This is a genomic window from Pseudomonas sp. HAR-UPW-AIA-41 (assembly GCF_002304225.1).
GTDB lineage: Bacteria > Pseudomonadota > Gammaproteobacteria > Pseudomonadales > Pseudomonadaceae > Aquipseudomonas.
On record NZ_NSLB01000001.1, the window covers coordinates 682,509 to 794,453 of the forward strand.

Below are 111,945 nucleotides of genomic sequence, written 5' to 3' on the forward strand. Positions count from 1 at the left end.
CTACCGCGTGCACCAGGGCTTCGACCACAAACTGGTCGCCCTGTCCGCTGGTGTGCAGCGCATGGTTCGCTCGGAAACCGGCACCGCCGGCGTGATGTTCACTCTCGACACCGAGTCGGGTTTCCGTGACGTGGTGTTTATCACCGGCGCCTATGGTCTCGGTGAAACCGTGGTGCAGGGCGCGGTCAACCCCGATGAGTTCTATGTGCACAAGCCCACGCTGGAGGCCGGTCGCCCGGCGATCCTGCGCCGCAACCTGGGCAGCAAGGCGATCAAGATGGTCTACGGCGATGAAGCCAAGGCCGGCAAGTCGGTGAAAACCGTCGAGGTCGATCGTGCCGATCGCGCCCGCTTTGCCCTGAGCGATGCCGAGGTCAACGAGCTGGCCAAGCAGGCGCTGATCATCGAGAAGCACTACCAGCGCCCGATGGATATCGAGTGGGCAAAAGACGGTGACGACGGCAAGCTGTACATCGTTCAGGCCCGTCCGGAAACTGTGAAGAGTCGCAGCAGCGGCAATGTCATGGAGCGTTACCTGCTCAAGGAAAAGGGCAAGGTACTGGTGGAGGGCCGTGCCATCGGTCAGCGCATCGGCGCCGGTCCGGTCAAGGTCATCCACGATGTCTCCGAGATGGACAAGGTGCAACCCGGCGACGTGCTGGTTTCCGACATGACCGATCCGGACTGGGAACCGGTGATGAAGCGTGCCAGTGCCATCGTCACCAACCGCGGTGGGCGTACCTGTCACGCCGCGATCATCGCCCGTGAGCTGGGCATTCCGGCGGTGGTCGGCTGCGGAAATGCCACTCAGGTGCTGGAAGACGGTATGGGCGTTACCGTGTCCTGCGCCGAAGGCGATACCGGTTTCATCTTCGAGGGTGAGCTGGGCTTCGATATCCGCAAGAACTCGGTCGATGCCATGCCCGAGCTGCCGTTCAAGATCATGATGAACGTCGGCAATCCGGACCGCGCCTTCGACTTTGCCCAGCTGCCCAACGAGGGCGTGGGCCTCGCGCGTCTGGAATTCATCATCAACCGCATGATCGGGGTGCACCCCAAGGCGCTGCTGAACTTTGCCAACCTGCCGGCTGAGATCAAGGACAGCGTCGAGAAACGCATCGCCGGTTACGACGATCCGGTCGGTTTCTACGTTGAGAAACTGGTCGAGGGCATCAGCACTCTGGCTGCGGCGTTCTGGCCGAAGAAGGTCATCGTGCGCCTGTCGGACTTCAAGTCCAACGAGTACGCCAACCTCATCGGCGGCAAGCTCTACGAACCGGAAGAAGAGAACCCGATGCTCGGCTTCCGTGGCGCTTCGCGCTACATCAGCGAGAGCTTCCGCGACTGCTTCGAGCTGGAATGCCGCGCGATGAAGAAAGTCCGCAACGAAATGGGCCTGACCAACGTCGAGATCATGGTGCCTTTCGTCCGTACGCTCGGCGAAGCCAGTCAGGTGGTCGATCTGCTGGCCAGCAATGGCCTCAAACGCGGCGAAAATGGCCTGCGCGTGATCATGATGTGCGAACTGCCATCCAATGCCCTGATGGCGGACGAGTTCCTGGAGTTCTTCGACGGTTTCTCCATCGGTTCCAACGACCTGACTCAGCTGACGCTGGGCCTGGACCGCGATTCCGGTATCGTCGCTCACCTGTTTGATGAGCGTAATCCGGCGGTCAAGAAGCTGCTGTCCAATGCCATTCAGGCTTGCCGCAAGGCTGGCAAGTACATCGGCATCTGCGGTCAGGGCCCTTCGGACCATCCGGATCTGGCCAAGTGGCTGATGGAGGAGGGGATCGAGAGCGTCTCGCTGAACCCGGACTCCGTTCTGGATACCTGGTTCTTCCTGGCCGAGAACCACGCCTGATAACTGTTTTCTGGCAGTCAGAAGGGCGGGTCACTCACCCGCCCTTTTTTGTGCAATAGAGTCATGCAGTAGAACCATGCAAAGTAGCAGTGAGCTTTTTCCCGTCGCCCTGATCAGCGCCGAAATTCGCGGCGAACTGACCGAGGACGTCTACCTTCTCAAGCCCAATAACAGCCCGGACAACACCGTGGAGCTGGCTTTGACGCGGATTGGTATGCGTGAGCGCAGTGGCGATCTCGGTGAGCCGGTGGTGTTGCTGCATGGCAGTTTTTCCAATCGGCGCTTCTGGTGTTCGCCGTTGGGGATCGGTGCCGGTGCCCATCTGGCACGCCAGGGCTTCGATGTGTGGATTCTGGAGCTGCGCGGTCACGGCCTGTCGCCGCGCAACCGTGATTACACGAAGAATCGCGTCAGCCAGTATGTGCGCTATGACCTGCCAGCGGTGGCGGCCTTCGTTCAGGAGCAGAACGGTCTGGTGCCGCACTGGGTCGGCCATTCGCTGGGCGGCATCGTTCTGGCGGCGGCGCTGGGCGGCGGTTATCTGGACGAGGCCAGTGCCGCCTCTGCGGCCCTGTTCGGAAGTCAGATCAGTCGCATCTACTGGCCGCTCAAGGTGCCGCCGGTAGAGTGGGCAGGGCGCCTGCTGCTCAAGGGGTTTGATCAGGTTTCCGGCAGTCGTCTCAAGCGCGGGCCGGAAGACGAGCCGATCGGTCTGGTCAAGGAAAGCCTGCGTTGGCATGGCCTGTTCGGGCGCTTTGGCGACAGCGAACGGGACTGGTGGGCCGGTTTGGCCGATGTGCGGGTGCCGCTGCTGGCGGCCGCGGGCGCAGGCGATACGCAGGACCCGGCCTGGGCCTGTCGCAAGCTGTTCGAGCAGTTCGGCTCCGCCCAGAAGGAGTATCACTGCCTGGGCAAGGCCGATGGCTTCAGTCAGGACTACGGGCATGTCGACATGCTGGTGAGCAAGGGCGCGCAGAAGGAGGTCTGGCCTTTGTTGGCAGCCTGGTTGCTGCGTGCCGGCAAGGCCTGACAGTGCATTCCAGAGCCTGGCTACAGGAGTTAAACTGCGCGCAGTCCGCTCTGCCATGGGCTTTGCCATGGCCCAGAAATGTTCAATGCCGCGCGGTTGCTGCCTTTGACCGCCGAATCATCTCTCTACAACGAGGAGCTTGCCATGCATTACGTTACCCCTGACCTGTGCGATGCCTACCCGGAGCTGGTACAGGTCGTTGAGCCGATGTTCGCCAACTTCGGTGGGCGCGACTCCTTCGGCGGCCAGATCGTCACCGTCAAGTGCCACGAAGACAACTCGCTGGTCAAATCCCAGGCTGACGAGCCGGGGCAGGGCAAGGTGCTGGTGGTCGACGGCGGCGGCTCGCTGCGTCGTGCCCTGCTGGGCGACATGATTGCTGAGAAAGCGGCCAAGAATGGCTGGGAAGGCATGGTGATCTACGGCTGCGTGCGTGATGTCGATGTGCTGGCGCAAACCAATCTGGGTGTGCAGGCGCTGGCCAGCCATCCGATGAAGACCGACAAACGCAACATCGGCGACCTCAACGTGCCGGTGACCTTTGGTGGCGTGACTTTCAAGCCGGGTGAGTACGTGTATGCCGATAACAACGGCATCATCGTTTCCCCGCAGCCACTGCAAATGCCCGAGTAAGCTGTTGACGCAGTCAGGCCCGCGCGTTACCGGGCTTGGCTGATGGAGCACGCATGTACGACGAGCCCAATCCAGCGGCCGGCCTGATTCACGCACAACTGCTTGATGGGCGTGGTGGCGCTCGCCAGGTGGACTCTGCCGAGCTGGCGACACTGCAAGCCGGGGCCGGTGAGTGTCTGTGGCTGCACTGGGATCGCAGTCATCCGCAGGCGCAGGCCTGGTTGCGTGAGCAGAGCCTGTTGAGTGGCTTTACCTGTGATCTGTTGCTGGAAGAGAACACCCGGCCACGTTTACTGACCTTGCCGGATGAGCAATTGCTGCTGTTCCTGCGGGGCGTCAACCTCAACCCCGGGGCTGAGCCCGAGGACATGGTCGCGGTGCGTATTTTTGCCAGCGCCAGTCAGGTCATTTCCCTGCGCCTGCGCCCGCTGCGGGCTACCGATGAAGTACTGGCCGAGCTGGCCCAGGGGATTGGCCCGCGCACCAGTGGCGAGTTGCTACTGCGCCTTACTCAGGCGATGACCGACAAGAGCGATCAGTTGATGATTGAGCTGTCGGAGCAGCTGGATACGCAGGAAGAGTTGATGGAAGAGGATGAACGCCATCATCCGGAACATCAGCAACTGCTTCAGGTTCGCCGTCGTGCTGCTGGCTTGCGCCGCTTCCTGGCGCCCCAGCGTGACCTTTATGCGCAACTGTCGCGCACCGGATTTGGCTGGCTGAGTGGTTTGGCCGAGCAATGGAATGAATTGCATAACCGCCTGACGCGGCAGCTGGAAGAGCTGGAAATGCTGCGCGAGCGGGTCAGTCTGGTGCTGGAGTCGGAACACCGGCGCATGAGCGAGGGCATGAATCGCACCATGTACCTGCTCAGCATCGTTACCTGTTTCTTTCTGCCGCTGAGTTTCATTACTGGTTTGCTGGGCATCAATCTGGGCGGTATGCCGGGCGCGGAACACCCCTATGGCTTTTTCATGGCCTGCGCTCTGATTGCTGTTCTGGCCATTTCTCAATGGTGGTTGTTTCGCCGGCTGCGCTGGCTGTAATCGCTGTGACTTCGCCGAAGATGGCGACGTCTAGCCGACATAGCGCCTGTGGAGGTGAGTATGCAAGATCCCTTTGAAGAGTCGCTGCGCGACTTGCTGAAAGCCTCGCCAGGTAGCCATGACGACGATGCCTGCCTGGGGCGGGTATTGAAGACGGCCAACCGTCAGGTTGGCGTCGGTGATCTGTTTTCCATGATGGGGCGCTGGGTGCCTGCGCTGATGATGGCGCTGAACAATGGTTCAGCGCACTGGGCACCGGTATCGCGTCTCGACCGTTCTCATCGTTCTGCTGACAAGGCTGAGTGACTATGCAATTCGATCCCTGGACTCAAGGTCTGGTGAGTGCCATGACCGCCATCTGGACCAAGGCGGCGGGCTTCATTCCCAATCTGTTTGCGGCGCTGGTGCTGGTGCTGGTGGGCTTTGTGGCCGCCAAGCTGCTCGACACCCTGCTGTCCAAACTGCTGGCCAAGCTCGGGCTCGACCGCCTGATGGGCGGCACCGGCCTGACCAAGCTGCTGGTGCGTGCCGGCATCCATGCGCCGGTCTCCAGTCTGGTCGGTAAGGTGGTGTATTGGTTCGTCGTGCTGATCTTTGTGGTCACCGCCGTAGACTCGCTGGGTCTGGAGCGTCTGTCGGCCACCCTGGATCTGTTTGCCCAGTATCTGCCGAAGATGTTTGGTGCAGCGCTGGTGCTGCTCGGCGGTCTGTTGCTGGCGCAGCTGGCCAATGGTCTGGTGCGTGGTGCGGCCGAAGGTGTGGGGCTGGAGTACGCCAGCGGCCTGGGGCGGATTGCTCAGGGCCTGGTGATCATCATCAGCATCTCGGTGGCCATCGGCCAGCTGGAGATCAAGACCGATCTGCTCAATCTGGTGATCGGCATCGTACTGATCAGCGTTGGTCTGGCTGCCGCCCTGGCGCTGGGTCTGGGCAGTCGCGAGGTGGCCGGGCAGATCATCGCCGGGATCTATGTGCGTGAACTCTATCAGGTTGGCGATGTCCTCAAGGTCGGCGACGTTGAGGGTCAGATCGAGGAAATCGGCACGGTCAAGACTGTGCTGCTGACCGACAGCGGAGAGTTGATTTCGCTGGCTAATCGCGCTTTGCTTGAGCAGCGCGTCAGCAGCCGCTGATTCGCGCGTTCGCCAGCGTCCCGCGCGGCGCCGGACTGGGCTTGTCCGGCGTCCTCGATCAGGCTATCGGCTGACTCCCTTGAACGATCTGCATTTGTCTAAAACGGCTTACGACCCGCGCCAGCTCACGGATGAGGAACTGGTGCAGCGGGCGCATGTCGAGCTGTTTCATATCACCCGTGCCTACGAAGAACTGATGCGCCGCTATCAGCGCACCCTGTTCAACGTCTGCGCCCGCTACCTGGGTAATGAGCGTGACGCCGATGACGTCTGTCAGGAGGTCATGCTCAAGGTGCTCTACGGTCTGAAGAACTTCGAAGGCAAATCCAAGTTCAAAACCTGGCTGTACAGCATTACCTACAACGAGTGCATCACCCAGTACCGCAAGGAAAAGCGCAAGCGTCGTCTTCTTGATGCGCTCAGTTTGGATCCGCTGGAGGAAGCTTCCGAGGAGGAAGCGCCGAAGCCTGAAGAGAAGGGCGGGCTGGACCGCTGGCTGGTGCATGTCAATCCGATCGATCGGGAGATCCTTGTGTTGCGGTTTGTTGCAGAACTGGAGTTTCAGGAGATCGCCGACATTATGCACATGGGCCTGAGCGCCACGAAAATGCGCTACAAGCGGGCTCTCGATCGTCTGCGGGAAAAGTTTGCCGCGCCGGTCAGCGACGAATAGTTGACGCTATTCTTCAAAATTTCGTGAAAAGACTGGTACAATCGCGGCACTGAGTCGTGTGGGTGTTTTTTTGACGGCTCGCGGACCACTAAATTAGATGGGGATTTAACGGATGAAACTGAAGAACACTCTGGGCCTGGTTATCGGCTCTCTGCTGGCTGCCGCTGCTGCAAACGCTGTGGCTCAAGGTCAAGGTGCTGTTGAACTGGAAGCGTTCGGCAAGCGTTACTTTACCGACAGCAGCAGCAACATGGATGAAGGCAATCTGTTCGGTGGCTCCATCGGTTACTACCTGACCGAAGACGTATCTCTGGGCCTGTCGTACGGCGAGTACCACGACATCCGTTCCGAGAATGGCACTGGCAACAAGGACATCAAGGGCAACCTGGCTTCCCTGGACGCCTTCTACCACTTCGGTACTTCCGGCGACGCTCTGCGTCCTTACGTTTCCGCCGGCTTTGCCCACCAGAACATCAGTAACGTTCCGGATCGCACTGGCCGTGACCACAGCACCTTCGCCAACCTCGGCGCTGGCGTTAAGTACTTCCTGACCGAAAACTTCTTCGCCAAGGCTGGCGTTGACGCTGCCTACAACATCGACGCCAACGAAACCGAGTGGCTGGCCGGTGTGGGTGTTGGTCTGAACTTCGGCGGTGCCACCGCTCCGGCTCCGGTAGCCGAGCCGGTAGTTGCCGAGCCGACTCCTGAGCCGACTCCTGAGCCGACCGAGCCGGTTCGTGTTGAGCTGGACGTGAAGTTCGACTTCGACAAAGCTGTTGTTAAAGAAGAAAGCTACAGCGACATCAAGAGCCTGGCTGACTTCATGGGTCAGTACCCGCAGACCACCACCACCGTTGAAGGTCACACCGACTCCGTTGGTACCGACGCTTACAACCAGAAGCTATCCGAGCGCCGTGCCGGTGCTGTGCGTGACGTGCTGGTCAACCAGTACGGTGTAGGTGCTGAGCGCGTCAGCTCCGTAGGTTACGGCGAGTCCCGCCCGGTTGCCGACAACGCCACCGAAGCTGGTCGCGCTGTTAACCGTCGCGTAGAAGCTGAAGTAGAAGCCCAGGTTAAGTAATCCACCTGACGCGTCATGAAAAACCCGGCTTCGGCCGGGTTTTTCTTTGCCTGTAGAAAAGTGATCGCTCGGCTGCTTGTTGATGGTGGGTTGTCATGCATCCACTTGGTGCGTGTCTGAGGCTGCGCGGCGTGCTTGCCGGTTGCGAAGCCCCGGTTATTGCGATGCATAGAGTGCAGAGTGCTGCGCAACGTCGTGTAGTCATCATTCACTGGCCCTGTCGACGTGATCTTCCGGGTGATTCCCAGGCGGTTGAAGGGTCAACAATGAGCGCCGCGCCCCTGAACCAATGAAGGTCTTTTCGCCGCGTGCCTGGTCAGCTATTGACCGGCAGCTGGGGCTGGCCTTCGTCGTTACAGGACAGACAAGACATGATCTTCGGTCGCAGAAAGCGCAAGCCCATCAGCATTCCGGCCAAACCGGTCAAGGAATGGAAGTACACCACCTGCAACTACTGCTCGACCGGCTGCGCCATCGAGCTGGGCCTCGGCGAGGATGGTCGCATCGTTACCAGCCGCGGCCATGCGGGTGCCGACGTAAATCGCGGCAAACTGTGCATCAAGGGGCTGCTGGAGCACGAACTGTTCGAGTCTTCCGGACGCGGTACGGTACCGCTGGCCCGCGACAAGGCCCATCTGCCATTCCAGCCGACCAGTTGGGATGCCGCGCTTGACGCCACCGCGGCGAAGATCAAGGACATCCAGGCCAAATACGGCCGTGACGCCTTCGCTGTGGTCTCCACTGGCCAACTGCTCACCGAGTAGTTCTACACCCTCGGCAAGCTGGTGCGCGGGCAGATCGGCACCAACAACTACGACGGCAATACCACCCTGTGCATGGCCTCGACGGTGTCCGGCTACAAACGCAGCTTCGGCAGCGACGGCCCGCCCGGCTGCTACGACGATTTCGAGCACGCCCACTGCCTGATGGCCTTCGGCTCCAACCTGCCGTAGCCGCATCCGATCATCTACTGGCGCCTGAAGGAGGCGATGGAGAAGCGCAAGTTCCCGCTGATCGTCATCGACCCACGCGTGACCATGCTGGCGCAGTTCGCCGACATCCACCTACCGATTACCCCGGGAACCGACTGCGTGCTGATCAACGCCATGCTTCACGTGATTTTCAAGGAAGGCCTGGAGGACAAGGACTACATCACCGCGCACACCAACGGCATCGACGAGTTGCGCGCGCTGGTGGCCGACTATGACCCCAAGACCGCCCAGCACATCTGCGGTATAGACGAAGGCCGCATCCGAACCGTGGCGCGCCTGTACGCCAAGGCCCCGGCGGCCATGAGCATCTGGACCATGGGCATCAACCAGTCCACCCATGGCTCGGACGGCGTGGTCAACATCAACAACCTCAATCTGGTCACAGGCAATATCGGCAGGCCCGGCGGCACCAGTCTGTCGATCACCGGCCAGTGCAACGCCATGGGCACCCGCGAGTGGTCGTCCTGCTCAGGCCTGCCGGGTTACCGGGCGCTGGATAAGGACAAGGACCACAGGAATGTTGCCGACTTCTGGGGCATAGCCCCGGATTTTTCCCACCGGCCCGGGGCCTGTCGCAGACCGATATTTCCCCGGCCATTGAGACGGGCGAGATCAAGGGCCTGTGGCTCGTGGCGACCAATCCCATGACCGCTATGCCCAACCATTCGCGCATCCGCAAGGCGATGGAAAGCTCGAGTTCCTGGTGGTGCAGGACGTCTACCAGGACGTCGAAACCACCCCGTACACCCATGTGTATTTCCCCGCCGCCGTGTGGGCCGAGAAGCAGGGCTGCCACACCAACACCGAGCGGCGGGTGAACCTGACGCGCAACGTACTGCCGCCATATGCCGACTCCAAGCCGGACCTCTGGATCTTCAACCAAATGGCCAAGCGCTTCATGGACCGCAATGTCATCCACTTCCCGGACGACGCCAAGGCGGCCTTCAACGAGATGCGCGAGCTGTCCAAGGGAGAAGGGCGAACGCTGGACATTTCCGGCATGAGCTACGACCGCATCGAGGCGGCGCGCGGTATCCACTGGCCCTACAGCGAGGCCCAGGCCGCCGCCGACGAGGCCGAGCACGGCGCGCTGGGTGCTTTCGACATGCTTCGCCGCTAGGATTATCCGGGCGAGCGCCGGCTCTATGCCGACGGCCATTTCCAGACCGACGACGGCCGCGCCAAGCTGATTCCGGTCAGCTTCGTCAACAACAACGAATGCCCGGACGCCGAATACCCCTTCTGGCTCAACTCCTGGCGGGTGGTCGAGCATTTTCACACCCGCACCCGCACCCGTACCGGCAAGATCGGCAACTGCAACAAGTTCAGCCCCACCCCCTATATGGAGATGAACCCCGACGCCGCCCGCGAGCTGGGCATCCAGCACTCCAGCTATGTGCGCCTGGTCAGTCGGCGCGGCGACGCGGTGGTGATGGTGCAGCTGACCCACCGGGTCGGCCGCAACATGCTGTTCATCCCGTTCCACTTCCACGACTGCGTCAACCGCCTGACCCTCGGGCTGCTCGATCCCTACTCGCGTTAGCCGGCCTTCAAACAGAATGCCGTGCGCGTGGAGCTGATCGATCAGCAGGAAGCCGCACGCCTGAACCTTGAATAGTGCAACATGTGCGTCGACCGTCTGGAAGTGGGGTTGAAACCCGCCTGCGTCTCGGCCTGCGTGGGCAATGCGCTGGATTTTGGCGTGATCGAGAGCGTGCCGGCCAACCGCGAGCAGGCGAGGGCGGAGATCCCTGGATTCCCGGATCCGGCCATCACCCATCCGAACATCCGCTTTCAGCCGATCAAACAGCTGCCGGATGAACTGACCCGCACCGACTCGATGCCGCTCAAATACCATAAGGACGAGCAGGGCCGTTACCGCCCGGCCATCGACCAGAAGCAGGGCAAGACCTGGCACTGGAACCTGGCGCGCCTGAGTTCTCGGGAAAACCCGCTGGTGCTCTTCACCCTGGCCACCTAGGCGGCGATCGGCGCCTTTGGCCTGGCCTTCGTCGGCGCCCAGGTGGACCTGGCCGGCTTAGTCCAGTTCGCCCAGTCGATTTTCTACCTGCCGCTGATGATGCTGGCCTTCGGCCTGTTCATGTCGACCATGCACCTGGGCAAGCCCAAGCGCTTCTACCGGGGCTTCAACAACCTGCGGCATTCGCCGGTGTCGCGCGAGGGCTTGGGCATCGCCCTGTTCATGGCTTTCCTGGGCCTGCACATCGCCTGCAGCCTGCCGGCCAATGCGCTGGTAGCGCAGCTGGCCAGCGCGGTTGGGCTGGAGCTTGCGCCCTGGCAGGGGCTGGCGGCTAAGGGCGCGACCATGTTTGGCGCTCTGGCGCTGCCGTCAGGCCTGACCGGTCTGTACTACATGAACCGTTGCTATCGCATCAAGGCGCGGCCGTTCTGGAACCACTGGCAGGTGGGTACGGCCTTCTTTGGCAACATGTTCTCGTTGGACGCGCTGGTCTGCGCCCTGCTGCTGACCGGTGCCGACTGGAACGGCGCGCTGCTGGCTGCTGGCAGGGCCCTGGCCGGCCTGGTGCTGCTGGCCTGCTGTCTGATCAGCCGGGCGCTGTTCTACGTGCTAGTGATCCCCACCACCATGCCCGGCGCTTTCTTCTGGAAGAACAAGGGCTTCGAGCAGCACGCCCGCGACATCGGCCTGGCGCACATGCCGCAGGTCGGCGTCGTGCCGCTGTCGCACTGGGACCAGCTGTTATCTCAGGGCCTTGTATGCAACTGGAAGATCTGCCGGGCACGCGCTGCGTGATCGGCCTGCGCTACTTCGCCGAGGACAGACAACTGCTGCATCAGAGCCAGCTGTGCGGCACGGTGGTGTCAGCCGATGCCGAGCAGGGCATCCGCGTTCTGCTGCAGGGTGCGGCCGATGGCGAGGCGGTGCACTTCAGCCTGCCGCCCGCGCTGCAGGCCCGGTTCCGCGTCCCGCCCGGACACTACCGGGGTCAGGACGGGCGGGTGGATATGCGCGATCCGGATTATCTGGTCAGCTGGGACATCGAGCGCGCCTGCGGCAAAGTCGGGGAAGATCAGCACCAGTGGTGGCGGTGGAAGGCTGGTGAGCGTCGCACCGACGTTGCATCTACTCATTAACGGCACTCGCTGCCTAGACTAACCAAGCGGCCAGGTTGGTCTAGTGCATAACCGCTTTCCGGATGTTCTGATACTTCCGGTTTCGCCCTTTCTGGGCGTGTCACGTTCTTGTTGTTTGTCCAGCAAAAAGTAAACAACAAGCAAAAAGGGCTCTCGACATCGGAGTCTGCCCTTCGGTCAGGTATTTTTCTTGCTGCGATGCTGCTGCTTAACGTCTCCCACTTTTGAGTAGAACTCAGCTCTAGAATGCAATCCCGGCAACTAGGCTATTGGATATGAAAAAGCGTTTCACAGATGAGCGCATTATGGGCTACCCGCACGGAGCGAACGCTGTTGTACCGATCAAGAAACTTTGCTGCAGATACAGTTTTTGCGGCCATTTGCTAGTTCTGGTGCCGCCAGTTTGGGGTGTATCGGAACACTTCAGCGATAGTGCTGCAGCAAACTCTCGAATTCACCGCGCTGCTGTAATCGAACCATAGCTCTGAGGACTTTTTGCGCGGGTACTTGTGGGTCGTCTCGTATCAGGCAGGCAACAGGTTCTTCTTGAATGCCCTCCAGAGCGATCAGCGCGGGTTTCGTCGGAGACTGCCGATTGAACCAGTGCAGCGATAGCTCGTTGCTAATGCCATAGTCGAGTCGCTGTGCGCGCAGCATTTCAAGCACCTGATGCTGGCTGCGGCTATCCACCCGTTGCAGCTTTGCGGAGCTTAATTGCTCTTGCAGAGACGGGTAGTGATAGCCCAGCACCGTGCCCAGTTTTGCTCCATCCAGATGCTCAAGACCATTGAAGCCCGCATAGCGCTCGCGACCGATGAGTTGATCTCGTTGGGTCATGAACGGCAGGCTCCATATGAAGTGATGGGGCGCATTCAACCAATTGGGTGATGAGTAGCAAAGTAAGTCGACTTGAGCCTTGTCCAGCGCAATTTCGACACGGGCTCTAGGTAAGGTCACCAGCTTAATGGGGGTTTGGCTTTCGGCTGCGATCAGACGGTAGAGATCAGGGATCAGTCCGCGCTCTGGTGCCCCGTGAGACACATCGGTGAGCGGCATGGTCCAGCTTTCCAGGACTGCGCTTCGCAGCGGCTCGGCACTGGCTGGGCTGGGCTGCAGCAGGCATCCAGCTAGTAAGCCCAGGCAGGCGATTCGGGGGCCGCTGTGAAGTGGCATCAACAAGTGTTCCTGAGTGGCGGGTTTGGGTGCAATTTACAGGCTGCTCCGCTAGGATTAGCCCACCTTGCCACCGGCTGCGATGAAATTTAATGAGTTATCAGGTTCTTGCACGTAAATGGCGTCCGCGCTCGTTCCGCGAAATGGTCGGCCAGACCCATGTGCTCAAGGCCCTGATCAACGCGCTGGACAGCCAGCGCCTGCATCATGCCTACCTGTTTACCGGTACCCGGGGCGTGGGCAAGACCACCATCGCGCGCATTCTGGCCAAGTGCCTGAACTGCGAAACCGGCATCAGTTCCACGCCCTGTGGCACCTGTTCGGTATGCCGGGAAATCGATGAGGGGCGTTTCGTTGACCTGATTGAAGTCGACGCCGCCAGTCGCACCAAGGTCGAGGATACCCGCGAGCTGCTCGATAACGTGCAGTACTCGCCGAGCCGCGGGCGCTTCAAGGTCTATCTGATCGACGAAGTGCACATGCTCTCCACCAGCTCGTTCAACGCTCTGCTCAAAACTCTGGAAGAGCCGCCGCCTCACGTCAAATTTCTGCTCGCGACCACCGACCCGCAGAAGCTGCCGGTCACCGTGCTCTCGCGCTGCCTGCAGTTCTCGCTGAAGAACATGCCGCCGGAGCGGGTGGTCGAGCACCTCAATCACGTGCTGACTGCCGAGAATGTGCCGTTCGAGGAAGATGCTCTCTGGCTGCTCGGCCGTGCAGCCGACGGCTCCATGCGCGACGCAATGAGCCTGACCGACCAGGCCATCGCCTTTGGCGAAGGTAAGGTCATGGCCGCCGATGTGCGTGCCATGCTCGGTACTCTCGACCATGGTCAGGTCTACGGTGTGCTGCAGGCGCTGCTCGAAGGCGATGCCCGGGCCTTGCTCGAAGGTGTTCGTCATCTGGCCGAGCAGGGGCCGGACTGGGCTGGCGTGCTGGCCGAGATGCTCAATGTGCTGCACCGCGTGGCCATTGCCCAGGCACTGCCCGAGGCGGTGGATAACGGCCAGGGTGACCGCGACAAGGTACTGGCACTGGCTCAGGCCCTTCCCGGCGAGGATGTGCAGTTCTACTACCAGATGGGGTTGATCGGCCGGCGTGACCTGCCGCTGGCGCCCGATCCGCGCAGCGGCTTCGAGATGGTGTTGCTGCGCATGCTGGCGTTCCGTCCGGCGGATGCCGATGGTGCGCCCAGCTCGCCGCTCAAGGGACAGCCACTAAAGAACTTGGGAATCAGCCCGGCCACAGCTGATTCCAGACCCAACCCGGTGGCCGGCGTCAGCCTGACTGCGCCGGTTGTTGCGGCAGCCCCGAGCACGCCCACACTGAATCCTGCACCTGCACCTGCACCTGCACCTGCACCTGCACCTGCACCTGCACCTGCACCTGAGTCTGTCGTGGCGCCTGCTCCTGTGGCGCCGGTGGCAAGCGAAGCTGCCGTCAGTACGCCAGCTACTGCCGTCGATCTGCCGTGGGAAGAAGCGCCTGTTGCTGCGGCCGAATCTTCGCCGTCCATTCCGGTTATGCCGGTGGCTGTTCCGGCCGAAGTGCCCCCTGTGCCTGCCGAGGCTACTGTAGCCACCGCTGCTGACGATGACGACGAGCCGCCGGTGGGTGAATACGACTATTACGAAACCGACGCTGAAGCCTATGACTACAGCTTCGCCGACGAGCAGGAGCAGGCCCCGGCCGAACCCGAGCCGCTGCCAGCCGCGCAGCCGGCCAGTGGTCTGGCGGCTGAGTGGCTGGAACTGTTCCCGCGTCTGGGGCTGTCCGGCATGACCGGCAGCATCGGCGCCAACTGTTCGCTGATCGAAGCCGAGGGCGATAACTGGCTGCTGCACCTGGACCCGGGCCAGAGCGCACTGTTCAACGCGACGCAGCAGCGGCGTTTGAACGATGCACTGAACCAGGCCCTCGGGCGCACCCTCAACCTGCGTATCGAGGTGATCAAGCCCGCACAGGAAACCCCGGCCCAGGCGGCCGCGCGCAAACGCGCCGAGCGCCAGCGCCTGGCAGAGGAGTCGATCGCCAACGACCCGGTGGTGCGCCATCTGATTGAACACTTCGGCGCCAGCGTGCGCGCCGACTCCATTGAACCGCTGGAGCGCGTCTGAGCGCCCATTTCGAGAGGAACGCACACATGATGAAAGGTGGCATGGCCGGCCTGATGAAGCAGGCCCAGCAGATGCAGGAACGCATGCAGAAGATGCAGGAGGAGCTCGCCAACGCCGAGACCACTGGCGAGTCCGGTGCCGGCCTGGTCAAGGTGGTTATGACCGGTCGTCACGACGTCAAGCGCGTGAGCCTGGACGACAGCCTGCTGCAGGAAGACAAGGACATCCTTGAAGACCTGATCGCAGCAGCGGTGAACGATGCCGTGCGCAAGATCGAGCAGGCCAGTCAGGAAAAAATGGCCGGTTTCAGCGCGGGGATGCAGTTGCCGCCCGGTTTCAAAATGCCTTTCTGATGCGTGCTGCCCAGCTGCTGCAAATAGCTGTGTTGCAAGCCGGCCCGGGCATCCTCATTTACGGGCAGTAAACTCCGGTGCCCGTGCCGTCTTGCGCCTTGCTCTGCACCGCGTCTGAACAGCACTGGCACCGTGGGCCCTCAGAAAAAGTGGCCTCATTTCCCGGATAGCTTCTGCTTCAACCTTGCCGAGTGGTTTTCCATGAGCTTCAGCCCGCTGATTCGCCAACTGATCGATTCGCTGCGCATCCTTCCCGGTGTCGGGCAGAAGACGGCGCAGCGCATGGCCTTGCAGATGCTGGAACGCGACCGCAGTGGTGGGTTGCGTCTGGCTCAGGCGCTGACGGCGGCGATGGAAGGGGTGGGGCACTGTTCCCAGTGCCGCACTCTCAGCGAGGATCATCTCTGCCCGCAGTGTGCCGATCCACGCCGTGATGATTCGCTGTTGTGTGTGGTCGAGGGGCCGCTGGATGTGTTTGCCGTCGAGCAGACCGGCTACCGCGGGCGCTATTTCGTGCTAAAGGGGCACCTGTCGCCGCTCGATGGTCTCGGCCCGGAAGCCATCGGTATTCCGGAGCTGCTCGCGCGCATTGGGGCAGGCAGCTTCAGCGAGATCATCCTGGCCACCAACCCGACCGTGGAAGGCGAGGCAACTGCCCATTACATCGCGCAGATGCTGGTCGGTAAGGGCCTCAGCCTGACCCGTATCGCCCATGGCGTACCGCTGGGTGGCGAGCTGGAGCTGGTTGACGGCGGTACCCTGGCCCATGCTCTGGCCGGCCGCCGGCCGATGATCGACTAGCCGCCAGATTTCCCAGATCTGTTTACTGAGCGCGCGTAGTGCCGCGTCGCTGGCGCGTGGGCGGCTTTTACGCGGCATGACAGAAGTGCCGTGAGCGATGGCCGGAGTGTCGCCTTGCAAACCAAGCAAGCGCTAGGTATGGTCGCCTAAACCCTTGCCGGAGCCGCCCATGTCTGCCTTTCAGGAATACTTCAATCAGGATCACCAGATGGTGCGCGACTCCGTGCGTCGTTTTGTCGAGCGCGAGATCCTGCCGCACGTTGCCGACTGGGAAGAGGCCGAGGAGTTTCCCCGCGAGCTGTACCGCACGGCAGGGGCCGCCGGCATCCTCGGTATCGGCTACCCGGAGCAGTTTGGTGGCAGCCACGAGGGCGATATCTTTGCCAAGGTGGCGGCCAGTGAAGAGCTGATGCGCTGTGGCTCGGGTGGTCTGGTGGCGGGGCTGGGTTCTCTGGACATCGGTCTGCCGCCGATCCTGAAGTGGGCCAAGCCGGCCGTGCGCGACCGGGTGGTGCCCGAGGTACTGGCCGGCGAGAAGATCATGGCCCTGGCCGTGACTGAACCCAGCGGCGGCTCGGATGTGGCCAACCTCAAGACCCGCGCTGTGAAGGAGGGAGATTTCTACCGCGTCAGCGGCAGCAAGACCTTCATCACCAGCGGTGTGCGCGCCGATTACTACACCGTGGCGGTACGTACCGGTGGCGACGGGTTTGGCGGCGTCAGCCTGCTGCTAATCGAGAAGGGCACACCGGGCTTCACCGTGGGCCGCTCGTTGAAGAAGATGGGCTGGTGGGCGTCGGATACCGCCGAGTTGTTCTTCGACAACTGCCTGGTGCCGGTAGAGAACCTCATCGGCGTGGAGAACATGGGCTTTGCCTGCATCATGGCCAACTTCCAGAGCGAGCGCCTGTCGCTGGCGATCATGGCCAACATGACCTCACAGATGGCGCTGGAGGAGGCGACCCGCTGGGCCAAGGAGCGCGATGCCTTCGGCAAGCCGATCGGCAAGTTTCAGGTGCTCAAGCATCGCCTGGCCGAGATGGCCACCCAACTGGAAGTCTCCCGCGAATTCACCTACCGCCAGGCCGCGAAGATGGCCGCCGGCAAGAGCGTGATCAAGGAAATCTCCATGGCCAAGAACTTCGCCACCGATGTTTCCGACCGAATTACCTACGACGCCACGCAGATCCTCGGCGGCATGGGCTTCATGCGCGAGTCGCTGGTCGAACGCCTGTACCGCGATAACCGCATCCTCTCCATCGGCGGCGGCACCCGCGAAGTGATGAACGAGATCATCAGCAAACAGCTGGGGTTGTAGGCTGGCTGGCCTGCTCTCATAGAAACTGACTGCATAAAAAAAGCCCCCGTCTGGGGGCTTTGAGCCAGTGGAGCAGAGGACTTCGGCTCTCAAGAGTGGTTGCTGTCAGTGACGCGAGTCGAGCTGTGCAACCTGAGCGCGCAGTTGGGTAGGCAGGCGGTTGCGGCGCACTTCGCGGATCTGACCCTGGTCGTCCTGGACCAGATAGGCCGTGCCGGTCTGACCGATGCCCTGTTGAGTCTTCTGGCCGCCGAAGTAGCCGATACCGGCACCCACCAGCGCGCCGATCGGGCCGCCCGCGGCGCCGCCGAGCAGGACGCCCACGCCACTGCCGAATACTTCTCCGGTACGGTTGTCTTCTGTGGTGCCGACGATCTCGGCGGCATTGGCCAGGGGGGCGATCAGGGCCAGGGCAAGCAGGAATTTGTTCATTGTGCAGTTCTCCGTAAGGCGATGTGAGGGGCTGTTCAGCCGACGGAGATAGGTTCTCAAAATGCTGGTTCAGCAAGAATCACCATGATCTGTACTGCTTAATTTCATAAATAGAAATAGATCAGGCATGAAAAAGCCCTCCGAAGAGGGCTCTCACAGGTGCAGCTTGTGCGCTGAGGCATTCAGAGACCGAGCTGGGTCAGCCCCGGATGCTCGTCGGGGCGGCGCCCTTGGGGCCAGTGGAACAGCCTCTCGTCCTCACGGATCGGCAGATCATTGATGCTGGCATGGCGCACCTGCATCAGGCCCTGCTCGTCGAACTCCCAGTTCTCGTTGCCGTAGGAGCGGTACCACTGACCGTTCTCGTCATGCCACTCGTAGGCAAAGCGCACGGCGATGCGGTTGCCCTCATGGGCCCAGAGCTCCTTGATCAGGCGGTACTGCTGTTCACGCTGCCATTTGCGGGTGAGGAAGTCGCGGATCTGCTCGCGGCCGCGCGGGAACTTGCTGCGGTTGCGCCACTGGCTGTCGGCGGTATAGGCCAGCACCACCCGCTCGGGGTCGCGGCTGTTCCAGCCATCCTCGGCCATGCGCACTTTCTGCGCGGCGGTCTCACGGGTAAAGGGCGGGAAGGGCGGACGGGCTTCGGGGTTCATGGGCGGTTCCTTGTGGAGTTGAGGTTAAACGCTGCCGGCGGTTTCGATAACCAGCACCCGCGCCACCCCGATCGGGTGGGCGACATGCTCGGTGCCGCGACTGGCATAGAAGATGTCGCCACAGTCGAGCAGGCACTCACGTTCCTGCCCATCCTGGCGGTAGTGCATGCGCACCTGGCCATCGAGCACGACAAAGACTTCCTCTCCGTCGTTGATATGCCAGCGGTAGGGCTGGTCGGTCCAGTGCAGGCGGGTGGTGATGCCGTTCATGCTGGCGATGTCGAGCGCGCCCCAGGCACGCTCGGCGGTGAAGTCCTTGCTGCGGATAATCTTCATGGACGACATTCCTAGAGGTCGAGGACCAATGGTTGCGTCCCGTCCTTGCCGGCGGCCGGCACGGCGCAGCAGATCAGCGCCTCACCCTCGGCCGGCAGGTTGGCCGGTGGCTGCGGGTAGGTCACCTGACCGCTAACGATGCGTGTGCAGCAGGTGCCGCAGGTGCCGCCCCGGCAGCTGAACTCCGGGGTCAGGCCGCGGCTCTCGGCCAGCTCCAGCAGGCTACCGCTGCCGGGCGTCCAGCGCGCTTCCTTGCCCGAGTGCTCGAACAACACGGGCACAGGGATGCTGGCCGCCGGTGGCCAGTCCTGTGTCGGGCCGGCCTGATCAGGACGCCGCTTGAGGCTGGAGGGACCGAAGGTTTCGGCATGCAGGCGGTTGTCGCTGATGTTCAGCTCGCGCAGACCGTCATACAGGTCCTGGGTAAAAGCGGACGGCCCGCACAGCACGAAGTCATAGTCATCGAAGGGCAGCACGGCCTTGAGCAGTTCGACATCGATGCGCCCGTGCAGGTCGAAGTCCACGCCTTCGCGCGCGTCGGCCTCGGGCTGGCTGATCACCCGCAGCCAGTGCAATGTCTCGCCGTTCTCCTGCTCAAGCTCCTGCAACTCGCGGCTGAAGGCCAACTCCGCCTGCTGGCGGGCACTCTGGATCAGCCAGACTGTGCGGCGCCGGCGCAGCCGGCGATTCTGGTAAGCCACTTCACGCAGCATGCTCAGCAGCGGGGTGATCCCAACCCCGGCCGCCAGCAGCACCAGCGGCCGGCGCTGCTCGGGGTCGAGCACGAACTGGCCCTGTGGCGCCTTGGCCTCCAGCAGGCTGCCGCCCCCGATCTGCTCATGCAGATAGCCGGACGCCAGTCCGTCGCGCTTCACGCTGATGCGCAGGAAGTCATCGGATGGCGCGCTGGACAGGCTGTAGGTGCGGATGAGCGGGTGTGCCTGCCCGGGAATCGTCAGGCGCAGGGGCAGATGCTGACCCGCCGAGAACGTCGGCCAGCCTCCGGCGTCGGCCGGCTGCAGATAGAACGAGCGGATGCTGGCGCTTTCGTCGACCACCCGGGCCACCCGCAGGGGCCGCCACTGATCGCGCAGCGCCTGCGCCTGCAGTCGTGCCTCGGCCTGCTCCCAGCTGCCGGTCATCAGGCTATTCGGTGAGTAGCTCTGGAAATCCCAGCGCAGCGCCAGCGCGCCGCGCCGGCGGACCACCTGCTCGACCTCCACGTGCCAAAGCCGCTCGGCGCCCTGGAAGGCGCGGATTTCCTCACCCTCCAGGGTCAGCTCGGTGCGCCCGCTGAGCTGCAGCAGATCACCCGTGGCGAAGTCGATGAACAGCAGACCGGCCTGTGGGTTGAGCAGCAGGTTGCCGAGGGTGTTGAAGTGCAGGTTGCCGGCAAAGTCCGGGATGCTCAGGCGGTTGCCCTGCACCCGCACGAAGCCGGCCTGGCCGCCGCGGTGGGAAACGTCCACCGCCAGCCGGCCATCCTCCAGGGTGACGTAGCTGGCGACGAAGAAAGTGTCGGCGCCGGCAATCATCTGCTGCGCCGGCTCATCCAGATGATCCAGCCGCTCGGCCACTACAGTCGGTAGCGGCTGGCTGGCGGGCAGCAGGTGCTGACGCAGCTGGATGTACTGCGGGCAATTGCCGAATGCCTGATCCACGGCGATGCCAAGACCCTGGGCGTCACGTCCGACCACCTGGCCGTTCAGGCGATTGCGCCGGCGGGTATGCAGCTCGATGCCGAGCAGGCCGACGGCCGCGCCGTCTTGCAGCGTCTGCGCCGCCGGATCGCCCGCGCCGGGCGTGCTATCCAGCCGCAACAGACGCGGCTCAGGCGAATGGGCAAATCCGGGCGGGCCCTCGAGGATGCTGGCCCAAGGGCGCCCCTGGGCATCGACCGAGCCCAGCAGCACAAACGGCAGCTGCCGGTAGAAATCGCGGTGCTGGTCGGGCATGTGGTCGCGGATCACCCGGCGGCCGAATACTTCCATGCGCTCGGCCACGCCTGCACGTTCCTGCAGCTGCTTTTCCCCGGGGTGCCAGGGCGATGAATCGGGCGGCAGTGGGCTGGTCATGGCGGGGCTCCGCTGAATGAAAAGGCCGGCACGGCTGGTGACCGCGCCGGGGTGACTCAGGCGCTTTGCAGGCCGACGGCGCTGCGCTGCATCGGCACGAAGCCCGGCAGTGTTTCGATGCGGGCCAGCCAGGCACGCACCTGCGGGTAGTCGGCCAGCGACACATTGCCCTCCGGCGCGTGGGCGATATAGGTATAGCTGGCGACATCGGCCAGAGTCGGCAGGTTGCCGGCGAGGAAGGGACGGCCGGTCAGCTCCTGTTCGATCACCTTGAGCAGGGCATGGGAGCGGGCGATGGTCGATTCGGCGTCATAAGGCGCACCGAACACGGTGATCAGGCGAGCGGTAGCCGGGCCCGAGGCGATCTGTCCGGCGGCGACGGACAGCCAGCGCTGTACCTGGGCCGCCATCAGGGCGTCCTTGGGCAGCCACTGGCCGCTGGCGTCGTACTGCTTGGCCAGATAGACCAGGATGGCGTTGGAGTCGCTCAGCACCACGCCGTTGTCATCGATCACCGGCACCTGGCCGAAGGGATTCATGGCCAGGAATTCGGCCGATTTGTGCGCGCCCTTGGCCAGATCGACGAACACCAGTTCGGTCGGCACATTCAGCAGCGAGAGGAACAGCTCGACGCGGTGTGCGTGGCCGGAGAGGGGATGACGGAAGAGTTTGATCGGCTTGGACATGGTGGACTCCGCAGTTAGCAAGGTGAAACAGCGGCACCGGGTGTGCCGTGCTGTGGGAGCCATACTGAGTCACAGAGCCGAATCGCAGAATCGCCAGAACTGGCAATCCATTGTTGCGCGAAATGAAATGAACGCCTGACTCAGGCCAGCGCCGGGTGCTCGCGCAGACGACTCACCGCAAAGTCGACAAAGCTGCGCACCCGCGCGGCGGCGCGCCGGCCTTCACGGTAGACCACGTGTACGGGCAGCTCAGGCAAACCGAACCCCTGCAGCACCTCGACCAGCTCGCCGCGTTGCAGGCGTTCATGCACCTGATAGCTCATGCAGCGGGTCAGCCCGCCATCGGCGCAGGCCGCACGAATCGCCGCCTGATTGGTGGTGCAGCTCAAACGGGGGCGCAGCGGGTAATGCCGCAGCGCGCCGTCTACCTGAAAGCGCCACTCGGTCAGCCGTGCATCGGCGCTGGAATGGATAATCTGATGATCCCCCAGCTCATTGGGGTGTTGCGGGGTGCCATGCCGGCTGAGGTAGGCCGGGCTGGCGCAGACCACGCGACGGATCTGCCCGGCCTTGAGGGCGAACAGCGAGGAGTCGGGCAGGGCGCCGGCGAGGATCGCCACATCCACACCTTCTTCGTGAAGGTTCGGCTGACGGTCCAGATAGCGCACATACAGCTGCACCTCGGGATACTGCTGCAGGTAATCGAGGAGGATGGCCGGCATCAGCTCCTGACCGAACAGCAGGGGCACGCTGACCGTCAGATGCCCGCGCGGCTGGCTGTGCAGGCCGCTGGCCGAGGCTTCGGCCTCTTGGACCTCGGCGAGAATGCGCTGGCAGTCGGTGGCAAAGCGCTCGCCGGCCTCGGTGAGCAGCACGCCGCGGGTGCTGCGTTGCAGCAGCGCCAGATTCAGCCGCGCTTCCAGCGCGTCGATGGCGCGGGTGACGGTAGGCGCGGAAAGCTCCAGCTGGCGTGCGGCGGCGGCCAGGCTCAGGGTCTGGCTGACCGCGAGGAACACCTGCATCTGTTGCTGGCGGTCCATGGCTCAGTGCTGCCTGGGTGGATTGAGCGCCGGGTCCTGGCTCAGGCGCTGCTCGCAGAAGTCGACGAAGGCGCGCACCTTGGCCGCCACCTTGCGCCCGCCCTGATAAACCACATGCACGGGCAGCGGCGGCTGCTCGAAGTCCTGCAGAACGATTTCCAGCTCGCCACTGGCGACCTTGGACGCCACCTGATAACTCAGCACCCGGGTCAGCCCCCAGCCCAGCGCGGCGGCATTGATGGCCGCCTGGTTGGCGGTGACCACCAGCCGAGGTTGCAGGCGCACGCTGAGCGGGCTGCCGTTGTCCTCGAACTGCCAGTCGCTGAGTAGCGGGCTGCTGGCTGAGGCCACCACCTGCAGTTGCTGTAGTTGTTCAGGATGAGTCGGTCGTCCGTGGGCATCGAGAAACGCCGGAGAAGCGCAGATCACCCGGCGCACTTCACCGACGCGCACGGCATTCAGGCCGCTGTCCGGCAGGTTGCCGATGCGCACGGCCACATCGATGCCTTCATCGACCATGCTCACCACCCGGTCTACCAGCAGCGCGCGGATCTGCACGGCCGGATGCTGCTCCAGGAAGTCGACCAGCAACGGGGTGACAAAGAGTTCGCCAAACAACACGGGCGCCGTAAGCGTCAGTTGGCCCCGGGGCATGGCATGGCTGCCGGCGGCGGACTCTTCGGCCTCTTCCAGTTCGGCGAGGATGCGCCGGCAGTCCTCGGCATAGCGCTGGCCAGCCTCGGTGATATACACGCTGCGGGTGGTGCGGTTCAGCAGCAGGGTGCCGATGCGTTCTTCCAGTGCGGCGACGGCGCGGGTGACGCTGGGCGGCGACATGTTCAGGCGGCGGGCCGCCGCAGCAAACCCCTGTTCCTCGGCAACCGCCAGAAACACCTGCATTTCCTGAAAGCGATCCATGTCGGCCTCCTGATGTGAGAGGACAGTCTGCGTGGTTAATTACAGATTCTGCAATAGAGCTTTGTCAACTTGGGCTGTTCTTGTTCTTTCTGTGGGTTTTTACAGTGCGCTCACGTCGGACTCAACGGGTTCGGACGTTAACCCACTGCTCAACTGATCCAGCAAGGAAAACCATGATGAACCTGAAGAACTCCTTTATCGCTAGCTCCCTCGCCATTGCACTGGCCACCGGCGGCGCAGCGCTGCTGACCGCCACCAGCAGCTTCGCCTACGACGAAGCCTCCACCGCCTCGATCAACGTCGATGCCGGTCAGGTGATCCTCAAGGGTTACGACACCGTGTCCTATTTCCAGGGCAAACCGGCCATGGGCGACAAGCGTTTTGCCGTGAAGCATGAAGGTGCCACCTACTACTTCGCCTCGGCCGAGAACATGAAGACCTTCCAGGGCGATGCCGCGCACTACGTGCCGCAGTTCGGCGGTTTCTGTGCCATGGGCGCGGCGCTGGGCAAGAAGCTCGACGTCGACCCGAGCCAGTACAAAGTGGTCGACGGCAAGCTGTACCTGAACGTCAACGCGGACGTGTTCAAGAAGTGGTCCGAGGACGTGCCGGGCAACATTGCCAAGGCCAACGCCAACTGGCCGTCCATCAAGGACAAGGCCCCGAGCAGCCTGTAACCCGCCTGCCCCTGTTGGCGATTCAAGCCGACAGGGGCTTTCCGGAGAGATGACATGACTGTCCAAACCCTATCCGCTCGCTGGCAGGCATTGGGCCGTGATGCCCTGTTGCTGCAGGCCCGTATTACCCCAGGGGCGGTGTTCTGGCAATCCGGCCGGACCAAGGTCGATGGCTGGCAGCTCAAGGAGTCGGCGCTCTACCTGTTTCAGGAGGAGTACCGCCTGCCGCTGATCGATCCGGCGCTGGCCGCCGGGCTTGCCGCCTTTGCCGAGCATCTGTTGCCGATCCTGTTGCTGCTCGGACTGGGCACGCGCCTGGCTGCCGCCGGCCTGCTGGGCATGACGCTGGTGATTCAGCTCTTGGTCTACCCAGATGCCTGGGCGACCCACGGTACCTGGGCGGTGGCCTTGCTGCTGCTGATCGGACAGGGCGGCGGACGTCTGTCGCTTGATCACGGACTGCAACGCCTGCGGCAACGCCACCACGGCGTCAGTCAGAACCCCTGTGCCGGTCATGCCGATCCGGAACAATGCCTGAGGGCACCGCAATGATTGAACTCTACAGTGCCAACACCCCCAACGGTCTGAAAGTACCGATCGCCCTGGAAGAGCTGGGTGTCGAGTACCGCCTGATCAAGGTCAATCTGAGTAAGGGTGAGCAGAAGCGTCCGGCGTTTCTGGCGCTCAATCCCAACGGGCGGATTCCCGTGCTGGTCGACCTCGACGGTCCCGGCGCTCAGCCGCTAAACCTTGCCGAATCCGGCGCCATCCTGCTGTACCTGGCGCAGAAGCACGGTGACTTGCTGCCGGTTGATCCGCGTGAGTACCAGCGCGCCATGGAGTACCTGTTCCTGCAGGTGGCCAGCGTCGGGCCGATGTTCGGTCAGGCCGGCTGGTTCCTGCGCTCGGCACCCGAGCCTGTGCCGCTGGCCATCGAGCGTTACCGCAACGAGTCGCTGCGCCTGACTGCGCTGCTGGATGAGCGTCTGGCCGAGGTGCCCTGCCTCGCCGGCAGCAGCTACTCGATCGCCGACATCATGCACTTCAGCTGGCTGCGCATTGCCGACTATGCCGGCGTCGATCTGGACAAATTTCCCCATGTCCGCGCCTGGGTTGAGCGCATCAGTGCCCGGCCCGCCGTGCAGCGGGCACTGGCCCGGCTGCAGAACTGACCTTCTCTGAGGAGTACCTTATGCAAACGCTCAACACCTGCCTGGCCCTGTCATTGGCCAGTGCCTTGCTTGCGGCCACCCAGTCGGCCAGCGCCGCCGATGCCCCGGTCAATGCCGGCAAGGAAAAATGCTACGGGGTTTCGCTGGCCGGGCAGAACGACTGCGCCGCCGGCCCCGGCACCTCCTGCGCGGGCACCTCGAAGGTCGACTATCAAGGCAATGCCTGGAAGCTGGTCCCGGCCGGCACCTGTGTAGAGATCGAAACCCCGTTCGGCAAAGGTTCGCTCGAGCCCGTGCAGAGGCCCTGAACCATGAGCAGTCTCGCGCTCCGTGGCGGTGCCGGTGTGGCGTTCAAGCCGGTGCATTTCGATGCCCTGCTGGCCAATCCGGGGCGCGTCGACTTTATCGAGGTACATGCGGAGAACTATTTCGGCGACGGCGGCCTGCTGCATGCGCAACTCGCCGAGCTGCGCCGACATCTGCCACTGTCGGTGCATGGCGTGGGGCTTTCGCTGGGCGGCGTTGATCCGCTGGACGCTGAGCATCTGCAACGCCTGCGCCGGCTGTGCGAACGCTACGAACCGCAGCTGGTTTCCGAGCACCTGGCCTGGTCCGGGCATGCCGGTCAGTACCTGGGCGATCTGCTGCCGCTGGCTTACAACGCCGCCACGTTGCAGCGGGTAAGCGCACGGATACAGCAGGTGCAGGAGGCGCTGGGGCGCACGATCCTGATCGAGAATCCGGCCGTCTACCTGCGTCTGGACGAGTCCGACATGAGCGAGGTTGAGTTTCTCCGTCAGCTCTGCCGCGATACCGACTGCGGCCTGCTGCTGGATCTGAATAACCTGCTGGTCAGCTGCCACAACTGCGGTGGCAGCGCGGACGCTTACCTCAAAGCCTTGCCGGCTGAACGGGTAGGGGAGCTGCACCTGGCCGGCCACACCCGCATGCCGATTGGCGACGGCACGCTGCTGATCGACGATCACGCCAGTGCGGTGGCCGACGACACCTGGGCTTTGTATGTGCAGTGGCTGCTGCTGGCCGGCGCGCGCCCCAGCCTGATCGAATGGGACCGCGAGTTGCCCGCCTGGAGCACCCTGGCGGCCGAAGTCGATTGCGCCAGGGCGCTGCAACAAAGCCCCTATATGCCGCCTTGCGCTGATCGGGAGAAACTCGCATGACGCCCTTCGCACTGGAGGAATTCTCCCAGGCCCTGCACAGCCTGGATGCCATTCCGCTGCACCTGGGCGAGTCCGGTGAAGGTGCCTTTGCCCAGCGCTTTGCCGTATACCGCAACAACGTCCGGGCCTCGCGCACGGAAGCCCTGCGGCAGGGTTTTCCGGTGCTGGCGCAGTTGCTCGGAGCGGACTATTTCACCGCGCTGGCCGCAGTGTTCATCCTGCAGCATCCACCGCGCTCGGCCGCCCTGCAGGAGTACGGCGCCGAGCTGGCCGACTATATCGTCCGTTTCCAGCCACTGAGTGCGCTGGGGTATCTAGCGGATATCGCCCGGCTGGAATGGGCTCGCCTGTGTGCCTTCCATGCTGCTGATGCACCCGTACTGAACCTTGCAGACATGGACTTGGGGACCCTCAGCGAGCGCCTGACACAGCCACTGCGCTGGCATCCCTCGGTAACCCTGCTGTGCTCGGAGAGTCCGCTGTACCGCCTGTGGGCCAGTCAGCAGGGGATGGGCATAGCTCCCACAGCCCAGGACTGGCCGGCAGAAAACGTGCTGGTCTGGCGCCAGGGTCTGCAGCTGCGCACCGAGCCGCTGGATGCGGTAAGCGTTCAGCTGCTGCAACTGGCTACGCAGCCCAATCGCCTGCCGGCGGTATTGGCCGAACATCCGGAGTGGATCGGCCATCTACTCAAGTTGCTTCAGTGGCAAGTGTTCGCCGGGGAGTAAAAAGATCTCACGCTTGGCTATGAGGTGATCATTTCATAGGGGGCATCTGCTCTCTGGAGTTCTTTCGGAGAGCGGCCCTGGTGTGAATGCGCACTGCGCTTGACCACCGATTGCGTTCAACTTGACCAGTGCGTGTCACTGTCATGATCGGTAGGTAACGGCCTAAAACGGTCTCTGAATATCTACAAAAACTGTGGCGATTCAGATTGCCGTCCATCTAGCCACGTCTATAAGCCATCAAAAAAATGCGGTGGCACTCACAAAGCTATTCCCTGCGAGCAGTCAGTGAGGGCTGCTCAAGTGAGTTGGATATGTACATACAGCTCCTCATCTCGCGAAGGGCTGTCAGGTGGTCGACCTGGCCGAGATTGGAGGAAACACTGGTGATCAGTGCAACATTCCCGAATCCAGGCGACATCAGCATTCCTCCGCCCAGTTTCAGAAAATAAGTCTGTCCATTTTTCACATCCATGCTGCCTTCGACGTTCAGCGGATACAGATCAAGCGCCCAGCGTGTGGCGATCGTGTGCTTGCCTTCTGAGAGGTAGAAGTAGGTGAAGGAGGTGTTTTTCACCTCGCTGATCTCTTTGCCGTCGATGACTAGTGTTGGACTGCGCCAGAAGGGCATAACCCCGGAACGGTAGAGATAAACCAGAGCTGCGTCTTTTCTCGTAGTTGCCAGCTCTGAGAACTCATCGCCTTTGTGCAGGGTGGTACATGCGCTCAGCAATAGTGAGACGATGGTGAGCATTGCGGCTAGCAAGCGCGGCATGAGTTGTCCTTAACATGTAGTGATGTTGCATCCGGTCATAAATCTACCACCTTGCTCCAGATACACCAAAATCCGCGCAGATACAGGTAATTTGACTGGATCTTGACGCAGGACGGCGGATTTATGGCCGCTGCTGGCCCTATCTTGTGAATCCAAAAAGGGGGGAGATTAATTTTCTATACCCTCAACGGCCGCCTCGGGTTGAAAGGTGCCTCTTTGGGCTAGCGGGCCCGACTGCTTTTGGGCGATTCCTGTCCGTCGCCTATTAGTCAAATCGGCTGCGCACGGAGGTTTGCACCAGGGCAATTGACTGGTCAAATGGGGGCGTTGTGGATCTGGCTCTGCGCCGTAGTTCTCTCGTTGTGACGTGCTGCCTGCTGCGGGACCGCTGGGATAGAACGCTACCTTGCTGGATCGGATCATGGCCGCTTCCCTGTGCAGCACCGTCATCAGTCCACCTTGATTGCACAGGCAGGCGCATTGCGACAACTCGGCTGCTGTTCCTGCCACAGTGTTGTCCTGGCCAATAAGAAGCCCCTGAGCGGACTTTCGCTCAGGGGCTTTGCAGGGGTCGCATGGATCATGCTTTGCGTGACGCCAGCACCCGATCGGCACCGCCCTCAGCCACATCAAGCTGACGCTTGTGCCAGTAGAGGCGTGTGCGTTCGCTGCCGTCCTCAGCTAGTCGCACATCTTCATGGCTCTGGCTGTCGCTGCGTTGCTGGCGTTGACGCAAGCGGTCACTGCCATCTTCGGCCAGACGCTGCAGCTTGCTGACCACCGGGGCTGCTTTGAGTTTCAGGCGGTCACTGCCGTCGGCGGCGAAGGACGAAGTGCTGCCAAGGGTGATGAGGCTGCCGAGCAACAGGGCAGTGGTAATAAAGCGGTTTTGGCGGGTGGTGTTTTGCATGATGAGATCCTCAGGTTGGGTGCCGTTTCCGGCGTTGAGGAAAGTCTCTCAATACAAGTTCATTGCAAGAATAACCTTGATTGTGATTTTACTATTTCACTGGATGAAATTTAAGGCTGTGCACAGTGATCCGGCGGCACAGCACATGAGGTGGCCCAGACTCAGAGAGTCTGGGCCGCTCGCCGTTACTGGTAGGCTCCGGCCGAATAAATCAGCTCGTAGCTGTGGCTGTAGATTTCCAGAATGTTTCCGAAGGGGTCTTCCATGTAGACCATGCGGTAGGGCTTCTCGCCCGGGAAGTATTCGCGCACCGGCATGCGCTGCTTGCCGCCTGCCGCCACCACCTTGGCGGCCAGACCTTCAACATCAGGGTCCTGGACGCAGAAGTGGAAGATGCCGCTCTTCCAGTACTCGAAGTTGTTCTGTGGCCTCTCGGCATTTTTGAATTCGAAGATCTCAACGCCGATGCGATCTCCGGTCGAGAGGTGCGCAATACGGAACGAGCCCCAACCGGCGCCGAAGACGTCGGTGCACATGATGCCGATGGCCGAGTCGTCCTCGGTAATCGTGGTCGGCGGCATGATCAGATACCAGCCCATGACCTCTGTGTAGAACTTCACGGCGGCGTCGAGATCGGTGACCGACAGGCCGAGATGAGAAAAGCTGCGCGGATAGATGAGTGACATAGCCTTTACCTCTCAATCGTTGGTGATGTGGCCAGTCTAGGAAGGCATGTTCATAATGAAAATAGTCATCAGATTATTATATTGATAAGAGATCGTTATGATGAATCCGCAATGGCTGCGCACCTTCGTGGCCCTGATCGAGCAGGGCAGTTTCACACGCTGCGCCGAGCATCTGGATCTGACCCAGGCCGCTGTCAGTCAGCACGTACAGAAGCTCGAGGAGCGACTGGGCCCCTTGCTGATACGCCGACCCCGCCAGCTTGAACTGACCCCCGCCGGGCGCGCGCTGTTGAGTTATTGCGAGGAGGTCAGTGCCGCTGATCAGAGGCTGCACAAGCGCTTGTCCGAGCATGATGAGGAGCACGGCGAGATTGCGTTGATCTGTCCCGGCAGCATCGGACTGGTTCTCTATCCCATGCTCCTGGAGGTGCAGCGGGCAACTCCGGGGCTGAGCATCCGTCAGCGCTTTGCTCCGGATCGCGAGGTGCTCGAAGCGGTGCTGGAAAATCGTTTCGAGCTGGGCCTGACCACACTGAAGCCCGATGATCCGCGCCTGTGCGTAAGCCGCTTCACCGAGGAGCCGCTGGAGTTGATTGCTCCTGCTTCAGAACGGGTCGAGGGCTGGGATGATCTCAAACGCATTGGCTTCATCGATCATCCGGACGGCCGTGCCATGGGGAGTCGTCTGCTCAGTCGTTATTACCCTGAGGCACCTGGTATCGGCAGCCTTCCCTGTCGCGGTTTCACCAACCAGATCGGGTTGATTCTTGAACCTGTGGCGCGAGGGCTGGGTTTTACGGTGCTGCCGCGTTATGCACGCCTTGCGTTTCAACGCCCAGCCAGTATTCAGGTCATTCAGGGGCCGCGATTGGTTGAGGACACGCTATGGCTGATACATCGCGCCGAATGGCCTCTGTCTGCTCGGGCGCAGCTGGTCGCCCAGAAACTGAAAACACAGATTGAAGGTCTGGGCGAATAGATCGTGCTGTTCCGCCGGTGTGTGGCAACTGCGCTCAAAACACGGAAAATCTGTTTCTCTGACCATCGCCCCGGGTCAGGACTGCATACAATTTGTGCCCGACTCTTTCTGCCATGCACATGGCGGCCGAACACAAGGAACCTTTTCATGGCTTCACCGGGTAAACCGCGCAGAAACGCCAGACGGGCTACAGCTCAGGCCAGACCGGGCCGTCCAGGCCCCGCCAGGGCCAATGTCATTCATCCGCTCCTGGCCAACCCGCTGGTCAACGAGCCGTTCGATGATGTTGAAATCGACCTCAGTACCTTCGATTTTCAGGACATCGAAGAAAACGGATTCGATCCGGCGCACTTCGATGACTTGTTTCAGGCAATGAAGGTCGGTGAAGGCATCAGCCTGCTGGCGATGTGCCTGATCTTTCTGCAGTACCCCGTGCTGGAGCTGGTGGTTGCCGAGGAAGCCGAGGAGGCTGCCCTCGACTTCATGATGGGCCTGCTGATCGTCTACCGCGGTATCTTCCACGGCGAGGACGAAGACGCCGCCGTACGCTGGGTCAGCAGCGAGGCGTTTCAGTCCGCGTACAACGAAGCGTCGGCCATCCTGCAGCAGAAGTATGCCGGCGGTGCTGCAAACAGTCGGGGCCACTGACGGCGGCGCAGCCTCCGCTGGGGCTTAGCCCTTGAAGCCCTTGGCCACCAGATACACCTCGCGGGAGCGGGGGCGGGAGGCTTCCGGTTTGCGGATCATGACCTTCTCGAATGAGCTGCGCACATCCCTGAGGAACTCGTCCGAACCCTCGCCCTGGAACACCTTGACCGCATAGTTGCCGCCGGGCTTGAGCACCTGGCGCACCATGTCGAGGGTCAGCTCGACCAGGTACATCGAGGCGGCCTGATCGGCGGCGGCCACGCCACTGATGTTGGGGGCGATGTCAGAGATGATCAGGTCGGGCTGCCTGCCGTCGAGCTTGTCGAGCAGTTGCTGAAACACGGCGTCGCTGGTGAAGTCGCCCTGAATGAAGTCGACGTTATCCAGACCATCCATCGGCAGAATGTCGGTGGCCAGCACGCGGCCCTTTTCACCCACCAGCTTGCCGGCCACCTGCGACCAGCCGCCGGGCGCCGAGCCGAGATCCATGACCAGCATGCCGGGGCGGATCAGCTTGTCCTTCTCGTTCAGCTCCATCAGCTTGTAGCTGGCCCTGGAGCGCAAACCATCCTTCTGCGCCCGTTTGACGTAGGGATCGTTAACGTGTTCGTTCAGCCAGCGGCTGCTGCTTTTGGAGCGTTTCATGAGCGGGGCGACCAGGGTCAATCAAAGTGAGAAGCGGCCAGTGAGAGGGCTGTTGACCGCAAAGTGGCGCCGATTATAGGCCGATAAAGCGGCGCAGGTTAAATCCGGCGGGCCGGCGGGCATGCTGCCGGCCCCCGCAGCGCCTTGCGCAGAGCGCGCCGGACGGGCCTGACAGGGTGCGGCGCTGGCGGGTACAATTGCGCCTTACTCCCTCCTTTTGTTGCTTCCTTTGCCGGAGTCACCGGCCAGGATTACCGCCATGATTCGCATCAACGAACTGTCTCTGCCGCTCGATCACTCCGCCGATGAGTTGCGCCAGGCCATCATCAAGCGCCTGGGTATTGCCGATGCAGACCTGCTGAACTTCACCGTCTTCAAGCGCAGCTACGATGCGCGCAAGAAGAACAGCGTGATCCTGTTCATCTACATCATCGATCTGGAAGTACGCGATGAGGCGTCGATTCTGGCGCGCCTTGCCGATGACCAGCACATTCGCCCGGCACCGGACACCCACTACTACCCGGTGGCTCAGGCGCCGGCCGGCCTGACCGAGCGGCCGCTGGTAGTCGGCTTCGGCCCGTGCGGTCTGTTCGCCGCGCTGCTGCTGGCGCAGATGGGCTTCAAGCCGATTGTGCTGGAGCGTGGCAAGGATGTGCGCCGGCGCACCAAGGACACCTGGGCGCTGTGGCGCAAGAAGACCCTGACGCCCGAATCCAACGTGCAGTTCGGCGAGGGCGGGGCGGGGCTGTTCTCCGACGGCAAGCTCTACAGCCAGATCAAGGACCCGAAGTTCTACGGCCGCAAGGTGATGCACGAGTTCGTCCGCGCCGGTGCGCCGGAAGAAATCATGTACGTGAGCAAACCGCACATCGGCACCTTCCGCCTGACCGGTGTGGTCGCCGCCATGCGAGAGGAGATCATCGCCCTGGGTGGCGAGGTACGCTTCGAGAGCAAGGTGACCGATCTGGTCATCAATGATGGGCAGCTGGAGGGCGTGGTACTGGCCAGTGGCGAGACCATTGCCAGCCGCCATGTGGTGCTGGCGCTGGGTCACAGCTCGCGCGATACCTTCCGCATGCTGCACCGTCAGGGCGTGTTCATCGAGGCCAAGCCCTTTGCCATCGGTTTCCGCGTCGAGCACCCGCAATCGCTGATCGATCAGGCCCGCCTGGGCAAATACGCCGGTCACCCGGAGCTGGGCGCCGCCGACTACAAGCTGGTGCACCACGCCAAAAACGGTCGTGCCGTGTACAGCTTCTGCATGTGCCCGGGCGGTACCGTGGTGGCGGCTACCTCCGAGCCGGAGCGCGTGGTCACCAACGGCATGAGTCAGTACTCGCGCAACGAGCGCAATGCCAACTCCGGCATTGTTGTGGGTATTCATCCCGAGCAGGACTTCCCCGGCGGCCCGCTGGCCGGCGTGGAGTTCCAGGAGCGTCTGGAGTCGCGAGCCTATGAACTGGGCGGCCGCGACTACTGCGCGCCGGCGCAGCTGGTTGGCGACTTCATCCGCGGCGTACCGTCGAGTGAGCTGGGAGAGGTTGAGCCTTCCTACAAGCCGGGCATCCGTCTGGGCGATCTGGCCCTGTCGCTGCCGGATTATGCGATCGAGGCCATCCGCGAGGCGCTGCCGGTGTTCGGCAAGCAGATTCGCGGGTTCGACCGGGATGACGCGGTGCTTACCGGCATCGAGACCCGTACCAGCTCCCCGGTACGCATCACCCGTGACAATGAAACGCTGCAGAGCCTGAACCTCAAGGGCCTGTACCCGGCCGGCGAGGGTGCCGGTTATGCCGGTGGCATCCTCTCGGCGGGCGTGGACGGCATCAAGGTGGCCGAGGCGGTAGCCAGGTCGATGCTGGCCGAGCAGGACAACTGATGAAACTCGACGACATCAAGAAACTGCAGCAGAAGAAGTACCGCGCCGAGTTTGGTCATTTTCTGGTGGAGGGCGAGCACCTGCTGCTGGAGCTGCAGAAGGCGGCCGTGCACAACCCGGCGCTGCTCGCCAGCCAGCTGTATGTCACGGCCGCCTACGAGCACTGGCAGAGCCCGTTCAAGACCCTGGTGATCAGCGACCGGCAGATGGCGCAGATCGCCGACACCCAGACCCCGCAGGGCATCCTCGCGGTGGTGCCCATGGCGGCGCTGACGCCGGCAACGACGGCAGCGGGCGAGCGCGCCATCTACCTGCACGAGATTCAGGATCCGGGCAATCTCGGCACCATCCTGCGCACCCTGGCCTGGTTCGGTGGCTTGCGTTGCCTGCTCAGCCCCGGCAGCGTCGACCCGTACAACCCCAAGGTGGTGCGCTCCAGCATGGGCGCCATTTTCCATGCGCCGCTGGAGCTGGATGTTGAGCTGGACAGCCTCGGCAAACGCTTCCCGCGCATTGCCTGCCTGGACATGCAGGGCGAGCCGGTGCAGTCGGCGGCCTTCAAGGCCTTCGATTGCTACCTGTTTGGCAATGAGGCGCGCGGCGTACCGCGCGAGCAACTCAACGCGCTGGGTGCCCAGCCGTTCACTATTGCCGGCTGCGGCGCCATCGAGTCGCTGAACCTGGCCACCACGGTCAACATGTGTGCCTACGAGTTGAACCGCTAACAGGCTGTTGAAAAACTACCTGCGTTGCCAGCACGGTGTTAAAAACAGGCTCAAAATGCTCATTTACCACTCGTAAACTGCGCTTCTTCGCCTGTTTTTGCCTTGCGCTGGCTGCCTCACCAACGTTTTTCAACGGCCTGCTAAGGGTTCAGTTTGACCCTCTGCCAGGCGCAAGGCCTGGCACGTTTCATTTCTGCGCGTTCAAACCGCTTGGTCGTAAACAGTGCCTTCAGCCCTGAGTCTGTCGGTTGCGGCTGGCCGTGACGATGCGGCCGGCAGGCACATGCAACTGAGTCAGCAGGTATTCGGCGAAATCCGCCTTGAATGGCTGGCGGGCAATGGCGCCGGCCATGCAGTCCAGCCAGGCCTGGCTGTGACCCTCATCAATCGGCCACTGGGCGTGGAAGGCGGGGATGGCGATGGGGCCGTAGCGCTCGCTGAACAGGCGCGGGCCGCCCAGCCAACCGCTGAGGAAGCAGGCCAGCTTGTCGCGCGAGGTGGCCAGGTCCTCGGGATGCATGGCGCGAATGGCCGCAGCTTCGGGGCGCTGCTCCATCAGGTCGTAGAAGTCGTCGACCAGGCGACGCAGGCCGTCGATGCCGCCGGCGGCCTGGTAGGAGGCGTCGCCAACGCCGTAGGTCGGGGTGTCGGTCATGGGATTGGGCTCCTTAAGAAAAGCGCAGTTTAACTCTCGTCGTTCTGGCTACGGACTGGGGCAGGGCGCCGCACCGACCCGGTATGAACGTCCGGCTATTAAAGGGGCGGGGGTGTTGCCGCCTGATCTGCGCCGGTAACTGATCGAGCCAGGCACTCGCTCATAGATCGAGGTTTGCAACAGCGTCGGCCAACAGCCGCTGGTGGCTGCCAGCTAGGGGCGTCGCTTGCCTGGGATGGACATGGAGCGTCCATGCTTGGAAATTGATAAAAATATTTTGGTTATAAAAAAATAATTAATAATTCTTTTGAGGAATTTAAGCTTTCCCCTAGAGTCAGCTCCAAGCCGACAGCGGACCACCGCACCGAGCCCATAGAACGGGGCTCATCCTACCTTCAGCCGCGCACAGACGCCGGCGCGATCGAGCCCCACTGCAGTGCCAACACGCACACCGACTGCATCTGGAGCTTGACGCATGAACTACCAATCCCTGCCGCTGGCCATCGCCCTCGGCCTTATCGCCCAACAGGCTGGCGCTGCCGGCTTTGTCGAAGACAGCAAGGCCACTCTTGGTCTGCGCAACTTCTACATCAATCAGGACACCCGCAACCAGGACGCCAACACCCAGGAAGAATGGGGGCAGGGCTTTCAGTTCAATTACGCTTCCGGCTATACCGAAGGCACCGTCGGCGTCGGTGTGGATGCGCTGGGCCTGCTGGGCGTGAAGCTCGACTCCGGCAAGGGCCGCCACTACAACCCGGATTCGAAAAAATACTCCGGCACCGTATTTCCAACCGACAGCGACGGCCGTGCCGAAGATCAGTTCAGCAGCCTGGGTCTGACCGGCAAGCTGCGCTTCTCCAAGACCGAAGCCCGCCTCGGCACCCTGCAGCCGAAGCTGCCGGTGGTGACTTTCAACGACGGTCGCCTGTTGCCGCAGACCTTCGAGGGCGGCCAGATCACCTCCAGCGAAATCGACAACCTGACCCTGATCGGCGGCCAGCTGGAACACGCCAAGGGCCGCAGCTCCAGCAGCAACGAAGGCCTGTCGATTGCCGGCGCCAACAATGCCAAGACCGGCCAGTTCAGCAACCAGTTCCGCTTTGCCGGTGGTGACTACAAGATCGGCAAGGACCTGCTGGCGCAGTACTACTACGGCAATCTGGAAGACTTCTACCAGCAGCACTTCCTCGGCCTGACCCACAACTGGGCGATTGGACCGGGCGCCTTGAAGTCCGACCTGCGCTATTTCCACAGCAGCTCCGACGGCAAGAACGGCAGCGCCGCCGGCCGTGCCGAAGGCTACAAGAGCAGCGGCTACTGGGAAGCCGGCGATGCCAGCCGTGGCGAGGTTGATAACGACACCTGGAGCGCCCTGTTCACCTACACCCTGGGCAGCCACGCGCTGAGCGCCGGCTATCAGCAGGTCGAGGGTGACAGCGCCTTCCCGTTCCTCAACCAGGGGGATGGCGCCACCGCCTACCTGATCACCGACCGCCAGATCGGCAAGTTCCTGTCCTCCGGTGAGCGCACCTGGCTGGCCGAGTATGCCTACGACTTCAGCAAGGTCGGCGTGCCGGGGCTGAAGGCCGTGGCCACCTACCTGTCGGGCGACAACATCCAGGCGGCCGGTGGCGAGCAGAAGGAGTGGGAACGCGACTTCCGCCTCGACTACGTCCTGCAGGATAGTCCGCTCAAGGGCCTGGCCTTCTCCTGGCGTAACGCCAGCCTGCGTGGCAATGCCGCCGCCGACCAGGATGAGAACCGCCTGATCGTCAGCTACAGCCTGCCGCTGCTCTGAACCTTTCGCGGAGCGCCCGAGCGCTCCGCACCACCAGCCCGAGGAGGCACCACATGAGCATTCGACTGGGCGACATCGCCCCCGACTTCGAACAGGACTCCAGCGAGGGTCGTATCCGTTTCCACGAGTGGCTGGGCGACAGCTGGGGGATTCTGTTCTCCCACCCGGCCGACTTCACCCCGGTGTGCACCACCGAGCTGGGCCTGACCGCCAAGCTGCACGACGAGTTCGTCCAACGTGGCGTCAAGGCCATCGCCCTGTCGGTGGACCCGGTGGATTCGCACCTGCGCTGGATCGACGACATCAACGAAACGCAGAACACCCGGGTCAACTTCCCGATCCTGGCCGATGCCGACCGCAAGGTTTCCGATCTGTACGACCTGATCCACCCGAACGCCAACGACACCCTCACGGTGCGCTCGCTGTTCATCATCGATCCGAACAAGAAGGTACGGTTGATCATCACCTACCCGGCCAGCACCGGGCGCAATTTCCACGAGATCCTGCGGGTGATCGATTCGCTGCAACTGACTGACAGCCACAAGGTCGCCACGCCGGCCAACTGGCAGGACGGTGATGAGGTGGTGATCGTGCCGTCGCTCAAGGATGAAGACGAGATCAGACAGCGCTTCCCCAAAGGCTATCGCGCCGTCAAACCCTACCTGCGCCTGACCCCGCAGCCGAACCGCTGAGGAGCCGATCATGCGGGTGGTTTCTATCGGCGGCAGCCCCAGTCTCACCTCACGTTCGGCCGCGCTGCTGGCCTATGCCCAGCGCTGGCTGGAGGAGCGCGGGGTTGAGGTGAACGGGTTCCAGATCCGCGATTTTCCGGCTGAGGACCTGCTTCACGCGCGTTTTGACAGTCCGGCCGTGCGCGCCTTCAGCGAGCAGGTGGAACAGGCCGATGGTCTGCTGGTGGCGACACCGGTGTACAAGGCCTCGTTCTCCGGAGCGCTGAAGACTCTGCTCGATCTGCTGCCCGAGCGTGCCTTGCAGCACAAGGTGGTGCTGCCGATTGCCACCGGCGGCAGCAACGCTCACATGCTGGCGGTGGACTATGCGCTCAAGCCGGTACTGGCGTCGCTCAAGGCCCAGGAAATGCTCCAGGGGGTGTTCGCCGAAGACCGGCAGATCGCCTACCGCGCCGATGGCGTGGACCTGGACCCGGCGCTGGAAGAACGCCTGGACAGCAGTCTGGATCACTTTTTCACGGCCCTGGCCCGGCGCCCGAAACCACTGGCGCCCCATGAACTCAACGACCGGCTGGTCAACGCCCGCTGGAGTATCTGACACACGCTTTACCCTCCCTCACTGGTCCGACAACGGGCGAGCAGGTAGCCAACCCCTCATAGCAATCGCAAAGGAGAGCGCCATGCGCACCATTACCTTGCGTCGGAGTCTGGTCGCCCTGTTTGCCGCGGCCATTTCCTTCGGCGCCATTACCCAAGCTCAGGCCGAAGAACTGCGTATCGGTTATCAAAAATACGGCACCCTGGTTCTGCTCAAGGCCAAGGGCACCCTGGAAAAACGCCTGGCCGAGCAGGGCGTCAAGGTCACCTGGACCGAATTCCCCGGCGGCCCGCAGTTGCTCGAAGGGCTCAACGTCGGCTCGGTGGACTTCGGTGTCACCGGCGAGACGCCGCCGGTGTTCGCCCAGGCGGCCGGGGCCGATCTGCTCTATGTGGCCTACGAACCACCTGCACCGACCAGCGAGGCGATTCTGGTGCCTAAGGGGTCGTCGCTGACCTCGGTGGCCGACCTCAAGGGCAAGAAGGTCGCCCTGAACAAGGGCTCCAACGTCCACTACCTGCTGGTGCGGGCGCTGGAAGATGCCGGGCTGTCGATCAACGACGTCACCCCGGTCTACCTGCCGCCGGCTGATGCTCGCGCGGCTTTCGAGCGCGGCAGCGTGGATGCCTGGGTGATCTGGGACCCGTTCCTGGCCGCCGCGGAGAAGCAACTGCAGGCCCGCAGCCTGCGCAATGGCGAAGGGCTGGTCGACAACCACCAGTTCTACCTGGCCACCCGTCCCTATGCACAGAAGCACCCGCAGGTGATCAACACCCTGATCGAGGAAGTGCGTGGCGTGGGTGAGGACTCCAAGGCCGACCCGGATGCGGTAACGGCTCAGGTGGCGCCGCTGCTCGGCCTGTCTCCGGAAATCACCAGGGTGGCCGTCAAGCGCCAGGGCTATGGTGCCCAGCCGCTGACCCCGGCCGTGGTGCAGGCGCAGCAGAAGATCGCCGACACCTTCACCGAGCTCAAGCTGATCCCGAAAAAGCTGAGCATCAAGGACGTGATCTGGACCCCGCCGGCCAAGGTCGCGCAGCAGTAAGCCTCAGCCCCTCTCCCGTCGGGGGAGGGGCATCCTTTAAGGAGACCACTCCATGAGCCTGAATATTTTCTGGTTCCTGCCCACCCATGGCGATGGCAAGTACCTGGGCACCGCCGAAGGGGCCCGCGCCGTCGATCACGGCTACCTCACCCAGATCGCCCAGGCCGCCGACCGGCTGGGATTTGGCGGTGTACTGATTCCCACCGGCCGTTCCTGCGAGGACTCCTGGCTGGTAGCGGCTTCGCTGATTCCGGTGACGCAGCATCTCAAGTTCCTCGTGGCCCTGCGCCCCGGGATCATTTCGCCCACTGTGGCGGCGCGTCAGGCGGCGACACTGGACCGGCTGTCCAGCGGTCGCGCGCTGTTCAATCTGGTCACCGGTGGCGATCCGGACGAACTGGCCGGTGACGGCCTGAACCTGTCCCACGAAGAGCGCTACGAAGCTTCGGTGGAGTTCACCCGCATCTGGCGTCGCGTACTGGAAGGCGAAACGGTGGACTACGCCGGCAAGCACATTCAGGTCAAGGGCGCCAAGTTGCTATACCCGCCGCTGCAGCAGCCGCGTCCGCCGCTGTATTTCGGTGGTTCCTCGGCCGCCGCCCATGACCTGGCCGCCGAGCAGGTGGAGATGTACCTGACCTGGGGCGAGCCGCCGGCGGCGGTCGCCGAGAAGATTGCCGAAGTCCGCGAGAAGGCCGCGAAACTCGGCCGCACGGTGCGCTTCGGCATCCGCCTGCACGTGATCGTGCGCGAGACCACGGAAGAGGCCTGGGCTGCCGCCGAGCGCCTGATCAGTCATCTGGATGACGACACCATCGCCCGTGCCCAGGCCTCGCTGGCGCGTTTCGATTCGGTGGGTCAGCAACGCATGGCGGCGCTGCATGGCGGGCGCAAGGACAAGCTGGAAGTCAGCCCCAACCTCTGGGCCGGCGTCGGCCTGGTGCGTGGCGGTGCCGGCACAGCACTGGTTGGCGACGGCCCGACCGTGGCCGCGCGGGTGAAGGAGTACGCCGAGCTGGGTATCGATACCTTCATCTTCTCCGGCTATCCGCATCTGGAAGAGTCGTACCGGGTCGCCGAACTGCTGTTCCCGCACCTGGATATCGCCCAGCCGGAGCGACCCGTGTCGCGCGGCTATGTCAGCCCCTTCGGCGAGATGATCTCCAGCGACATCCTGCCCAAGGCCGCGGCCCAGAGTTGAGGACAGCACAATGACCAAGCTCTGGTTGTCCCGTCTCGCGCCCTGGGCACTGCCGCTGGCACTGCTGGCGATCTGGCAGGGCGCGGTGGTCGCCGGTTGGCTGTCCACGCGCATCCTGCCGGCGCCCAGCGCGGTGCTGGAGGCGGGCTGGGCGCTGTTGGCCAGCGGTGAAATCTGGACCCACTTGGCCATCAGTGGTCAGCGTGCAGCCATCGGCTTTGCCATTGGCGGCGGACTGGGTCTGCTGCTGGGCTTTATCACCGGTTTGTCGACCTGGGGCGAACGCCTGCTCGACAGTTCGGTGCAGATGATCCGCAACGTGCCGCACCTGGCGCTGATCCCGCTGGTGATCCTGTGGTTCGGCATCGACGAGAGCGCGAAGATCTTTCTGGTCGCCCTCGGCACGCTGTTCCCCATCTACCTCAACACCTATCACGGCATCCGCAACGTCGACCCGGCGCTGGTGGAAATGGCGCGCAGCTATGGCCTGTCGGGCTTTGGTCTGTTCCGTCAGGTGATCCTGCCCGGCGCGCTGCCATCGATTCTGGTCGGCGTGCGCTTCGCCCTCGGTTTCATGTGGCTGACCCTGATCGTCGCGGAAACCATTTCCGCCAGCGCCGGTATCGGCTACCTGGCGATGAATGCCCGCGAGTTCCTGCAGACCGATGTGGTGGTGCTGGCTATCCTGCTCTACGCACTGCTCGGCAAGCTGGCCGATCTGGCCGCCCGGCTGCTGGAGCGTGTGTGGCTGCGCTGGCATCCGGCCTATCAGGCCAAGGCAGGTGTGCAATGACCGCTCGGCAGAGTATTCATCAGGGGATTCCGTTGGCCATCGAAGGTATCCGCAAGGCCTTCGGTTCACGTGAGGTGCTCAAGGGTATCGACCTGCACATCCCGGCTGGCCAGTTCGTCGCCGTGGTGGGCCGCAGCGGCTGCGGCAAGAGCACGCTGCTGCGTCTGCTGGCCGGGCTGGATCAGCCAACCGACGGGCAACTGCTGGCCGGAAAAGGCCCGCTCAGTGCGGCGCGGGAAAACACCCGGCTGATGTTTCAGGACGCGCGCCTGCTGCCGTGGAAACGGGTGATCGACAACGTCGGCCTGGGCCTGACGGGCAACTGGCGTGAGCAGGCGCGGGAGGCGCTGGCGGCCGTGGGCCTGGCCGAGCGCGCCAACGACTGGCCTGCAGCTTTGTCTGGCGGGCAGAAGCAGCGCGTGGCCCTGGCCCGTGCGCTGATCCACCGGCCGCGCCTGTTGCTGCTCGATGAGCCGCTGGGCGCGCTGGATGCCCTGACCCGCATCGAGATGCAGCAACTGATCGAGCGCCTGTGGAAACAGCATGGTTTCACCGTGCTGCTGGTGACCCACGACGTGGCCGAGGCCGTGGCGGTGGCTGACCGGGTCATTCTGATCGAGGAGGGCCGCATCGGCCTGGACCTGGCAGTCGATCTGTCACGTCCGCGTCCGCGTGGCTCGGCGCAGCTGGCGGCGCTGGAGGCGGAGGTGCTTAACCGCGTGCTGGCGCTGCCGGAGCTGCCACCGCAGCCGGAACCTGTTTCACCCTTGCCCACGCAGCTGCGCTGGGCGCTTTAAGCAAGACCCCATCCCGACCCATGATCCAAGGAGCAAGACCATGACCATCAAAGCCATCAACGTCCGCAACCAGTTCAAAGGCACCATCAAGGAAATCGTCACCGGCGACGTGCTGTCGGAAATCGACGTGCAGACCGCCGCCGGCATCGTCACCTCGGTGATCACCACCCGTTCCGTGCGCGAGCTGGAGCTGGGCGTGGGCAGTGAGGTGATCGCCTTCGTCAAATCCACCGAGGTGTCGATCGCCAAGCTGTAAGTACTGCTGCTGGACACCACAGCCCGGCTTTTGCCGGGCTTTTTTTCGGGCCTCTGCATGTCGCTGCATCAGCCCGCCAGCCTGGATGTTGTCAGATCCATACAGGAGAGCCTGGTCAGGCCAGGAATGCAGTGGCGTGGCGGTTGCGCTGTCAGCAAAAAGCCCGGCAAGTGCCGGGCTTTTGCGTGTTGCGCCGTGCTCAGCGCTGGCCGCTGATCACGCTGGGGCGCGGCTTGAAGAACAGGCTTTCGCCTCGCACCAGACCGGCCAGGCTGTCATGGTCCTTGACCACTTCGGCCTCGATCAGCTCGTCCTGATCCTTGATCTTCAGGGTGATGCGGGTGATGGCCCCCAGCGGGCGGATGTCGCGGACTTCGGCCAGGCGGTGATCGCCCAGTTCACTGCGCGACAGCGAGACCTCGTGCGGACGGAACAGGATGTGCTGGTCGTCGCCCAGGTGCAGGCGGTTGGAGTCGCCGAGGAAGTGGTAGACGAACTCGCTGGCCGGTTGCTCGTAAACCTCGCCCGGCGCGCCGATCTGCTCGATCACGCCCTTGTTCATCACCACGATACGGTCGGCCACTTCCATGGCTTCTTCCTGGTCGTGGGTGACGAATACGCTGGTCAGGTGGATCTCCTCATGCAGGCGCGCCAGCCAGCGGCGCAGCTCCTTGCGCACCTTGGCATCCAGTGCGCCGAAGGGTTCGTCGAGCAGGAGGATCTTCGGCTGCACGGCCAGGGCACGGGCCAGGGCGATGCGCTGGCGCTGGCCGCCGGAGAGTTGCTCCGGGTAGCGGTCGGCCAGCCAGTCGAGCTGGACCATGTTGAGCAGCTCATGGACCTTCTCGGCGATGACCTTCTCGCTGGGGCGCTCCTTCTTGGGCTTCATGCGCAGGCCGAAGGCGACGTTGTCGAACACCGTCATGTGGCGGAACAGCGCGTAGTGCTGGAACACGAAACCGACGTTGCGGTCGCGCACATCGTGGCCGGAGACGTCTTCGCCGTGGAACACGATGTTGCCGGCATCCGGGGTTTCCAGACCGGCGATGATGCGCAGCAGGGTGGTCTTGCCGCAGCCGGAGGGGCCGAGCAGGGCGACCAGCTCGCCGCTGTTGATATCCAGATTGATGTTGTTCAGTGCGCGGAAGGCATTGAAGTTCTTGCTGACGTTACGGACTTCGATGGACATGCTTATTCCTCGTCGGCATTCGACTTGAGACGGGACAGACGCGCTTCGCTCCACTGCTTGAGCAGCAGGATGATCAGGGCCAGGGCCAGCAGCAGGCTGGCCACGCTGAAGGCGGCGACGTGGTTGTATTCGTTGTAGAGAATCTCGACATGCAGTGGCAGGGTGTTGGTCAGGCCGCGGATATGCCCGGAGACCACCGACACCGCGCCGAACTCACCCATGGCCCGGGCGGTACAGAGCACCACGCCGTAGATCAGGCCCCATTTGATGTTGGGCAGGGTGACGTGCCAGAACATCTGCCAGCCGTTGGCGCCGAGCAGGCGCGCGGCTTCTTCTTCCTGGGTGCCCTGTTCCTGCATCAGCGGGATCAGCTCGCGGGCAACGAAGGGCACGGTGACGAAGAGGGTGGCCAGGACGATGCCGGGGATGGCGAAGATGATCTGGATGTCGTGCTCCTGCAGCCAGCTGCCGAAGTAGCCCTGGGCGCCGAACAGCAGCACGTAGATCAGACCGGCGATCACCGGCGACACCGAGAACGGCAGGTCGATCAGGGTCACCAGCAGGCTCTTGCCCGTGAACTCGTACTTGCTCACGCACCAGGCGGCCGAGACGCCGAACACCAGGTTGAGCGGGACTGCGATGGCCACGGCCGTCAGTGTCAGCTTCAGCGCAGAGATCGCATCCGGTTCGAGGATGGCGGTGAAGAAGGTGCCCACACCTTGCTTGAAGGCTTCGCTCAGCACCACCAGCAGGGGCAGCAGCAGGAACAGGGCGAACACCAGCCAGGCGCCGGCGATCAGCAGGCGGCGGGCCAGCGGGTTGCCACGCCGGGCGGCATTGGCAGTCAGGGTTGCGGATGTCATGCCGGCCTCCTTATGGCGTTTGAATGCGGCGCTGCAGCAGGTTGATGGCCAGCAGCAGGATGAAGGAGACCACCAGCATCAGGACGCCGATGGCCGTGGCGCCGGTGTAGTCGTACTGGTCGAGCTTGACCATGATCAGCAGCGGCAGGATCTCGGTCTTCATCGGCATATTGCCGGCGATGAAGATCACCGAGCCGTATTCGCCCACGCCGCGGGCAAAGGCCAGGGCGAAACCGGTCAGCCAGGCCGGCAGCAGAACCGGCAACAGCACATGGCGGGCCACCTGCAGCGGCTTGGCGCCCAGGCAGGCGGCGGCCTCTTCGACCTCGCGGGGGATGTCCGCGAGCACCGGCTGCACCGTGCGCACCACGAAGGGCAGGGTGACGAAGGTCAGCGCCAGGGTGATGCCCAGCGGGGTGTAGGCGATCTTCAGACCGATGTCGGCGGCCAGGCTGCCGATCAGGCCCTTGGGCGCATAGAGCGCGGTGAGGGCGATGCCGGCCACGGCGGTGGGCAGGGCGAACGGCAGGTCGATCATGGCGTCGATGATCTTGCGGCCGGGGAAGGTGTAGCGCACCAGAACCCAGGCCAGCAGGGTGCCGATTACGCCATTGAGCAGCGCCGCAAAGAAGGCCGTGCTGAAGGAAAGTTTGAGCGCGGCGAGTACGCGCGGGGCACTGATCACCTGAATGAACTGCGCCCAGGTCAGGTCAGTGGTCTTGAGGAAAAGTGCACCCAGGGGAATCAGCACCAACAGGCTGAGGTACACCAAGGTGTAGCCCAGCGTCAGCCCGAAGCCGGGTATGACGGGGGAGATACGTCGCGACATCATCTGTCCTTACGTGGTGAAAACGGGGTGTCGTGGTCGAACCCGGATGCGCAGAAGGGAGGCTTGCGCCTCCCTTGCACGTCGCGCTCGAAACGAGCGCTAACCGTTCAGGCTTACTGGGCCTGGTAGATCTGGTCGAAGATGCCGCCATCGTTGAAGAACTTCGGCTGAGCGGTTTTCCAGCCGCCGAAATCCTTGTCGATGGTGACCAGCTTCAGATTGGGGAACTGCTGGGCGAACTCGGCAGCCACCTTCTCGTTACGCGGGCGGTAGAAGTTCTTCGCCGCAATGCGCTGACCTTCCTCGCTGTACAGGTACTGCAGGTAGGCTTCGGCGACCTTGCGGGTACCGTGCTTGTCGACGTTCTTGTCGACCACCGATACCGGCGGCTCGGCGAGGATCGACAGGCTCGGCGCGACGATCTCGAACTGATCACCACCCTGTTCCTTGAGGGCCAGGAAGGCTTCGTTTTCCCAGGCCAGCAGCACGTCGCCGATCTGGTTGTTGACGAAGGTGATGGTCGAGGCGCGGGCGCCGGTATCCAGTACCGGGACGTGCTGGTACAGCGCCTTGACGTATTCCTGAGCCTTGGCTTCGCTGCCGTAGTGCTGCTGAGCCCAGGCCCAGGCAGCGAGGAAGTTCCAGCGTGCACCGCCGGAGGTTTTCGGGTTCGGGGTGATGACTTCAACGCCTTCTTTGGTCAGGTCGCCCCAGTCCTTGATGTTCTTCGGGTTGCCCTTGCGGACCAGGAACACGATGGTCGAGGTGTAAGGCGTGCTGGCCTGCGGCAGGCGCTCCTGCCAGTTTTCCGGGATCAGTTTGCCCAGCTTGTGCAGTTCATCGATGTCACCGGCCAGGGCCAGGGTGACCACGTCGGCCTTGAGACCATCGATCACGGCGCGGGCCTGCTTGCCGGAGCCACCGTGGGACTGCTGAACGGTCACGGCTTCATTGCCCTGGGCGGTCCAGTGCTTGTTGAAAGCCTTGTTGTATTCGACATACAGCTCACGGGTCGGGTCGTAGGACACGTTGAGCAGAGTGGTTTGTGCCAGTGCCGGGGCGGCAAACAGGGCGGAAGCGATCAGGCTGAGGCTGAGGGTGCGAATGGACATGGCTATCTCCTGCGTGCGGCTCTTGGCGGCACGACTCATCTGTAATTGGGGTGTTGCGGTGATGCGTTGGCGAGGGCGTCTAGCGACACATTCGCTGGCAACAGCGACACAGATGCGGAGCGGTCTTGAGGTGCGTGTGCATGGTCGTGCTCTTCTTGTCAGTGGCTCGGTTCATGTCACGCCCTCTGGTGGTCCAGTCGGGCGGGAGGGATCGGTGATCCCGGGTCAGGCCTGGCGGCTGCTGGCCGCTTGCAGGCGGATTTTCTCTTTACGTTCGATCTGAACGATCTGGCTGTTGTGCACGGTGATCTCCACCGCGCCGAAGCGCAGGCCGTCCAGGGCGCGGACTATTTCGCGCAGCGGCTCCGGGGTTTCCGCTTCTTCGTTGGGCTGGACGCTCATGATGTTCTCCAGGGTATTCGCCAGTCATCGCTGGCTTGGAGCGCATACTAGGGGTTGGTTTGTAATACTTAAAAATACTTTTTTCTGCTTTTTATAGAATCTAAAGGAATATGAGGGTGTGATGTGTCTGCCATGCAGGAATGTAAATATGGTTATAAACAAATAGATATTTATTCTTTTTAGGTTATTAAGGTCGCCGCCTAGACTGCGCAGCATCACGTCGCAGCGGAGAGTCGCGATGACCACGCCCCCCCTTCATTACCTGATTGTTCCCGGCTGGCAGGGCTCGCCAGAGGAACATTGGCAATCGCACTGGCAGCGCGTGCTGCCCTCAGCATCGCGCGTCGAACAGGCCGACTGGCTGATGCCGGAGCGCGAAGCCTGGGTTGCCGAACTCGACAGAGCTATCGCGGCCGCGCCGGCCGACGTGGTGCTGATTGCCCATAGCCTGGGCTGCATCACGGTTGCGCACTGGGCGGCCGAGGCCGATGCCCTCGCTCTGGCCAGGGTACGCGGTGCGCTGCTGGTCGCGCCGGCGGATGTCGAACGGCCCAACTGCCCGCAGGCGCTGCAGGGCTTTGCGCCGATCAGCCGACAGCCGCTGCCCTTTCCCAGTCTGTTGATTGGCTCCAGCAACGACGCGGCGGCCAGCGCCGAGCGCGCCGGCGAATTGGCGGAGCAGTGGGGCAGCGGCTGGGCGATTCTGCCGCAGGCCGGGCACATCAACGTGAAGTCTGGCCACCGCACCTGGGAACAGGGTTTTGCCTGGCTCTACCGTCTGCAGGCGCGCATCGAGCGTGCCGCCAGGCGCCAGGCCTGAGGAGCAGCGCATGAGTATTCCACCCACGGCAGGCCTGCTCAGTTTTGCCGAAAACGACCGCAGCCCGCTGAGCATTCGCGCCCGCGCGCTGGTGTTCATCGATCCGCGCTCGCGCCGCCTGCGCGATGAAGTCGAGGTGCTGGCCGAGGGCGAGCAGCCGCTGCTGATCCGTGGCGAAACCGGTACCGGCAAGGAGCTGCTGGCCCGGCATATCCATCGGCAAAGCCAGCGCTCGGGATTGTTTGTGGCGGTCAACTGCGGCGCCCTGAGCAAGAACCATGGCGCTGCCGAGCTGTTCGGCCATGCCGGTGGCCGGCTGGTCGGGCCGAGCAGTCGTGCCGGTTGGCTGGGCTCGGCTCAGGGCGGCACGCTGTATCTGGATGAGATCGCCGATCTGTCACTGGCGCTGCAGTGGCGGCTGCTCAAAGTGCTGCAACTGAGGGAGGTGCAGCGTGAAGGCAGTCATCACAGTCTGCCGGTTGATGTGCGCCTGCTCGCGGCCAGTAGTCTGGACCTGTCGCTCGCGGTGCGTGCGGGCACTTTCGATGCCGAGTTGTTTGCCCTCTTGCAGCAGGGCGAGCTGCTGCTGCCGGCGCTGCGTGAGCGACCGGGCGACATTTTGCCGTTGGCCGAGTACTTCCTCGGCGTGTATGCCGACCGGCTCGATCTGCCGCTGCCCGAGTTGAGCGAGGTGGCTCAGGATGCGCTCCTGGCTCACCGCTGGCCGGGCAATACCCGAGAGCTGGAGAACGTGCTGCATTTTGCCTTGCTGGTCGGGCAGGGCGGGGTCATCGAGGTCAATGATCTGCAGTTGCCCGTTTGACGGGCTCAATGAAAAAGCCCCGCACTGCGGGGCTTTTTATGCGCGGTGAGTCTTACTCGGCCGTCTGCCCGACCCGTGCTTTGGGCTTGGGCGCGAAGCGCGCGGCCAGGCGCATGGTGCTCACTACCAGACGCTGATACAGCGCCGGCATCGAGCGCTGCATCAGGTCGGTGGCCACGGCATCGCCGCCGATCAGGATGCGCCGCTGGTTGCGCCGCACGCCGTTGAGGATGACCTCGGCGGCCTTCTCCGGCGTGGTGCGCAGCAACTGGTCGTGGAACTGGCTGCGGGCGGTGTCGGCGTCCTGACCGGTGACCTTGCTCAGGCTGTCGTTCATCCGCGCGGTCTTGGCAATGTTGGTCTTGATTCCACCCGGGTGTACGCAGCTGGCCGATACGCCACAGGCGTCCATGTCCAGTTCCTGGCGCAGGGCTTCGGTGAAGCCGCGCACGGCGAACTTGGTGGCGTTGTAGGCGCTCATACCCGGTTGGGCGAACAGGCCGAAGATGCTGGAGATGTTGACGATGTGGCCGTCGCCGGTGGCTTTCAGGTACGGCAGGAAAGCCTTGGTGCCGTGCATCACGCCCCAGAAGTTGATGTTCATGATCCACTCGTACTCGGCATAGTCGCTGCCTTCGACGGTGCCGGCGTGGGCGACACCGGCGTTGTTGAAGATCAGGTTGACCTTGCCGAACTCGCGCACCACTTCATCGGCCCAGGCATGTACGGCGGCACGATCGGCGACGTTGACCACGGTTTCCAGCACCTTCACACCCTGTTGGCGGGCCGCCTCGGCGGTTTCCTTGAGGCCGGCGGCATTCACGTCGGAGATCGCCAGATTGCAGCCCTGACCCGCGAGGTTCAGCGCCAGGGCGCGGCCGATGCCGGAGCCGGCACCGGTAATGGCTGCCACTTTGTTGATAAAGGAATTCATGCCAGAGCCTCCTCGGCCTTTTCGACTGGTTGGGTTTGCGCGGCCTGCACAGGTGCCAGCAAGGGATTGTCAACGCGACTGAAATGATAGGCTGCCGGATCGAAATGCCTGGTCAGCATGCGGAAGCGCCAGGTGAAGCTTGGCCACAGGCTGGTGTTGCGCCCACTGACCGGGTGCAGGTACCAGCTGTTGCAGCCACCGGCATTCCACACGCTGTGGCCCAGGCTGCTGTGTAGTTTGCCGTTGAAGGCGTCCTGCGCTTCGCGCTTGGGCTCCAGCGAGTCGAGGTTGCGTTCATTGAGCAGGTCGAGGGCGCCGAGGATGTACTGGATCTGCGATTCGATCATGTACACCATCGAGTTGTGGCCGAGGCCGGTATTCGGGCCCATCAGGAAGAACAGGTTGGGGAAGCCGGCGGTCATGGTGCCTTTGTAGGCTTCCGGGCCGTGCGGCCAGCTGTCGACCAGGTCGATGCCGTTGCGGCCGTGGATGGCTCCGCGTGGGATCGGGTCGGTCGGTGTGAAACCGGTGCCGAAGATGATGGCGTCGACCTCACGCTCGCTGCCGTCACTGGCCAGGATGCTGCCGGCGCGGATCTCGCTGATACCGTCGGTGATCACGTCGACGTTGGCCTGGGCCAGTGCCGGGTAGTAGTTGTTGGAGATCAGCACGCGCTTGCAGCCCATGATGTAGTCCGGGGTGACCTTGGCGCGCAGGACCGGGTCCTTGATCGAGCGGCCGATATGCCACTTGGCCACCAGCGAGGCCAGCTTCATCACCTTGGGTGCCCAGGCAAAGCCCAGCACGCGGCTTTCCAGCAGGGTGTAGATGCCGCCGCGCCAGAGTTTTTGCAGCAGCGGGAAACGCTTGAAGCGCTCGCGCTCGGACTCTTTGATCAGGCGGTCCGGCTTGGGCATGATCCAGGGCGCGGTGCGCTGGTACAGGTCGAGACGGGCTACTTCTTTCTGCAGCTCGGGGACGAACTGGATGGCCGAGGCGCCGGTGCCGATCACCGCCACGCGCTTGCCCTTGAGGTCGTAGTCGTGGTCCCACTGCTGGGAGTGGAAGACCATGCCCTTGAACTTCTCCAGACCCTTGAGCTTGGGAATCGACGGGATGGACAGGGCACCCATGCCGGAGACGACGAACTGTGCGCTGTAGTGATTACCGGCTTCGTCCTGGATACGCCACAGCTCGGCACGTTCATCCCACTGCAGCTGGGTGACGGTGGTATTGAGCAGGGTCTTGTCCTGCAGGTGGAAGTTTTCCCAGCAGCCTTCCAGGTAGCGCTTGATTTCCGGCTGTGGCGCGAACATGCGCGTCCAGTTCGGGTTGGGCGCGAAGGAGAAGGAGTACAGGTGCGATTGCACATCGCAGGCGCAACCTGGGTAGTGGTTGACGCGCCAGGTACCGCCAACACCGGCTTCCTTTTCAAAGATCAGGAAGTCCTGCTCGCCTTTCTGTTTCAGGCGAATGGCCATGCCGAGTCCGGAAAAGCCACTGCCGAGGATGGCAATCTTGCAATGGCGGGCAGCAAGCTCAGGTGAAGCGGGCGCGTTCATAACCAGTCTCCTGTTATCGTTATGGCTGGTGTATACAAGTGTCTACACGGTAGACGTGTGTATACTTCCCAGCAAGCCCCAATGCCACAAGCCAACCTAAGGTAGGGATATGGATGCAGAGGTCACCGCACAGCCACAGGCTGTGGAAAAAAACAGCGAGGCGCCCGGCAAGCGCCTGCTGATGGAGGCAGCGCTGCGCCTGACCTCAACCAGTCGCAGCCTCAGCAGCCTGGGGCTGCGTGAACTGGCGCGGGAGGCGGGGCTCAACCCCAATACCTTCTACCGGCACTTTCGTGACGTCGATGATCTGGGCCTGGCCGTCATTCGTGACATTTCCACCCAACTGCGCCAGCCGCTGCGGGCCCTGCGCCGTGAGGCGGCGGCGCGGGCCGATCAGCGGCAGAAACTGCGTCTGCCGAAACTGTTCGGCATCGACCTGGGCCGTGGCCGGCGGGTGACCCACGAGACGGTGCAGCTCTTCTTCGACTTCGTTGATCAGCACCCGGCAGCGTTTCTGATCGGGGTGCGCGAACTGCACGGGGCGTCGCCTGTGATGCGCGAAGCACTGTCGGCGGTGATGGCCGAGTTTGCCGAAGACATGGTCGAGGACATTCAGGACTTCAAGCTGCTGCCCAGCATCCTGGCCGAATATGAAGTGCGGCAGGTTACCCAACTGGTCAGTCAGACCCTGTTCCAGCAGTCGCTCGACTATCTCGGTCAGCCCGAGCGGCGCGAAGCCATCAGGCTCCTGGCCGAGGAGCAGATCATGCTGCTGTTCGCCGGCGCTGCCGTGTTGAAAAGCCTGGGGCAGCTCAATCTGCCGGCGTAGTGAAGCTGGCGGCTTAGGCCGCCAGCGAGCGGCTGGTTATTGCTGGTGAGGCTTGTCGAGGGCCTTGCACTGCATCTGTGGTGCTTCATAGCCCCAGACTACGGTGGTGATGTCCTTGCCTGCAGTCAGTGTTTCGTTGCGGCCGACGTAGTGCTGGCCACTGTCTGAGTCCTGCAGGAACATCAGCGAGCTGCTGTCGCCGAACTCGGCCACAACACTCTTGGGCTCGGTGGGGTAGAAGGTGGCGACCACTTCTTTGGCCGGGTTGCCGTCACAGGCGTAGTGAACCGGGCCCTTGCCGGCAATCAACTGATAGCGAGCCTGCAGCTCGGCGGTGCGCTGGCGATAGCTGTCAGCCACACAGGCATTCTTATCATCACTTTTCCAGCAGTCATTGCGACCTTTGATCCAACCACGCTGCTCGGCTTTTAGCAGGTTCGGGTGCTGGTTGGCGGCCTTCTGGCTGGCCGCTTTGTAAGCGTTGGCCAGTTTGACATCGAGATCGGTCAGTTCTGCGCTTTGGCAGACCAGTTCCTCGATGCTGCCTTTTTCGACCTTGCCGCAGTCGAAAGAGGGCGAAGTAGCATGCGCTTGCGGGTTGATAGATAGGCATGTGCATAGCAGGAACGCAGGCAAAAGTGGTTTGATCATCATCAATCTCCTTGCTGGTGGAAGACGGCGGCTTGGGCTCAGTTACCACTGGCCCCTGAGCACTTTGCGAGTCGCACTGCGAACCGCTTCAGGGTAGTCGGGCTGCATAAACCAGATCGCCGGGTGGTCACCCATCGTCAGTGCGCGTTGCGCGGGGGCAAGGTTGGTACGCATCAGTAGGATCACATCACTGCTGACCCAGGGGTGCCGATACCAGTAATGGTGGCCGGCAATCGTGACACCGCTTACCTGATGTCGGCTGGAGACATCCAGAAACATGATGTTCTCCAGGCTTTGCTGCTGGGCGAACTGGCGCAATTTGCCCTCTGCCTGAGTCGTGCCGATGCGAGGTCCTCCAGGCATGAGATGGCGGGCGTAGTTCAGTGCATCGTCCTGATCCGAGACAGTAATCATGACCTGTTCGGTCAACTGGCTGATGGCTGGTAGGCGTTCCTCGAAGAGTTCCTCAGGAACATCGGCGGCAGCGAATATCATCGCTCCGAGGCGGTAGCGTGCCTGCAGTTGTTCGCGGCTGAGACCTGGATGGCGTTCGGCGATGCGCTGCAGCGCCAGAGAGGCTACTCGCCCGCCGGCACTGTAGGCCACCAGATTGATCCGCTCTGCAGCCGTATGGCGGGCCAGCAGTTCGATCAACTGGCAGAGTGCCTGGCTGGACTGGCGGGCACGTTGTACATCGATACCCAGTAGATAGCTGAAGATGTTCTGGTGCGAGGGCCACGAGAATGCCAGCCCCACGAAGTCGCGACCGGCGAAGTGCACCAGTTCTCCGGTTAGTTCGTTGGCATTGGCGAAATCCACTTTCGCGCCATGCACGTAGATGATGATTTCCTTGTCTCGGGCCTTTTCCAACTCCAGGTTGATCGCGTCAACATAGGCCTGTGTGGTCTTGCTGAGGGGAGACTGGACCACTGGCGCCAGCGCTACGCTACTGGCCTCTTTGGTCTGCACGAGGTTGAGGGGGAGCTCATGGGAGCGTGTAGCGCTCAGAGAGGCGCTTCGCAGTTGAGGCCACTGACTTTGAGGGTCGCCCAAGCGCACCACGGATTGCCCGAGGTGCAGCTGGTTGCTGACGCCATTGCCATAGTGGCCTGCTTCAGGCTGACGGTTGGTGGCGTAAAACAGTGCCACATCGGGAATGCGTTCGTCGTCCGTGAGGTGCGCAAAGGGATCAATCGCCGCGCCTTGGTAAATGACGGGCGTCGACATCAGCGTCAGTGACGGCGGAGTAGCACACGCACTCAGTAAAAGCCCCAGCAGGGCGGTAATCAGTCGTAGTGAAGATAACCGAGGCATGGACGTTCCTGTCGGTGAGCCTGGCCATTCAATGTCCAGTGGCGAGTAGCCTGAGCCTGCCTGAAAAATACCTATACGTCAGCTAGCAGGCAGGGTCGGCTCAGACTGAACTTGCAGGTTTCTTCTTGATGGTTTTAACCAGATCTTCCGGGGTGATGAAGCCGACCATGCTGGCGTTGCTGCCCGGCTGTGGCTGGTTGAGGATGTGGCCCTTCATCTTGCCGATGATGTGCATCTCGCAGGGCTTGCAGTCGAACTTCAGGGTCAGCACTTCGTCCTGATGTATCAGCTGCATGTCCGCCACCTTGGTGCGCACGCCGGTAACGCCCTTGGCCTGCTTGGGGCACAGGTTGAAGGAGAAACGCAGGCAGTGCTTGGTGATCATCACCGGTACTTCGCCGGCTTCCTCGTGGGCCTCGTAAGCGGCGTCGATCAGCTGTACGCCAAAGCGCTGGTAGAAGGCGCGGGCTTTCTCGTTGTAGACGTTGGCGAGGAAGGTCAGGTGCGACTCGGGGTAGACCGGCGGCGGTACGCTGACCGCTTTGCGGCTGCCGCGCGGGTGAGCGGCTACGCGGGCTGCGGTCAGCGCTTCGATGGCCTCGCGGCGCAGGGCCTTGAGCTGCGAGTTGGGCACAAACAGGGCCTGCGGTGCGTCGATCTGCACATCGCTGGCGTAATAGAAGGTGGTGCCCAGCTTGCTCAGGGTGTCGGCCAGCTGCGCGCGGGCCTGTTCGGCATCCTTGGCCGGGCCGAAGGGGCCGGGCAGGCTGACCGTGGCAGTGCTGCCGTCTTCGCTGGTGACGGTCAGGCGCAGCTCGGCTTCGCGCAGTTCAGCCTGCCAACTGACGGCCACACGGCGCTCGGCGGAAGTCTTGAGCAGCGCCTGCTGCCAGTTGTGGTCGAGGTTGCGGTTGAGCACCTGATGCGGGCGCAGTTGCTTGAGTTCGGCCGGCATCTCGTTGGGCACCACGCGGTACTGCCACTGCGTGCTGCCTTCTTCCTCGACCTGCGCCAGTTGCTCCACGGTGTTGGCGCGGAAACCCACTACCTCACGCTTGATCAGTACATTGAGGCCGTCGCCGTTGTTGAGCTTTTCGGAGGTCTGCACGGTCAGGTCGTGCTTGCCCACCTTGAGCACTTCGCCCACCGGCAGGCCGACGAACTTGGGCGACTCGAAGGCGCCGATGTCGATCTTGCGGTCGGTGACGAAGTAGTCGGTGCTGCCGCGGTGGAAGGTCTTTTCCGTGTTCGGGGTGAAGAAGTGCTCGGTGCGGCCGCTGGAGCTGCGCGCCAGCTCGGGGCGCTGGGTGAGGATGGCATCCAGCTCCTGGCGGTAGTGAGCGGTGATGTTCTTCACGTAGCTCATATCCTTGTAGCGGCCCTCGATCTTGAACGAGCGCACGCCGGCATCGACCAGATGGATCAGGTTGGCGGTCTGGTTGTTGTCCTTCATCGACAGCAAGTGTTTCTCAAAGGCCACCACGCGCCCCTGATCATCTTTCAGGGTGTAGGGCAGGCGGCAGGCCTGCGAGCAGTCACCGCGGTTAGCGCTGCGGCCGGTCTGTGCATGGGAGATGTTGCACTGGCCGGAGAAGGCCACGCACAGGGCACCGTGGATGAAGAACTCGACAGCAGCATCGACGCTTTCACTGATGGCGCGGATCTGCTGCAGGTTCAGCTCGCGTGCCAGGACGATCTGCGAAAAGCCGGCCTGGGAAAGAAACCTGGCCTTGTCCAGAGTGCGGATATCGCACTGGGTGCTGGCATGCAGCTCGATCGGCGGGATGTCCATTTCCATCACGCCCATGTCCTGTACGATCAGCGCATCCACGCCGGCGTCGTAGAGCTGGTGGATCAGCTGGCGAGCCGGCTCGACTTCGTCGTCGTGCAGGATGGTGTTGATGGTGACGAAGACCTTGGCGTGGAACAGGTGGGCAAACTCCACCAGACCGGCAATGTCCGCCACGCTGTTGCTGGCGTTGTGCCGCGCGCCGAAGCTCGGCCCGCCGATGTACACGGCGTCGGCGCCATGCAGAATGGCTTCCCTGGCGATGGCGGCATCGCGTGCGGGGCTGAGCAGTTCGAGGTGGTGCTTGGGCAGGGACATGGTTTCGGGCTTCGGCTGGGGATCGGTGAACAGCCGGGCATTTTAGCGTGAAAGCTGGTGATGTCGTTGCTTAAAGCGGCAGGTGGTCTGGCATCCGTCGTATACCCTCACAGATTCGCCTGCGCCAGAAGGGCGTAGCCCAGCACAGTCAGTGACCATGCACTGCCAGGGCCAAAACACAGGCGCCAGATGCGAGTGTGCGGGTCAAAGCCTACTCCGTGCACAAAACCGGCGGACACGCCCCACATCACCAACATCAGTAGGCTGTGGCTGTAGCGGCCTTGCTCATCGAGCATGGCCGCCGGGTGGATCAACAGCAGCAACGCCAGTGGTGTGGCCAGTAGCAGCGACAGGCCGCGACTGGCCGGATGTTGCCACCAGGCGCGCGGGTCAGTCGTCACCCGCTGGTTCCTCATCGAGGTTTTGCGTGGTTTCGAGCCAAAGGGCATTGATGATGCCGAAGCTGCAGGCCAACAGAACGCCCAGAATCCAGGTGAAATACCACATGGTGAATCTCCTCAATACAGCCCGTGGCTGTTCTGTTCGATATGCGCGGTAGTGACCTTGCCCCACATCTTGGCGTAGCTCCACAGGGTGTAAGCCAGGATCAGCGGTACGAAGATGCAGGCAGCGACAAACATGATGCCCAGAGTCTTATGGCTGGAGACCGCGTCCCATACGGTCAGGCTGGAATTGAGGTCCAGGCTTGACGGCATCACAAAGGGGAACAGGGCAAAACCGGCGGTGCACAGCACGCCAGTAATGGCCAGGCTCGAACCCAGAAAGGCTAAGGCGCCACGTTGGCTGCGTGCTGCCAGCAAGGCCAGAAGGCCACCGATAATGCCGCAGAGCGGAGCCAGTTGGGTCAGCGGATAGGCTGTGTAATTGGCCAGCCAACCCGAATTGCCCTGAGCAACGCTTTTGCTCAGGGGGTTGATAGCCGCGTTGATGTCGAGACCTGCTGCCAGAACATAGCCGTTGATGTTTCCCAGCCAGAGCCAGGCTCCTGCACCGATGAAACTCGCCAGGAATACCAGGGCAGTCACCAGGGCTGCCTGCTGACTGCGCCGGGCAATATCGCCCTCACTGCGCATCATCAGCCAGGTGGCACCATGTAGCAGCAGCATGCTCAGGCTGACCACGCCGGCCAGCAGACCGAAGGGGTTCAGCAGTTGCCAGAAACTACCGTGATAGCTGACACGCAGAGTGTCATCAAACTGGAATGGCACGCCTAGCAGGAGGTTGCCAAAGGCTACGCCGAAGACCAGAGAAGGCACGATGCCTCCGATGCACAATCCCCAGTCCCAGCTTTGCCGCCAGCGAGTGTTCTCCAGCTTACTGCGGTAGTCGAAGCCGACCGGCCTGACGAACAGTGCGAACAACACCAGCAACATGGCCCAGTAGAAACCAGAGAATGAGGCGGCATAAACCAATGGCCATGCTGCGAACAAGGCGCCCCCTGCTGTGATCAGCCAGACCTGGTTGCCGTCCCAGTGCGGGGCAATGGTGTTGATGATCACTCGTCGTTCACTGTCGTTGCGGCCGACGAAAGTCAGCAAGGCGGCTGCGCCCAGATCAAAACCGTCAGTCAGGGCAAAACCAATCAGCAGTACGCCGACCAATACCCACCAGATCAGCTTGAGGCTTTCATAGTCGAACATAGTGCTCTCCTCAGGCGTGAGCCGGCTGTTGCTGTTCGAAGTGGTAGCGACCCGTGTGCAGGCTGGATGGCCCAAGGCGCGCAAACTTGATCATCAGGTACATCTCGATCACCAGCAGAACGCTGTAGAAGGCGACCAGTGCAATCAGAGAACCCCAGACATCGGCACTCGACACGCTGGAAGCCGATAGATGCGTGGGCAGTACTTCACCAATGGACCAGGGTTGACGGCCATGCTCGGCTACGTACCAGCCAGTCTGTGCAGCAATCCAAGGCAGGGGAAGGCTCCACAGCGCCCATTTCAGTAGCCAGGGTTTGCGCTCTTCGTTTTTCTTCGCAGAGGCCCAGAAGGCACACACGAACAAGGCCAGCATGAGGAAACCCGAGGCGACCATGATGCGGAAGCTCCAGAACAGGCTGAACACATTGGGAATGGTGTCCAAGGCTGCCTGCTTGATCTGCTGTTCTGTCGCATCGACCACGGCTGGGGTGTATTTCTTCAGCAAAAGCCCGTAGCCCAGATCCTGCTTGACCTTGTTGAAGGCTTCGAGGGTGGCGTCGGACTTGTCACCTACCCGCAGTTTTTCCAGCAGCGCATAGGCCTCCATGCCCGTGCGGATGCGTAGCTCATGCTCGGCCACCAGTTGCTTGATGCCCTTGACTTCGGTGTCCAGCGAGCGCGTGGCAATCAGGCCCAGAGCGTAGGGAATCTTGATGGCGTAGTCAGTGCGCATCTCTTCCTGATTGGGAATGCCGAAGAGGGTGAAGCCGGCTGGGGCAGGGTGGGTTTCCCACTCTGCTTCGATGGCGGCCAGTTTTGTTTTCTGCACGTCGCCGATTTCGTAGCCGGACTCGTCGCCCAGTACGATCACAGAGAGGATCGATGCCAGGCCAAAGGCCGAGGCAATGGCAAAGGAGCGGCGGGCAAAACCCTGATCGCGCTTTTTCAGCAGGTAGTAGCTGGAGATTGCCAGGACAAAAATAGCCCCGGTGACATAGCCGGCGGCAACGGTGTGGACGAACTTGACCTGAGCGACCGGGTTGAACAGCAGGGCGCCGAAGTCGGTCAGCTCCATACGCATGGTTTCAAAGTTGAATTCAGCACCTACCGGGTTCTGCATCCAGCCATTGGCAATCAGGATCCACAGTGCCGACATGTTCGAGCCGATGGCTACCAGCCAGGTGACTGCCAGGTGCTGAACCTTGGACAAACGATCCCAGCCGAAGAAGAATAGGCCGATGAAAGTCGATTCGAGGAAAAACGCCATCAGGCCTTCAATGGCCAGTGGGGCGCCGAAGATGTCTCCGACATAGTGGCTGTAGTAAGCCCAGTTTGTGCCGAACTGAAACTCCATGGTCAGTCCGGTGGTGACGCCGAGGGCGAAGTTGATACCAAACAGCTTGCCCCAGAACTTGACCATGTCGCGGTAGACCTGTTTGCCGGTCATCACATAGACCGACTCCATGATTGCAAGCAGAAAGGACAACCCCAAGGTCAGGGGTACAAAAAGGAAGTGGTACATCGCGGTCATGGCAAATTGCAGACGCGATAAGTCGACGACGGTTTCCGAGATCATCTCGGTTTCTCCTCGGCAAGGGCTGAAGACGGGGCGGTATTGAAGAGGTGCTGGCTGGTGCGCTGGATACCGTCATGCGGGACGGTAGGGGCATCAAACCAGATGGATTTGATGACCAGTAGTACTGCGACTTTGAGCACCACAATGGCTGCGATCTCGCGGGCCAGAGGCAAGCGCCAGAATGAGCGGCGTTCGTCGGGCATTGGTGACTTGGCTCGTGTCTGGAATTCGGATTGCACTATAGGACAGGAAATTCTTTCACCCGGGCAGATGACCCGGCGCCGCGTGACCGAATGCCACAGGTGGACTCTGGCTTGACTCTGTGGCATGGGTACGCAAAGGCGGCGTAGTAGTTCGTTCGGCAGCTGCCTGTTCACTCGAAAACGGGTAGGGAGGGCGTCATTATCGGCTTGTTGGCCGCTTGCCAGGCGTCGAAACCGCCTTGAATCGAATGAACCTTCAGATATCCCATGTCTGCCAGTGAACAGGCCGCCAGTGCTGCACGCCCGCTGGTTTTGCAATACAGCACCAACGCGAGATCGCGTGGACACAGCTCCGGGCTGTTGCTGAGCTTGAACTCAAGTAGGCCGCGCGGAATATTGATCGCTCCCGGAATATGCCCAGCCTGGTATTCGTCCGGTTCGCGCACATCAATCACTGCATCGGCTTCACGGATTAGCAGTTGCGCCTCCTCCAGATTGATCTCGTCTATACGGCTGCGGGCCTCTTCTACCAGGTCGTGAGCGGTTTTCATGATGTTTTCCTGTCGCTAGGGGCATGTTCGAGTGTGCAGCGCGTCAGCTCCGGAGCCAGGGTTTTAAGGGCGTGGAACTGGCTGATGAACACCTGGCCGCCGAAACGATCGAGGAAGTCCGAACGACGTAGCTGATCCATTACCGGTCCCTTGACTTCGGAAAGGTGCAATTGAACTCCTGCCGTGTGCAGGCGCTCGACGATAGCCTCCAGAGAGTCCAGCGCGCTCGCATCGATGAGGTTGACACCGGGGCACATCAGCACAAGATGACGTACCTGCGGACGTGTGGCGATCAGCTCGCTTATGCGTTCTTCCAGATAGCGTGCGTTGGGGAAATAGAGGCTCTCATCGACCCTGAGCGAAAGTACGCTGGGTGATTCGATGACGTCGAAACGCTGCACATTACGGAAGTGTTCAGTTCCCGGAACCTGGCCGACCACGGCCATGTGTGGCTTGCTGGTGCGATACAGAAACAGCAGCAGAGAAAGGCCGACGCCAATCAGGATGCCGGCTTCAACACCGATAAAGAGTACGCCCAGCAAGGTGGCGAGTTGGGCCAGTCCATCCTGCTTTGAGTACTGCCAGGTTCGTTTCAATGAGCCTAGATCGACCAGGCTGAGCACGGCGACAATGATGGTTGCGGCCAGCACTGCTTGAGGCAGGTTATGCAGCAGCGGCGTCAGCAGGAGCGCGCTGAGGGCAATCCCGGCTGCAGTGAAAACACCTGCCATGGGTGTTTGCGCACCGGCGTCATAGTTGACCACCGAGCGGGCGAAGCCTCCCGTCACGGGGAAACCGCCGCTGAAGGCCGCACTCAGATTGGCTGCGCCTAGACCCAGCAGTTCACTGTCCGGCTCAATGCGCTGGCGGCGTTTTGCCGCTAGGGTCTGACCGACCGAGACTGACTCGACAAAGCCGACCAGACTAATCAGCAAGGCTGCAGGCAATAGCTGTAATGCCAGCTGCCAATCCAATGCCGGCAGGCTGAAGGCCGGTAACCCTTGGGGAATAGTGCCTACGACTTTAACGCCACTCTGCTCGAGATGCAGAGCACTGACGGCAAGAATGGTAATCACGATGGCCAGTACGGGGCCTGCTTTGGCCACATTGCCAGCTACCTTGGCGTTCAGGCCTAGCTTCTGAAGCAGTGGTTTCAGCTGGCTGCGCGCCCACCAGAGCCAGCCAATGCTGAGCAGGCCAATCAATAAGGTTGGTCCATGCGTTTCAGGCAGCGCGCTGACGAGGCCGGGTATCAGTTGTACAAGACTTTCCCCCGAGACAGAAATTCCCAGCACATGCTTCAGCTGACCGATGGCGATCAGTAGGCCAGAAGCGCTGATAAAACCTGAAATCACGGGGTGACTGAGGAAGTTGGCTATGAAGCCCAAACGCAAAACCGCCATCAAGGTCAGGATCAGGCCAGACATCAGGGCTAGCAGCATGGCTGCCGCAAGGTAACTGGGACCTCCTTGTGGAAACAGCGGCTGTAGCGTGGCGGCAGTCATCAGTGACACAACGGCCACCGGGCCAACCGCGAGGGTACGGCTTGAGCCAAAAATGGCGTAGAGCACCAAGGGTAGTAGGCTGGCGTACAGTCCATGCACAGGTGGTAAGCCGGCGAGCATTGCATATGCCAGGCTTTGAGGTATGAGCATCAGTGTGACGATCAGAGCGGCCATTCCGTCCTGCGCAGCATGGCCTCGATCGTAGTGACGCCCCCACTCCAGGCAGGGCAGCCAGCGGTTGATGCTCATTTCCGTTGTTCCTGTTCAAAGTTGCAGGCGGCGGGAGCATCAACTGGCAGGGGCTCGTGGGGGAGACGCTTTGGTTCCGCCAGCCACTCACGTCCACGCAGCATCATGTCGAAGTAGATGCTGGGCATCATCTTCACTTTAAGGTCCCAGGCCAGGCGACGTGGTACGGCCGGGTCGAGTGGGAATGTAGGCAGTAGCTTGCCGCCATAGCCGAACTCGGCAAGTACCACCTTGCCTCGCTCGACCGTTAGCGGGCAGGAACCGTAGCCGTCGTAGAGCGCACGCGGCCCTTTGCCTGCGAGCACGGCAAGGACGTTCTCGGCAACGACCGGTGCCTGCTTGCGAACTGCTGCAGCCGTCTTGGCATTGGGCGCAGCACAAACATCGCCGAGGCTGAATATGTTGCCAAAGCGCGGGTGGCGGAGAGTCTCATGATCCGCCTCGACCCAGCCGTCGGTATTGGCCAGCGGGCTCTGACGGATAAATTCGGGAGCCCGTTGTGGCGGTACGGCGTGCAGAAAATCGAAGGTCTTCTCGATCTCCCGGCTATTGCCTTGCGCATCGACCTGCTTGAACCAGGCCTTGTGGCCCGGACCGTCAACGGCAAGGAGGGTGGTGTTGAAGTTAAGGTGAGCGCCGTATCGCTCGATATACTGCATCAGCGGTGGCACGAAGGTCGGTACCCCGAACAACACGGCACCGGCTGAACAGAAGTCGACTTCGATATTCGGCAGAACGCCTTCCTTCAACCACCAGTCGCAGGAAAGATACATGGCCTTCTGCGGCGCGCCTGCACATTTGATCGGCATCGGCGGTTGGGTGAACAGGGCACGACCCTGCCGCAGGTTCTGCACCAGTTGCCAAGTATAGGGTGCCAGCTCGAACTGGTAGTTGGACGTTACGCCGTGTTTGCCCAGTGTGGATTTGAGCCCTTCAATCGCGTCCCAATTCAGCGTCAGGCCTGGGCAGACGATAAGTACGCGATAGCCGATACGGTTGCCATCTTCCAGTACTACTCTTTGCTGGTCTGGTTCGAACCCGGCCACCGCTGCGCGAATCCATTGAGCGCCTTGAGGAATGCATCGACCCATGGCGCGTTCCGTGCGCGCGCGGTCGAAAATTCCGCCACCTACCAGTGTCCAACCAGGTTGATAGTAGTGCTGGTCGCGTGGCTCAACGATGGCGATGCGCAGATCCGGATCGCGTCTCAGCAGGCTGGCGCTGACGGCACAGCCAGCAGCACCGCCACCGACGACCAGCACGTCATAGCGCTGTGTGGGTGTCATGCTGGCCTGCGGAGTTCTGATGGGTGCTTTGTGCCAGCGCTCTTCCAGACGTTGTGTCAGGCCGGTCAGGTCGAAGCCTGCCTCGTGTGCCGTGGCGAGGATGGTCTGAGGGTCCAGGTGATGGGCCTCGCTCAGGGCCCACAGGCTAGTCGAACGGGTACCTGTTCGGCAGAAGGCCAGTACAGGGCCGCGGAGGCGGTTAAGTAAGTCGCCGAAGGCATTGACGTCACCATCACCGATTTGTCCAGAGAGTACCGGCAGGTAGTGATAGTCGAGGCCATTGCTTTGCGCGGCTGCTTGCATTTCTGCGGAGGTTGGCTGGCCTTCGCCCTCTCCATCCGGACGGTTGTTGATCACACTGCGGTAACCGGCAGCGGCCAGAGTGCCCATGTCGGCAGCTTGCAGTTGAGCCGAAACGGCGATGAAGGGCGTAAGGCGCTTGAGAGAGTCCATGATGTCACCTCAGAGCACGTCGAGGGGGATCTTCAGGTAGCGAGTGCCATTAGCCTCGGCCGGCGGCAGCTGGCCAGCACGCATGTTGACCTGTACCGATGGCAGGATCAGGGTAGGCATGCCCAGAGTGGCGTCGCGTTTGCTGCGCATGGCAACGAAGTCTGCTTCGCTGATCCCTTCATGCACATGAACGTTATGCGCGCGCTCCTCGGCAACAGTGGTCTCAAAGCGGTAGTCGTCTCGTCCCGGTGCCTTGTAGTCATGGCACATGAACAGGCGTGTTTGGTCTGGCAGGCTGAAGAGCTTGCGAATCGACTGGTACAGGGTGTGTGCGCTACCGCCTGGGAAGTCGCAGCGGGCGGTACCGTAGTCGGGCATGAACAGGGTATCGCCGACAAATCCGGCATCACCGATGAGGTAGGTCATGCAGGCAGGAGTATGTCCGGGAGTGTGCAGGGCATGGGCTTCGATGCTGCCGATGGTGAAGGTGTCGCCGTCCGCGAACAGATGATCGAACTGGCTGCCATCGGTGGCGAACTCACAACCAGCATTGAACAGCTTGCCGAAAGTGTTCTGTACCACGGTGATGTTGGCGCCGATACCCAGTTTTCCGCCCAGCTCACGCTTCAGGTAAGGCGCAGCTGACAGGTGATCGGCGTGCACATGGGTTTCCAGCAGCCAGTCAACGGTCAGTTTATGTTCATGGACATGGGCGATCAGTCGGTCTGCACTGGCGAAGGAGGTGCGTCCGGATGCCGGGTCGTAGTCCAGTACCGAATCGATGATGGCGCAGTGTCTGGTGTTGGGGTCGCTGACCACGTAGCTATAGGTGAACGTGGCAGGGTCAAAGAATGCATCGACTTTGGGTTGCATGGCTGTGCTCCTCTTGCATACCCCGAGGGGTATCTTTGAGGAAAGCCTAGCTGCTTTTTGGTTCTATGCTTAGATTAAAAAGTAATATGGGCGGATTGGCTAGTCGTGCGCTGCAATAAATCGCGCATAACGTATTAAAAAATATAGATTTTTAGTCGCCTAATACGAATGTCTAGTTTGCTCTGGCCCGGTTCGGGAGGAACGAGAGTGCGGTGCCGCCATAAAAAACGGCGGCCCCAAAAGGGCCGCCGGCAGAGTTCGCTCCGAGGAGCGCGTCGGGAACACATGGGGAGGCTGGCCGCAGAAGCGACCAGCCGAAGCGCTTAGTTGGTGAAACCGAGTTTGGCGCGCCAGGTTCTTTCCAGAGCGCGGGTATCCTGCTGGGCCGGGTGAAAGCCTGGCTTGTAGTACTGCAGATAAGGCTTGATCAGGCCGGTGATGTAGCCGTTGCGCGGGCCGAACAGGGTTTTCAGGCCGTATTTCCAGCTTTTCCAGTTGAACAGTTGGCCGTCTTTGCGCAGGAGGTCAACCTGGAACCAGGCGATCACACCCAGGAACAGGATGGTGGTCAGCAGCATGGTGCTGGTGCGCAGCCAGTATCCACCACCAATGGCCTGGTAGGCGTCGTAGGCGACCGACTTGTGTTCGTTCTCTTCGATGGCATGCCACATCCACAGCTTGTACATGCGCGGATCGGTCATCTGCATGTTGATGTCCTCGCGGATCAGCAGCTGCTCGGCCATGGTCGCGGTGAAGTGCTCAAGGGCGCAGGTGGCGGCCACGCGCATCTTCTTGGTAGTGATCTTGGTCACCCACTCCATCAGCACCTTGATGCGCAGCTCAAGGGTATGCAGGTCGATGTTGTAGGCTTCGGCATATTCGTTGTAGGTCGCGTGCTCCTTGGAGTGCATCGCTTCCTGACCGATGAAGGCGCTGATGTCCTTCTGCAATTGCGGGTCCTTGATCTGATCTCTGACGCCGCGAACGCTGTCGACGAAGAACTTTTCGCCGTAGGGGAACAGGGAAGACAGGTTGTTCATGAACTGGGTCATGAACGGGTTGCCGCTCCACCAGTACTTGCCGGTGTCGGCGAAACTGAAGTCCATGCGGCGCACCGGGAAGTTGGCGCGGATCTGTACGCTCGGGGTAGCGGTTTCGGCAGTCATGGGGCGAGCTCCTCTGTTCTGAGCCTGCAGCACGGCAGGTGCATTCTTGTATGGGCACTTCGCCAAGACACGGATGACTGTGTCATTGGTTGATGTAATTGTCGTGAAAGAGGCAGCAGCGCGCCGCCAACTTAGGGTGGGTGAAGGGGCGCAGTGGATGTGCGGGTGTTACCTGAGCAGGGCTCAGGCTTCGTCGAGGGCGAAGGCGGTCAGGCAGAAGGTGGGGATGCCGGCGTCCTGCAGCAGGGTGGAACCACCCAGTTCCGGCAGGTCGATGATGGCGGCCGCCTCGAACACCTGAGCGCCCAGGCGGCGCACCAGTCGAGCGGCGGCGAGGAGGGTGCCGCCGGTGGCGATCAGATCATCGAAAATCAGTACCTTGTCGCCATCGCATAGGCTGTCGGCATGCACTTCCAGCAGGGCCTGACCGTATTCGGTCTGGTAGGCCTCGCCGATTACGTCGGCCGGCAGCTTGCCCTGCTTGCGGAACAGCACCAGAGGGCGGTTGAGTTGGTAGGCGATGATCGAGCCAATGATGAAGCCGCGCGCATCCATGGCACCGACATGGGTGAAGTCGGCTTCCACATAGCGCTGGATGAAACTGTCGGCGACCATGCGCAGGGCGCGTGGTGACTGGAACAGCGGGGCGATGTCGCGAAACACCACGCCCGGCTTGGGGAAGTCCGGCACCGGCCGGATCAGCGACTTGATATCACATTCGTCGAAAATCATCGGTGCCTTGCCTCTCGATCAATGCTCAGCGTTACCGCCAGCCAGGGCACACAGTTCGATTGGGTCGAGGATGTGCACTTCCTTGCCTTCGGCTTCGAGCATTCCGTTCTGCTGGAAACGGGTGAATACGCGGGAGACGGTTTCCACCGCCAGGCCCAGGTAGTTGCCGATCTCGTTGCGCGACATCGACAGGCGGAACTGGTTGGCCGAGAAGCCACGGGCACGGAAGCGCGCCGACAGGTTGACCAGGAAAGTGGCGATGCGCTCGTCTGCGGTCTTCTTCGACAGAAGCAGCATCATCTGCTGATCTTCGCGAATTTCGCGGCTCATGATGCGCATCAGCTGGCGGCGCAGTTGCGGCAGTTGGGCGGAGAGTTCTTCCAGACGATCGAAGGGGATCTCGCACACTGAGGTGGTTTCCAGTGCCTGCGCCGACACCGGGTAGTGATCGGTGTCCATGCCGGAGAGGCCGACCAGTTCGCTGGGCAGGTGGAAACCGGTGATCTGTTCCTCGCCACCGTCAGTGACACTGAAGGTCTTGAGGGCGCCGGCCCGTACAGCGAATACCGAGTTGAAGGCCTCACCCTGACGGAACAGGAACTCACCCTTTTTCAGCGGACGGCCACGCTTGACGATTTCATCGAGGGCATCCATGTCCTGCATCTCCAGGGAGATGGGCAGGCACAGCGGAGCTAGGCTGCAATCCTTGCAGTGCGCATGATTCTGCGGGCGGGCTTTTAGGGTTTCCTGCATGGTCGAGATCCTTGATCCAGGTCAACTGCCACAAGGTTACCGTAGCCGTGTTGTTGTGTGCCAGTCATGCAAGATTGCATTTGACCGTTCGTTCAGCTTGTTGCTGGCTAGGCCGCAGGGCTGGCGGGCAGACCTGCGGCCAAAGGTCGCTTACCAGAGCGGCAGGATGTAACTGACGATGAAGCGGTTCTCGTCCAGATCATTGCCGAAGTTGGAGCGCACGGTGGCATTGCGCCACTTGAAGCCGACATTCTTCAGCGGACCGTCCTGGATCACGTAGGCAATATCGGTGTTGCGTTCCCACTCCTTGCCCTCGCTGGCACCGGCTACGCCCTGATCGATGTTGTCGCCGTTGACGTAGCGGGTCATGAAGGTCAGGCCGGGAATGCCCAGACCGGCGAAGTTGTAGTCGTAGCGGGCCTGCCATGACTTCTCGTCCTTGAAGGCGAAATCGCCGATCTGCACGAAGTTGGTGAGGAAGGCGTCGGTGCCGTTGATATAGGCAAAGCCGGTATCTCCGCTCATTTTTTGATAGCCCAGGCCAAAGGCATGGAAGCCCATGGCATAGGTGAACATGGCGCCCAGGGCTGTGTTGTCGACGTTGGTCTGGCCGTCGTCGGTGGAGCGGGCGTAGCGCAGGTCGGTTTTCAGGCTCTGCTTGTCGGCCAGCGGCATGACATGCACGGCATTGAGGTAGTGCTGGTTGTAATACTGGTCGAGGTTGCCGTAGTGGTAGCTGGTGGTCAGCTGATCGTTCCACTTGTAGCTGGCGCCAGCGAAGTTGAACTCATCGCTGCCCAGTCCGGTACCCGGCAGGCCGGTAAAGCCGCGGGCCTTCGGGCTGCCATTGGTGATGGTCATGACCTCATGGTCCGAGGAGTCACGCTGGTTGACGCGGCTGAGTTGACCGGCATCGATGGTCATGCCGGCGATATCCAGCGAATTGACCTGGCCGCCCTGGAAGCTTTGCGGCAGCAGACGCGAATCGTTGGACATCACTACCGGCAGCTTGGGCATCAGGGTGCCGGCCTTGAGTACGGTCTGTGACACGCGCAGCTTGGCGGTGGCACCCAGATCGCCATAGCTGTCCTGAGCTTTGCCGGTATCCCGGTCGACCTGCAGCAGGCCAGTGCCGCTTTCCCCGCGGCCGGAGTCGAGTTTCACGCCGAGTGTGCCGATGGCGTCCACGCCGACACCCACCGTGCCCTCAGTAAAGCCGGACTCATAGCGCAGCAGAAAGCCCTGGGCCCACTCCTCGGACTTGCTGCGGTACTCGGTTGGCGTCTTGCCGGTCACTTTCGGCAGGGTCGGGTCGCCGTCCTGACGGAAGTCGCGGTTCATATAGAAATTGCGCAGCTCCAGGCTGGCCTTGCTGTCCTTGATGAACTCGGCCTGAGCCAGTGTCGGCAGGGTCAGACAGGTGCTGGCGGTGGCAAAAGCTACGGCACGGGCGAGTGGGGTTGGGATCATTTGTTGTTGTCTCCACGCGGGCAGGTGAGGCGGCAGAGCCGCAGTTGATGCTGCCCGCGGACTACAACATGACGAAACAATTACAGCCTTTAGACCTTGGTCGAGTCACTCGATCCAGTGCGGGAAGTAGCCCAGACCGCGCTGGACCCGCTCGTCGTGAGCCGGGATCACCTGCAGTTCGGGTTGTGCGGCCATCAGTTCATGCACCTTGCGCAGCTGCGCGGTGGTTTGTGCCGGGTCATTGTCGACCATGGCGCGGCTGATCCAGAACTTTTCCTTAGGCCCGGTGAAACCCTCCAAACGCCAGCTGGTATCGCCGGTGAAGAAGAAACGCCGGCCGTCCTCCAGTGTGAGGAATACGCCCATGCCGCCAGGTGTGTGACCGGGCATGGGCACCAGCACCACGGCACCATCACCGAACAGGTCCAGACTCTCTTCGAACCCGAGGAAGGGGGCTGGCTCGAACACCACCGGGCGCCAGCGTGGCTTGTGGCGGAACTGGCTGGGCAGGACCGCCGGTGGTGTGGCGATCTGGCTGAACTCGATCTCGGCATAGGGTGCCCACACCGGCACTTCGGCAAAGTCGGGCAGTCCCGAGGCATGATCCCAGTGGCTGTGGGTCAGCAGGATGCGGTCCAGGCGCAGACCGGCGCGTTCGAGCTGGTCGCGCACCGGGTCGACCTTGCCGTATTGCAGCAGGGGTTTGTCCCACCAGGGCATTTCACTGCTGAACTGGCTGTCCACTTGACGGCCCAGGCTGGTATCGATCAGCAGGGTGGCGGCGTGGTGTTCGACCAGCACGGCGACATGGTTGGCGATGGCTTTTTCAGTCCATTGGCCACCTTCCACGGTAAAGGCGTCGAGGGTCTCGGTCTCGGCGGTCCTGACCAGGCTGAAACGCAATCCGGCAGCCAGGCTGTGGGCGCTGGGCAGCATCAGGGCGAGGGCAAGCAGGATGCTCAGGCGGGTGTTGCTGCGGTGGCATTTGGCGTGGCTCATGATCCGTCTCCTTGTGGATGCCTGGATAATAGACAGACCAGTCTGTATAGTTCAAGGCGCCGGCCGATGACCGGCGCTTTGCATGAGGAGGGGAATATGGCCACAAGCAAGCGTGAGCAATTGCTGGATACGGCCTTGCAGCTGTTTTATCGCGAGGGTTATCACGCTACGGGCATCGAGCGCATTCTGGCGGAGTCAGGGGTCGCCAAGATGACCCTGTACAAACACTTTGCCTCCAAGGACGAGTTGATGCTGGCCGCTCTGCAGCGTCGTCACGAGCAGCTGGCGGAGCTGCTGCAGGGTGTTTTCGCGCAGCCGCCGGCTCAGGCGCTATTGGCGTGCTTCGAGGGCTTGCAGCAGTGGATTGTGGCCAGAGACTTCTGCGGCTGTCCGTTCAGCCACGCCGCGGCAGAGTTCCAGCAGGCCGGGCACCCGCTGCACCAGTTGGCGCGTCAGCACAAGGCCTTGCTGGGGGAGCTGTTCAGCGGCGCGTTGGCGCAACTGGGTGTGGCGCAGCCGGCGCTGCTGGCTCAGCAGTTGCTGGTGCTGTTTGAGGGTGCGCTGAGTCTGGCCCATGTGCAGGGGCCGGCCGAGCAGGGGAATCAGGCTGCGGCGGCGGCCCGCGTGTTGCTGGCCGCCGCCGGGGTTCAGCTGCCGCCCAGCAGGTAACCTTCTGCTGCTTCCACGGCGCCGAGTGCGCCGCTGAGCAGCAGCGTGTCACCTTCTTGCAGCATCAGGTGCTCCAGTGGGAGATCCTGGCCATCACGCCTTACGCCCTGCAGTTCTACCTCCAGTGCCGCCAGTGACAGGTCGTCCAGCGGTTTGCCGCAGGCATGGGCCTGTGCGCTGAGGGTGACGGCATGCAGCAGGCGACGGGGTTTGCCGTGGGCATCCAGCAGGTCGACCTGGCCGCCGTGGTAGAAGCCCTGCAGCAGGCGATAACGGTTATGGCGCACCTCGTCGGTGTGCTTCTGCACCCGGTGACGCGGCACGCCGAGCATGGTCAGGGTGTGCGCGGCGAGCATCAGGCTGGACTCCAGAATTTCCGGCACCACTTCGCTGGCGCCCAGACTCTGCAGTTCGGCCAGGCTGCTGTCGTCGCGGGTACGTACCAGAATCGGGATGTCGGCGCGCAGCACGCGGGCCTGTTCGACGATGCGGCGAGTCACGCCGATATCATCCACCGCCACCACCAGCAGGCGAGCTCTGGCGATGTTCATGGCCTGCAGCAGGTCGCTGCGGCGCGAGTCGCCGTAGTGAACCTTCTCTTCGCCGGCCGATGCTTCCTGCACCCGCACCGGGTCATCATCCAGGGCAATGAAGGGAATCTGCTCACGGCGCAGGAAGCGGCCAATCGACTGACCGACGCGGCCGTAGCCACAGATCAAGACATGTCCGCTGAGTTCGGCGCTGCTGGTCTGGATTTCCTCCAGCGGCGAATGCCCCTTGCTCCGACGGTGCCAGCGTGCGGCCAGGCGGGGGGCGGCCCGCAGCAGCAAGGGGGTAATAGCCATGGAGCAGAAGGTCGAGGCCACCAGCACGTTGGCGGCGGTGGTATGAACGGCGCCCAGATTTTGCAGCTGAGCCAGCAGGGCGAAGAAGAACTCGCCGCCCTGGGCCAGCGCCAGACCTGATCGCCAGGCGGTTTCCGTGCTGGCACCGCGCCACTTGATCAGCAGGGCCACGATCAGGCCTTTACTGCCCAGCAGCAGCAACGTCATGGCAAGAATCTTCGGTCCCTCGCTGAAAAACAGCGACAGGTCGATGAGCATGCCGACACTCACGAAGAAAAGACCCAGAAGAATGTCGCGGAAGGGCCTGATATCCGCCTCGATCTGGTGGCGGTAGTGGCTCTCGCCCAACAGCATGCCGGCGAGGAAGGCGCCAAGCGCCATGGACAGGCCGAGCAGGTGGGTCAGCCAAGCCGTCAGCAGCACGATGACCAGTGCCAGCAGAACGAACAGCTCCGGCGAGCGGGCGCTGGCCACTTCGTGGAACAGTGGCGGCAACAGCCAGCGGCTGACCACCATCAGGCCGAAGAACAGCAGCACAGCTTTGCCCAGCGTCAGCGGCAGTTCGATCTGCCATTGACTGTCGCCCTGGCCGGCGAACACCGGTACCAGGGTCAGCAAGAGGACGGCGACCAGATCCTGAAACAGCAGGACGCCAATGGCGTTCTGGCCGTGCGGGCTGAAAATCTCGCCGAGGCTGGTCAGCTCCTTGCTGACAATGGCGGTGGATGACAGTGACAGGCCGGCGCCCAGCAGAAAGGCTGTGCTGACCGGTACGCCGAGGGCATAGAACAGCCCCGTCAGAGGCAGGCTGCAGGCAATCACCTGCAGGCTGCCAAGGCCGAACACGGTTTTGCGCAGTGCCAGCATGCGCGGCAGGGAGAACTCCAGGCCCAGACTGAACAGCAGGAACACCACACCCATTTCGCCGAGCAGGTTGGCGTCATGGCCGAGCTTGTCGATCCAGCCAAAGGCCGCCGGGCCGCTGATCAGGCCGACGCAGAGGTAACCCAACACCGGCGGCAGGTTGATGCGGCGGAACAGGGCAATCACCACCAGCGAGGCGGCCAGAATGATCAGCAGATTATTGAACAACGGGAAATCTCCTTAGCTTTCAGCAGCATGCCGGGCTTGCAGGCGGGCGTCCAGCCTGGCGGTCGAGAGGCCTGATCTGCATCAAGACCTGGCTCCGGCCGTCTGTCGGTTCACTGGTCGTGGGTATCAAGTTTTCCGGCCGCAGGCCGCCACATGGTCAGATGTCCTTTTCAGGTATGCCGCCATGAACAGCCTCGCTGCCTTGCCTTTCAGCGCACAGCGCCCGACCACCTTCGATGCCGCACAGGCCCGCCGTCAGAACGTTGATCAGCAGGGCGTGCTGGCCAACCGTCTGGCCGAACGTCTGGGGCTGAAACCGGGCGCTTTGCAGGGCAGTGCCGGTGACTACACGCCGGCCAAGGTGGCAGATCGCGTGCTCGGCTTCATCGAACAGCGTCTAAATGCCGAGGCTGCGGCGGGCGCGGACCCGCAAAAGCTGCAGGGCCTGTTGGCCCAGGCACGCGAGGGCGTGGAGCAGGGCTTTGCCGAGGCGCGCAAGATTCTGGATGGCATGGGGCTGTTGCAGGGTCAGGTTGCCAGCGACATCGATGATACCTATCAGCGCATTCAGCAGGGGCTGAACGAGCTGGCGCCCGGCACAGTGCCCGAGTCTGTGCCGCAGTCCGGAAACGTGGCGGTGGCGAGCTACCGCGAACGCTTTGCCGCGGTTGCCGAAACCTTCGATCTGGCCATCACAACCCGCGATGGCGACCGTCTGCGCATCTCCGTTGCTCAGGCGTCGGCTAGCTACAGCGAGCAGGGCATGCTGGCCGCCAGCGATGGCCAGAGCAGTAGTGTGCTGGCCTATCAGCGTTCTTCCAGTGTGCAGATCGGCGCTTTTCAGGTCAGCGTCGAGGGTGAGCTGGATCAGGAGGAAATGACTGCGCTGAGCGATCTGCTCAAGCAGGTCGAGGGGCTTTCCAGTCGTTTCTACAGTGGTGACATGGCCGGCGCTTTTGACCGCGCCATGAACCTGCAGATGGATGGTGAGCAGTTGGCGTCGATGTCCCTGCAACTGACCCAGACCCGCGTGCGCCAGGCGACCGATGCCTACGCCGCGGTGGCCGGCAACTCGGCGCAGCCGCCCAGCGCCGGCAATGCGGCGCTGGGCGACTATGCCCGTGGTCTGCTGGAAGCCCTGAATCAGGTCAACGAGCTGGCTGAGCGGGGCCGTGATCTGCTGGAGCAACTGCTCGACGGCGGTTTTGCTCTCGACCCGCGCCTGAGCGATAAACAGTTGGAAAAGGCCGGCTGGCTCAATCGCAGTCTGCTCGATGGTTTTGCCGCACTGCAACAGGGCAAGCAGCCGGAGCAGCAGGCTGCCTGATAAACTGCGCACCTGATTTTCTGCGAGGTGCGCACGATGTTTCCCGAATGCCAACTGTTCGGCACCCTGGGCTGTCATCTCTGTGAGGTGGCTGAGGCGGTCCTGATGCCTTTTGTCGAGCGCGGCCTGCTGGTCGAGCTGATTGATATCGCCGAGCAGGAAAGCTGGGTCGAGGCCTATGGTCTGCGCATTCCGGTGCTGCGCCGTCTGGACACCGGCGCCGAGCTGAACTGGCCCTTCGAAGCCGAGCAACTGGTGAGCTTCCTGCGCTGAGGGTGGCGCGGGGGCTTTTTCGAAGGCAATAAAAAACCGGCCATCGAGGCCGGTTTTTCGGGAATTTGGTCGGAGCGACAGGATTCGAACCTGCGACCTTCTCGTCCCGAACGAGACGCGCTACCAAGCTGCGCTACGCTCCGTTAATGGCGCGCATTTTACCGAAAAAGTTTTGGTGCACAAGGGGTTAGCAGAAAGTTTTTGCTGGCGCCTAGTGCCTGGGCGCCGCCATCAGCAATTGCGGCGTATTGAGATTGGCCAGGCGCGGATCGTCCGCCGGGCAGTCCAGCGCGATGGGCTTCAGGCTGCGCAGCAGTCGCTGCGGACTGCGCTCGCCGGCCTCCCAGGCGGTTTCGAGGATGCTCGCAACAGCCTTGGGCCAGAGGCTGAACAGCGGCTCCCAGTAACCATTGCAACGTACCGCCACGGGCTGCGTGCCCGCCTGCTCCAGCAGGGCTTCAAGCAGTGCCTGATCGATGAGCGGTGCATCGCAGGGCAGAACCAGCAACTGGTCGTGCCGGGCGACCGCAAGGCCGGCACGAATGCCGGCCAGCGGCCCGGCGAAATCCTGGTTGCCATCACTGACCAGTTGGTCGGCGAAAACCTTGTAGCGTTCCTGATTGCGGTTGCAGGAGATGATCAGGTCATCGGTCAGGCCACGCACTGTCTGCTGTAGCCAACTGATCAGCGGCAGACCGTGCCAGTCGAGCAGCCCCTTGTCCTGGCCGCCGACGCGCTGACCACGACCGCCAGCCAGCAGCAGGATCGAACAGGGGAATGTTGGCGAATCAGGCATCAACGGCTCTGCCAAGGGCTATGCGGGGCTGTGATATAACACCGGCCACGTTACTCCCACAACAGGAAGCCTGCCATGAGCCACAAGGCTGAAGCCGCATTTGTTCCGCTTGCCATTGCCGTGTTGACCGTCAGCGATACCCGCAGCCTGGAAACCGACACCTCCGGTCAGTTGCTGGTCGATCGCCTGCAGGCTGCAGGGCATCAGCTGGCGGCACGGGTGCTGCTCAAGGACGATCTGTACCGCATTCGCGCCCAGGTGGCGCAGTGGATCGCCGAAGACAGTGTGCAGGTGGTCATCATCACGGGCGGCACTGGCTTCACTGGCCGCGACAGCACCCCGGAGGCAGTGCGTTGTCTGCTGGACAAGCAGGTCGATGGCTTTGGCGAGTTGTTCCGGCAGATCTCCGTGGCCGACATCGGCACCTCTACCATTCAGTCCCGCGCTCTGGCTGGGCTTTCCAATGGCACCCTGGTGTGCTGCCTGCCGGGCTCGACCAATGCCTGCCGCACGGCGTGGGACGGCATTCTCGCTGAGCAGCTGGATGCCCGGCACCGGCCATGCAACTTCGTGCCGCACCTCAAGGCCGTGGCCGCCTGCGAGAGCCGTGGATGAGTCTGCTCAGCGTCGAGGCGGCGCTGGAGCGCCTGCTGCTGCAGGCCGAGGCAGCGCCGATCGGGGGCGTCGAGCAGGTGGCATTGGCGGACGCCGATGGCCGTGTACTGGCTACCGATTTGGTTGCGGGGCTGGATCTGCCACCCTGGGACAACAGTGCCATGGATGGTTATGTGCTGAATCTGGCCGACTGGCAGGGTGAGCCGCTGGCGGTCAGCCAGCAGATTTTCGCAGGACAAGCTCCCGCCGCTTTGCAGCCCGGCAGCTGTGCGCGCATTTTTACCGGGGCCCCTGTGCCGGCCGGTGCCGACTGTGTGGAAATGCAGGAGAACTGCGAGGTGCTGAGTGATGGGCGGGTGCGTTTTCTGCAGCCGCTCAGGGCCCGCCAGAACATTCGCCCGCAGGGCCAGGAAACCCGCATCGGTGAGTGTGTGCTCGCGGCCGGCACACGGCTGACGCCGATCGAGCTGGGTCTGGCCGCATCACTTGGCCTGGCCGAGCTGCCGGTGCGCCGGCGACCACGGGTGGCGGTAGTGTCCACTGGAGATGAACTGGTCGTGCCAGGTCAGGCGCTCGGGCCCGGACAGATCTACAACAGCAACCGCAGCCTGTTGCTGGCCTGGCTGCAGCGCCTAGGCTGCGAAGCACTGGATGCGGGCATTCTGCCCGATGATCTGGCCAGGACCCGCGCGCCTTGGCGGAGCTGGGCGATGTTGACCTGATTCTCTCGACTGGTGGCGTCTCGGTGGGCGAGGCGGATTTTCTCGGGCAGGTGTTGCGTGAAGAGGGTGAACTGGCCTTGTGGAAACTGGCTATCAAGCCCGGCAAGCCCCTGACCTGCGGGCAGTATCGGGGTGTTCCGGTGATCGGCCTGCCCGGCAATCCGGCCTCCACGCTGGTCACCTTCGGTTTGCTGGCGCGGCCTTACCTGCTGCGGCGCCTGGGTGTGGCCGAAGTGGCGCCGCTGGGCTTTGCCGTGCCGGCGGGCTTCGCCTGGAACAAGCCCGGCAGTCGCCGCGAATACCTGCGGGCACGGCTGGAGCAGGGGCGGGCGGTGCTGTATCCGAACCAGAGTTCCGGCGTGCTGCGCAGTGCCAGCTGGGCCGATGGTCTGGCCGAGGTGCTGGAACACACGACCCTGACCGAGGGCGATAGCCTGCGCTTTATCCCGTTCAGCGAATTGCTGGCTTAACTTCGCCAGGGCTTGAGCCACACTGCGAGGCTCAGTAGGCACAGTATCCCGCCCAGGGTACCCAGTGTCAGTTGCAGCCAAAACTGGTGGATTGGGTGCAGGGTCAGCGCTGCGACGGCCAGCAGTGTTACGCATACTGACCATTGCGCAGGCCAGTTGAGACTGCGCAGCAGGTTCTGACGCTGTAATAGCAGCAGGCTGGTCAGTATCACGCCGGCCAGTGCGGCTAGCGCAATGCCCGTCAGGCCAAACCATCCAGGTAACACTGCCAGCAGTGCTGCGTTCAGCATGCTGCCGGCCAGTTCGCAGCGTAGCGGCAGACGAGTATCTGCTGCTGCGTAGGCGTAACGTGCCAGCATTGCATTCCAGGCGCCGAATACCAGTGGTACGGCGAACCAGGCCAGCAACTCTGGCAGTGGACCGTCAGAAGAGCCCGCCGGCAAAAAAAGTTGGACCAGGGCCGGACTGGCGGCGATCAGGCCAAAAGCAGCAGGCAGCGTCAGTAAGGTAGAGGCTCCCAAACCCTGACGTAGTATTGCCAGACGGTCGTTGCCGGCGCGGCTACTCATCATCCCGAGCAGCACCTGATTGAGGGCCATGAGGGCAATTAGCGGCAAATTGATCAGCTTGCGGGCCAGATTCACCCAGGTGACAGCGCCCTCGCCAAGCAGACTGGCGACCAGACGCTCCAGTAGAGCGAGCCCTTGACTGGCGGCATTGCTGGCCAGCAACGGGCCGATTTGTCTGAGGAGCTCGCGTCCGGCGCCTGGTTCACCATGCACACTAAATGGCCGCCAGCCCTGACGAATATTCGGCGTAATGATGGCGAGTGGCATCAGCAGACTACCAATGACGCAGGCCTGAGCCAGTTCATCAGCTGTGGCGGCATCTCCTTGCAGGCTTAGCCAGAGCACCGGTGGCAGATTGAACAGCAGGGAGCCCAGCCCCGCGAGGACAAAGCGTTCAGCCGCTTGCAGGGGAATACTCAGCCAGGCATGCAGGATAAAGCCGGGAGCACAGAGTGCAAGCAGGCGCAGGCTGTCGGCAGCCTGCTGCTGGGCGTTGTCATCCAGTCCCGGGCCAATCAGCTGAGTCCAGAGTGGCGCGGCACCTGCCAGCAGCGTGGAGAGTAAGACCGCGCTCAGCAGTAACCAAGGCGTTAGTCCATTGAGCCATTGCTGGCGCTGCAGAGCATCGCGCTGCTGATACAGCGGCAACGCGGCAGCACTGATCAGACCTGCGGCCAGCGTCATACGCAGCGCCTCGGGCAGAAAGAGGGCGACGAGAAAAGCATCGCTGCGTGCGCCTGCGCCCCAGCTGGCCACCAGCAGCCATTCACGGGCAAAGCCCAGCGCCAGGCCTGCAAGGGTGGCCAGAGTCAGCCAGAGGGTACTGTTGAACATCGCAATCAGTGCAGGAGGGTAAACAGCCCCTTGCCTCCAACCTTGTAGTTAAGGCCGCGAGGTCGTTCGCCCATGGGTTTTGCGCCTGTTCCGCCGACAATTTTGTAGGGGGCAACCTCCTTGGCCACCACGGTGTTGGCGGTGACGACTGCACCTTCACCGATATGTGAGCCATGACCGACAAGCGCGCGACTGGCGATCCAGGCGTAATCATCAATGTAGATTGGGGCTGACACGGACCAGAATTCGGGGGCGGTGAGGTCATGGCTGCCAGCGATGATCAGCACATGCGAGGCAATAGCGACATGGTCACCGATGATCAGGCCAGCTCTGGCATCAACCTGACAGTGCCAGGCGATCACGCTGTCTTCACCCATCACAAGGTTTTCCACACCCAGCACCTCGGTATTACGCCAGATCGAAGAACCCTTGCCGATTTTCGCGCCGCCGGCCCGCAGCCACCAGATGCGCAGGTTGTGGCTGGGTATCTTGTTGATCAGGATGTTGTAAGTCTGTTCCCAGGCTCGCAACCAGCGGTCTTTCAGGGTGGCCCAGTTCTTCCCATAGAGCGGGACGAAGGTCGCCGGAATTTCTGTTTTCAGCAGTGCATAGAAGCGCTGTGCCAGCGGGTTTTGAATACGTGGCTCGATATTGACGGAGGCAATGGCATAACGATCGCCTTCCTCGAAGGCGACATCGTTGGCCAGCATCCACTCCAGGGCTTCACCCAAAGCTTCGGGGGTTACATTCAGCGTGCGGGCATAGTCGCTGAGCTGATTGCGCAGATGTGAGCGCAGCATGACGCGATGTTTCATCAGTGGGTTTCCTGGCATTCCCGTGTCTGTTGCGGAAACAGCCTGGCTTGTTGCAGAGCCAGGCCGGCAAGCAGCCAGAACAGGGCGATGATGACAAAGGTAAAACTGTAATAGTGGTCGAAGATTCCAGTCAGCAGTGCGGCAAGTACGCCAGCCATGCTCCCCAGCCAGATTGCATTGTCGTGAGTAATGAGCGGCACACTGCCGGCCGGACGGACCGCTCGCCACCATAGCGTGGTCACCAGTACAAACAGTGCCATGCCAGGCAGGCCAATCTTGTAGATGAAGTTCAACCAGAGGTTGGAAATACCCAGCAGGCCGCTGCCCGGCACAGGCGGATCGATTTTGAAGCCAATGCCCAAGGGGTAGCGTGCCATGGCTTCGGGAAACATGGCGTACTCTTCGAAGCGAATTTCAGTACTGGCGTTGCTGGAGGAGAACATGCTCAGCAGGCGTTCCTGCAGGGGAGGGTAGAACATCACCAGTGCCGCCCCGAACGCTGCACCTAGGCCGATGATTCGACCACTGTAGGGCACTCGCTTGTAGCTAAGCCAGAACAGCACCAGTACGAGCGATACGATGGCTCCACGGGAAATACTGAATAGCAGACCGGCTACACCCATCACGGCTACGGTCAGGCCCAGCAGACGACGCCAGCCAGAGCGGGTCCAGCCATAGAGCAGCGCCAACGGTACCATCAGGGCAAGAATGCCGCCGGTCAGGTTGGGGTGTACCCACGGCGAGGCCATGCGCTGGAAGTTGGCCGAGAAAATATCCTTGATCGCTTCGGGGTGGGCGTATTTTAGGTCGGTCAGAATCGGAATCATGGTGTTGGCATCCCGATCTTTCAGGAACATGAAGATCGACAGGCTGAGCATGGCCAGGTTTCCGAGCAGCAGGGCCACAATCAGCTGATCTCGGTCACGATCGGTCCGCAGCAGCAAGGGCACCAGAAACAGGACTGAGAGGTTCATCAGCCAGCGTATCCAGTTAACAGGACCATTGCCTTCGGCACTGATGATCAGCATGCCCACCACGAATGGCAGTGTTGAGTAAGCCATCAGCATCGCCAGACTGCGCTCTACCGGATGCCAGTGCAGCAGGCCGCGGTTGCGGCCGAGAAAACCCTGCCAGAATACGGCCACCCAGGTCAGCATCAGCACCCCTTCGCTGATCGTGGTGCGGATACCGATCTGCACAGTGGTGTAAGGGATACTGGTTGCCAGCACGGCAAAGATCAGCAAGCCCCAGAGAGGTTTGCGCATCAATGTCAGGGCCAAAGCCACGCCCACCAGCAGAATGATGAGTTTGCTCCCTGGCAGCACCCACAAAAGCGCTCCGAACAAGGTGCCGAGCAGTACGGCAATAGGAAGGCCAATGCTCATCCGTTGAGCTCCTCAAGCAGGCAAGAGAGGCGCTGGCGGTAAGCTGCAGGGCCGAAGCCCGCGGCCCATTCGGTCAGTGCCGGGCTGCGAGGCAGCGGCTGCTGGGCCAGTTCAAGCATGCAGCGTTGCTGATCAGCTGAATCATAGGGGGCGAAGCGGGGAGACTCTGGCGGAGCAACCTCGTCCAGTGCTGATCCCCTGGCCAGTGCGACCGGCGTACCAAGGCCCAGAGCCTCAACCACTGGCAAGCCAAAACCTTCGGCATAGGAGGGCTGCCACAGGCATTCGGCATGGGAATAGAGCGCTTGCAGTTCGGCGTCACCCAGACCATGGCGCCAGTGCAGGCCGGGTAAGTTGCGCAGGTGGGCTGGCACATCATCGGAGTGGCCGACCAGAACTAATTCCGGAACCTCCGGTGAGTTTGCCCGTACAGCCTGCCAACTGCTGAGAAACAGTGGCATGTTCTTGCGTGGTTCACGGGTGCCTACGGCCAACCAGTAACGGGACGGTAGATCCACTGGACGGCTCGACTCCGCGTGGGTAGGGAAAGGCGCAACCAGATTGGGCTGTACGCGTATCTTGTGGCGAGCAAAAGGGAACAATCGAACGGCTTCACGAGCCGAGAACTGTGATGGGCACCAGACCCGGTCAGCCCGCCAGACCGACCAGGCGATTGAAAGAGTATCAATGAGGCGATAAGCCAGGGCCTTGAGCCGGGAGCGGTGATGGTTTTGCTCGGTAAGCTGAAACAGATCGTGGAGCAGCAGTACCCAGCGCTGCCCGGCCGGTTTGCTGCCAAGCGGCAGGCCCATGTTGGCGGTAGCGATATACAGATCGACACTTCGCTCGCGCAATGCTTGTGGCAGGAATCTGGCTTCGAAGCGCCAGCGGACCTGTGGACGCTGAAGCCCCTCTAGGGGGCCTGGCCACGGCGGGCAGAAAGCAGTTGCGCGTTGTGCATGCTCAAGTGGAGCTTCAGTAAAACGCAACAGCTCGGTGTCAGAACGATCCAACAGCGCTTGCTCCAGTGCGCGAACCTGCCGGCCGATGCCGGACTGCGGGGCCACGGTGGCGGGTCGGTAATCCAGACCTACGCGCATTCGGGATTCTCCAGAATCTGTTGATAGACCGCTTCCAGCTGATTAGCGGCCGCGCTCCAGTCGTGCGTGCTTTGTACATACTGACGTCCGCGCTCGCCGATTTCACGCGCTTGGCCGGGGTTGTTCAGTAACTCGCTTAACGCCTGGCAGAGCACCTCCGATGTTTCGCCCAGCCTGGCTTGGACGCCGTTCTCCAGGGCCAAGCCAGAGGCTCCCTGTGCGGTGCTCACCAGCGGTAAACCGGCAGCCAGTGCTTCAAGTACCTTCAGTTTGGAGCCACCGCCGTGACGTAGAGGCGCCAGAAACAAGCTGCTCTCTTGCTGCAGGGTGGCCAGATTATCGACGAAGCCGTGCCACTCGATTCGTGGGTCGGTCCAGCGCTGGGCCCATTCTTGCGGCATTGCATAACCGGCTACGGCAAAGCGGGCTTGTGGATAGTGCAGCCAGAGGCGCGGGAGAATTTCATCCAGAGCCCAGGTCACTGCATCGACATTGGGCGGGTATTCGTAATTCCCGACAAAGAGAATCCGCTGCGCCTCGATATCCGGCTTCACCTGTGCGGCGGCGCGGGTATCAACGCCATTGACCACTACCGACACCGGAGTCTGGGTGAGCTGGATCATGGCCTGCGCGTCAGCTTCGGTTACGGCCACTACCTGGCGTGCTGCGTCGAACACCTGGCGCTCCCAGCGCCGGGCCCGCCATTGATCGAACCAGACAAAGGGGGCTGCCCATCGGGGAAAACGGCTGTAGGTTGCCCCGCCCAGACTTGACTCCAGATTGTGTTCAGTCAGCACGAATCCACGCGGATAATTCGACAGACTTCTGGCATAAGGCTGGAAGCTATAGCTGTGCTCGACCTGAACCACATCCCAGTGCTCATTCAGGAGCTGCTTGAAGGTATCGCTGAGCCGCTTGTTTAGGCCATTAATGCAAGTCAGCAGTGGCCATGGGCCGAAAAGCGCACAGGCCAGCGTGAGCGGATGGCGCAGGCTACGACGTGGGAGCACGATCAAGCGTTCCAGCATCGGTTCAAGCGCTTGGCGTGCTGCTGCATCAAGCTCGGTTTTCGACTGCACCAGAAGTGTGATGCGGTGACCTCGTGCGGCCAGTGTGCGCAGCAGATGATACTGGCGAGTCTTGCCGCCACTGGCTGTTGGCCAGGGCAGATAGGGCAGGATCCAGAGAATACGCATTGGCCGAATCACCACACCAACATCTGCAGAGTGGGTTTGGCTTTCACGTTAAGTCCTGTGCTTTGTTGAAGCGTCTGCTGCTCACCGGTGAGTGGGTCATGCAACTCGGCCTGGGAGAGTTCAGGTAGTTGCAAGGTTGCTCCACTGGTACTCCAGAACAGCCACAGATGGCGGCCATCCTCACGTTGCCAGGCGATGCTGTAGAGATCCTCGGGGGCGCTGCTCAGGCGTGGTTGCTGTGCCGGCTGAAGACGAGGGCCTGTGACCTTGAGAAAGCGCTGCAGGGCCAGGTAAACCGGCTTGGGTTGGCCTTGCAAATCCAGCAGGCCATAGTGCTGGTCGCGTGCCGATGCACGGCTGTCCAAGTCTGACAAAGCAAAGAGGAAGACACGGTCGTAGTCCAGTGCGCTCATGAGGGCGAGTCGACGCAGCACATAGTCAGCCTGGCCTTGCTCACCAATGATTTCCTGCAGTTCCTTTGGCCCTGAGTAACTCGACCAGCCCCATTCAGTCGCCCAGATGGCCGGCACCTGAACACTCCGCAGAGTGGCATTGAGCTGACGAGCGCGCAGGATGAAGTCATTGCTACCTGGCTCGTCGTTTTCCGGCTCCTGCGAGTAGGGGTGATAGGCAATCACTGTGTTCAGGCGCTGAACACCGAGCTTGCCTAGCTCTTCGATCATTAAGCCGCCCTTGACTGGCATCTGGCTGTAATAGGCCATGCCTCCCATCACCACGGGTTTCTCAGGCACCACCTGGCGAAGGGCTTGGACACTGGGAAGCAAAAGGCGGCCATAGCCCTCGGTATCCTCGTGTGGTCGCCAGAAAGACGGCAAATTAGGTTCATTCCACACCTGCCAGGCATCCACTCCCGGGTAACGCTGAGCAAGCATGGCCATGGTCTTGGCAAACAACAGTGGATCCTTGGGCGGATACTGATCTGGGGTAGGGGAGCCAGCTGGAGCGCTTGTGGCATGCGGTGCAGAGCCAACCAGATAGAACACCGAACGCAGCTGCTCCTCGTCCAGCGCCTGCATCACGCCATCTAGCTCACCTAACCGGTACTGACCCTCGCGTGGCTCATGTCGATCCCAGTGCAGATCGACACGGGTCCACTCAAGGCCGAGAGCCTTCCACTGTTGCATTTGCTGGCGATACTGCTCGGGCGGGAACCACAGGAAGTGGGCATTGATACCCAGAAAGTCCTTCCAGACCACCGCTTTGGGGGCGGTTAGTTGCATGCCCTGGGCTTTGGCTGGCTGCCAGGGATTGAACAACAATCCCGCTGCGACTAGCAGTGCCAGCGGCAGTAGATAGAGCATCTTGCGCATTATCCGTTCTCCTGGACGACGCTACGGAACAGCTCCAGAAATCGTTCGGCCGTGTTCGGCCAGCGACGTTGCTCACCAAGGGTGGCGGCCTGTGCCGCCCATGACACGGCCAATTCAGGTTGCAACGCTAGCGTTTCGATGGCGGTGGCCAGCGCAGCGATATCACCTTGGTTGAATGTGGCGCCATTGCCGTAGCCGACCTCTTCTGCAAAGGCGCGCGCATTGGAGGTGATCACGCCGCGCCCGCAGGCATTGGCCCATGACAGTGCGCCGCTGGTGCCGCGCATTGCCCCGAGCAGACTGAGCTTCTTCGATTCGCGATAAGGCAGCACCATGGCGTGATGAGCCTGAATCGTTGTGGCGATGCTGTCCGCAGGCAGATCTAGCTGCCAGTCCAGGCAGTCAGGTAACTCCAGGCGGTTGGCTAATTCACGCAGCTCATCCAGATAGTTACCGGCTGGACCGAATGCCATTTCTGGAGAGGTACCACCGGCCAGCGTCAGGCGTAGATGGCCTCTCAGCGACGGTTGTCGTTGAAAGACCTGAGCCAGGGCACTCAGAAGATCCTCGATGCCTTTGCCTCGGTAGATGAAGCCGAAGTACAGGAGACGCAGTGGATCAAGGGCTGGAAGTGCTGCCGGGGAGATGCTGAGGTTGCCATGAGCAATGCTGATGGCTTGGCCAGGCGTCAGCCCCATCCTTCGGCTCAGGCATTCGGCACCGGTACGAGTAAGGGTGATAGCCCGGCGCAGATGGCGGGCTACACGGCGTTCTTCAAAAAGTGTCAGAGGGTCGGCCAAGACCGCTGCAGCTTGCGGGAAAGGGCGTGGCAGACGCTCCAGAAGTGACAGGGGCCAAGGTAGCCGGGCGCGGCGCCAGACCAGGCGCTCCGGATCATGCACCGTGGCTGTCAATGGCAGTTGTGGGTGATGGCGACGCAGCCATTCGAGAGCCTGGAACTCGCCAAGACGACCACCGCCGAGCTCAGCATGTACCAGCTGTACCTGGCTCCAGTCGAAGGCTGCCATGCGGACTTCCAGTTCACCGGCGCTGACTCCACGCAGTGGCGTAAAGACCTCAACCCCCAATGCGCTCAGTGCACTGCGAAAGTGTTCAGCGTAATCGGCAATACCGGTTTGCTCCGGGGGTAGCGGTGCCAACAGGGCAATGCGCATCAGATCTCGCCCCGCAGCCTTTTGATACCGGCCAGAATTCGCGCAGGTACCTCAAACTGACGCTTGTTGAGAATGATGCCGTCCACCTTGCCAAACGCTGTGTGCAAAACCGAGAGGGTATTCTGAACCGCAGGGACGGTACTGGTTTTGGCTTCAACGACGAGCGCAATCAGATCCGCATGCCGTAGTTCGAGGAAGGCATCCTGATTGCTGAGCAGAGCCGAGGCGTCCAGCAGGTGGACTTCGCCGGGTTGAACGGCTGACTTACTATCAAACCGGACAATATGACCGCGCTCTTGCAGCAGTTTGCTCAGATGCTCACTGACAAAACTGACGCCCTCTCCGTGGCGGCCAGAGGTCAAGGCCAGCGTCAGACCTTTACGCTCGATCTCTTCTGTTGGAAGCAGACTGTAGAGCTGGTACAGGCTGGCAGTGAAGGCGCTGCCGATGCTCCAGGGCTTCTGCCCCAGGTCCTGCAAAGTTGACCACAGCGGTACTTTAAAGGTTTTCTCGACTTGCGCTCCGTCATGGATACGCTGATCCAACAGGTAGCAGACATAGAGTGCGAGCAGACCAACGGCTAGTCCGGCAGGTATGGCCAGCAGCAGGATCATCAGACTCTTGGGAAATACACGGCTAGGGTTGTATGTAGCGTGTTCAGCCAATGCAATATTGCTGATCTGGCTGTTATCCAGTTCCTGGTCGATACGCGCCTTTTCCAGGTTCTCGGCATAGAGCGCATAACTTTTTTCAGCGGTTGCCAGTTCAAGTGTCAGCCGACTGACCTGTGGTTCGGACTGCAAAATACGCTGACGCTCCGCTCGTAGTTGAGCGAGTTGCTGGTCATGGTCTCGGATCTGTCCGCTGAGCTGGCGGTCACGCAGCTCGGCATCAATGATCTGTTGCTTGAGATTTACCAGAATGCTGTTCGGGGATAGATTCTTTGAGCGCTCCAGGCGCTCGGCCTCTTCCCGAATCAGAGTTTCCATCTGGGTGATGCTCTCGTCCACCTCACGCACTGGCGGGGCGCTCGGCAGGAAGGTGCGTAGCAGTGCTGCGCGTTCTTGCTTGAGTGCATTAAGGCGTCGCTTGAGATCGAGCTGCGAAGGGTTGAGGCTGATTTCGCGAGCGGTCACCACTTCTTGAGGTTGCCGCTTGAGCTGCAGTCGAGCATCCATGAGGAAACTGCGGATGCCGGCCTGGTCATTGAGTTTCTCGACACGGGCATCGGTCAGCCGGTTGATCTGGTTGGTCAGGTTGTCCAGGCGCTCTTCGACGCTGATTGAGTTGATGTTCTTCAGCTGTTCGGCCAACGCCTGTTTGAGCTGATCAATCTGGCCAGCGACCTTGCGCATTTCGCCGTCATAAAAGGCATACAGGCTCTTGCGGCCGAGTGTCTGCGTGCGCTGCTCCAGGTAGGCGTTGATCCAGGTTTCCACCACCTTTTGCGCAATCGCCGGATCGTCCCAGGTGAAACTGATCTCCATCACGGCGGAACCAGGTTCATGGCCGACTACAAAATTCTTTTCCAGCTTCTTCGCCAACCGGTCAACCGGAGATTGCTCCTCGACGATCCCAAGCATTTGCAGGGTGCTGCGAATAGCATCGATGACTGAGCCGGTGACTTTGCCGATATAGAACTTGATGGTCTTCCAGAAACCTTGGGGTTGGTAATTGGACATCTCCTGCAGATAACGCTCGGCAACCATACGAACGATGGGCCGCCCAGTGAGCATCTTCTCTTCGTCGACGATGGGGTCGCGCTGGGTGCTGGGTGCAATGAGTGCCTGGCGGTTAGCCACCTCAATGGGAAGTGTGGTGCTCTCACGCCCAGGCTTGACCAGCAAACGGGCGTTAGACTCGTACTTGGCCGGCAGCAGGAATGCGCCCAGCACGGCAACCGTGATGGTGACAATAACCGCCCACTGGAATTCGCGGCGGAAGATGAAGAACAGCCGCAGCAAATCGCGGAAGGAACGAATCTCGATCACGGAAAGAACACTCCCTGTGTTGATCGTTTGGGACCTGAATAGGTCTGTGTTGGCACTGTGCGCATTTGCAGGGGTTAAGCCAGCGTAATGTCTTCGTCGCCGAAGTACTCACCGACCAGGGTTTCGTAAAGCTCGCCTGGAATCTTGCCTATGTTAAGCAAGGAGTGGACCTGTTCCTCATTGATCTCGACCACATCGCCTACCCGCAGGCGCCGCGTCTGCCCGTTCAGCTCCAGTTGCATAAGGCCGCTTATGACAACCCAGCGCTTGCGTCGGTGCAGATGGTAGTGCGCAGGTAGGCCTGTTCCAGGCAGGATGTGCAGGTGGTTAAGTCGATGTCGGCCATCTTCCCGCAGCACCGTACTCTGTCCCCAGGCATAGGTCAGAACCACTGCCTCAGCTGGTAGCGGAGTGTTCTGGGTATCGCTGACGACAGACTGAGCGAAGCTGGCAGATGCCACAGGTGCCACAGATGCTGGTACATGAACGATTGGGTTTGCCAGAGGTGTCAGCGGTGATGCGCTGAGTGTTGGTTCTGGACTCTCTTCTGCACGATGTGCGGGCCTTTCATGTCGTGCCGGACGCTTCCAGATGCCTGGCCAATTCAGGCGTGGCCACTTGAAGTGACCGCCGCGTAGATCGTTAATCACTTGCAGCAGGGTGGCAGGCACTTCGAACTGGCGGCGATTGAGAATAATCCCATCTACCTGGCCGAATGCGGTGTTCAAGACTGACAGCGTGTGCTCAACAGCAGGCACAGTGCTGGTCTTGGCTTCGACTACCAGGGCAATCAGATCAGCACGGCGGAGACTGAGGAAGGCTTCCTGATTGCCAAGCAGTGCCGAGGCATCCAGGACTACCACTTCGCCAGGCTGCGCAGGCGTCAAGCTATCATGCCGAACGGCATGGCCTCGTTCTTTGAGCAACCTGCTCAGGTGTTCACTGACAAAACTGACGCCCTCTCCGTGGCGGCCAGAGGTCAAGGCCAGGGTCAGACCCTTGCGCTCGATTTCCTCTGTCGGAAGCAGGCTGTATAGCCGGTACAAACTGGCGAGAAACGCACTGCTAATGTGCCAGGGTTGAGGGCCTAGATCCTGAAGGGTGCTCCAGAGAGGGACTTTGAATCTGTCTTCAATCAGTGCGCCGTCATGGATGCGGTGATCCAGAAGGAAGCATACATAGAGAGTCAATAAGCCTACGGCCAGCCCAGCAGGTATGGCTAGCAGCAGGATCATCAGGCTCTTGGGAAAGACACGACTGGGATTGTGTGTGGCGTTTTCAATAACAGCAATGTTGCTGATCTGACTGTTGTCCAGCTCCTGGTCAATGCGCGCTTTTTCCAGGTTCTCGGCATAGAGCGCATAGCTCTTTTCGGCACTGGCTAACTCAAGCATTAAACGGCTGACTTGGGGCTCGGAGTGCAGAATGCGTTGACGCTCCGCTCTTAGTTGAGCGAGTTGCTGGTCATGGTCTCGGATCTGTCCGCTGAGCTGGCGATCACGCAGCTCAGCATCGATGATCTGTTGCTTGAGATTCACCAGGATACTGTTAGGGGCCAGGTTCTTCGAGCGCTCCAGGCGTTCGGCCTCTTCCCGAATCAGGGTTTCCATCTGGGTAATGCTCTCGTCCACCTCACGCACTGGCGGTGCGCTGGGCAGGAAGGTGCGAAGCAATGCTGCGCGTTCTTGCTTTAGCGCATTAAGACGACGCTTCAGATCGAGTTGCGACGGATTGAGGCTGATTTCGCGAGCGGTCACCACTTCCTGAGGTTGCCGCTTGAGCTGCAGGCGAGCATCCATGAGGAAGCTGCGGATGCCGGCCTGGTCATTGAGTTTCTCGACACGGGCATCGGTCAGCCGGTTGATCTGGTTGGTCAGGTTGTCCAGGCGCTCTTCGACGCTGATCGAGTTGATGTTCTTTAGCTGTTCAGCCAATGAGCGTTTTAGCTGGTCGATCTGATCGGCCACCTTGCGCATTTCACCGTCATAGAAAACGTAAAGGCTCTTGCGGCCGAGTGCCTGGGTACGCTGTTCCAGATAGGCATTGATCCAGGTTTCCACCACCTTCTGCGCAATGGCCGGGTCATCCCAGGTGAAACTAACCTCCATCACCGCAGAGCCAGGTTCATGGCCAACTACAAAGTTCTTCTCCAGTTTCTTCGCCAGCCGATCAACCGGTGATTGATCCTCTACGATCCCGAGCATTTGCAAGATGCTGCGAATGCCTTCGATGACTGAGCCGGTGACTTTGCCGATATAGAACTTGATGGTCTTCCAGAAGCCCTGGGGCTGGTAATTGGACATCTCCTGCAGATAACGCTCGGCAACCATGTGCACGATGGGGCGCCCAGTGAGCATCTTCTCTTCGTCGACGATGGGGTCGCGCTGGGTGCTGGGTGCAATCAAAGCTTGGCGGTTGGCTGCCTCAATGGGGATGGTTGTACTCTCACGCCCGGGTTTGACAAGCAAACGGGCGTTAGACTCGTACTTGGCCGGCAGCAGGAATGCGCCCAACACGGCAACCGTGATGGTGACGATAACCGCCCACTGGAATTCGCGGCGGAAGATGAAGAACAGCCGCAGCAAATCGCGGAAGGAACGAATGTCGATCACGGCAGCGGATTCTCGCTAATGGTCTGAGTCATCAGGGATTCACGATGGTGGGGTTGTTGTAGATCGTGTTGCCGCTGTTGCTCACATCCGGGTCATTCAGGTCGTAGTTGAATCCCACGCCGATCCCTTTGTTGACCGGAATCAGGCGAGTGAAATACATGTCGACCGCTTCAACCGCACTGCCGATGCCCGATTGCGGTACATAGATAATGTCCCCACGCTGCAGGGCTACCATGGGGCGCTCCTTGTCTTCCAACATGGTGGCCAGACTGAAGAAGTAGAGCTTGTATTTGCCGTCGGTCCCGGCCCGCATCAGGGCGACGTTGTCGCTGTCGGCCGAAGGCAAGACTCCCCCGGAAGCCAGCAGCACCTGTTCCACCGTGGCATGGCCGACCAGATCGAAGAAAGCTGGATTGGGGACTGCTCCTCCGACGAAGACTTTGTTGCTGGGAGCGATGGCAATGTTCACAGTGGCGTTTGGGCGACGGTATATGGCGGCCAGCTTGCTTGTGACTTCCTTGGCAACATCCTCGGGCTGGCGGCCGTCAGCCTTGATCAGACCGACGAAGGGCATCGAGAAGTAGCCATCGGGCCGGACCACGAAGAGTGTCATGTCATCCTTTTCGGAAGGTTCTTGTGCATCGCGAACAATCCGCAGGGTATCGCCACTCTGAATACGCACCTGTGGTGGCGGCAGGTCGGCCAGCTTGTATAGCTCCTTGTGCCTGTAGTCGAGCACTTCATCATCCGGCAGATGAACGCGTGCCGGCGTGCTGCATGCTGTCAGTGTGACGATCAGCAGTGTGGCGAGCAGTGCTTTGGTCATGGAAAACTCCCTGTAGGTCGGCAGCATGATTCAGTTCCAGTAGGCAGCGAACATGCTGCAGTGGCGTTTTAGGGCTACGGGTAGAAGGTGTCCGTGATAGCCAAGTTGATAGCCGAGCAGTTTGAGTGCTGATCGCAGCAGGACTTCAGGTGCTCTGTGTAAGGCGCCTGCAGCTTTCAGGGCTGCCAGCTCTGACAGGATAAAGCGTTTCCCTTCACTGCCTGCTCGGCCAAAGGAATCAGCGATCCAGCGTTCGCGGCCGTAAAACGTACCGATGTCAAAGTAGCGGCGGAATTCTTCTAACAGTTGGTAATCGTGCGAATGCTCAACACAGGCGCTGGCGGCATAGCGAACGGCGTAGCCTGCCAAGAGCATTTTGCCGGCGACGAATGCATCCTCGCTGCCGATTACATCTCGGGGAAATCCTCCGACAGCTTGCAGAGCGGTACGTCGGTAGGCCGCAAAGGAGTCAGAGCTGTAACAGGTCTTTATGCCCAGCTCACTGGCGTCGGACAGGCGCTTTGTGCGGCTCTGTGCCGGGTAGTTGAAACGTCGTGCGTGAGCGCCAAGCAAGTCGGCATCGGGATGTGGGAGCTGACGGCCATAAGCCACACCGATATCCGATTCGCTAAGAAGCTCTCCATGGAGGTTGCGCAACGCATCCGGGTCATTAGGGATGGCGTCCTGAGTCATGTAGATTAGGACGTCAGCATCCACCAGCGTACTGGCCCAGCCACGAGTGCCTCCGTGGTTAAAGTTGGCAGGATTGATCACCTCTACACGTGCGCCATAAGCGCTGTAGCGCGCTGCAGTGTCGTCGCCTGAACTGCTGTCAATTACCAGCAGTTCGTTGGGCTGCAGGCTCTGACGCGATAGGGCGGCTAGCTGACGCTCAGCGAAGGCACCTGCATTGCGCGTAGGGATGATCAATGCAGTCCGCATCAGCAGTTTGACTCTGTGCTGGGTGTACGGCCATAGATGTCTTCAAATCGGACAATGTCATCTTCACCGAGGTACTCGCCGCTCTGGACTTCGATCATCACCAGATCAATTACGCCGGGGTTGTGCAGACGGTGACTGTGTCCGGCCGGAATGAAGGTTGACTGATTGGTGTCGAGCAGGAAGTCCTTGTCACCATTGATGACGCGAGCCATACCACTGACCACGATCCAGTGCTCGCTACGATGGTGATGCATCTGTAATGAAAGGGATGCGCCAGGGCGAACTACGATGCGTTTGATCTTGTAGCGCGGACCTTCTTCTATCACCGTATAGGTGCCCCAGGGGCGGTTGACGGTACGGTGCAATCGATAGGCATCATGGCCGCGTTTTTTAAGTTCCTGAGCGATGAACTTGACGTCCTGGCTGCGCCCAGCATCAGCAATCAGCAGTGCGTCAGGGGTATCGATCACGATCAGGTCTTTGATGCCGACGGCGCCGACCAGTCGACTCGAGCTGTCGATGTAACAGCTGCTGACGTCATGCAGGACAACTTCGCCATTCAACTGGTTGCCTTGCTCATCGTTGGGCAGCAGCTCTCTCAGCGTTTGCCAAGAGCCGATATCATTCCAGCCAATATCGCAGGGTACTACTGCAACGTTCTTGGAGTGCTCCATCAGCGCGTAATCAATGGAAATATCCGGGGCAAGGGCAAAAGTGTCCTGAGACAGCGTGCGCTGACACTGCCCCGAACCTTGTAAGAGCGGAGCTGAGTTAACTGCGTTACGAGCGGCTGTTAGTACATCTGGTGCGCATTGCTCAAGCTCGCTTAGCAGGGTGTCAACCTGCAAGCAAAACATTCCAGCATTCCAGAGATACAGGCCGCTCTGCAGATACTGTTCTGCGGTCTCTGCGTTGGGTTTCTCAACGAAACGTTGAACCTTGAGGCCGTCATCATTCAAACGGTCGCCGCTTTCGATATAGCCGTAGCCCGTTTCGGCACGGGTCGGTTGTACACCAAAGGTGACTAGATAGCCTGCAGCTGCCAGTCGCTGTGCTTTGGCTACCGCTTTGGCAAACGCCTCTTCGTCCTGAATGAGGTGATCTGCAGGCAATATAAGCAGCTGACAGCTTTCACCATACAGACTGAGGGCATGCAGCGCTGCAGCTGCGATAGCGGGTGCTGTATTACGGCCGCAGGGCTCCAAAAGGAAATCCAGACGCAACTGTGCCTGATTGACAGCGCTGTAGTCGTCCTGGGTGCTGAACAGTAATTCGCGATTGGTCACTGTCAGTAGCGAATCTACCCCTGGCAACTGAGCGGCTCTCAGAAAGGTCTTCTGCAGCAGACTCTGCCCGTCAGGCAGGCGCATGAATGGCTTCGGTCGAGACTCACGGGATACCGGCCACAGACGCGTGCCAGCTCCTCCAGCAATGATGCAGGGCAGTAAGGTGCTCATCAGTAGGCTTCCTTGCTGAACGCTACGGCAGGTAGCGTACGGAATAGAATGTAAAGGTCGAACCAGACGGACCAGTTCTCGATGTATTCGAGGTCGAATTCCACCCGTTTTTCGATCTTTTCCAGCGTATCGGTTTCGCCCCGATAGCCGTTGATCTGAGCCCAGCCAGTGATGCCGGGTTTGACTCTGTGCCGGGCGCTGTAAGTCTCCACCGCTTCTTCAAACAAAATGCCTGCGGCTTTCGTTGCGGTGGCATGGGGGCGAGGACCGACCATAGACATGCTGCCCAGCAGTACATTTAGTAGTTGGGGGAGTTCGTCCAGACTGGTACGGCGGATAAAGGCCCCCACACGGGTGACGCGGGAATCGCCCTTGGTGGTCTGACGCTCGGCATGAGCATCAGCCATCTGGTGGTACATTGACCGAAATTTATAGACCTCGATCAGGCGATTGTTATAGCCATAGCGCTTTTGACGAAATAGCACAGGGCCCGGTGAGTCGAGTTTGATGGCCAGGGCGACGCCCAGCATCAGCGGTGATAGCAGCAACAGCGCAAGGCTTGCCAGAACCAGATCCTCAATGCGCTTTATGAGTGGCGACCAGCCTTGAAGGGGTAATTCCGAGGCATTGAACATCGGCAAGCCAGCTACCTCCGTAATCCGGTGGTGGGCGTGGCGAAGAGCCAGCATGTCGGGTACCAGTAGTACGCTCACCGGCAGTTGGCGAAGCCTGGCTACAATCCCGGCTATCCGACTTTCGGCTTCCCAGGGAAGTGCGACCAGAACCTGCTGCACTTGCTCATCACGAATCATCTGCTCGAGCACATCGATATTGCCAAGCAGAGGCAGGCCAGCTACTTGGGCCTCGAATCGGCTGCAGCGGTCATCGATGAAACCGAGTATGCCGATGCGGATATCGCTGTTCTGCTGCATGTAGCGAGCGATTTGCACGCCATTTTCGGTGCCGCCAAGAATCACCGAGTTCTGCAGATACCGGCCTCGCCTCGTCAGGGTCCGCAGGCACAGCAGGAGTGCCAGACGTTCGGCTCCAAACAACACCAGGCTGAAGATAAACCAATAAAGCAGCTGTCGGCTTGTAATCATGCTGAACAGATCAAGAGCCTGGTGCATGAAAATAAGGAATGTGAATGCAGTCATCCAGCAGAACAGCATCAATTTGAAGCGCAGCTCATTACTGAACAATTCTTCGTTGTAGACACCGAAAGCCTGAAAAAGCATCACGGTGATCAGTGCGAAGAACAGCATCAGCTCCGCGTAGTGCTCGCTGGATGTGGGGTCGTGCGAATTTATCAGAAGCAGGAGAAAGCCCGGTAGCACCGCTGTCAGGCCATGCAGGATGCGGGTTAGTGCGACAAAGTGTTGAACAAATCCCGACTTGCTGATGGGATTTTGAATGGACTGCGGACGCACTGCTTGACTCCCCGAAGGCCTGTTGTGGGCTTAGGCAGCCACAACTAGGAAGTTGACTAATCTGTCAAAAAGGTGGCGGTTATAGTATTTGTGTGATGCAGTTCGCCATCGCGCGACAATTTAACCACGCCTTTAAGGCGGCGGCAATTGGCCATTAGCGCCCCAGAATGCCTTCTCGTGTGGGCGGGTTTATAGTTTTTGGGTGGTACTTTCGTTCTAGGTTTTTCCGGCGTGGAGTTGCCGGTATTCCCCAGGCGTCATGCCGGTCCAGCCCTTGAAGCTGCGGTGGAATGAGCGGGACTCGGTGAAGCCCAGGTAGCTGGCGATGTCCTGGATCGGCAGGTCGCTGCGCAGCAGGTAGTGCTCGGCCAGTTCCTGGCGCAGGGCGTCGAGGATTTCCTGGTAGCTGGTGCCGGCCAGCTGCAGATGGCGCTGCAGGGTGCGCACCGTCATGTTGAATTTTTCGGCCACCCGTTCCTTGCGTGGCAAACCATCCTTGAGCAGCAGGCGCAGGGCATTCTTGACCCGGACGGGCAGTGGCTCGTCCTGATCGAGGCCGGCCATCAGGGTCAGGGCATGTTCTTCCAGAGTACGCAGCAGGTTGGCATCGGCCTGCCGCAGCTGCACGGCCAGGTAGGCCAGCGGCACCAGCAGCGCGCTGCAGGGCTGCTCAAACAGCACCGGGCAGCCAAACACCGCCTCGTACTCTGCAAGCGAGGTGTCAGATGGCTGCGCATGCTCGAACCAGACCGCCTGGGGCGAGCGGTCCATGTCGGCAATCCAGCGTGCGTAGAGCAGCCAGGATGCCAGCACGTTTTCCACCATGTGCCGGCGGATCAGCGGTTTTTCGTGACGACAGGTCCAGATCAGGCGGACATGGTCGGCCAGCGCCTCGATGGAACTGACGCCCATGTCTCCCACCAGCTTCTCGTAGGGCGCGATGCGGCTCATGGCTTCGCCCAGATTGGCGCAGTTCATGGTGATGTAGCCGAGCACGCTCCAGGAGCCGGGCTGCACGTAGCGTGCAGCGTGCAGGCCGAACAGCGGGTCGCCGGAGACCTCGATGAAGTGGGCAATCAGCCGCTCATGCACTTCGCTGGGGATGCGCTGGCTGTTGTCGGCCAGTTGAGCCTGGCTGATGCCGGCCGCCTGCAGTGCCGCGTCGATATCCAGGCCAAGGGCTTCCCCCTGGCGGATGTACTTGAGCAATGCGGGAACCGATGTGTAGCCGAGTGAGCTGGTCATTCTTGTTGTTCTGGGTGTCTTGATTGGCGACAGCGGCTGTCCCGATTCGACAGTGACGGCAGACCGCGGCCGGCTAGTATAGGCAGCCATTACTGGTGACCGGAATAGGCGGAATCAAGCATGCGACGTTGGAACGGGTGGGGCGACGAGGCAACCGTGGTGGAGCTGCCGGCTCATGGTCAGGGCTTCCTCGAGGCGCGCATCGGTGCCGGTCAGGTACTGGCCGATGCCAGTCTGGAACAGGTGCTGGCCAAGGTCCCGGCCTCGCGTCTGCCTGGCCATCCGCTGGTTTCGGTTGAGGCCGAGGTGCGGGTGCGGCATGCCCGCGGGCAGAGCCTGCCGGACTGGCTGGCCATGCGCTCCGGCGAATTCGGCGTTTTCCCCGATGGTGTGGCCCTGCCGGAAACCGCGGCGCAGATCCGTGAGCTGCTGGCCTGGGCGCAGCAGCATGACGTGATTGTGATTCCCTATGGCGGCGGTACCTCGGTGGCCGGCCATATCAATCCGCGCGATGGTCTGCGTCCGGTACTGACCCTGTCGCTGGAACGCATGAATCAGCTGCTGGAGATTGACGAGCAAAGCCTGATCGCCACCTTCGGTCCCGGTGCCAATGGTCCGCAGGTGGAAGCTCAGCTGCGCGCCAAGGGTTACACCCTCGGCCATTTCCCGCAGTCCTGGGAGTTGTCGACTCTGGGTGGCTGGGTGGCCAGCCGCTCCAGTGGCCAGCAGTCGCTGCGCTATGGACGCATCGAACAGCTGTTCGCCGGTGGCAAGATCGAAACCTTCGCCGGCACTCTGGAGATTCCGACCTTCCCGGCGTCGGCGGCGGGGCCTGATCTGCGCGAGATGATTCTCGGCAGCGAAGGGCGCTTCGGTGTCATTTCCGAGGTCAAGGTGCGCGTCACCCGGCTGGCGGAAGAGGAGAAGTTCTACGCCGTCTTTCTGCCCAGCTGGACGCAGGCGCTGGCCGCTATCCGCAGCCTGGTGCAGGCGCGGGTGCCGCTGTCGATGCTGCGTCTGTCCAACGCCATCGAGACCGAAACCCAGTTGGCGCTCGCCGGGCATCCCGAACAGATCGCCCTTCTGGAAAAGTACCTGGCTTTTCGTGGCGCCCGTGCCGGCAAGTGCATGCTGACCTTTGGGGTGACCGGCAATCGCCAGCAGAATGCACTGTCGATCAAGCAGGCCAAGCGGCTGCTAAAGGGCTTCGGCGGCGTATTTACCGGCACCCTGCTGGGCAAGAAGTGGGCGGAGAACCGCTTCCGTTTCCCTTACCTGCGTCATGGCCTGTGGGAGGCCGGCTACGCGGTGGATACCCTCGAGACCGCCACCGACTGGGCCAATGTCGATCACCTGCTCAATCAGGTCGAGGACAGCCTGCGCAACGCGCTGAGTGCCGAGGGTGAGCAGGTGCATGTATTCACTCACCTGTCGCATGTCTACGGTGAGGGTTCGAGCATCTACACCAGCTACGTGTTCCGCCCGGCAGCCAGCTACACACAGACCCTGGCGCGCTGGAGCAAGCTTAAGCATGCGGCCAGTCTGGCCATCGTCAACAACCGCGGCACCATCAGCCACCAGCATGGCGTCGGGCGTGACCACGCGCCCTATCTGCCGGTGGAAAAAGGCGAGCAGGGCATGGCGGCACTCAGGGCGCTGGCGCAGCATTTCGACCCGGATCAGCGCCTGGCGCCAGGCGTGCTGCTGGAAGACTGAGCATGGGCCAGCACGAGGCGTGGAATGCCGCCTGGCGTCAGCGCGCCCTGCCACAACTGGCGGCGCGGCACTGGGACCTGATAGTGGTCGGCGGTGGCATCAGTGGTGCCGGCATCCTGCGTGAAGCGGCCCGGCGCGGCTGGCGCTGCCTGCTGCTGGAGCAGCGCGATTTTGCCTGGGGCACTTCCAGTCGCTCGTCGAAGATGGTGCACGGCGGTCTGCGCTACATCGCCAAGGGCCAGCTGGGCCTGACCCGTGACTCGGTACGCGAGCGCCAGCGCCTGCTGGATGAGGCGCCGGGTCTGGTTGATCCGTTGAGCTTTCTGTTTCCTCATTATCAGGGGCAGTTTCCGGGGCCGCGGGTGTTCGGCGGGCTGCTGGCGCTGTACGACGCCCTGGCCGGCAAGCGCAATCACCTGTACTACCCGTTGCAGCAGCTGCGCTTCCTGCAGCCGGGGCTGAAGGAAGACGGCCTGGCCGGCGCCACGCGTTTTCAGGATGCGGTGACCGACGATGCCCGCCTGGTCATGCGCGTGCTGGGCGAGGCGCGCGCCGAGGGTGGCGAGGCGCTCAATGGCCTGCGTGTGGTCGAGTTGCGCCGCGAGGGTGGCAGGGTGGTCGGACTGCTGGCCGAGGACTGCCTGACGGGCGAGCGCTTCAGCTTCTCGGCCAGCGTGGTAGCCCAGGCAACCGGTGCCTGGGCCGATGCCCTGCGCCGGCGCGATACGGCAGAACACATCCGTCCGCTGCGCGGCAGCCACCTGCTGTTGCCCGCCTGGCGTCTGCCGGTGGCACATGCACTGAGTTTCATGCACGCCGAGGATGGCCGGCCGGTGTTTGTCTTCCCCTGGGAAGGCGCCACGGTGATCGGCACCACCGACCTCGATCATGCCGGGTCGCTGGATCAGGATGCGAGCATCAGCCCTGCCGAGGTGGATTACCTCCTGGCCGCCTGTGCCCAGCAGTTTCCCGGCGCAGCCATCGGCCGTGACGATGTGCTGTCTACCTGGGCCGGGGTGCGCCCGGTGGTGAGTGACGGTGCGCACAGCAAGAACCCTTCGGATGAGAAGCGCGAGCATGCGCTGTGGCAGGAGCCCGGTTGCGTGACCCTGGCCGGCGGCAAGCTGACCACCTTCCGCCTGCTGGCGCTGGAAGTGCTGCGTGCCTGCGCCGGCATGCTCGGCAAGCCGCTGGATGATCAGGGGCAGGCGGTGTTCCGCGCTCAGTCGGAGCTGGCCTTGCCGGGGCTGACGCCGTCACAGCAGCGCCGTCTGCGTGGCCGTTACGGACGAGAGCTGCCTGCCGTTGCCGATTGTGTGGCGCAGGTGGGGACTGAATGCGTCGGGGCGACCCAGACGCTGTGGGCCGAGCTGGCCCATGCCGCCAGCCATGAGCTGGTGCTGTCGCTGGATGATCTGCTGCTGCGCCGAACCCGCCTCGGGCTGTTGCTGGCGCAGGGTGGTGCCGCCGAATTGCCACGCGTGCGTGAGTTGTGCCAGACCCGGCTGGGCTGGAGCGATGCGCAGTGGGACGAACAACAACAACGCTATCTGCAGTTGTGGCAGCAGTGCTACAGCCTGCCTGCACCAGCCGGGAGCCCATCGTGACGGAACAACGCTACCTCTTGGCCATCGACAACGGCACCCAGAGCGTACGGGCCTTGCTGTTCGACCTGGCCGGCAATCTGCTGGGCAAGGGCAAGGTCGAGCTGGAGCCTTATTACTCCGAACATCCCGGCTGGGCCGAGCAGGATCCGGAGTATTACTGGCGCAGTCTCGGTGAGGCCTGCGCGCAGCTCTGGGACAGCGTCGATATCGACCGCAGCCAGATTGCCGGGGTGTCGCTGACCACCCAGCGCGGCACGCTGATCAACGTCGATGAGCAGGGCCAGCCGCTGCGTCCGGCCATGCTCTGGCTCGATCAGCGCCGGGCCGAGGTTGAGGGGCGGATCAAGGGGCCGTGGGGCTGGCTGTTCAAGCTGATCCGCGAAGAAGAGACCATCGACTATTTTCGCGCCCAGGCCGAGGCCAACTGGATTGCCCAGCAGCAGCCGGATATCTGGGCGCGTACCCACAAGTTCCTGCTGTTGTCGGGCTTTCTGACCCATCGTCTGTGCGGGCGTTTCGTCGATTCGGTGGGCAGTTGCGTGGCCTATCTGCCGTTCGATTACAAGCGCCTGTGCTGGGCCAAACCCAGCGACTGGAAGTGGCAGGCGATGCCGGTCAGACCTTCGATGTTGCCCGAGCTGGTCAAACCGGGCGAGCAACTGGGCTGCATCACCGCCGAAGCCAGCCGGCACACCGGTATCCCGCAGGGGCTTCCGCTGATTGCCGCCGCTTCGGACAAGGCCTGCGAGGTGATCGGTGCCGGTGGTGTCGATCCGAGTGTGGCCTGCCTGTCCTATGGCACCACGGCGACCATCAACACCACCCGTGCCCAGTATTTGGAAACCATTCCGCTGATTCCGCCATACCCGGCGGCGATCCCTGATCACTACAACACCGAAGTCATGATCTTCCGGGGCTTCTGGATGGTCAGCTGGTTCAAGGAGCAGTTCGGCTATGCCGAGCGCCAGCGAGGTCTGGAGCTGGGCGTAGCGGCGGAAACCCTGTTCGACGAACTGGTCAACAGCGTGCCGCCCGGTTCCATGGGCCTGATGCTGCAACCGTACTGGTCGCCGGGCATTCGTGAGCCGGGGCTGGAAGCCAAGGGCTCGATCATCGGTTTCGGTGATGTGCACACCCGTGCTCATCTCTACCGCGCCATCCTCGAAGGACTGGCCTATGCCCTGCGGCAGGGCAAGGAAAAGATCGAGAAGCGTTCGGGAACGCCGATCCGCCGTTTGCGCGTTTCCGGTGGCGGCTCGCAGAGCGATGCGGCGATGCAGCTGACGGCCGATATCTTTGGCCTGCCGGCCGAGCGTCCGCATCTGTATGAGACGTCCGGGCTTGGTGCGGCCATCGACTGCGCGGTGGGGCTGGGTCTGCATGCGGATTTCCCTGCGGCGATTGCCGCCATGACCCGTGTGGGGAGGGTCTTCGAGCCCAATCCGCAGGCGCAACAGGTGTATGAGCGTCTGTATCACGAGGTCTACCAGCGCATGTATCAGCAGCTCAGGCCGCTTTACAGCAGTATTCGCGAGATCACCGGCTACCCGGCTTGAGGGCGGATTTTCCGTTGCCAGCTACACTGGGTTAATAAGCTACGCGAGCGGTGCTTAAGCTGCGCTTGCGTCAGCCGATAACCTCGTCAATCTGTAGTTGCGTGACTCGTGAGGAGCCCACAATGGCTGGCATTCTGGATACCGTTGATCAGCGAACCCAACTGGTCGGCGAGAATCGCCTGGAAATCCTGATGTTCCGCCTGAGCGGGCGGCAGCTCTTCGCCATCAACGTGTTCAAGGTGCAGGAAGTGCTGCACCTGCCCAAACTGACGCTGATTCCTCAGCGTAATCCAGTGGTCTGCGGGGTGGTTAATCTGCGTGGTCAGACGCTGCCAGTGATCGACCTGTCCCAGGCTATCGGTATGCGTCCGCTGACCCCCAGCGACAAGAGCACCATCATCGTCACCGAATACAACCGCTCGGTGCAGGCCTTCCTGGTCGGTGGCGTGGATCGCATCCTCAACCTCAACTGGGAGTCCATCCTGCCGCCGCCGGGTGGGGCCGGTCGGGCGCATTACCTGACGGCGATCACCAAGGTTGATGACCAGATCGTCGAGATCATCGACGTTGAGAAAGTCCTCTCGGAAATCGTGCCGATGAGCAGCAAGGTTTCTGCTAATAAGCTGGAAGACCCGTTGCTTGCCAAGGCGCGTGGTCGTGAAGTGCTGCTGGTGGATGACTCAGGCGTGGCTATGAACCAGCTGCGTGAAACCATGGCTCAGCTGGATATTCGTACCCATTCGGCCGGTGACGGGCTCAAGGCGCTGAAACTGCTCAAGCTGTGGGCTGACTCGAATGCCGATGTGCCGAATAAGCTCCTGATGGTGATCACCGATGCTGAAATGCCCGAGATGGACGGTTATCGCCTGACCACGGAGATCCGTAACGACCCGCGTTTGCAGGAGTTGTATGTGGTGCTGCACACCTCACTGTCGGGCAGTTTCAACGAAGCCATGGTGAAGAAAGTTGGATGTAATGACTTTCTGTCCAAGTTCCAGCCAGACAAGTTGGTAGATATGGTGCGTAAGCGCCTGCAAATGCTCGAAGATCAGGGCAAGATCTGAACATCGGGCTTGAGCCGCAGAAGAAGGCGCTTTATAAGCGCCTTTTGTCATTCTGGAGCCGGCCATGCTGAGCCTTTCTGCACTCTATCGCTACCCGCTCAAGTCGGCAGCCGCCGAAGTCCTGTCGTACAGCCTTGTCGGTGCCCAGGGGCTGATCGGCGACCGGCGCTGGATGCTGGTGGATGTCGCCAGTGGCCGTTTTCTCACGCAGCGCGCGTTGCCCGCAATTGGCCGTATTGCCGCCCTGTGGCAGGCCGATGGCTCCCTGCGTCTGCAGGCGCCGGGGTTGGCCGAGCTGGTGGTGGCAGTGCCGGGTAATGAGGCGGTGCTGCGCACAGTGACGGTCTGGAGCGACAGCCTGCATGTGCCGGATGCCGGCGATGAGGCGGCGCAGTGGCTGCAGCAGGTGATCTGCCAGCCGTGTCGTCTGGTGCAGGTGCCCGAGGCGCTGGCGCGGCAGGTTGACCAGCATTATGCGCAGCCCGCCGACCGGGTCGGTTTTGCCGATGGCTTTCCTTTGCTGCTGATCAGTCAGGCCTCGCTGGACGATTTGTCCGCGCGTGTGGGCTGGCCGCTGGAGATGTTGCGCTTTCGCCCCAATCTGGTGGTGACGGGCTGTGAGCCCTATGCCGAGGACCAATGGCGGCGCATCCGCATCGGCGATCTGGAGTTCGAACTGGTCAAGGGCTGTTCGCGCTGCATCCTCACCACCCTGGACCCCTTCACCGGTGAGCGCAGCGCCGACCGTGAGCCGCTGACGACGCTCAAGACCTACCGTGAGCGCGATGGCGAGGTGTACTTCGGGCAGAACGTGCTGCCGCGCGGACGCGGTGAGCTGCGCCTGGGGCAGGCCGTCGAAATTCTCGAGTGAGGCGGAAACGAACAGGGCGCCGGATGGCGCCCTGTTTTACTGCGCGTCGAAGAAGCGCTCGTGCCAGTCCACCAGCGGTTGCGGCGCATTGAGTTTCTTGCCGTAGATCACTGCGTAGGACAGCACGTTCTGCACGTACTGACGGGTCTCGTCGAAGGGGATGGTTTCCACCCAGACGTCGAAGGACAGGTGTTTGGCGTCCTTCAGCCACTGGCGAACGCGACCGGGGCCGGCGTTGTAGGCGGCCGAGGCGAGCACACGGTTGCCGTTGAACTGGCCGAGCACTTGGTTGAGGTAGGCGGCACCGAGCTGGATGTTGATGTCCGGCTGATAGGCCAGCTGCGGGTTGGCCAGCGGAATGCCGTAGCGCTTGGCGGTTTCCTTAGCGGTGGCCGGCATCAGCTGCATCAGGCCCATGGCGCCGACGCCGGAACGGGCATCGTTCATGAACGCGCTTTCCTGGCGGGTGATGGCGAACACCCAGCTGGAATGCAGGCCGCGCAGGCGGGCTTCACGGACCATGTTGTCGCGGTAAGCCATGGGGAAGCGGATGTCGAGATCATCCCAGTACTGGGCCTGGCTGATGGTGCGGATAGCCGGGAAATACCATTGCATGTCATAGGCCAGCTTGGCCTGGGCGACCATTTCATCGCGGCTGAACAGGCGGCTGACGTGGTACCACTCGCGTCGGCCATCGGCGATCAGACCGCGGTTGTGAAACTCCATGGCCCGGCGGATACCGGCGGTGTTGCGCACCTTCTGCAGCAGGCGCGGGTCCAGCGGCAGCGGTTTGTGGTTGAGACTGTAGGGCGCCTGGATGCGATCGGCAGCGAGGAACCCGTAGTAATCGCGCTCCCGCGCCAGCGGCTGGTAGCCCAGCAGAGGTTGCTGGCTCTGTGGTTGCGCCAGTTGCAGACTGCGGGCCTGCCAGTAGCGCCAGCGGGTGGTCTTGGCCAGGTCTTCCGGCAACTGACGGGTCAGCTGGTAGGCCTCGTCCCAGCGGCCCAGGCGCAGCAGCAGGCGGGTGCGCCATTCGGTGACGGTGTTGTCGCGCAGCTCCGGGTCGTACTGCGCCATCACCTTGAGGGCGCGGGCGTCGAAGCGGCGGGCGAGGGTCAGACCGATTTCGCGGGCGATGGCGACTTTCTCGTCACTGGAGAAGGCCATCTGCCGGGCATACAGGTCGAGCAGGCCGAGGGCTTTCTCCGGGTCCTGACGGGCCAGACGACGCAGGCCCAGACCGACGGCGTCGGCCATGGCGCGGTCGGCCGGAAGAAATCGTGAGGGCTGGCTGAGCAGGTTGGGATTCTGTGCCGCCTGCAGGAGCATCTCGCCCTGCTTGCCGAGGGTTGGTAGGCCCTTGACGAGGAAACTGGCCAGGCCGTAATTGCGTGCTTCGGCGGCCAGCTTGGCGCGTTGCCAGCGCTGCTGTTCATTCACGCCGCCTTGTTCACGCCACAGACTGAACAGGGTGTCACAGGCCTCAGGCTGGGACTTGCCGACCAGATAGAGCTTTTCCGCCTGGGCCTTTCCTTCCTTGAACATGCCGTGCTTGAACAGGTACTGGCCATACAGGCAATCCAGCTCGGTGAAGTTGAGCTTGGGGTCGTAATAGTTGATGAAGGTCTGCCAGTCGCCGCGTTCGGCCAGCCAGCGCAGCCAGCGCAGTTTCATCCAGCCGATCTGCGGGAGGTCGCCGTGGTCGGCAATGAACGTCTCGATTTCGTCGTTGCTGGCCCACTTCAGGCGATGGGTCAGCTCGTCGTAGGCCAGATAGGGCTCCAGCGGATAGTCCTGCAGGGCGCTGGCATAACGCTTGTAGGGGCCGGCATCGCCCTTGCTCAGGGCACGTTTGGCTTCGTCGTAATACAGCCGCTGCTGCTGCAGGCTGGCAGCTTGAGCATCGAGGGCCAGCAGGGGGCAGAGCAGGCCGCAGAGCAGGGAAAGCAGGGAACCGCGCATCACTCATCCATAAAAAGGTCAGGGGAGGTGCCGGGCACCTCACAGAAGGCGCCTAGCTTAACGGTTTGCCGGGCTTGCGTGAACGCGCTCGCAGATGTGCCAGCATGTGATGAAAAAAGGCCAGCATTGACCCAGTACCAACCGTTAGAATGCGCGCCCGCGACTGGAGGCACCTCATGACCCTGCTCAAATTCAGCGATGTATCCCTGGCCTATGGCAGCACGCCGCTGCTGGATGGGGTGTCCTGGCAGATTGCCCGGGGCGAGCGGGTGTGCATCATCGGTCGCAATGGCACCGGCAAATCGAGCATGCTCAAGCTGGTCCGCGGCACCCAATCGCTGGACGACGGCGAAATCTGGCGGGCGCCAGGCCTGAAAATTGGCGAGTTGCCTCAGGAGCTGCCGCGCGCCGACGAGCGCACGGTGTTCGATGTGGTCGCCGAGGGGCTGGCCGAAGTGGGGGCTTTGCTCGCCGAGTACCATCATCTGGTCCAGCACGAGCTTGGTGACGCCGAGCTGGAGCGTCTGACCCAGGTGCAGCAGGCGCTGGAAGCCCGTGATGGCTGGCGTCTGCAGCAGCTGGTCGACAGCACCATTAGTCGTCTGCAGCTGCCGGCGGATAAAACCCTGGCCGAGCTGTCCGGTGGCTGGCGCCGTCGAGTGCTGCTGGCTCAGGCGCTGGTGGCCGAGCCGGATCTGTTGCTGCTGGACGAGCCAACCAACCACCTGGATATCGGCGCCATCGCCTGGCTGGAAGAGGCGCTGCTGGGGTTCAACGGCGCCGTGCTGTTCATCACCCACGACCGTGCCTTCCTGCAGAATCTGGCGACGCGCATTCTGGAGCTCGACCGCGGCCATCTGATTGACTGGAATGGCGATTACGCAAGCTTTCTGGTGCACAAGGAAGAGCAGCTGGCTGCGGAAGAGACGGCCAACGCCCTGTTCGACAAGCGCCTGGCTCAGGAAGAGGTCTGGATTCGTCAGGGCATCAAGGCCCGCCGTACCCGCAACGAAGGTCGGGTGCGTGCCCTCAAGGCCATGCGTGCCGAGCGTGCCGAGCGCCGCGAGCGTCAGGGCAAGGCCAGTTTTCAGCTGGAAACAGCGGACAAGTCCGGCAAACAGGTCATCGTGGCCGAGCACATCAGCTTCGCCCATGCCGGAGGGGCTGTTCTGCTCAAGGACTTCTCCATGGTCCTGCAGCGTGGCGACCGTATCGGCCTGCTCGGCGCCAACGGCAGTGGCAAAACGACTCTGCTCAAGCTGCTGCTGGGTGATCTGCAGCCGACCTCGGGCAAGATCGAGATCGGCACCAAGCTGGAAGTGGCGTATTTCGACCAGTTGCGTCACCAGCTGGAGCTGGACAAGACGGTGATCGACAACCTCTCCGAGGGGCGCGATTTCATCACCATCGATGGCCAGAATCGCCATGTGCTGAGCTATCTGGGTGACTTCCTGTTCAGTCCGCAGCGCGCACGCACGCCGGTCTCGGCCCTGTCCGGTGGTGAGCGGGCGCGTCTGTTGCTGGCCAAGCTGTTCAGCAAGCCTGCCAACCTGCTGGTGCTGGACGAGCCCACCAACGATCTGGATGTGGAAACCCTCGAGCTGCTCGAAGAGGTACTCGACGGCTTCCCGGGCACCGTGCTGATCGTCAGCCACGACCGGGCCTTCCTCGACAACGTGGTGACCAGCACCCTGGTCTTCGAGGGGCAGGGCGTGGTCCGCGAGTTTGTCGGCGGTTATCAGGACTGGCTGCGTCAGGGCGGCTCGCTGAAAACGCTGGGTGTGGGTGGCGACGACTCCCGTGCTCAGGTGCCTGTTGCGGCCAAGGCCGATGTGACGCCTGTCAGCAAAGCGCCACAGGAGGCGCCGCAACGCAAGAAACTAAGCTACAAGGAACAGCGCGAGCTGGAGGCTTTGCCGGGGCGGATCGAGGCTCTGGAGGCCGAGCTGGAGGCGCTGCAGAACGAAGTTTCTGAACCGAATTTCTATCAGCGCCCGGCCGAATACAGCCGTGTGGCGCTGGAACGTTTGTCCACCCTGCAGCAGGAGCTGGATGCGCTGCTGGAGCGCTGGACCGAGTTGGAAGCCTGATAACAATAACCCCAGCCTAAGCCGGAGATGCCATGGCGATTGAGTACCGGATCATTGTCGATGACAGCCACCAGTTCGATTACCAGATCGAGCTGGATCGTGGCTATGACGCCGCAAGGGCCGAGCAGGCCCCGAAGTGGACGCGCCTGGAGTTCAACCAGTGCAGCAACTGTCCGCTGAAGAAGGAAACTTGCAGCCATTGCCCGGCGGCGGTTGATCTGTTTCAGGTGATCGAGGACTTCCGCGGCCTGCCAGCCGTGCAGAAGGCCGATATCACCGTGCTCACGCCGGAGCGCCAGTACTACAAGCGGGTTGGTCTGGAAGAAGGTTTGCGTTCACTGCTCGGCGTGATCATGGCCACCAGCGCCTGCCCGCTGCTGGGTCGTCTGCGGCCTATGGCGCAGCAGCATCTGCCATTTGCCAGCCAGTCGGAGTTCATTCAGCGGGCGGTATCCCAGTACCTGACCCGGCAGTATTTCAACTACCGCGAAGGCCGTCTGGCAGACTGGGATCTCAAGGGGCTGGTACGTCTGTATCAGCAACTGCAGCTGGTCAATCAGGCGTTCTGGCAGCGTATCCTCGATACCTGTGAAGGCGACTCCAACCTCAAGGCCTTCCTCAGCTTCTTTTCCATGGCATCCAGCCTCAGCTATTCGCTGGAAACCCAGCTTCAGAAGATCAGGCCGATGGTCATGAGTGCTGGTGATTGGCTGGAGTTTGGTGCCTAAGCCGGTCTCAGGCCGGCTTTTTCAGGCGCACGGCGAGCACGTCGCACGGCGCGCCATGCAGCAGGTCGTTGGCGGTTGAGCCGAGCAGCAGGGCCAGGCCGTGACGACCATGGCTGCCGACCACAATCAGGTCGCACTGCTGTTCGCTGGCCAGTTGATGGATCTCCTGGCGTGGCTGACCGTAGCCCAGGTGGCAGTTGTCTGGAGTCAGTTGGGGATACTGCGCGGCAAAACTGTCCAGTCGCTGTTGAGCCTGCTGTTGCTGTTGCTGCTGAATCAGTGAGAGATCCATCGGCACATCGCCGCCAAAGGCCATGGCCATAGGCTCTATCACATGGATCAGCGATACTCGGGCGCCGTCGCGGCCCGCCAGTTCGAGGGCGCGTTGCAGCACCGGATGGCATTCCTCGCTGAGATCGACGGCAATCAGTATGTGCTGGTAGGCCATGACAAACTCCTGTTCCGTTTAGCCATTGTCTGAGTATGGCGCTTGTTTGAGAGGTTCTGTCCATGAATGCATGGATTGTCGTGCTGTTGCTGGCGGCGGCATTCAGTCCGCTGGTGTGGATTGTGCCGTCCCGCCGTCAGCGTGGACAGATGGATGTGCGTCTGGCTGCCCGGCGAATGGGGCTGGGCATGCAGATGGCAAGACCCGAATGGCCGCACTGGATGCAGCCTGAGCCGCCGGCAGCCTGCCCGCAATATCACCGTCAGCGTCTGGCCGGCAGTGGCGACTGGAGTTACTGGCAGGTGGCGCCAGGCGTGTGGCATAACCGCTGGCGCGAGCCCTGCGATGATGACGCCATGCTGCAGCTGTTGAGGCGTTTGCCGGCAGATGCCTATCAGGTTGAGGCGAGCAAGCAGATGCTGGCCCTGTACTGGGGGGAGCGGGGCGGTGAGGAGGCGCTTGAGGCGGTGGTCGAGGTCATGCAGCAGCTGGCTCGACGCTGAGTGGCGGACGCCGGATCGGCGTCCGCGCAAGAGCGTTACAGCTTGCCGGCAGCGTACAGCTCGGAGGTTTTCTCCAGGCCGCTGATGATCTGTTCGGAATACTTGCTGATCAGGAAAGGTACGCTGTTTTCGTTGTAGTTCTTCAGCGATTTCTCGATGTAGTTCCACTTGGTCTGCACGCTTTGCAGACTGGCTTTGATTTCCGGAGTGTTGCGTGGCGAGGCTTTGAGTTCCGCTAGACGTGTCTGGAAGTCGGTTGCCAGTTCATCAATCGGCTTTTCATCTTCACCGCCACTGCCACCAATAAATGTGCCACCGACGGAGGCGTTACGGGAGGCGTAGTTGACCGAGATGGACTGCATCAAAAGCCCCAGTTCACGACTACGCTCGGTCAGGGGGGGCACGCTGGTGCTGCTTTCCTGCTGGATCTTGCCGTACAGCTCGCCACTCAATACCAAGAGCTGTTGGTTTCTTTTGGCTAGGTCTGCGATTGGCTGCAGGTCAGTGAAACCTTCGGTTTCCAGGGCGGTGATCAGGGCTTTAAGTTCTTCCTGATAAGCCAGCCATTGTTGCTGAAGCTGATTTTGCAGGGCTTTAGAACCTTCACCAGAAAGGTCCTGTAGCTCCTGTAGTGCAGCACTTACCTGGTCTTCCGAGACTTTGATCTGCTTGGCGTAGCGTTGATCTCCCTCCATCCCGTTAAACATGAAGAAATCACAGAGCGTCTTCTGGGCGGCCAGGCGCATATGGTGCAGCGTGGTCAGATCTTGGCTGGGGTCGGCGGCTTTTGCGTTGAAGGACAATGGAAGCATCAGCAGGCTGCTGAGCAAAATGGAGGTCAGACGGCTAGACATGTACAGCTCCGGTGCCCAACTGGGCTTGCTTTTGTTTTTGTAGCGAGCCGCTCGGAACGGCTCTTCGCCCGGAATTTACCTGCCGTACCAACTTTTGGCTAGCGGATTGCGTGCACGATTGTGCAATCTCCGCCAACTGCTGAATTGCGGTTCATCTGTTTTGTGAATTTTTGTCAGCGGGATTGCTTGGTTGCCCTAGAAGGGCGCTATTTGGCGGGTTTCAGGGATTAAGTGGTGTTTGCCTGGCTAATTGACAATTACAGGCTTTTGCACGATGGTGTGAGCACCCAAATCAAACGGGCGTATGAATCAGGCGTTTGCCTGTTCCTCACGGTCCCGAATATCGCGTCGGCGGGTGTGCTGGCTGGTTTTGGGGCTATCCTAGACGGCCTGCGTCGTTGGGAAGTCTCCTCCGGCGTCCGATGTGTACAGTTCAGCTTCCATTGCGTGGAGATCAGTTGATGATTTACGAAGGTAAAGCCATCACGGTTAAGGCTCTTGAGAGCGGTATCGTCGAACTGAAGTTCGACCTCAAGGGTGAGTCCGTCAACAAGTTCAACCGCCTCACCCTCAACGAGCTGCGCCAGGCTGTCGATGCCATCAAGGCCGACGCTTCTGTCAAGGGCGTGATCGTGACCAGCGGCAAAGACGTGTTCATCGTCGGCGCCGATATCACCGAGTTCGTCGACAACTTCAAGCTGCCTGACGAAGAGTTGATTGCTGGCAACCTCGAAGCCAACAAGATCTTCAATGACTTCGAAGACCTGTCCGTTCCGACCGTGGTTGCCATCAACGGCATCGCGCTGGGCGGCGGTTTTGAAATGTGCCTGGCCGGTGACTATCGCGTAATGAGCGAAACCGCCAAGGTAGGCCTGCCGGAAGTCAAGCTGGGTATCTACCCGGGCTTCGGCGGCACCGTGCGTCTGCCGCGCGTGATCGGTAACGACAACGCCATCGAGTGGATCTGCGGCGGCAAGGAAAACAAGGCTGCCGACGCACTGAAAGCCGGTGCTGTTGATGCTGTGGTCAAGGCCGACAAGCTGCAAGAAGCCGCTATTGACCTGGTCAAGCGTGCCATCTCCGGCGAGCTGGACTACAAGGCCAAGCGTCAGCCCAAACTGGAAAAACTCAAGCTCAATGCCATCGAGCAGATGATGAGCTTCGAGACCGCCAAGGGCTTCGTTGCTGGCCAGGCTGGCCCGAACTACCCGGCGCCGGTTGAAGCCATCAAGACCATCCAGAAAGCCGCTAACTTCGGTCGCGACAAGGCACTGGAAGTTGAAGCCGCTGGCTTCGTCAAACTGGCCAAGACCTCCGTTGCCGAAAGCCTGATCGGTCTGTTCCTGAATGACCAGGAACTGAAGAAGAAGGCCAAGGGCTACGACGAAGTGGCCAAGGACGTGAAACTGGCTGCCGTACTGGGTGCCGGTATCATGGGTGGCGGTATCGCCTACCAGTCGGCCTCCAAAGGCACTCCGATCCTGATGAAGGATATCCGCGAAGAGGGTATCCAGATGGGTCTGAACGAGGCTTCCAAGCTGCTGGGCAGCCGCGTGGCCAAGGGTCGTATGGCTCCTGCCAAGATGGCCGAGGCGCTGAACGCCATTCGTCCGACCATGTCCTACGGTGATTTCGGCAATGTCGACATCGTGGTTGAGGCCGTTGTTGAGAACCCGAAGGTCAAGCAGATCGTGCTGGCCGAGGTTGAAGGTGTGGTTAAGGAAGACGCCATCCTGGCTTCCAACACCTCCACCATCTCCATCAGCCTGCTGGCTCAGGCTCTGAAGCGTCCGGAAAACTTCGTCGGCATGCACTTCTTCAACCCGGTGCACATGATGCCGCTGGTTGAGGTTATCCGTGGCGAGAAGTCCAGCGAAGTGGCTGTTGCCACTACCGTTGCCTACGCCAAGAAGATGGGCAAGACCCCGGTTGTGGTCAACGACTGCCCGGGCTTCCTGGTTAACCGCGTACTGTTCCCGTACTTCGGCGGCTTCGCCAAGCTGGTCAGCGCCGGTGTTGACTTCGTCCGCATCGACAAGGTGATGGAGAAGTTCGGCTGGCCGATGGGCCCGGCTTACCTGATGGACGTTGTCGGTATCGACACCGGCCACCACGGCCGCGACGTCATGGCTGATGGCTTCCCTGATCGCATGAAGGACGACCGTCGCTCCGCCGTTGATGCTCTGTACGAAGCTAACCGCCTCGGCCAGAAGAACGGCAAGGGCTTCTACGCCTACGAGACCGACAAGCGCGGCAAGCCGAAGAAAGTTGTCGATGCCAGCGTTCAGGAAGTCCTCGCTCCGATCGTGTACGAGCAGCGTGAAGTCACCGACGAAGACATCATCAACTGGATGATGATCCCGCTGTGCCTGGAAACCGTTCGTTGCCTGGAAGACGGCATCGTCGAGACCGCAGCTGAGGCCGACATGGGCCTTATCTACGGTATCGGCTTCCCTCCCTTCCGTGGTGGTGCACTGCGCTACATCGATTCCATCGGTGTTGCCGAGTTCGTTGCCCTGGCCGACAAGTATGCCGAGCTGGGCGCGCTGTACACCCCGACCGAGAAGCTGCGTGAGATGGCCAAAAACGGCCAGAAGTTCTTCGGTTAATCGCGAACGATTTAGAGCGAGAGTGAATTTATGAGCCTGAATCCGAGAGATGCAGTCATTGTCGACTTCGGTCGTACCCCGATGGGTCGTTCCAAGGGCGGCATGCACCGCAACACCCGTGCCGAGACTATGTCGGCACACCTGATCAGCGGCGTCCTGGCGCGTAACACCAAGCTGGACCCGGCTGAAGTCGAAGACGTGATCTGGGGCTGTGTTAACCAGACCCTGGAGCAAGGCTGGAACATCGCACGCATGGCGTCGCTGATGACCCAGATCCCGCACACCAGCGCCGGCCAGACTGTCAGCCGTCTGTGCGGTTCCTCCATGAGCGCCCTGCACACTGCCGTGCAGGCCATCCAGACCGGCAACGGCGACGTCTTCGTTGTCGGTGGTGTGGAGCACATGGGCCACGTTGGCATGATGCACGGTGTTGATCCGAACCCGCACCTGTCCCTGTACGCTGCCAAGGCGTCGGGCATGATGGGTCTGACCGCCGAGATGCTGGGCAAGATGCACGGCATCAGCCGCGAGCAGCAGGATGCCTTCGGTGAGCGTTCTCACCGTCTGGCACACAAGGCCACCGTCGAAGGCAAGTTCAAGGATGAAATCATCCCGATGCAAGGCTACGACGAGAACGGCTTCCTGAAGGTGTTTGACTTCGACGAAACCATTCGTCCGGAGACCACCCTGGAAAGCCTGGCTGCTCTGAAGCCGGCGTTCAACCCGAAAGGCGGCACCGTGACTGCAGGTACTTCCTCGCAGATCACCGACGGCGCTTCCTGCATGATCGTCATGAGTGCTCAGCGCGCCAAGGATCTGGGCATCCAGCCGATGGCCGTGGTTCGTGCCATGGCTGTGGCCGGTGTTGATCCGGCGATCATGGGTTACGGCCCGGTGCCGTCCACTCAGAAGGCGCTCAAGCGTGCCGGCCTGACCATGGACGATATCGATCATGTCGAACTGAACGAAGCCTTCGCTGCCCAGGCTCTGCCGG

The 111,945-nt window shown here is 61.5% G+C and carries 111 protein-coding genes, 1 tRNA gene and 2 pseudogenes (2 of these 114 running past the window's edge); 56 read left to right on the forward strand and 58 right to left on the reverse strand.

Annotation, left to right across the window (positions count from 1 at the left end):
• The 16 genes from ppsA to CK486_RS03180 all read left to right on the forward strand — a co-directional run.
• On the forward strand, positions 1-1,864 hold the 3' portion of the coding sequence (gene ppsA, locus CK486_RS03130) for a phosphoenolpyruvate synthase (protein WP_095938812.1). Its footprint begins 506 nt before the window's first position; the window shows 1,864 of its 2,370 coding nt (coding positions 507-2,370); the start codon falls outside the window, past its left edge; its stop codon occupies positions 1,862-1,864.
• A 76-nt stretch (positions 1,865-1,940) separates the two neighbouring features.
• Positions 1,941-2,894, forward strand: coding sequence for an alpha/beta fold hydrolase (locus tag CK486_RS03135; protein ID WP_095938813.1), 954 nt, complete (start codon positions 1,941-1,943; stop codon positions 2,892-2,894).
• 144 nt (positions 2,895-3,038) lie between these two features.
• On the forward strand, positions 3,039-3,527 hold the full coding sequence (rraA, locus tag CK486_RS03140; RefSeq protein WP_095938814.1) for a ribonuclease E activity regulator RraA: 489 nt from the start codon (positions 3,039-3,041) through the stop codon (positions 3,525-3,527).
• Positions 3,528-3,580: 53 nt separating this feature from the next.
• Positions 3,581-4,573, forward strand: coding sequence for a zinc transporter ZntB (locus CK486_RS03145; protein WP_095938815.1), 993 nt, complete (start codon positions 3,581-3,583; stop codon positions 4,571-4,573).
• Positions 4,574-4,633: 60 nt separating this feature from the next.
• On the forward strand, positions 4,634-4,879 hold the full coding sequence (locus tag CK486_RS03150) for a CrfX protein (protein WP_095938816.1): 246 nt from the start codon (positions 4,634-4,636) through the stop codon (positions 4,877-4,879).
• Between the two features lie 2 nt (positions 4,880-4,881).
• Entirely contained in the window at positions 4,882-5,706 is an 825-nt protein-coding gene (locus CK486_RS03155) for a mechanosensitive ion channel domain-containing protein (protein ID WP_095938817.1), read from the forward strand.
• Between the two features lie 94 nt (positions 5,707-5,800).
• Positions 5,801-6,379, forward strand: coding sequence for an RNA polymerase sigma factor SigX (gene sigX / locus CK486_RS03160; RefSeq protein WP_095939049.1), 579 nt, complete (start codon positions 5,801-5,803; stop codon positions 6,377-6,379).
• Between the two features lie 112 nt (positions 6,380-6,491).
• On the forward strand, positions 6,492-7,460 hold the full coding sequence (locus CK486_RS03165) for an OmpA family protein (protein WP_095938818.1): 969 nt from the start codon (positions 6,492-6,494) through the stop codon (positions 7,458-7,460).
• Positions 7,461-7,831: 371 nt separating this feature from the next.
• Entirely contained in the window at positions 7,832-8,224 is a 393-nt protein-coding gene (locus CK486_RS18165; RefSeq protein ID WP_218192079.1) for a molybdopterin-dependent oxidoreductase, read from the forward strand.
• 21 nt (positions 8,225-8,245) lie between these two features.
• Positions 8,246-8,413 carry a hypothetical protein gene (locus tag CK486_RS18170; protein ID WP_218192080.1) on the forward strand — a complete coding sequence of 56 codons (168 nt, stop codon included), beginning with the start codon at positions 8,246-8,248 and terminating at the stop codon, positions 8,411-8,413.
• Positions 8,414-8,425: 12 nt separating this feature from the next.
• Positions 8,426-9,100 carry a molybdopterin-dependent oxidoreductase gene (locus CK486_RS18175; RefSeq protein WP_256574359.1) on the forward strand — a complete coding sequence of 225 codons (675 nt, stop codon included), beginning with the start codon at positions 8,426-8,428 and terminating at the stop codon, positions 9,098-9,100.
• Complete coding sequence (locus CK486_RS18180) at positions 9,075-9,572, forward strand: molybdopterin-dependent oxidoreductase (protein ID WP_218192082.1); 498 nt, start codon at positions 9,075-9,077, stop codon at positions 9,570-9,572. Before CK486_RS18175 ends, CK486_RS18180 begins: the two co-directional genes overlap by 26 nt.
• Positions 9,573-9,641: 69 nt before the next feature.
• Entirely contained in the window at positions 9,642-9,995 is a 354-nt protein-coding gene (locus CK486_RS18185; RefSeq protein WP_256574360.1) for a molybdopterin dinucleotide binding domain-containing protein, read from the forward strand.
• An 81-nt stretch (positions 9,996-10,076) separates the two neighbouring features.
• Positions 10,077-10,433: a hypothetical protein gene (locus CK486_RS18190; protein WP_218192084.1), complete on the forward strand. Its 357-nt coding sequence runs from the start codon at positions 10,077-10,079 to the stop codon at positions 10,431-10,433.
• A gap of 42 nt (positions 10,434-10,475) precedes the next feature.
• Positions 10,476-11,228 carry a dimethyl sulfoxide reductase anchor subunit gene (locus CK486_RS03175; protein WP_218192085.1) on the forward strand — a complete coding sequence of 251 codons (753 nt, stop codon included), beginning with the start codon at positions 10,476-10,478 and terminating at the stop codon, positions 11,226-11,228.
• Positions 11,192-11,569, forward strand: a complete 378-nt coding sequence (locus tag CK486_RS03180; RefSeq protein ID WP_095938819.1) for a hypothetical protein — start codon at positions 11,192-11,194, stop codon at positions 11,567-11,569. Before CK486_RS03175 ends, CK486_RS03180 begins: the two co-directional genes overlap by 37 nt.
• Before the next feature lie 423 nt (positions 11,570-11,992).
• Here the strand turns inward: CK486_RS03180 and CK486_RS03185 are convergent, their stop codons facing one another.
• Positions 11,993-12,625, reverse strand: coding sequence for an ABC transporter substrate-binding protein (locus tag CK486_RS03185; RefSeq protein ID WP_176481633.1), 633 nt, complete (start codon positions 12,623-12,625; stop codon positions 11,993-11,995).
• Positions 12,626-12,834: 209 nt separating this feature from the next.
• Here CK486_RS03185 and dnaX point away from each other — a divergent pair, with 209 nt between their 5' ends.
• From dnaX to CK486_RS03205, 4 genes are all read left to right on the forward strand, one after another.
• Positions 12,835-14,859, forward strand: coding sequence for a DNA polymerase III subunit gamma/tau (gene dnaX, locus CK486_RS03190; RefSeq protein WP_095938821.1), 2,025 nt, complete (start codon positions 12,835-12,837; stop codon positions 14,857-14,859).
• Between the two features lie 26 nt (positions 14,860-14,885).
• A complete protein-coding gene (locus CK486_RS03195; protein WP_095938822.1) occupies positions 14,886-15,212 on the forward strand; it encodes a YbaB/EbfC family nucleoid-associated protein in 327 nt (108 codons plus the stop codon).
• Between the two features lie 201 nt (positions 15,213-15,413).
• A complete protein-coding gene (gene recR, locus CK486_RS03200; protein ID WP_095938823.1) occupies positions 15,414-16,013 on the forward strand; it encodes a recombination mediator RecR in 600 nt (199 codons plus the stop codon).
• Positions 16,014-16,182: 169 nt separating this feature from the next.
• A complete protein-coding gene (locus CK486_RS03205; RefSeq protein WP_095938824.1) occupies positions 16,183-17,331 on the forward strand; it encodes an acyl-CoA dehydrogenase family protein in 1,149 nt (382 codons plus the stop codon).
• 105 nt (positions 17,332-17,436) lie between these two features.
• On the opposite strand, the gene CK486_RS03210 is transcribed toward CK486_RS03205, so the two are convergent.
• The 7 genes from CK486_RS03210 to CK486_RS03240 all read right to left on the reverse strand — a co-directional run bounded on the left by CK486_RS03210 (position 17,437) and on the right by CK486_RS03240 (position 23,474).
• On the reverse strand, positions 17,437-17,763 hold the full coding sequence (locus CK486_RS03210; RefSeq protein WP_095938825.1) for a hypothetical protein: 327 nt from the start codon (positions 17,761-17,763) through the stop codon (positions 17,437-17,439).
• Between the two features lie 182 nt (positions 17,764-17,945).
• On the reverse strand, positions 17,946-18,419 hold the full coding sequence (locus CK486_RS03215) for a nuclear transport factor 2 family protein (RefSeq protein ID WP_095938826.1): 474 nt from the start codon (positions 18,417-18,419) through the stop codon (positions 17,946-17,948).
• A 24-nt stretch (positions 18,420-18,443) separates the two neighbouring features.
• On the reverse strand, positions 18,444-18,755 hold the full coding sequence (locus CK486_RS03220) for a cupin domain-containing protein (RefSeq protein WP_095938827.1): 312 nt from the start codon (positions 18,753-18,755) through the stop codon (positions 18,444-18,446).
• 11 nt (positions 18,756-18,766) lie between these two features.
• Positions 18,767-20,830, reverse strand: coding sequence for a pyridoxamine 5'-phosphate oxidase family protein (locus CK486_RS03225; RefSeq protein ID WP_095938828.1), 2,064 nt, complete (start codon positions 20,828-20,830; stop codon positions 18,767-18,769).
• Positions 20,831-20,886: 56 nt separating this feature from the next.
• On the reverse strand, positions 20,887-21,516 hold the full coding sequence (locus CK486_RS03230; RefSeq protein ID WP_095938829.1) for a glutathione S-transferase family protein: 630 nt from the start codon (positions 21,514-21,516) through the stop codon (positions 20,887-20,889).
• Between the two features lie 140 nt (positions 21,517-21,656).
• On the reverse strand, positions 21,657-22,556 hold the full coding sequence (locus tag CK486_RS03235; RefSeq protein ID WP_095938830.1) for a LysR family transcriptional regulator: 900 nt from the start codon (positions 22,554-22,556) through the stop codon (positions 21,657-21,659).
• Between the two features lie 3 nt (positions 22,557-22,559).
• Positions 22,560-23,474, reverse strand: coding sequence for a LysR family transcriptional regulator (locus CK486_RS03240; protein ID WP_095938831.1), 915 nt, complete (start codon positions 23,472-23,474; stop codon positions 22,560-22,562).
• A 176-nt stretch (positions 23,475-23,650) separates the two neighbouring features.
• On the opposite strand from CK486_RS03240, the gene CK486_RS03245 reads away from it, so the two are divergent.
• Genes CK486_RS03245 through CK486_RS03270 form a run of 6 tightly spaced genes read left to right on the forward strand, consistent with a single transcriptional unit; the run spans position 23,651 to position 27,232 of the window.
• Positions 23,651-24,151 carry a YHS domain-containing (seleno)protein gene (locus tag CK486_RS03245; protein ID WP_095938832.1) on the forward strand — a complete coding sequence of 167 codons (501 nt, stop codon included), beginning with the start codon at positions 23,651-23,653 and terminating at the stop codon, positions 24,149-24,151.
• Positions 24,152-24,205: 54 nt separating this feature from the next.
• Positions 24,206-24,703: a DoxX family membrane protein gene (locus CK486_RS03250; protein ID WP_095938833.1), complete on the forward strand. Its 498-nt coding sequence runs from the start codon at positions 24,206-24,208 to the stop codon at positions 24,701-24,703.
• Positions 24,700-25,323, forward strand: a complete 624-nt coding sequence (locus CK486_RS03255; protein WP_095938834.1) for a glutathione S-transferase family protein — start codon at positions 24,700-24,702, stop codon at positions 25,321-25,323. Before CK486_RS03250 ends, CK486_RS03255 begins: the two co-directional genes overlap by 4 nt.
• Before the next feature lie 20 nt (positions 25,324-25,343).
• Positions 25,344-25,631, forward strand: a complete 288-nt coding sequence (locus CK486_RS03260; protein ID WP_095938835.1) for a DUF2282 domain-containing protein — start codon at positions 25,344-25,346, stop codon at positions 25,629-25,631.
• A 3-nt stretch (positions 25,632-25,634) separates the two neighbouring features.
• Positions 25,635-26,504, forward strand: a complete 870-nt coding sequence (locus CK486_RS03265) for a DUF692 family multinuclear iron-containing protein (RefSeq protein WP_095938836.1) — start codon at positions 25,635-25,637, stop codon at positions 26,502-26,504.
• On the forward strand, positions 26,501-27,232 hold the full coding sequence (locus CK486_RS03270) for a putative DNA-binding domain-containing protein (RefSeq protein ID WP_095938837.1): 732 nt from the start codon (positions 26,501-26,503) through the stop codon (positions 27,230-27,232). Before CK486_RS03265 ends, CK486_RS03270 begins: the two co-directional genes overlap by 4 nt.
• Before the next feature lie 265 nt (positions 27,233-27,497).
• On the opposite strand, the gene CK486_RS03275 is transcribed toward CK486_RS03270, so the two are convergent.
• The 3 genes from CK486_RS03275 to CK486_RS03285 all read right to left on the reverse strand — a co-directional run bounded on the left by CK486_RS03275 (position 27,498) and on the right by CK486_RS03285 (position 29,600).
• The gene (locus tag CK486_RS03275) at positions 27,498-28,004 is read right to left on the reverse strand and encodes a DUF2846 domain-containing protein (protein WP_095938838.1); all 507 of its coding nucleotides are present in this window, start codon (positions 28,002-28,004) and stop codon (positions 27,498-27,500) included.
• Between the two features lie 580 nt (positions 28,005-28,584).
• Positions 28,585-28,914: a hypothetical protein gene (locus CK486_RS03280; RefSeq protein ID WP_095938839.1), complete on the reverse strand. Its 330-nt coding sequence runs from the start codon at positions 28,912-28,914 to the stop codon at positions 28,585-28,587.
• Between the two features lie 185 nt (positions 28,915-29,099).
• Positions 29,100-29,600, reverse strand: a complete 501-nt coding sequence (locus CK486_RS03285) for a lactoylglutathione lyase family protein (protein ID WP_095938840.1) — start codon at positions 29,598-29,600, stop codon at positions 29,100-29,102.
• Positions 29,601-29,697: 97 nt separating this feature from the next.
• On the opposite strand from CK486_RS03285, the gene CK486_RS03290 reads away from it, so the two are divergent.
• Together CK486_RS03290 and CK486_RS03295 are read left to right on the forward strand one after the other, a co-directional pair.
• Positions 29,698-30,579, forward strand: coding sequence for a LysR family transcriptional regulator (locus CK486_RS03290; RefSeq protein ID WP_095938841.1), 882 nt, complete (start codon positions 29,698-29,700; stop codon positions 30,577-30,579).
• A gap of 147 nt (positions 30,580-30,726) precedes the next feature.
• A complete protein-coding gene (locus CK486_RS03295) occupies positions 30,727-31,227 on the forward strand; it encodes a hypothetical protein (protein ID WP_095938842.1) in 501 nt (166 codons plus the stop codon).
• A gap of 24 nt (positions 31,228-31,251) precedes the next feature.
• On the opposite strand, the gene rlmE is transcribed toward CK486_RS03295, so the two are convergent.
• Entirely contained in the window at positions 31,252-31,872 is a 621-nt protein-coding gene (rlmE, locus tag CK486_RS03300) for a 23S rRNA (uridine(2552)-2'-O)-methyltransferase RlmE (protein WP_095939050.1), read from the reverse strand.
• 259 nt (positions 31,873-32,131) lie between these two features.
• On the opposite strand from rlmE, the gene CK486_RS03305 reads away from it, so the two are divergent.
• Positions 32,132-33,751 (forward strand): NAD(P)/FAD-dependent oxidoreductase, encoded by a 1,620-nt coding sequence (locus CK486_RS03305; RefSeq protein ID WP_095938843.1) that lies wholly within the window; start codon positions 32,132-32,134, stop codon positions 33,749-33,751.
• On the forward strand, positions 33,751-34,476 hold the full coding sequence (locus CK486_RS03310) for an RNA methyltransferase (RefSeq protein ID WP_095938844.1): 726 nt from the start codon (positions 33,751-33,753) through the stop codon (positions 34,474-34,476). The genes CK486_RS03305 and CK486_RS03310 overlap by 1 nt, the downstream gene beginning before the upstream one ends.
• 229 nt (positions 34,477-34,705) lie before the next feature.
• Here CK486_RS03310 and CK486_RS03315 read toward each other — a convergent pair whose 3' ends face one another.
• Positions 34,706-35,131, reverse strand: a complete 426-nt coding sequence (locus CK486_RS03315) for a group II truncated hemoglobin (protein ID WP_095938845.1) — start codon at positions 35,129-35,131, stop codon at positions 34,706-34,708.
• Positions 35,132-35,606: 475 nt separating this feature from the next.
• On the opposite strand from CK486_RS03315, the gene CK486_RS03320 reads away from it, so the two are divergent.
• The 8 genes from CK486_RS03320 (at position 35,607) to CK486_RS03355 (ending at position 42,314) form a co-directional block, all read left to right on the forward strand.
• On the forward strand, positions 35,607-36,932 hold the full coding sequence (locus tag CK486_RS03320) for an OprD family porin (RefSeq protein ID WP_095938846.1): 1,326 nt from the start codon (positions 35,607-35,609) through the stop codon (positions 36,930-36,932).
• Between the two features lie 53 nt (positions 36,933-36,985).
• Entirely contained in the window at positions 36,986-37,624 is a 639-nt protein-coding gene (locus CK486_RS03325) for a peroxiredoxin (RefSeq protein ID WP_095938847.1), read from the forward strand.
• A 10-nt stretch (positions 37,625-37,634) separates the two neighbouring features.
• Complete coding sequence (gene ssuE, locus CK486_RS03330; protein ID WP_095938848.1) at positions 37,635-38,222, forward strand: NADPH-dependent FMN reductase; 588 nt, start codon at positions 37,635-37,637, stop codon at positions 38,220-38,222.
• An 82-nt stretch (positions 38,223-38,304) separates the two neighbouring features.
• A complete protein-coding gene (locus tag CK486_RS03335) occupies positions 38,305-39,267 on the forward strand; it encodes a sulfonate ABC transporter substrate-binding protein (protein ID WP_095938849.1) in 963 nt (320 codons plus the stop codon).
• 52 nt (positions 39,268-39,319) lie between these two features.
• On the forward strand, positions 39,320-40,468 hold the full coding sequence (ssuD, locus tag CK486_RS03340) for an FMNH2-dependent alkanesulfonate monooxygenase (protein WP_095938850.1): 1,149 nt from the start codon (positions 39,320-39,322) through the stop codon (positions 40,466-40,468).
• Between the two features lie 10 nt (positions 40,469-40,478).
• A complete protein-coding gene (gene ssuC / locus CK486_RS03345; protein ID WP_095938851.1) occupies positions 40,479-41,261 on the forward strand; it encodes an aliphatic sulfonate ABC transporter permease SsuC in 783 nt (260 codons plus the stop codon).
• Positions 41,258-42,058, forward strand: a complete 801-nt coding sequence (ssuB, locus tag CK486_RS03350; RefSeq protein WP_095938852.1) for an aliphatic sulfonates ABC transporter ATP-binding protein — start codon at positions 41,258-41,260, stop codon at positions 42,056-42,058. The genes ssuC and ssuB overlap by 4 nt, the downstream gene beginning before the upstream one ends.
• Before the next feature lie 40 nt (positions 42,059-42,098).
• Positions 42,099-42,314 (forward strand): molybdopterin-binding protein, encoded by a 216-nt coding sequence (locus tag CK486_RS03355; RefSeq protein WP_095938853.1) that lies wholly within the window; start codon positions 42,099-42,101, stop codon positions 42,312-42,314.
• Between the two features lie 199 nt (positions 42,315-42,513).
• On the opposite strand, the gene CK486_RS03360 is transcribed toward CK486_RS03355, so the two are convergent.
• The 5 genes from CK486_RS03360 to CK486_RS03380 all read right to left on the reverse strand — a co-directional run bounded on the left by CK486_RS03360 (position 42,514) and on the right by CK486_RS03380 (position 46,709).
• Positions 42,514-43,503 carry a sulfate/molybdate ABC transporter ATP-binding protein gene (locus CK486_RS03360; protein WP_095938854.1) on the reverse strand — a complete coding sequence of 330 codons (990 nt, stop codon included), beginning with the start codon at positions 43,501-43,503 and terminating at the stop codon, positions 42,514-42,516.
• 2 nt (positions 43,504-43,505) lie between these two features.
• Positions 43,506-44,366, reverse strand: a complete 861-nt coding sequence (gene cysW / locus CK486_RS03365; protein ID WP_095938855.1) for a sulfate ABC transporter permease subunit CysW — start codon at positions 44,364-44,366, stop codon at positions 43,506-43,508.
• 10 nt (positions 44,367-44,376) lie between these two features.
• Positions 44,377-45,195 (reverse strand): sulfate ABC transporter permease subunit CysT, encoded by an 819-nt coding sequence (gene cysT, locus CK486_RS03370; RefSeq protein ID WP_095938856.1) that lies wholly within the window; start codon positions 45,193-45,195, stop codon positions 44,377-44,379.
• 113 nt (positions 45,196-45,308) lie between these two features.
• Positions 45,309-46,307, reverse strand: coding sequence for a sulfate ABC transporter substrate-binding protein (locus tag CK486_RS03375; protein ID WP_095938857.1), 999 nt, complete (start codon positions 46,305-46,307; stop codon positions 45,309-45,311).
• A gap of 225 nt (positions 46,308-46,532) precedes the next feature.
• A complete protein-coding gene (locus CK486_RS03380; protein ID WP_095938858.1) occupies positions 46,533-46,709 on the reverse strand; it encodes a DUF2292 domain-containing protein in 177 nt (58 codons plus the stop codon).
• A 238-nt stretch (positions 46,710-46,947) separates the two neighbouring features.
• On the opposite strand from CK486_RS03380, the gene CK486_RS03385 reads away from it, so the two are divergent.
• Together CK486_RS03385 and CK486_RS03390 are read left to right on the forward strand one after the other, a co-directional pair.
• Entirely contained in the window at positions 46,948-47,529 is a 582-nt protein-coding gene (locus CK486_RS03385) for an alpha/beta hydrolase (protein WP_095938859.1), read from the forward strand.
• 10 nt (positions 47,530-47,539) lie between these two features.
• Positions 47,540-48,352 (forward strand): sigma 54-interacting transcriptional regulator, encoded by an 813-nt coding sequence (locus CK486_RS03390; RefSeq protein ID WP_095938860.1) that lies wholly within the window; start codon positions 47,540-47,542, stop codon positions 48,350-48,352.
• A gap of 52 nt (positions 48,353-48,404) precedes the next feature.
• Here CK486_RS03390 and CK486_RS03395 read toward each other — a convergent pair whose 3' ends face one another.
• Positions 48,405-49,286: an SDR family oxidoreductase gene (locus CK486_RS03395; RefSeq protein ID WP_095938861.1), complete on the reverse strand. Its 882-nt coding sequence runs from the start codon at positions 49,284-49,286 to the stop codon at positions 48,405-48,407.
• Positions 49,283-50,848 carry an NAD(P)/FAD-dependent oxidoreductase gene (locus tag CK486_RS03400; protein ID WP_095938862.1) on the reverse strand — a complete coding sequence of 522 codons (1,566 nt, stop codon included), beginning with the start codon at positions 50,846-50,848 and terminating at the stop codon, positions 49,283-49,285. Before CK486_RS03400 ends, CK486_RS03395 begins: the two co-directional genes overlap by 4 nt.
• Positions 50,849-50,957: 109 nt before the next feature.
• Between CK486_RS03400 and CK486_RS03405 the strand changes: the two genes are divergently transcribed.
• Positions 50,958-51,677 carry a TetR family transcriptional regulator gene (locus CK486_RS03405; RefSeq protein ID WP_095938863.1) on the forward strand — a complete coding sequence of 240 codons (720 nt, stop codon included), beginning with the start codon at positions 50,958-50,960 and terminating at the stop codon, positions 51,675-51,677.
• 36 nt (positions 51,678-51,713) lie between these two features.
• Here CK486_RS03405 and CK486_RS03410 read toward each other — a convergent pair whose 3' ends face one another.
• From CK486_RS03410 to CK486_RS03490, 17 genes are all read right to left on the reverse strand, one after another.
• Positions 51,714-52,328, reverse strand: a complete 615-nt coding sequence (locus CK486_RS03410; protein ID WP_218192087.1) for a lysozyme inhibitor LprI family protein — start codon at positions 52,326-52,328, stop codon at positions 51,714-51,716.
• A gap of 42 nt (positions 52,329-52,370) precedes the next feature.
• Entirely contained in the window at positions 52,371-53,555 is a 1,185-nt protein-coding gene (locus tag CK486_RS03415) for an alpha/beta hydrolase (protein ID WP_176481634.1), read from the reverse strand.
• Positions 53,556-53,742: 187 nt separating this feature from the next.
• Positions 53,743-55,749 (reverse strand): U32 family peptidase, encoded by a 2,007-nt coding sequence (locus CK486_RS03420; RefSeq protein WP_095938866.1) that lies wholly within the window; start codon positions 55,747-55,749, stop codon positions 53,743-53,745.
• A 107-nt stretch (positions 55,750-55,856) separates the two neighbouring features.
• The gene (locus tag CK486_RS03425; protein WP_256574347.1) at positions 55,857-56,150 is read right to left on the reverse strand and encodes a cyd operon YbgE family protein; all 294 of its coding nucleotides are present in this window, start codon (positions 56,148-56,150) and stop codon (positions 55,857-55,859) included.
• Complete coding sequence (cydX, locus tag CK486_RS03430; RefSeq protein WP_095938868.1) at positions 56,140-56,256, reverse strand: cytochrome bd-I oxidase subunit CydX; 117 nt, start codon at positions 56,254-56,256, stop codon at positions 56,140-56,142. Before cydX ends, CK486_RS03425 begins: the two co-directional genes overlap by 11 nt.
• 11 nt (positions 56,257-56,267) lie before the next feature.
• On the reverse strand, positions 56,268-57,410 hold the full coding sequence (gene cydB / locus CK486_RS03435) for a cytochrome d ubiquinol oxidase subunit II (protein ID WP_095938869.1): 1,143 nt from the start codon (positions 57,408-57,410) through the stop codon (positions 56,268-56,270).
• A gap of 10 nt (positions 57,411-57,420) precedes the next feature.
• Positions 57,421-58,986 carry a cytochrome ubiquinol oxidase subunit I gene (locus tag CK486_RS03440; RefSeq protein ID WP_095938870.1) on the reverse strand — a complete coding sequence of 522 codons (1,566 nt, stop codon included), beginning with the start codon at positions 58,984-58,986 and terminating at the stop codon, positions 57,421-57,423.
• The gene (gene cydP / locus CK486_RS03445) at positions 58,983-59,189 is read right to left on the reverse strand and encodes a cytochrome oxidase putative small subunit CydP (protein ID WP_095938871.1); all 207 of its coding nucleotides are present in this window, start codon (positions 59,187-59,189) and stop codon (positions 58,983-58,985) included. Before cydP ends, CK486_RS03440 begins: the two co-directional genes overlap by 4 nt.
• 170 nt (positions 59,190-59,359) lie before the next feature.
• Positions 59,360-59,740, reverse strand: a complete 381-nt coding sequence (locus tag CK486_RS03450; protein ID WP_095938872.1) for a rhodanese-like domain-containing protein — start codon at positions 59,738-59,740, stop codon at positions 59,360-59,362.
• Positions 59,737-61,494 (reverse strand): SulP family inorganic anion transporter, encoded by a 1,758-nt coding sequence (locus CK486_RS03455; protein ID WP_095938873.1) that lies wholly within the window; start codon positions 61,492-61,494, stop codon positions 59,737-59,739. The genes CK486_RS03450 and CK486_RS03455 overlap by 4 nt, the downstream gene beginning before the upstream one ends.
• On the reverse strand, positions 61,491-63,233 hold the full coding sequence (locus CK486_RS03460; RefSeq protein WP_095938874.1) for a bifunctional protein tyrosine phosphatase family protein/NAD(P)/FAD-dependent oxidoreductase: 1,743 nt from the start codon (positions 63,231-63,233) through the stop codon (positions 61,491-61,493). Before CK486_RS03460 ends, CK486_RS03455 begins: the two co-directional genes overlap by 4 nt.
• A gap of 9 nt (positions 63,234-63,242) precedes the next feature.
• Positions 63,243-64,106, reverse strand: coding sequence for an MBL fold metallo-hydrolase (locus tag CK486_RS03465; protein ID WP_095938875.1), 864 nt, complete (start codon positions 64,104-64,106; stop codon positions 63,243-63,245).
• Positions 64,107-64,429: 323 nt separating this feature from the next.
• Positions 64,430-65,272, reverse strand: coding sequence for a metal-dependent hydrolase (locus CK486_RS03470; protein ID WP_095938876.1), 843 nt, complete (start codon positions 65,270-65,272; stop codon positions 64,430-64,432).
• Between the two features lie 183 nt (positions 65,273-65,455).
• Complete coding sequence (locus CK486_RS03475) at positions 65,456-66,004, reverse strand: adenine phosphoribosyltransferase (RefSeq protein WP_095938877.1); 549 nt, start codon at positions 66,002-66,004, stop codon at positions 65,456-65,458.
• 18 nt (positions 66,005-66,022) lie between these two features.
• The gene (gene fnr / locus CK486_RS03480) at positions 66,023-66,757 is read right to left on the reverse strand and encodes a fumarate/nitrate reduction transcriptional regulator Fnr (protein WP_095938878.1); all 735 of its coding nucleotides are present in this window, start codon (positions 66,755-66,757) and stop codon (positions 66,023-66,025) included.
• Between the two features lie 150 nt (positions 66,758-66,907).
• Positions 66,908-68,227, reverse strand: coding sequence for an OprD family porin (locus CK486_RS03485; RefSeq protein ID WP_095938879.1), 1,320 nt, complete (start codon positions 68,225-68,227; stop codon positions 66,908-66,910).
• A gap of 105 nt (positions 68,228-68,332) precedes the next feature.
• Positions 68,333-69,226, reverse strand: coding sequence for an MBL fold metallo-hydrolase (locus tag CK486_RS03490; RefSeq protein WP_095938880.1), 894 nt, complete (start codon positions 69,224-69,226; stop codon positions 68,333-68,335).
• 96 nt (positions 69,227-69,322) lie between these two features.
• Between CK486_RS03490 and CK486_RS03495 the strand changes: the two genes are divergently transcribed.
• The gene (locus CK486_RS03495; RefSeq protein WP_095938881.1) at positions 69,323-69,895 is read left to right on the forward strand and encodes a TetR/AcrR family transcriptional regulator; all 573 of its coding nucleotides are present in this window, start codon (positions 69,323-69,325) and stop codon (positions 69,893-69,895) included.
• Here CK486_RS03495 and CK486_RS03500 read toward each other — a convergent pair.
• The gene (locus CK486_RS03500; RefSeq protein ID WP_095938882.1) at positions 69,874-71,832 is read right to left on the reverse strand and encodes a monovalent cation:proton antiporter family protein; all 1,959 of its coding nucleotides are present in this window, start codon (positions 71,830-71,832) and stop codon (positions 69,874-69,876) included. The genes CK486_RS03495 and CK486_RS03500 overlap by 22 nt on opposite strands.
• Before the next feature lie 184 nt (positions 71,833-72,016).
• On the opposite strand from CK486_RS03500, the gene CK486_RS03505 reads away from it, so the two are divergent.
• Together CK486_RS03505 and CK486_RS03510 are read left to right on the forward strand one after the other, a co-directional pair.
• Positions 72,017-73,159 (forward strand): DUF5610 domain-containing protein, encoded by a 1,143-nt coding sequence (locus CK486_RS03505; RefSeq protein ID WP_095938883.1) that lies wholly within the window; start codon positions 72,017-72,019, stop codon positions 73,157-73,159.
• A 36-nt stretch (positions 73,160-73,195) separates the two neighbouring features.
• On the forward strand, positions 73,196-73,432 hold the full coding sequence (locus CK486_RS03510) for a glutaredoxin family protein (RefSeq protein ID WP_095938884.1): 237 nt from the start codon (positions 73,196-73,198) through the stop codon (positions 73,430-73,432).
• Positions 73,433-73,498: 66 nt separating this feature from the next.
• Here CK486_RS03510 and CK486_RS03515 read toward each other — a convergent pair.
• Together CK486_RS03515 and mobA are read right to left on the reverse strand one after the other, a co-directional pair.
• Positions 73,499-73,575 (reverse strand) — tRNA-Pro (locus CK486_RS03515).
• A 68-nt stretch (positions 73,576-73,643) separates the two neighbouring features.
• A complete protein-coding gene (gene mobA, locus CK486_RS03520) occupies positions 73,644-74,228 on the reverse strand; it encodes a molybdenum cofactor guanylyltransferase MobA (RefSeq protein WP_095938885.1) in 585 nt (194 codons plus the stop codon).
• Between the two features lie 75 nt (positions 74,229-74,303).
• Between mobA and moaB the strand changes: the two genes are divergently transcribed.
• On the forward strand, positions 74,304-74,843 hold the full coding sequence (gene moaB / locus CK486_RS03525; RefSeq protein WP_095938886.1) for a molybdenum cofactor biosynthesis protein B: 540 nt from the start codon (positions 74,304-74,306) through the stop codon (positions 74,841-74,843).
• A pseudogene (gene glp, locus CK486_RS03530) lies at positions 74,840-76,035 on the forward strand (gephyrin-like molybdotransferase Glp). Before moaB ends, glp begins: the two are co-directional and overlap by 4 nt.
• Here the strand turns inward: glp and CK486_RS03535 are convergent.
• From CK486_RS03535 to CK486_RS03600, 15 genes and pseudogenes are all read right to left on the reverse strand, one after another.
• Positions 76,032-77,438, reverse strand: a complete 1,407-nt coding sequence (locus CK486_RS03535; RefSeq protein ID WP_095938887.1) for a lipid II flippase MurJ — start codon at positions 77,436-77,438, stop codon at positions 76,032-76,034. The pseudogene glp and the gene CK486_RS03535 sit on opposite strands and share 4 nt — an antisense overlap.
• A 5-nt stretch (positions 77,439-77,443) precedes the next feature.
• Positions 77,444-78,253, reverse strand: a complete 810-nt coding sequence (locus CK486_RS03540; protein WP_095938888.1) for an acyltransferase — start codon at positions 78,251-78,253, stop codon at positions 77,444-77,446.
• A complete protein-coding gene (locus CK486_RS03545) occupies positions 78,253-79,638 on the reverse strand; it encodes an O-antigen ligase (RefSeq protein WP_095938889.1) in 1,386 nt (461 codons plus the stop codon). The genes CK486_RS03540 and CK486_RS03545 overlap by 1 nt, the downstream gene beginning before the upstream one ends.
• A complete protein-coding gene (locus CK486_RS03550) occupies positions 79,635-80,738 on the reverse strand; it encodes a glycosyltransferase family 1 protein (protein ID WP_095938890.1) in 1,104 nt (367 codons plus the stop codon). The genes CK486_RS03545 and CK486_RS03550 overlap by 4 nt, the downstream gene beginning before the upstream one ends.
• Entirely contained in the window at positions 80,729-81,934 is a 1,206-nt protein-coding gene (locus CK486_RS03555) for a glycosyltransferase family 4 protein (RefSeq protein WP_095938891.1), read from the reverse strand. The genes CK486_RS03550 and CK486_RS03555 overlap by 10 nt, the downstream gene beginning before the upstream one ends.
• An 8-nt stretch (positions 81,935-81,942) precedes the next feature.
• Entirely contained in the window at positions 81,943-83,268 is a 1,326-nt protein-coding gene (locus tag CK486_RS03560) for a beta-galactosidase (RefSeq protein WP_095938892.1), read from the reverse strand.
• On the reverse strand, positions 83,265-84,440 hold the full coding sequence (locus CK486_RS03565; RefSeq protein ID WP_095938893.1) for a glycosyltransferase: 1,176 nt from the start codon (positions 84,438-84,440) through the stop codon (positions 83,265-83,267). The genes CK486_RS03560 and CK486_RS03565 overlap by 4 nt, the downstream gene beginning before the upstream one ends.
• Complete coding sequence (locus CK486_RS03570) at positions 84,440-86,431, reverse strand: exopolysaccharide transport family protein (RefSeq protein WP_095938894.1); 1,992 nt, start codon at positions 86,429-86,431, stop codon at positions 84,440-84,442. The genes CK486_RS03565 and CK486_RS03570 overlap by 1 nt, the downstream gene beginning before the upstream one ends.
• Before the next feature lie 74 nt (positions 86,432-86,505).
• Positions 86,506-87,081 carry a phosphomannose isomerase type II C-terminal cupin domain gene (locus CK486_RS18270; RefSeq protein WP_371915476.1) on the reverse strand — a complete coding sequence of 192 codons (576 nt, stop codon included), beginning with the start codon at positions 87,079-87,081 and terminating at the stop codon, positions 86,506-86,508.
• Positions 87,061-89,043, reverse strand: a pseudogene (locus CK486_RS03575) (GumC family protein); the annotation flags it as partial. The gene CK486_RS18270 and the pseudogene CK486_RS03575, both read right to left, overlap by 21 nt.
• Before the next feature lie 31 nt (positions 89,044-89,074).
• Positions 89,075-89,869 carry a polysaccharide biosynthesis/export family protein gene (locus CK486_RS03580; RefSeq protein ID WP_095939051.1) on the reverse strand — a complete coding sequence of 265 codons (795 nt, stop codon included), beginning with the start codon at positions 89,867-89,869 and terminating at the stop codon, positions 89,075-89,077.
• A 30-nt stretch (positions 89,870-89,899) separates the two neighbouring features.
• The gene (locus tag CK486_RS03585; protein WP_095938896.1) at positions 89,900-90,811 is read right to left on the reverse strand and encodes a glycosyltransferase family 2 protein; all 912 of its coding nucleotides are present in this window, start codon (positions 90,809-90,811) and stop codon (positions 89,900-89,902) included.
• On the reverse strand, positions 90,811-92,268 hold the full coding sequence (locus CK486_RS03590; protein WP_095938897.1) for a mannose-1-phosphate guanylyltransferase/mannose-6-phosphate isomerase: 1,458 nt from the start codon (positions 92,266-92,268) through the stop codon (positions 90,811-90,813). Before CK486_RS03590 ends, CK486_RS03585 begins: the two co-directional genes overlap by 1 nt.
• A complete protein-coding gene (locus CK486_RS03595) occupies positions 92,268-93,698 on the reverse strand; it encodes an undecaprenyl-phosphate glucose phosphotransferase (RefSeq protein ID WP_095938898.1) in 1,431 nt (476 codons plus the stop codon). The genes CK486_RS03590 and CK486_RS03595 overlap by 1 nt, the downstream gene beginning before the upstream one ends.
• Positions 93,699-93,914: 216 nt before the next feature.
• Positions 93,915-94,943 (reverse strand): AraC family transcriptional regulator, encoded by a 1,029-nt coding sequence (locus tag CK486_RS03600; protein ID WP_095938899.1) that lies wholly within the window; start codon positions 94,941-94,943, stop codon positions 93,915-93,917.
• Positions 94,944-95,063: 120 nt separating this feature from the next.
• Between CK486_RS03600 and CK486_RS03605 the strand changes: the two genes are divergently transcribed.
• The 5 genes from CK486_RS03605 to CK486_RS03625 all read left to right on the forward strand — a co-directional run bounded on the left by CK486_RS03605 (position 95,064) and on the right by CK486_RS03625 (position 101,757).
• Complete coding sequence (locus tag CK486_RS03605; protein ID WP_095938900.1) at positions 95,064-96,659, forward strand: FAD-binding oxidoreductase; 1,596 nt, start codon at positions 95,064-95,066, stop codon at positions 96,657-96,659.
• A 2-nt stretch (positions 96,660-96,661) separates the two neighbouring features.
• Positions 96,662-98,266, forward strand: coding sequence for a glycerol-3-phosphate dehydrogenase/oxidase (locus CK486_RS03610; protein WP_095938901.1), 1,605 nt, complete (start codon positions 96,662-96,664; stop codon positions 98,264-98,266).
• Positions 98,263-99,822 carry an FGGY-family carbohydrate kinase gene (locus CK486_RS03615; protein WP_095938902.1) on the forward strand — a complete coding sequence of 520 codons (1,560 nt, stop codon included), beginning with the start codon at positions 98,263-98,265 and terminating at the stop codon, positions 99,820-99,822. Before CK486_RS03610 ends, CK486_RS03615 begins: the two co-directional genes overlap by 4 nt.
• A 122-nt stretch (positions 99,823-99,944) precedes the next feature.
• The gene (locus CK486_RS03620) at positions 99,945-100,886 is read left to right on the forward strand and encodes a chemotaxis protein (RefSeq protein WP_095938903.1); all 942 of its coding nucleotides are present in this window, start codon (positions 99,945-99,947) and stop codon (positions 100,884-100,886) included.
• A 64-nt stretch (positions 100,887-100,950) separates the two neighbouring features.
• Positions 100,951-101,757 (forward strand): MOSC domain-containing protein, encoded by an 807-nt coding sequence (locus CK486_RS03625; protein ID WP_095938904.1) that lies wholly within the window; start codon positions 100,951-100,953, stop codon positions 101,755-101,757.
• A 36-nt stretch (positions 101,758-101,793) separates the two neighbouring features.
• On the opposite strand, the gene CK486_RS03630 is transcribed toward CK486_RS03625, so the two are convergent.
• Positions 101,794-103,719: a transglycosylase SLT domain-containing protein gene (locus CK486_RS03630; protein WP_095938905.1), complete on the reverse strand. Its 1,926-nt coding sequence runs from the start codon at positions 103,717-103,719 to the stop codon at positions 101,794-101,796.
• Between the two features lie 176 nt (positions 103,720-103,895).
• Between CK486_RS03630 and CK486_RS03635 the strand changes: the two genes are divergently transcribed.
• Entirely contained in the window at positions 103,896-105,809 is a 1,914-nt protein-coding gene (locus CK486_RS03635) for an ATP-binding cassette domain-containing protein (RefSeq protein ID WP_095938906.1), read from the forward strand.
• 32 nt (positions 105,810-105,841) lie between these two features.
• A complete protein-coding gene (locus CK486_RS03640) occupies positions 105,842-106,537 on the forward strand; it encodes a hypothetical protein (RefSeq protein ID WP_095938907.1) in 696 nt (231 codons plus the stop codon).
• Between the two features lie 7 nt (positions 106,538-106,544).
• On the opposite strand, the gene CK486_RS03645 is transcribed toward CK486_RS03640, so the two are convergent.
• The gene (locus tag CK486_RS03645; protein WP_095938908.1) at positions 106,545-106,985 is read right to left on the reverse strand and encodes a universal stress protein; all 441 of its coding nucleotides are present in this window, start codon (positions 106,983-106,985) and stop codon (positions 106,545-106,547) included.
• 62 nt (positions 106,986-107,047) lie between these two features.
• Between CK486_RS03645 and CK486_RS03650 the strand changes: the two genes are divergently transcribed.
• Positions 107,048-107,488, forward strand: coding sequence for a hypothetical protein (locus CK486_RS03650; RefSeq protein WP_095938909.1), 441 nt, complete (start codon positions 107,048-107,050; stop codon positions 107,486-107,488).
• A 35-nt stretch (positions 107,489-107,523) separates the two neighbouring features.
• On the opposite strand, the gene CK486_RS03655 is transcribed toward CK486_RS03650, so the two are convergent.
• A complete protein-coding gene (locus tag CK486_RS03655; protein ID WP_095938910.1) occupies positions 107,524-108,342 on the reverse strand; it encodes a hypothetical protein in 819 nt (272 codons plus the stop codon).
• Positions 108,343-108,803: 461 nt separating this feature from the next.
• Between CK486_RS03655 and fadB the strand changes: the two genes are divergently transcribed.
• Both fadB and fadA read left to right on the forward strand, forming a co-directional pair.
• Positions 108,804-110,951 (forward strand): fatty acid oxidation complex subunit alpha FadB, encoded by a 2,148-nt coding sequence (gene fadB / locus CK486_RS03665; protein ID WP_095938912.1) that lies wholly within the window; start codon positions 108,804-108,806, stop codon positions 110,949-110,951.
• A gap of 30 nt (positions 110,952-110,981) precedes the next feature.
• Positions 110,982-111,945, forward strand: partial view of an acetyl-CoA C-acyltransferase FadA gene (fadA, locus tag CK486_RS03670; protein WP_095938913.1) — the 5' portion only. The gene runs 212 nt beyond the window's last position; 964 of the gene's 1,176 nt are visible here — the first part of the coding sequence; its start codon is at positions 110,982-110,984; the stop codon falls past the right edge of the window.

Excerpts from the sequence above, each read along its gene's own strand:
- CK486_RS03135 (WP_095938813.1), top strand. The coding sequence starts at position 1,941 with ATGCAAAGTAGCAGTGAGCTTTTTCCCGTCGCCCTGATCAGCGCCGAA.
- rraA (WP_095938814.1), top strand. The coding sequence starts at position 3,039 with ATGCATTACGTTACCCCTGACCTGTGCGATGCCTACCCGGAGCTGGTA.
- CK486_RS03145 (WP_095938815.1), top strand. The coding sequence starts at position 3,581 with ATGTACGACGAGCCCAATCCAGCGGCCGGCCTGATTCACGCACAACTG.
- CK486_RS03150 (WP_095938816.1), top strand. The coding sequence starts at position 4,634 with ATGCAAGATCCCTTTGAAGAGTCGCTGCGCGACTTGCTGAAAGCCTCG.
- CK486_RS03155 (WP_095938817.1), top strand. The coding sequence starts at position 4,882 with ATGCAATTCGATCCCTGGACTCAAGGTCTGGTGAGTGCCATGACCGCC.
- CK486_RS03165 (WP_095938818.1), top strand. The coding sequence starts at position 6,492 with ATGAAACTGAAGAACACTCTGGGCCTGGTTATCGGCTCTCTGCTGGCT.
- CK486_RS18165 (WP_218192079.1), top strand. The coding sequence starts at position 7,832 with ATGATCTTCGGTCGCAGAAAGCGCAAGCCCATCAGCATTCCGGCCAAA.
- CK486_RS18190 (WP_218192084.1), top strand. The coding sequence starts at position 10,077 with ATGTGCGTCGACCGTCTGGAAGTGGGGTTGAAACCCGCCTGCGTCTCG.
- CK486_RS03180 (WP_095938819.1), top strand. The coding sequence starts at position 11,192 with ATGCAACTGGAAGATCTGCCGGGCACGCGCTGCGTGATCGGCCTGCGC.
- CK486_RS03185 (WP_176481633.1), bottom strand. The coding sequence starts at position 12,625 with ATGCCGCTCACCGATGTGTCTCACGGGGCACCAGAGCGCGGACTGATC.
- dnaX (WP_095938821.1), top strand. The coding sequence starts at position 12,835 with ATGAGTTATCAGGTTCTTGCACGTAAATGGCGTCCGCGCTCGTTCCGC.
- CK486_RS03195 (WP_095938822.1), top strand. The coding sequence starts at position 14,886 with ATGATGAAAGGTGGCATGGCCGGCCTGATGAAGCAGGCCCAGCAGATG.
- recR (WP_095938823.1), top strand. The coding sequence starts at position 15,414 with ATGAGCTTCAGCCCGCTGATTCGCCAACTGATCGATTCGCTGCGCATC.
- CK486_RS03205 (WP_095938824.1), top strand. The coding sequence starts at position 16,183 with ATGTCTGCCTTTCAGGAATACTTCAATCAGGATCACCAGATGGTGCGC.
- CK486_RS03210 (WP_095938825.1), bottom strand. The coding sequence starts at position 17,763 with ATGAACAAATTCCTGCTTGCCCTGGCCCTGATCGCCCCCCTGGCCAAT.
- CK486_RS03215 (WP_095938826.1), bottom strand. The coding sequence starts at position 18,419 with ATGAACCCCGAAGCCCGTCCGCCCTTCCCGCCCTTTACCCGTGAGACC.
- CK486_RS03220 (WP_095938827.1), bottom strand. The coding sequence starts at position 18,755 with ATGAAGATTATCCGCAGCAAGGACTTCACCGCCGAGCGTGCCTGGGGC.
- CK486_RS03225 (WP_095938828.1), bottom strand. The coding sequence starts at position 20,830 with ATGACCAGCCCACTGCCGCCCGATTCATCGCCCTGGCACCCCGGGGAA.
- CK486_RS03230 (WP_095938829.1), bottom strand. The coding sequence starts at position 21,516 with ATGTCCAAGCCGATCAAACTCTTCCGTCATCCCCTCTCCGGCCACGCA.
- CK486_RS03235 (WP_095938830.1), bottom strand. The coding sequence starts at position 22,556 with ATGGACCGCCAGCAACAGATGCAGGTGTTCCTCGCGGTCAGCCAGACC.
- CK486_RS03240 (WP_095938831.1), bottom strand. The coding sequence starts at position 23,474 with ATGGATCGCTTTCAGGAAATGCAGGTGTTTCTGGCGGTTGCCGAGGAA.
- CK486_RS03245 (WP_095938832.1), top strand. The coding sequence starts at position 23,651 with ATGAACCTGAAGAACTCCTTTATCGCTAGCTCCCTCGCCATTGCACTG.
- CK486_RS03250 (WP_095938833.1), top strand. The coding sequence starts at position 24,206 with ATGACTGTCCAAACCCTATCCGCTCGCTGGCAGGCATTGGGCCGTGAT.
- CK486_RS03255 (WP_095938834.1), top strand. The coding sequence starts at position 24,700 with ATGATTGAACTCTACAGTGCCAACACCCCCAACGGTCTGAAAGTACCG.
- CK486_RS03260 (WP_095938835.1), top strand. The coding sequence starts at position 25,344 with ATGCAAACGCTCAACACCTGCCTGGCCCTGTCATTGGCCAGTGCCTTG.
- CK486_RS03265 (WP_095938836.1), top strand. The coding sequence starts at position 25,635 with ATGAGCAGTCTCGCGCTCCGTGGCGGTGCCGGTGTGGCGTTCAAGCCG.
- CK486_RS03270 (WP_095938837.1), top strand. The coding sequence starts at position 26,501 with ATGACGCCCTTCGCACTGGAGGAATTCTCCCAGGCCCTGCACAGCCTG.
- CK486_RS03275 (WP_095938838.1), bottom strand. The coding sequence starts at position 28,004 with ATGCCGCGCTTGCTAGCCGCAATGCTCACCATCGTCTCACTATTGCTG.
- CK486_RS03280 (WP_095938839.1), bottom strand. The coding sequence starts at position 28,914 with ATGCAAAACACCACCCGCCAAAACCGCTTTATTACCACTGCCCTGTTG.
- CK486_RS03285 (WP_095938840.1), bottom strand. The coding sequence starts at position 29,600 with ATGTCACTCATCTATCCGCGCAGCTTTTCTCATCTCGGCCTGTCGGTC.
- CK486_RS03290 (WP_095938841.1), top strand. The coding sequence starts at position 29,698 with ATGATGAATCCGCAATGGCTGCGCACCTTCGTGGCCCTGATCGAGCAG.
- CK486_RS03295 (WP_095938842.1), top strand. The coding sequence starts at position 30,727 with ATGGCTTCACCGGGTAAACCGCGCAGAAACGCCAGACGGGCTACAGCT.
- rlmE (WP_095939050.1), bottom strand. The coding sequence starts at position 31,872 with ATGAAACGCTCCAAAAGCAGCAGCCGCTGGCTGAACGAACACGTTAAC.
- CK486_RS03305 (WP_095938843.1), top strand. The coding sequence starts at position 32,132 with ATGATTCGCATCAACGAACTGTCTCTGCCGCTCGATCACTCCGCCGAT.
- CK486_RS03310 (WP_095938844.1), top strand. The coding sequence starts at position 33,751 with ATGAAACTCGACGACATCAAGAAACTGCAGCAGAAGAAGTACCGCGCC.
- CK486_RS03315 (WP_095938845.1), bottom strand. The coding sequence starts at position 35,131 with ATGACCGACACCCCGACCTACGGCGTTGGCGACGCCTCCTACCAGGCC.
- CK486_RS03320 (WP_095938846.1), top strand. The coding sequence starts at position 35,607 with ATGAACTACCAATCCCTGCCGCTGGCCATCGCCCTCGGCCTTATCGCC.
- CK486_RS03325 (WP_095938847.1), top strand. The coding sequence starts at position 36,986 with ATGAGCATTCGACTGGGCGACATCGCCCCCGACTTCGAACAGGACTCC.
- ssuE (WP_095938848.1), top strand. The coding sequence starts at position 37,635 with ATGCGGGTGGTTTCTATCGGCGGCAGCCCCAGTCTCACCTCACGTTCG.
- CK486_RS03335 (WP_095938849.1), top strand. The coding sequence starts at position 38,305 with ATGCGCACCATTACCTTGCGTCGGAGTCTGGTCGCCCTGTTTGCCGCG.
- ssuD (WP_095938850.1), top strand. The coding sequence starts at position 39,320 with ATGAGCCTGAATATTTTCTGGTTCCTGCCCACCCATGGCGATGGCAAG.
- ssuC (WP_095938851.1), top strand. The coding sequence starts at position 40,479 with ATGACCAAGCTCTGGTTGTCCCGTCTCGCGCCCTGGGCACTGCCGCTG.
- ssuB (WP_095938852.1), top strand. The coding sequence starts at position 41,258 with ATGACCGCTCGGCAGAGTATTCATCAGGGGATTCCGTTGGCCATCGAA.
- CK486_RS03355 (WP_095938853.1), top strand. The coding sequence starts at position 42,099 with ATGACCATCAAAGCCATCAACGTCCGCAACCAGTTCAAAGGCACCATC.
- CK486_RS03360 (WP_095938854.1), bottom strand. The coding sequence starts at position 43,503 with ATGTCCATCGAAGTCCGTAACGTCAGCAAGAACTTCAATGCCTTCCGC.
- cysW (WP_095938855.1), bottom strand. The coding sequence starts at position 44,366 with ATGACATCCGCAACCCTGACTGCCAATGCCGCCCGGCGTGGCAACCCG.
- cysT (WP_095938856.1), bottom strand. The coding sequence starts at position 45,195 with ATGTCGCGACGTATCTCCCCCGTCATACCCGGCTTCGGGCTGACGCTG.
- CK486_RS03375 (WP_095938857.1), bottom strand. The coding sequence starts at position 46,307 with ATGTCCATTCGCACCCTCAGCCTCAGCCTGATCGCTTCCGCCCTGTTT.
- CK486_RS03380 (WP_095938858.1), bottom strand. The coding sequence starts at position 46,709 with ATGAGCGTCCAGCCCAACGAAGAAGCGGAAACCCCGGAGCCGCTGCGC.
- CK486_RS03385 (WP_095938859.1), top strand. The coding sequence starts at position 46,948 with ATGACCACGCCCCCCCTTCATTACCTGATTGTTCCCGGCTGGCAGGGC.
- CK486_RS03390 (WP_095938860.1), top strand. The coding sequence starts at position 47,540 with ATGAGTATTCCACCCACGGCAGGCCTGCTCAGTTTTGCCGAAAACGAC.
- CK486_RS03395 (WP_095938861.1), bottom strand. The coding sequence starts at position 49,286 with ATGAATTCCTTTATCAACAAAGTGGCAGCCATTACCGGTGCCGGCTCC.
- CK486_RS03400 (WP_095938862.1), bottom strand. The coding sequence starts at position 50,848 with ATGAACGCGCCCGCTTCACCTGAGCTTGCTGCCCGCCATTGCAAGATT.
- CK486_RS03405 (WP_095938863.1), top strand. The coding sequence starts at position 50,958 with ATGGATGCAGAGGTCACCGCACAGCCACAGGCTGTGGAAAAAAACAGC.
- CK486_RS03410 (WP_218192087.1), bottom strand. The coding sequence starts at position 52,328 with ATGATCAAACCACTTTTGCCTGCGTTCCTGCTATGCACATGCCTATCT.
- CK486_RS03415 (WP_176481634.1), bottom strand. The coding sequence starts at position 53,555 with ATGTCGACGCCCGTCATTTACCAAGGCGCGGCGATTGATCCCTTTGCG.
- CK486_RS03420 (WP_095938866.1), bottom strand. The coding sequence starts at position 55,749 with ATGTCCCTGCCCAAGCACCACCTCGAACTGCTCAGCCCCGCACGCGAT.
- cydX (WP_095938868.1), bottom strand. The coding sequence starts at position 56,256 with ATGTGGTATTTCACCTGGATTCTGGGCGTTCTGTTGGCCTGCAGCTTC.
- cydB (WP_095938869.1), bottom strand. The coding sequence starts at position 57,410 with ATGTTCGACTATGAAAGCCTCAAGCTGATCTGGTGGGTATTGGTCGGC.
- CK486_RS03440 (WP_095938870.1), bottom strand. The coding sequence starts at position 58,986 with ATGATCTCGGAAACCGTCGTCGACTTATCGCGTCTGCAATTTGCCATG.
- cydP (WP_095938871.1), bottom strand. The coding sequence starts at position 59,189 with ATGCCCGACGAACGCCGCTCATTCTGGCGCTTGCCTCTGGCCCGCGAG.
- CK486_RS03450 (WP_095938872.1), bottom strand. The coding sequence starts at position 59,740 with ATGAAAACCGCTCACGACCTGGTAGAAGAGGCCCGCAGCCGTATAGAC.
- CK486_RS03455 (WP_095938873.1), bottom strand. The coding sequence starts at position 61,494 with ATGAGCATCAACCGCTGGCTGCCCTGCCTGGAGTGGGGGCGTCACTAC.
- CK486_RS03460 (WP_095938874.1), bottom strand. The coding sequence starts at position 63,233 with ATGGACTCTCTCAAGCGCCTTACGCCCTTCATCGCCGTTTCGGCTCAA.
- CK486_RS03465 (WP_095938875.1), bottom strand. The coding sequence starts at position 64,106 with ATGCAACCCAAAGTCGATGCATTCTTTGACCCTGCCACGTTCACCTAT.
- CK486_RS03470 (WP_095938876.1), bottom strand. The coding sequence starts at position 65,272 with ATGACTGCCGAAACCGCTACCCCGAGCGTACAGATCCGCGCCAACTTC.
- CK486_RS03475 (WP_095938877.1), bottom strand. The coding sequence starts at position 66,004 with ATGATTTTCGACGAATGTGATATCAAGTCGCTGATCCGGCCGGTGCCG.
- fnr (WP_095938878.1), bottom strand. The coding sequence starts at position 66,757 with ATGCAGGAAACCCTAAAAGCCCGCCCGCAGAATCATGCGCACTGCAAG.
- CK486_RS03485 (WP_095938879.1), bottom strand. The coding sequence starts at position 68,227 with ATGATCCCAACCCCACTCGCCCGTGCCGTAGCTTTTGCCACCGCCAGC.
- CK486_RS03490 (WP_095938880.1), bottom strand. The coding sequence starts at position 69,226 with ATGAGCCACGCCAAATGCCACCGCAGCAACACCCGCCTGAGCATCCTG.
- CK486_RS03495 (WP_095938881.1), top strand. The coding sequence starts at position 69,323 with ATGGCCACAAGCAAGCGTGAGCAATTGCTGGATACGGCCTTGCAGCTG.
- CK486_RS03505 (WP_095938883.1), top strand. The coding sequence starts at position 72,017 with ATGAACAGCCTCGCTGCCTTGCCTTTCAGCGCACAGCGCCCGACCACC.
- CK486_RS03510 (WP_095938884.1), top strand. The coding sequence starts at position 73,196 with ATGTTTCCCGAATGCCAACTGTTCGGCACCCTGGGCTGTCATCTCTGT.
- mobA (WP_095938885.1), bottom strand. The coding sequence starts at position 74,228 with ATGCCTGATTCGCCAACATTCCCCTGTTCGATCCTGCTGCTGGCTGGC.
- moaB (WP_095938886.1), top strand. The coding sequence starts at position 74,304 with ATGAGCCACAAGGCTGAAGCCGCATTTGTTCCGCTTGCCATTGCCGTG.
- CK486_RS03535 (WP_095938887.1), bottom strand. The coding sequence starts at position 77,438 with ATGTTCAACAGTACCCTCTGGCTGACTCTGGCCACCCTTGCAGGCCTG.
- CK486_RS03540 (WP_095938888.1), bottom strand. The coding sequence starts at position 78,253 with ATGAAACATCGCGTCATGCTGCGCTCACATCTGCGCAATCAGCTCAGC.
- CK486_RS03545 (WP_095938889.1), bottom strand. The coding sequence starts at position 79,638 with ATGAGCATTGGCCTTCCTATTGCCGTACTGCTCGGCACCTTGTTCGGA.
- CK486_RS03550 (WP_095938890.1), bottom strand. The coding sequence starts at position 80,738 with ATGCGCGTAGGTCTGGATTACCGACCCGCCACCGTGGCCCCGCAGTCC.
- CK486_RS03555 (WP_095938891.1), bottom strand. The coding sequence starts at position 81,934 with ATGCGTATTCTCTGGATCCTGCCCTATCTGCCCTGGCCAACAGCCAGT.
- CK486_RS03565 (WP_095938893.1), bottom strand. The coding sequence starts at position 84,440 with ATGCGCATTGCCCTGTTGGCACCGCTACCCCCGGAGCAAACCGGTATT.
- CK486_RS03580 (WP_095939051.1), bottom strand. The coding sequence starts at position 89,869 with ATGACCAAAGCACTGCTCGCCACACTGCTGATCGTCACACTGACAGCA.
- CK486_RS03585 (WP_095938896.1), bottom strand. The coding sequence starts at position 90,811 with ATGCGGACTGCATTGATCATCCCTACGCGCAATGCAGGTGCCTTCGCT.
- CK486_RS03590 (WP_095938897.1), bottom strand. The coding sequence starts at position 92,268 with ATGAGCACCTTACTGCCCTGCATCATTGCTGGAGGAGCTGGCACGCGT.
- CK486_RS03600 (WP_095938899.1), bottom strand. The coding sequence starts at position 94,943 with ATGACCAGCTCACTCGGCTACACATCGGTTCCCGCATTGCTCAAGTAC.
- CK486_RS03605 (WP_095938900.1), top strand. The coding sequence starts at position 95,064 with ATGCGACGTTGGAACGGGTGGGGCGACGAGGCAACCGTGGTGGAGCTG.
- CK486_RS03610 (WP_095938901.1), top strand. The coding sequence starts at position 96,662 with ATGGGCCAGCACGAGGCGTGGAATGCCGCCTGGCGTCAGCGCGCCCTG.
- CK486_RS03620 (WP_095938903.1), top strand. The coding sequence starts at position 99,945 with ATGGCTGGCATTCTGGATACCGTTGATCAGCGAACCCAACTGGTCGGC.
- CK486_RS03625 (WP_095938904.1), top strand. The coding sequence starts at position 100,951 with ATGCTGAGCCTTTCTGCACTCTATCGCTACCCGCTCAAGTCGGCAGCC.
- CK486_RS03630 (WP_095938905.1), bottom strand. The coding sequence starts at position 103,719 with ATGCGCGGTTCCCTGCTTTCCCTGCTCTGCGGCCTGCTCTGCCCCCTG.
- CK486_RS03635 (WP_095938906.1), top strand. The coding sequence starts at position 103,896 with ATGACCCTGCTCAAATTCAGCGATGTATCCCTGGCCTATGGCAGCACG.
- CK486_RS03640 (WP_095938907.1), top strand. The coding sequence starts at position 105,842 with ATGGCGATTGAGTACCGGATCATTGTCGATGACAGCCACCAGTTCGAT.
- CK486_RS03645 (WP_095938908.1), bottom strand. The coding sequence starts at position 106,985 with ATGGCCTACCAGCACATACTGATTGCCGTCGATCTCAGCGAGGAATGC.
- CK486_RS03650 (WP_095938909.1), top strand. The coding sequence starts at position 107,048 with ATGAATGCATGGATTGTCGTGCTGTTGCTGGCGGCGGCATTCAGTCCG.
- CK486_RS03655 (WP_095938910.1), bottom strand. The coding sequence starts at position 108,342 with ATGTCTAGCCGTCTGACCTCCATTTTGCTCAGCAGCCTGCTGATGCTT.
- fadB (WP_095938912.1), top strand. The coding sequence starts at position 108,804 with ATGATTTACGAAGGTAAAGCCATCACGGTTAAGGCTCTTGAGAGCGGT.